The sequence below is a fragment of the Streptomyces marokkonensis genome (assembly GCF_008312835.1).
GTDB classification, from domain to species: Bacteria; Actinomycetota; Actinomycetes; order Streptomycetales; family Streptomycetaceae; genus Streptomyces; species Streptomyces marokkonensis_A.
Genome location: NZ_VSKS01000003.1, coordinates 340,168 through 452,625 on the forward strand (window position 1 = coordinate 340,168; position 112,458 = coordinate 452,625).

At 71.6% G+C, this 112,458-nt stretch carries 108 protein-coding genes, 1 tRNA gene and 9 pseudogenes (2 of these 118 cut by a window edge); 77 read left to right on the top strand and 41 right to left on the bottom strand.

Features of this window, described 5'->3' with window-relative positions; genetic code table 11:
- Both F1615_RS07215 and F1615_RS07220 read right to left on the bottom strand, forming a co-directional pair.
- A protein-coding gene (locus F1615_RS07215; RefSeq protein WP_149548030.1) for a Fic family protein crosses the window boundary here: on the bottom strand, positions 1-572 show its 5' portion. It extends 52 nt beyond the left edge of the window; 572 of the gene's 624 nt are visible here — the first part of the coding sequence; it begins with the start codon at positions 570-572; its stop codon lies beyond the left edge, outside the window.
- A gap of 153 nt (positions 573-725) precedes the next feature.
- Entirely contained in the window at positions 726-1,922 is a 1,197-nt protein-coding gene (locus F1615_RS07220) for a cytochrome P450 family protein (RefSeq protein WP_244328656.1), read from the bottom strand.
- Positions 1,923-2,046: 124 nt separating this feature from the next.
- Between F1615_RS07220 and F1615_RS07225 the strand changes: the two genes are divergently transcribed.
- The 5 genes from F1615_RS07225 (at position 2,047) to bla (ending at position 6,613) form a co-directional block, all read left to right on the top strand.
- On the top strand, positions 2,047-2,826 hold the full coding sequence (locus F1615_RS07225; RefSeq protein ID WP_149548032.1) for a TetR/AcrR family transcriptional regulator: 780 nt from the start codon (positions 2,047-2,049) through the stop codon (positions 2,824-2,826).
- A 60-nt stretch (positions 2,827-2,886) separates the two neighbouring features.
- Entirely contained in the window at positions 2,887-3,240 is a 354-nt protein-coding gene (locus tag F1615_RS36140; RefSeq protein ID WP_149548235.1) for a MerR family transcriptional regulator, read from the top strand.
- Positions 3,241-3,481: 241 nt separating this feature from the next.
- On the top strand, positions 3,482-3,685 hold the full coding sequence (locus F1615_RS07235; RefSeq protein ID WP_004985680.1) for a cold-shock protein: 204 nt from the start codon (positions 3,482-3,484) through the stop codon (positions 3,683-3,685).
- A 312-nt stretch (positions 3,686-3,997) separates the two neighbouring features.
- Positions 3,998-5,626: a penicillin-binding transpeptidase domain-containing protein gene (locus tag F1615_RS07240; protein ID WP_149548033.1), complete on the top strand. Its 1,629-nt coding sequence runs from the start codon at positions 3,998-4,000 to the stop codon at positions 5,624-5,626.
- Between the two features lie 27 nt (positions 5,627-5,653).
- Entirely contained in the window at positions 5,654-6,613 is a 960-nt protein-coding gene (bla, locus tag F1615_RS07245) for a class A beta-lactamase (RefSeq protein ID WP_149548034.1), read from the top strand.
- A gap of 24 nt (positions 6,614-6,637) precedes the next feature.
- Here the strand turns inward: bla and F1615_RS07250 are convergent, their stop codons facing one another.
- Together F1615_RS07250 and F1615_RS35560 are read right to left on the bottom strand one after the other, a co-directional pair.
- Positions 6,638-6,955, bottom strand: coding sequence for an antibiotic biosynthesis monooxygenase family protein (locus tag F1615_RS07250; RefSeq protein WP_149548035.1), 318 nt, complete (start codon positions 6,953-6,955; stop codon positions 6,638-6,640).
- Positions 6,956-6,998: 43 nt separating this feature from the next.
- A complete protein-coding gene (locus F1615_RS35560) occupies positions 6,999-7,883 on the bottom strand; it encodes an SCO2400 family protein (RefSeq protein WP_167533685.1) in 885 nt (294 codons plus the stop codon).
- 299 nt (positions 7,884-8,182) lie between these two features.
- On the opposite strand from F1615_RS35560, the gene F1615_RS07265 reads away from it, so the two are divergent.
- The 4 genes from F1615_RS07265 (at position 8,183) to F1615_RS07280 (ending at position 11,978) form a co-directional block, all read left to right on the top strand.
- On the top strand, positions 8,183-9,322 hold the full coding sequence (locus F1615_RS07265; RefSeq protein ID WP_149548038.1) for a sugar ABC transporter substrate-binding protein: 1,140 nt from the start codon (positions 8,183-8,185) through the stop codon (positions 9,320-9,322).
- A gap of 105 nt (positions 9,323-9,427) precedes the next feature.
- Positions 9,428-9,646, top strand: a complete 219-nt coding sequence (locus F1615_RS07270; protein WP_149548039.1) for a DUF4287 domain-containing protein — start codon at positions 9,428-9,430, stop codon at positions 9,644-9,646.
- A 79-nt stretch (positions 9,647-9,725) separates the two neighbouring features.
- The gene (locus F1615_RS07275) at positions 9,726-10,673 is read left to right on the top strand and encodes an RNA polymerase sigma-70 factor (protein ID WP_149548040.1); all 948 of its coding nucleotides are present in this window, start codon (positions 9,726-9,728) and stop codon (positions 10,671-10,673) included.
- Positions 10,674-10,766: 93 nt separating this feature from the next.
- Positions 10,767-11,978 (top strand): NAD(P)/FAD-dependent oxidoreductase, encoded by a 1,212-nt coding sequence (locus F1615_RS07280; protein ID WP_149548041.1) that lies wholly within the window; start codon positions 10,767-10,769, stop codon positions 11,976-11,978.
- A 30-nt stretch (positions 11,979-12,008) separates the two neighbouring features.
- Here F1615_RS07280 and F1615_RS07285 read toward each other — a convergent pair whose 3' ends face one another.
- Positions 12,009-12,458, bottom strand: coding sequence for a DUF5707 domain-containing protein (locus F1615_RS07285; RefSeq protein WP_149548042.1), 450 nt, complete (start codon positions 12,456-12,458; stop codon positions 12,009-12,011).
- A 295-nt stretch (positions 12,459-12,753) separates the two neighbouring features.
- Here F1615_RS07285 and F1615_RS07290 point away from each other — a divergent pair, with 295 nt between their 5' ends.
- The 3 genes from F1615_RS07290 to F1615_RS07300 are packed head-to-tail and all read left to right on the top strand — an operon-like array spanning position 12,754 to position 16,094.
- Positions 12,754-15,057 carry a sensor histidine kinase gene (locus tag F1615_RS07290; protein WP_149548043.1) on the top strand — a complete coding sequence of 768 codons (2,304 nt, stop codon included), beginning with the start codon at positions 12,754-12,756 and terminating at the stop codon, positions 15,055-15,057.
- On the top strand, positions 15,054-15,737 hold the full coding sequence (locus tag F1615_RS07295) for a response regulator (RefSeq protein WP_149548044.1): 684 nt from the start codon (positions 15,054-15,056) through the stop codon (positions 15,735-15,737). Before F1615_RS07290 ends, F1615_RS07295 begins: the two co-directional genes overlap by 4 nt.
- 42 nt (positions 15,738-15,779) lie before the next feature.
- A complete protein-coding gene (locus F1615_RS07300) occupies positions 15,780-16,094 on the top strand; it encodes an SCO4225 family membrane protein (protein ID WP_149548045.1) in 315 nt (104 codons plus the stop codon).
- A 5-nt stretch (positions 16,095-16,099) separates the two neighbouring features.
- Here F1615_RS07300 and F1615_RS07305 read toward each other — a convergent pair whose 3' ends face one another.
- The 3 genes from F1615_RS07305 to F1615_RS07315 form a co-directional block, all read right to left on the bottom strand.
- Positions 16,100-18,244: a SpoIIE family protein phosphatase gene (locus F1615_RS07305; RefSeq protein ID WP_244328657.1), complete on the bottom strand. Its 2,145-nt coding sequence runs from the start codon at positions 18,242-18,244 to the stop codon at positions 16,100-16,102.
- A 181-nt stretch (positions 18,245-18,425) separates the two neighbouring features.
- Positions 18,426-19,457 carry an MBL fold metallo-hydrolase gene (locus tag F1615_RS07310; protein ID WP_149548046.1) on the bottom strand — a complete coding sequence of 344 codons (1,032 nt, stop codon included), beginning with the start codon at positions 19,455-19,457 and terminating at the stop codon, positions 18,426-18,428.
- A gap of 83 nt (positions 19,458-19,540) precedes the next feature.
- Positions 19,541-20,443 carry a serine hydrolase gene (locus F1615_RS07315; protein WP_149548237.1) on the bottom strand — a complete coding sequence of 301 codons (903 nt, stop codon included), beginning with the start codon at positions 20,441-20,443 and terminating at the stop codon, positions 19,541-19,543.
- Between the two features lie 92 nt (positions 20,444-20,535).
- On the opposite strand from F1615_RS07315, the gene F1615_RS07320 reads away from it, so the two are divergent.
- Entirely contained in the window at positions 20,536-21,504 is a 969-nt protein-coding gene (locus tag F1615_RS07320) for a LysR family transcriptional regulator (RefSeq protein WP_244328658.1), read from the top strand.
- A 65-nt stretch (positions 21,505-21,569) separates the two neighbouring features.
- On the opposite strand, the gene F1615_RS07325 is transcribed toward F1615_RS07320, so the two are convergent.
- The 4 genes from F1615_RS07325 to F1615_RS07340 all read right to left on the bottom strand — a co-directional run bounded on the left by F1615_RS07325 (position 21,570) and on the right by F1615_RS07340 (position 25,399).
- On the bottom strand, positions 21,570-22,229 hold the full coding sequence (locus F1615_RS07325; RefSeq protein ID WP_149548047.1) for a fasciclin domain-containing protein: 660 nt from the start codon (positions 22,227-22,229) through the stop codon (positions 21,570-21,572).
- A 102-nt stretch (positions 22,230-22,331) separates the two neighbouring features.
- Positions 22,332-23,939: a sulfite oxidase gene (locus tag F1615_RS07330; protein ID WP_149548048.1), complete on the bottom strand. Its 1,608-nt coding sequence runs from the start codon at positions 23,937-23,939 to the stop codon at positions 22,332-22,334.
- Between the two features lie 129 nt (positions 23,940-24,068).
- Positions 24,069-24,818, bottom strand: coding sequence for an anti-sigma factor (locus tag F1615_RS07335; protein WP_149548049.1), 750 nt, complete (start codon positions 24,816-24,818; stop codon positions 24,069-24,071).
- Positions 24,815-25,399 carry a sigma-70 family RNA polymerase sigma factor gene (locus F1615_RS07340; RefSeq protein WP_149548050.1) on the bottom strand — a complete coding sequence of 195 codons (585 nt, stop codon included), beginning with the start codon at positions 25,397-25,399 and terminating at the stop codon, positions 24,815-24,817. Before F1615_RS07340 ends, F1615_RS07335 begins: the two co-directional genes overlap by 4 nt.
- Before the next feature lie 225 nt (positions 25,400-25,624).
- Here F1615_RS07340 and F1615_RS07345 point away from each other — a divergent pair, with 225 nt between their 5' ends.
- A complete protein-coding gene (locus F1615_RS07345; RefSeq protein ID WP_149548051.1) occupies positions 25,625-26,194 on the top strand; it encodes a DM13 domain-containing protein in 570 nt (189 codons plus the stop codon).
- Positions 26,195-26,513: 319 nt separating this feature from the next.
- Positions 26,514-27,833 (top strand): phosphatase PAP2 family protein, encoded by a 1,320-nt coding sequence (locus F1615_RS07350; protein ID WP_149548239.1) that lies wholly within the window; start codon positions 26,514-26,516, stop codon positions 27,831-27,833.
- A 40-nt stretch (positions 27,834-27,873) separates the two neighbouring features.
- On the opposite strand, the gene F1615_RS07355 is transcribed toward F1615_RS07350, so the two are convergent.
- Positions 27,874-28,647: a polysaccharide deacetylase family protein gene (locus tag F1615_RS07355; protein WP_149548052.1), complete on the bottom strand. Its 774-nt coding sequence runs from the start codon at positions 28,645-28,647 to the stop codon at positions 27,874-27,876.
- Positions 28,648-28,886: 239 nt separating this feature from the next.
- Positions 28,887-29,057, bottom strand: a complete 171-nt coding sequence (locus F1615_RS07360; protein ID WP_149548053.1) for a hydrophobic protein — start codon at positions 29,055-29,057, stop codon at positions 28,887-28,889.
- A gap of 138 nt (positions 29,058-29,195) precedes the next feature.
- Here F1615_RS07360 and F1615_RS07365 point away from each other — a divergent pair, with 138 nt between their 5' ends.
- From F1615_RS07365 to F1615_RS07375, 3 genes are all read left to right on the top strand, one after another.
- Positions 29,196-29,369, top strand: coding sequence for a CsbD family protein (locus F1615_RS07365; protein WP_149548054.1), 174 nt, complete (start codon positions 29,196-29,198; stop codon positions 29,367-29,369).
- Positions 29,370-29,577: 208 nt separating this feature from the next.
- Positions 29,578-31,722, top strand: coding sequence for a SpoIIE family protein phosphatase (locus F1615_RS07370; protein ID WP_244328659.1), 2,145 nt, complete (start codon positions 29,578-29,580; stop codon positions 31,720-31,722).
- Positions 31,723-31,798: 76 nt separating this feature from the next.
- On the top strand, positions 31,799-32,470 hold the full coding sequence (locus F1615_RS07375; RefSeq protein WP_149548055.1) for an enoyl-CoA hydratase-related protein: 672 nt from the start codon (positions 31,799-31,801) through the stop codon (positions 32,468-32,470).
- Positions 32,471-32,569: 99 nt separating this feature from the next.
- On the opposite strand, the pseudogene F1615_RS07380 reads toward F1615_RS07375, so the two are convergent.
- Positions 32,570-32,716: pseudogene (locus F1615_RS07380) on the bottom strand (TerB family tellurite resistance protein); the annotation flags it as partial.
- An 83-nt stretch (positions 32,717-32,799) separates the two neighbouring features.
- Between F1615_RS07380 and F1615_RS07385 the strand changes: the two are divergent.
- From F1615_RS07385 to F1615_RS07405, 5 genes are all read left to right on the top strand, one after another.
- Positions 32,800-33,174, top strand: a complete 375-nt coding sequence (locus tag F1615_RS07385) for a hypothetical protein (protein WP_244328660.1) — start codon at positions 32,800-32,802, stop codon at positions 33,172-33,174.
- Positions 33,171-33,395, top strand: a complete 225-nt coding sequence (locus F1615_RS07390) for a hypothetical protein (protein WP_244328661.1) — start codon at positions 33,171-33,173, stop codon at positions 33,393-33,395. Before F1615_RS07385 ends, F1615_RS07390 begins: the two co-directional genes overlap by 4 nt.
- A 193-nt stretch (positions 33,396-33,588) precedes the next feature.
- Entirely contained in the window at positions 33,589-34,293 is a 705-nt protein-coding gene (locus F1615_RS07395; RefSeq protein ID WP_149548056.1) for an RNA polymerase sigma factor, read from the top strand.
- Entirely contained in the window at positions 34,290-35,384 is a 1,095-nt protein-coding gene (locus tag F1615_RS07400) for a CU044_5270 family protein (RefSeq protein WP_149548057.1), read from the top strand. Before F1615_RS07395 ends, F1615_RS07400 begins: the two co-directional genes overlap by 4 nt.
- 93 nt (positions 35,385-35,477) lie before the next feature.
- Positions 35,478-37,505 (top strand): hypothetical protein, encoded by a 2,028-nt coding sequence (locus F1615_RS07405; protein ID WP_149548058.1) that lies wholly within the window; start codon positions 35,478-35,480, stop codon positions 37,503-37,505.
- A 55-nt stretch (positions 37,506-37,560) separates the two neighbouring features.
- On the opposite strand, the gene F1615_RS07410 is transcribed toward F1615_RS07405, so the two are convergent.
- From F1615_RS07410 to F1615_RS07420, 3 genes are all read right to left on the bottom strand, one after another.
- Entirely contained in the window at positions 37,561-38,403 is an 843-nt protein-coding gene (locus tag F1615_RS07410) for a cytochrome c biogenesis CcdA family protein (RefSeq protein WP_149548059.1), read from the bottom strand.
- 7 nt (positions 38,404-38,410) lie between these two features.
- Complete coding sequence (locus F1615_RS07415; protein WP_149548060.1) at positions 38,411-38,989, bottom strand: redoxin domain-containing protein; 579 nt, start codon at positions 38,987-38,989, stop codon at positions 38,411-38,413.
- Between the two features lie 72 nt (positions 38,990-39,061).
- Entirely contained in the window at positions 39,062-39,346 is a 285-nt protein-coding gene (locus F1615_RS07420; RefSeq protein WP_149548061.1) for a hypothetical protein, read from the bottom strand.
- Between the two features lie 246 nt (positions 39,347-39,592).
- On the opposite strand from F1615_RS07420, the gene F1615_RS07430 reads away from it, so the two are divergent.
- Complete coding sequence (locus F1615_RS07430) at positions 39,593-40,309, top strand: Crp/Fnr family transcriptional regulator (RefSeq protein ID WP_244328662.1); 717 nt, start codon at positions 39,593-39,595, stop codon at positions 40,307-40,309.
- Positions 40,310-40,336: 27 nt separating this feature from the next.
- Here F1615_RS07430 and F1615_RS07435 read toward each other — a convergent pair whose 3' ends face one another.
- Positions 40,337-40,861: a Pycsar system effector family protein gene (locus tag F1615_RS07435; protein ID WP_149548063.1), complete on the bottom strand. Its 525-nt coding sequence runs from the start codon at positions 40,859-40,861 to the stop codon at positions 40,337-40,339.
- Positions 40,862-41,201: 340 nt separating this feature from the next.
- On the opposite strand from F1615_RS07435, the gene F1615_RS07440 reads away from it, so the two are divergent.
- Genes F1615_RS07440 through F1615_RS07450 form a run of 3 tightly spaced genes read left to right on the top strand, consistent with a single transcriptional unit; the run spans position 41,202 to position 47,529 of the window.
- On the top strand, positions 41,202-42,020 hold the full coding sequence (locus F1615_RS07440; RefSeq protein WP_149548064.1) for a hypothetical protein: 819 nt from the start codon (positions 41,202-41,204) through the stop codon (positions 42,018-42,020).
- On the top strand, positions 42,017-46,540 hold the full coding sequence (locus F1615_RS07445; protein ID WP_149548065.1) for a hypothetical protein: 4,524 nt from the start codon (positions 42,017-42,019) through the stop codon (positions 46,538-46,540). The genes F1615_RS07440 and F1615_RS07445 overlap by 4 nt, the downstream gene beginning before the upstream one ends.
- Positions 46,537-47,529 carry a tetratricopeptide repeat protein gene (locus F1615_RS07450; RefSeq protein ID WP_149548066.1) on the top strand — a complete coding sequence of 331 codons (993 nt, stop codon included), beginning with the start codon at positions 46,537-46,539 and terminating at the stop codon, positions 47,527-47,529. Before F1615_RS07445 ends, F1615_RS07450 begins: the two co-directional genes overlap by 4 nt.
- A gap of 258 nt (positions 47,530-47,787) precedes the next feature.
- Here F1615_RS07450 and F1615_RS07455 read toward each other — a convergent pair.
- The 5 genes and pseudogenes from F1615_RS07455 to F1615_RS07475 form a co-directional block, all read right to left on the bottom strand.
- Positions 47,788-47,937, bottom strand: a pseudogene (locus F1615_RS07455) (VOC family protein); the annotation flags it as partial.
- 34 nt (positions 47,938-47,971) lie between these two features.
- On the bottom strand, positions 47,972-48,298 hold the full coding sequence (locus F1615_RS07460) for a GYD domain-containing protein (protein ID WP_142163020.1): 327 nt from the start codon (positions 48,296-48,298) through the stop codon (positions 47,972-47,974).
- 113 nt (positions 48,299-48,411) lie between these two features.
- Entirely contained in the window at positions 48,412-48,834 is a 423-nt protein-coding gene (locus F1615_RS07465; RefSeq protein ID WP_149548067.1) for a hypothetical protein, read from the bottom strand.
- Between the two features lie 787 nt (positions 48,835-49,621).
- The gene (locus F1615_RS07470) at positions 49,622-50,062 is read right to left on the bottom strand and encodes a DUF6650 family protein (RefSeq protein ID WP_149548068.1); all 441 of its coding nucleotides are present in this window, start codon (positions 50,060-50,062) and stop codon (positions 49,622-49,624) included.
- A gap of 486 nt (positions 50,063-50,548) precedes the next feature.
- Positions 50,549-51,238, bottom strand: coding sequence for an alpha/beta hydrolase (locus F1615_RS07475; protein WP_149548069.1), 690 nt, complete (start codon positions 51,236-51,238; stop codon positions 50,549-50,551).
- A gap of 693 nt (positions 51,239-51,931) precedes the next feature.
- Here F1615_RS07475 and F1615_RS07490 point away from each other — a divergent pair.
- The 4 genes and pseudogenes from F1615_RS07490 to F1615_RS07505 all read left to right on the top strand — a co-directional run bounded on the left by F1615_RS07490 (position 51,932) and on the right by F1615_RS07505 (position 54,927).
- Positions 51,932-52,525: an RNA polymerase sigma factor gene (locus F1615_RS07490; RefSeq protein ID WP_149548072.1), complete on the top strand. Its 594-nt coding sequence runs from the start codon at positions 51,932-51,934 to the stop codon at positions 52,523-52,525.
- A 1-nt stretch (position 52,526) separates the two neighbouring features.
- Positions 52,527-53,474: a CU044_5270 family protein gene (locus F1615_RS07495; protein WP_244328664.1), complete on the top strand. Its 948-nt coding sequence runs from the start codon at positions 52,527-52,529 to the stop codon at positions 53,472-53,474.
- A 27-nt stretch (positions 53,475-53,501) separates the two neighbouring features.
- Positions 53,502-53,828 (top strand): annotated as a pseudogene (locus F1615_RS07500) (tyrosine-type recombinase/integrase); the annotation flags it as partial.
- A 313-nt stretch (positions 53,829-54,141) separates the two neighbouring features.
- Entirely contained in the window at positions 54,142-54,927 is a 786-nt protein-coding gene (locus tag F1615_RS07505; RefSeq protein WP_149548074.1) for a formylglycine-generating enzyme family protein, read from the top strand.
- Between the two features lie 43 nt (positions 54,928-54,970).
- On the opposite strand, the gene F1615_RS07510 is transcribed toward F1615_RS07505, so the two are convergent.
- Positions 54,971-55,534 carry a GIY-YIG nuclease family protein gene (locus F1615_RS07510; protein ID WP_244328665.1) on the bottom strand — a complete coding sequence of 188 codons (564 nt, stop codon included), beginning with the start codon at positions 55,532-55,534 and terminating at the stop codon, positions 54,971-54,973.
- 360 nt (positions 55,535-55,894) lie between these two features.
- On the bottom strand, positions 55,895-56,650 hold the full coding sequence (locus F1615_RS07515) for a GntR family transcriptional regulator (RefSeq protein ID WP_149548075.1): 756 nt from the start codon (positions 56,648-56,650) through the stop codon (positions 55,895-55,897).
- 80 nt (positions 56,651-56,730) lie between these two features.
- Here F1615_RS07515 and F1615_RS07520 point away from each other — a divergent pair.
- From F1615_RS07520 to F1615_RS07545, 5 genes and pseudogenes are all read left to right on the top strand, one after another.
- Positions 56,731-57,005, top strand: a pseudogene (locus F1615_RS07520) (hypothetical protein); the annotation flags it as partial.
- Positions 57,006-57,020: 15 nt separating this feature from the next.
- Complete coding sequence (locus F1615_RS07525) at positions 57,021-57,317, top strand: hypothetical protein (protein ID WP_149548077.1); 297 nt, start codon at positions 57,021-57,023, stop codon at positions 57,315-57,317.
- Positions 57,318-57,489: 172 nt separating this feature from the next.
- Positions 57,490-57,738, top strand: a complete 249-nt coding sequence (locus F1615_RS07535) for a hypothetical protein (protein WP_341873417.1) — start codon at positions 57,490-57,492, stop codon at positions 57,736-57,738.
- A gap of 4 nt (positions 57,739-57,742) precedes the next feature.
- A complete protein-coding gene (locus F1615_RS07540; protein ID WP_167533686.1) occupies positions 57,743-58,486 on the top strand; it encodes a GntR family transcriptional regulator in 744 nt (247 codons plus the stop codon).
- Positions 58,483-58,776 carry a hypothetical protein gene (locus F1615_RS07545; RefSeq protein WP_149548080.1) on the top strand — a complete coding sequence of 98 codons (294 nt, stop codon included), beginning with the start codon at positions 58,483-58,485 and terminating at the stop codon, positions 58,774-58,776. Before F1615_RS07540 ends, F1615_RS07545 begins: the two co-directional genes overlap by 4 nt.
- 375 nt (positions 58,777-59,151) lie before the next feature.
- Here F1615_RS07545 and F1615_RS07550 read toward each other — a convergent pair whose 3' ends face one another.
- Positions 59,152-59,538 (bottom strand): hypothetical protein, encoded by a 387-nt coding sequence (locus F1615_RS07550; RefSeq protein ID WP_149548081.1) that lies wholly within the window; start codon positions 59,536-59,538, stop codon positions 59,152-59,154.
- 525 nt (positions 59,539-60,063) lie between these two features.
- Here F1615_RS07550 and F1615_RS07555 point away from each other — a divergent pair.
- The 4 genes and pseudogenes from F1615_RS07555 to F1615_RS07570 all read left to right on the top strand — a co-directional run bounded on the left by F1615_RS07555 (position 60,064) and on the right by F1615_RS07570 (position 62,411).
- Entirely contained in the window at positions 60,064-60,264 is a 201-nt protein-coding gene (locus tag F1615_RS07555; protein WP_149548082.1) for a hypothetical protein, read from the top strand.
- 53 nt (positions 60,265-60,317) lie between these two features.
- Positions 60,318-60,710 (top strand): annotated as a pseudogene (locus F1615_RS07560) (tyrosine-type recombinase/integrase); the annotation flags it as partial.
- Between the two features lie 697 nt (positions 60,711-61,407).
- The gene (locus F1615_RS07565; RefSeq protein ID WP_149548083.1) at positions 61,408-61,770 is read left to right on the top strand and encodes a hypothetical protein; all 363 of its coding nucleotides are present in this window, start codon (positions 61,408-61,410) and stop codon (positions 61,768-61,770) included.
- 137 nt (positions 61,771-61,907) lie between these two features.
- Entirely contained in the window at positions 61,908-62,411 is a 504-nt protein-coding gene (locus tag F1615_RS07570; RefSeq protein ID WP_149548084.1) for a hypothetical protein, read from the top strand.
- Between the two features lie 169 nt (positions 62,412-62,580).
- Here the strand turns inward: F1615_RS07570 and F1615_RS07575 are convergent, their stop codons facing one another.
- From F1615_RS07575 to F1615_RS07595, 5 genes and pseudogenes are all read right to left on the bottom strand, one after another.
- On the bottom strand, positions 62,581-62,820 hold the full coding sequence (locus tag F1615_RS07575; RefSeq protein ID WP_149548085.1) for a hypothetical protein: 240 nt from the start codon (positions 62,818-62,820) through the stop codon (positions 62,581-62,583).
- A gap of 103 nt (positions 62,821-62,923) precedes the next feature.
- Positions 62,924-64,127, bottom strand: a pseudogene (locus tag F1615_RS07580) (IS110 family transposase).
- 473 nt (positions 64,128-64,600) lie between these two features.
- Positions 64,601-65,821 (bottom strand): annotated as a pseudogene (locus tag F1615_RS07585) (IS110 family transposase).
- A 560-nt stretch (positions 65,822-66,381) separates the two neighbouring features.
- Complete coding sequence (locus tag F1615_RS07590) at positions 66,382-67,161, bottom strand: hypothetical protein (protein WP_149548086.1); 780 nt, start codon at positions 67,159-67,161, stop codon at positions 66,382-66,384.
- Positions 67,158-68,243 (bottom strand): DUF1152 domain-containing protein, encoded by a 1,086-nt coding sequence (locus F1615_RS07595; protein WP_149548087.1) that lies wholly within the window; start codon positions 68,241-68,243, stop codon positions 67,158-67,160. The genes F1615_RS07590 and F1615_RS07595 overlap by 4 nt, the downstream gene beginning before the upstream one ends.
- A gap of 81 nt (positions 68,244-68,324) precedes the next feature.
- Between F1615_RS07595 and F1615_RS07600 the strand changes: the two genes are divergently transcribed.
- From F1615_RS07600 to F1615_RS07610, 3 genes are all read left to right on the top strand, one after another.
- On the top strand, positions 68,325-69,065 hold the full coding sequence (locus F1615_RS07600; RefSeq protein WP_149548088.1) for a GntR family transcriptional regulator: 741 nt from the start codon (positions 68,325-68,327) through the stop codon (positions 69,063-69,065).
- 276 nt (positions 69,066-69,341) lie between these two features.
- Entirely contained in the window at positions 69,342-69,779 is a 438-nt protein-coding gene (locus tag F1615_RS07605; protein ID WP_149548089.1) for an ATP-binding protein, read from the top strand.
- A gap of 95 nt (positions 69,780-69,874) precedes the next feature.
- Positions 69,875-70,603, top strand: coding sequence for a GntR family transcriptional regulator (locus F1615_RS07610; protein WP_149548090.1), 729 nt, complete (start codon positions 69,875-69,877; stop codon positions 70,601-70,603).
- Positions 70,604-70,629: 26 nt separating this feature from the next.
- On the opposite strand, the gene F1615_RS07615 is transcribed toward F1615_RS07610, so the two are convergent.
- Positions 70,630-71,040 (bottom strand): hypothetical protein, encoded by a 411-nt coding sequence (locus F1615_RS07615; RefSeq protein WP_149548091.1) that lies wholly within the window; start codon positions 71,038-71,040, stop codon positions 70,630-70,632.
- A 165-nt stretch (positions 71,041-71,205) separates the two neighbouring features.
- Between F1615_RS07615 and F1615_RS07620 the strand changes: the two genes are divergently transcribed.
- The 3 genes and pseudogenes from F1615_RS07620 to F1615_RS07630 all read left to right on the top strand — a co-directional run.
- A complete protein-coding gene (locus F1615_RS07620; protein ID WP_149548092.1) occupies positions 71,206-71,556 on the top strand; it encodes a hypothetical protein in 351 nt (116 codons plus the stop codon).
- Between the two features lie 5 nt (positions 71,557-71,561).
- Positions 71,562-71,699, top strand: a pseudogene (locus F1615_RS36145) (FtsK/SpoIIIE domain-containing protein); the annotation flags it as partial.
- A pseudogene (locus F1615_RS07630) lies at positions 71,698-72,081 on the top strand (tyrosine-type recombinase/integrase); the annotation flags it as partial. The pseudogenes F1615_RS36145 and F1615_RS07630, both read left to right, overlap by 2 nt.
- Before the next feature lie 79 nt (positions 72,082-72,160).
- Here F1615_RS07630 and F1615_RS07635 read toward each other — a convergent pair.
- Positions 72,161-72,234, bottom strand: a tRNA-Gly gene (locus F1615_RS07635).
- 269 nt (positions 72,235-72,503) lie between these two features.
- Here F1615_RS07635 and F1615_RS35565 point away from each other — a divergent pair.
- From F1615_RS35565 to F1615_RS07645, 3 genes are all read left to right on the top strand, one after another.
- Positions 72,504-72,662 carry a hypothetical protein gene (locus tag F1615_RS35565; RefSeq protein ID WP_167533671.1) on the top strand — a complete coding sequence of 53 codons (159 nt, stop codon included), beginning with the start codon at positions 72,504-72,506 and terminating at the stop codon, positions 72,660-72,662.
- An 89-nt stretch (positions 72,663-72,751) separates the two neighbouring features.
- Positions 72,752-73,327, top strand: coding sequence for a dCTP deaminase (dcd, locus tag F1615_RS07640; RefSeq protein WP_018547797.1), 576 nt, complete (start codon positions 72,752-72,754; stop codon positions 73,325-73,327).
- A complete protein-coding gene (locus tag F1615_RS07645; RefSeq protein WP_149548093.1) occupies positions 73,324-73,821 on the top strand; it encodes a phosphoribosyltransferase in 498 nt (165 codons plus the stop codon). The genes dcd and F1615_RS07645 overlap by 4 nt, the downstream gene beginning before the upstream one ends.
- 87 nt (positions 73,822-73,908) lie before the next feature.
- Here F1615_RS07645 and F1615_RS07650 read toward each other — a convergent pair whose 3' ends face one another.
- From F1615_RS07650 to F1615_RS07660, 3 genes are all read right to left on the bottom strand, one after another.
- Complete coding sequence (locus F1615_RS07650) at positions 73,909-74,934, bottom strand: Yip1 family protein (protein WP_149548094.1); 1,026 nt, start codon at positions 74,932-74,934, stop codon at positions 73,909-73,911.
- 130 nt (positions 74,935-75,064) lie between these two features.
- Entirely contained in the window at positions 75,065-76,540 is a 1,476-nt protein-coding gene (locus F1615_RS07655) for a VCBS repeat-containing protein (protein ID WP_149548095.1), read from the bottom strand.
- A 235-nt stretch (positions 76,541-76,775) separates the two neighbouring features.
- The gene (locus tag F1615_RS07660) at positions 76,776-79,082 is read right to left on the bottom strand and encodes a (Fe-S)-binding protein (RefSeq protein ID WP_149548096.1); all 2,307 of its coding nucleotides are present in this window, start codon (positions 79,080-79,082) and stop codon (positions 76,776-76,778) included.
- Positions 79,083-79,354: 272 nt separating this feature from the next.
- Between F1615_RS07660 and F1615_RS07665 the strand changes: the two genes are divergently transcribed.
- The 7 genes from F1615_RS07665 to F1615_RS07695 all read left to right on the top strand — a co-directional run bounded on the left by F1615_RS07665 (position 79,355) and on the right by F1615_RS07695 (position 87,228).
- A complete protein-coding gene (locus tag F1615_RS07665; RefSeq protein ID WP_149548097.1) occupies positions 79,355-80,392 on the top strand; it encodes an undecaprenyl/decaprenyl-phosphate alpha-N-acetylglucosaminyl 1-phosphate transferase in 1,038 nt (345 codons plus the stop codon).
- Between the two features lie 93 nt (positions 80,393-80,485).
- Positions 80,486-82,336 carry a molecular chaperone DnaK gene (gene dnaK, locus F1615_RS07670; protein WP_149548098.1) on the top strand — a complete coding sequence of 617 codons (1,851 nt, stop codon included), beginning with the start codon at positions 80,486-80,488 and terminating at the stop codon, positions 82,334-82,336.
- A complete protein-coding gene (gene grpE / locus F1615_RS07675) occupies positions 82,333-83,013 on the top strand; it encodes a nucleotide exchange factor GrpE (protein ID WP_149548099.1) in 681 nt (226 codons plus the stop codon). Before dnaK ends, grpE begins: the two co-directional genes overlap by 4 nt.
- Positions 83,014-83,049: 36 nt before the next feature.
- Positions 83,050-84,228: a molecular chaperone DnaJ gene (gene dnaJ, locus F1615_RS07680; protein WP_149548100.1), complete on the top strand. Its 1,179-nt coding sequence runs from the start codon at positions 83,050-83,052 to the stop codon at positions 84,226-84,228.
- Positions 84,229-84,234: 6 nt separating this feature from the next.
- Complete coding sequence (locus tag F1615_RS07685; RefSeq protein ID WP_149548101.1) at positions 84,235-84,684, top strand: heat shock protein transcriptional repressor HspR; 450 nt, start codon at positions 84,235-84,237, stop codon at positions 84,682-84,684.
- Between the two features lie 276 nt (positions 84,685-84,960).
- Positions 84,961-86,067 carry a sugar ABC transporter substrate-binding protein gene (locus tag F1615_RS07690; protein ID WP_244328666.1) on the top strand — a complete coding sequence of 369 codons (1,107 nt, stop codon included), beginning with the start codon at positions 84,961-84,963 and terminating at the stop codon, positions 86,065-86,067.
- 129 nt (positions 86,068-86,196) lie between these two features.
- Positions 86,197-87,228, top strand: a complete 1,032-nt coding sequence (locus F1615_RS07695) for a helix-turn-helix transcriptional regulator (RefSeq protein WP_149548242.1) — start codon at positions 86,197-86,199, stop codon at positions 87,226-87,228.
- On the opposite strand, the gene F1615_RS07700 is transcribed toward F1615_RS07695, so the two are convergent.
- Both F1615_RS07700 and F1615_RS07705 read right to left on the bottom strand, forming a co-directional pair.
- Positions 87,191-88,165, bottom strand: a complete 975-nt coding sequence (locus tag F1615_RS07700) for a helix-turn-helix transcriptional regulator (RefSeq protein WP_149548103.1) — start codon at positions 88,163-88,165, stop codon at positions 87,191-87,193. The two genes, F1615_RS07695 and F1615_RS07700, sit on opposite strands and share 38 nt — an antisense overlap.
- 19 nt (positions 88,166-88,184) lie before the next feature.
- On the bottom strand, positions 88,185-89,171 hold the full coding sequence (locus tag F1615_RS07705) for a helix-turn-helix transcriptional regulator (RefSeq protein WP_149548104.1): 987 nt from the start codon (positions 89,169-89,171) through the stop codon (positions 88,185-88,187).
- A gap of 156 nt (positions 89,172-89,327) precedes the next feature.
- Here F1615_RS07705 and F1615_RS07710 point away from each other — a divergent pair, with 156 nt between their 5' ends.
- Together F1615_RS07710 and F1615_RS07715 are read left to right on the top strand one after the other, a co-directional pair.
- Positions 89,328-89,483, top strand: a complete 156-nt coding sequence (locus tag F1615_RS07710) for a hypothetical protein (RefSeq protein WP_167533672.1) — start codon at positions 89,328-89,330, stop codon at positions 89,481-89,483.
- 5 nt (positions 89,484-89,488) lie between these two features.
- A complete protein-coding gene (locus F1615_RS07715; RefSeq protein ID WP_037933560.1) occupies positions 89,489-89,824 on the top strand; it encodes a hypothetical protein in 336 nt (111 codons plus the stop codon).
- A gap of 168 nt (positions 89,825-89,992) precedes the next feature.
- Here F1615_RS07715 and F1615_RS07720 read toward each other — a convergent pair whose 3' ends face one another.
- Positions 89,993-90,409: a pyridoxamine 5'-phosphate oxidase family protein gene (locus F1615_RS07720; RefSeq protein WP_149548106.1), complete on the bottom strand. Its 417-nt coding sequence runs from the start codon at positions 90,407-90,409 to the stop codon at positions 89,993-89,995.
- A gap of 136 nt (positions 90,410-90,545) precedes the next feature.
- On the opposite strand from F1615_RS07720, the gene clpB reads away from it, so the two are divergent.
- Both clpB and F1615_RS07730 read left to right on the top strand, forming a co-directional pair.
- On the top strand, positions 90,546-93,143 hold the full coding sequence (gene clpB, locus F1615_RS07725; RefSeq protein ID WP_149548107.1) for an ATP-dependent chaperone ClpB: 2,598 nt from the start codon (positions 90,546-90,548) through the stop codon (positions 93,141-93,143).
- Positions 93,144-93,320: 177 nt separating this feature from the next.
- Positions 93,321-93,848, top strand: a complete 528-nt coding sequence (locus F1615_RS07730) for a YbjN domain-containing protein (RefSeq protein ID WP_149548108.1) — start codon at positions 93,321-93,323, stop codon at positions 93,846-93,848.
- Between the two features lie 120 nt (positions 93,849-93,968).
- On the opposite strand, the gene F1615_RS07735 is transcribed toward F1615_RS07730, so the two are convergent.
- A complete protein-coding gene (locus F1615_RS07735; protein ID WP_149548109.1) occupies positions 93,969-95,162 on the bottom strand; it encodes a pyridoxal phosphate-dependent aminotransferase in 1,194 nt (397 codons plus the stop codon).
- Positions 95,163-95,296: 134 nt separating this feature from the next.
- On the opposite strand from F1615_RS07735, the gene F1615_RS07740 reads away from it, so the two are divergent.
- The 17 genes from F1615_RS07740 to F1615_RS07820 all read left to right on the top strand — a co-directional run.
- Positions 95,297-95,590 (top strand): hypothetical protein, encoded by a 294-nt coding sequence (locus F1615_RS07740; protein WP_149548110.1) that lies wholly within the window; start codon positions 95,297-95,299, stop codon positions 95,588-95,590.
- Between the two features lie 406 nt (positions 95,591-95,996).
- Positions 95,997-96,530: a DUF2617 family protein gene (locus F1615_RS07745; RefSeq protein ID WP_167533687.1), complete on the top strand. Its 534-nt coding sequence runs from the start codon at positions 95,997-95,999 to the stop codon at positions 96,528-96,530.
- A 59-nt stretch (positions 96,531-96,589) separates the two neighbouring features.
- Complete coding sequence (locus tag F1615_RS07750; protein WP_149548112.1) at positions 96,590-98,251, top strand: polyamine aminopropyltransferase; 1,662 nt, start codon at positions 96,590-96,592, stop codon at positions 98,249-98,251.
- Between the two features lie 86 nt (positions 98,252-98,337).
- The gene (locus F1615_RS07755; RefSeq protein ID WP_149548113.1) at positions 98,338-99,615 is read left to right on the top strand and encodes an SRPBCC domain-containing protein; all 1,278 of its coding nucleotides are present in this window, start codon (positions 98,338-98,340) and stop codon (positions 99,613-99,615) included.
- A gap of 85 nt (positions 99,616-99,700) precedes the next feature.
- Positions 99,701-100,489, top strand: coding sequence for an aldose 1-epimerase (locus tag F1615_RS07760; protein ID WP_149548114.1), 789 nt, complete (start codon positions 99,701-99,703; stop codon positions 100,487-100,489).
- Between the two features lie 10 nt (positions 100,490-100,499).
- Positions 100,500-101,048 carry an orotate phosphoribosyltransferase gene (gene pyrE / locus F1615_RS07765; RefSeq protein WP_149548115.1) on the top strand — a complete coding sequence of 183 codons (549 nt, stop codon included), beginning with the start codon at positions 100,500-100,502 and terminating at the stop codon, positions 101,046-101,048.
- A gap of 183 nt (positions 101,049-101,231) precedes the next feature.
- Positions 101,232-102,263, top strand: a complete 1,032-nt coding sequence (gene fbaA, locus F1615_RS07770) for a class II fructose-bisphosphate aldolase (protein WP_149548116.1) — start codon at positions 101,232-101,234, stop codon at positions 102,261-102,263.
- Positions 102,264-102,321: 58 nt separating this feature from the next.
- Entirely contained in the window at positions 102,322-103,791 is a 1,470-nt protein-coding gene (locus tag F1615_RS07775) for an MFS transporter (protein ID WP_149548117.1), read from the top strand.
- Between the two features lie 17 nt (positions 103,792-103,808).
- Positions 103,809-104,222, top strand: a complete 414-nt coding sequence (locus tag F1615_RS07780; protein ID WP_149548118.1) for a DUF3151 domain-containing protein — start codon at positions 103,809-103,811, stop codon at positions 104,220-104,222.
- Between the two features lie 149 nt (positions 104,223-104,371).
- Positions 104,372-105,202 carry a tryptophan 2,3-dioxygenase family protein gene (locus F1615_RS07785; RefSeq protein WP_149548119.1) on the top strand — a complete coding sequence of 277 codons (831 nt, stop codon included), beginning with the start codon at positions 104,372-104,374 and terminating at the stop codon, positions 105,200-105,202.
- Positions 105,195-106,388, top strand: a complete 1,194-nt coding sequence (kynU, locus tag F1615_RS07790) for a kynureninase (RefSeq protein ID WP_149548120.1) — start codon at positions 105,195-105,197, stop codon at positions 106,386-106,388. Before F1615_RS07785 ends, kynU begins: the two co-directional genes overlap by 8 nt.
- Positions 106,389-106,548: 160 nt before the next feature.
- Positions 106,549-107,412 carry an alpha/beta hydrolase gene (locus tag F1615_RS07795; RefSeq protein ID WP_149548121.1) on the top strand — a complete coding sequence of 288 codons (864 nt, stop codon included), beginning with the start codon at positions 106,549-106,551 and terminating at the stop codon, positions 107,410-107,412.
- A gap of 153 nt (positions 107,413-107,565) precedes the next feature.
- Positions 107,566-108,570 (top strand): alpha/beta hydrolase, encoded by a 1,005-nt coding sequence (locus F1615_RS07800; protein WP_149548122.1) that lies wholly within the window; start codon positions 107,566-107,568, stop codon positions 108,568-108,570.
- Complete coding sequence (locus F1615_RS07805; RefSeq protein ID WP_149548123.1) at positions 108,567-109,754, top strand: acyltransferase family protein; 1,188 nt, start codon at positions 108,567-108,569, stop codon at positions 109,752-109,754. Before F1615_RS07800 ends, F1615_RS07805 begins: the two co-directional genes overlap by 4 nt.
- Positions 109,747-111,069 (top strand): sensor histidine kinase, encoded by a 1,323-nt coding sequence (locus F1615_RS07810; protein WP_149548124.1) that lies wholly within the window; start codon positions 109,747-109,749, stop codon positions 111,067-111,069. Before F1615_RS07805 ends, F1615_RS07810 begins: the two co-directional genes overlap by 8 nt.
- Positions 111,066-111,731 carry a response regulator gene (locus tag F1615_RS07815; protein ID WP_149548125.1) on the top strand — a complete coding sequence of 222 codons (666 nt, stop codon included), beginning with the start codon at positions 111,066-111,068 and terminating at the stop codon, positions 111,729-111,731. Before F1615_RS07810 ends, F1615_RS07815 begins: the two co-directional genes overlap by 4 nt.
- 101 nt (positions 111,732-111,832) lie before the next feature.
- Positions 111,833-112,458: the 5' end (the start) of a sensor histidine kinase gene (locus F1615_RS07820; RefSeq protein ID WP_244328667.1), read on the top strand. Its footprint extends 712 nt past the window's final position; 626 of the gene's 1,338 nt are visible here — the first part of the coding sequence; the start codon lies at positions 111,833-111,835; the stop codon falls past the right edge of the window.

Sequence of the window (112,458 nt, forward strand, 5' to 3'; positions counted from 1 at the left end):
TCGTCCGCGTAGCGGGTGCTCCGCAGCGGTCTCACCTTGTGCAGGACGACCGACTCGCGGGCCAGGACGAAGGCGAGGGTGAGCAGGGCGGCGCGCGCGTTGCCGTCCTCGAAGGGGTGGAAGAAGGCCACGTCCAGGTAGGCGCGGGCGGCGCGGGCGGGCAGCGGGACGCCGGGGTCGTCGGCCTCCGCCAGACAGCGGGCGAAGACCGCCGGGGTGTGCGGGGCCGGTGCGCGGCGTTCGCGCCCGGCCTTGGTGCGGGCGTCGCCCGTGCGGAAGGGCGGAGGCCCGGGTGAGCCGAGGACCTGCTGCTGCCAGCCGGACAGCAGGGAGAAGGTGAGCGGCGGGCGCGGGCGCCGCACCGCGTCGGAGCGGACCGCCGCGTACGCCGCCAGCAGGCGCCGCGCGCGGACCGGGTCCCGGCGGTGGACGGGACCCGTGCACCAGGCGGTGAAGCCGTCCCGCGCGGGCGGGACCGGCTCCGCGAGGTGCGCGGCACCGGCGCGGGTCCAGTCGACCCGCGCCCTGGCCCGGCACCAGTCCGCCGAGGCGTCGCGCTCAGCGGTGGTCATGGCGCTCCTGGCGCATGCGGGTGCGGGGACGGTTCGGGTGACGTGGCGGGCTCCGTGGATGCTGTGGCGGGCGTGTCCGTACGTACGGCGCAGTCTCGCGCCTCACCGTCGTACACGCATCCGAATTACGGCGTCCACCGGGCCCGTTGCCGGTCAGCCCAGGCGCACCGGCAGCGCGGTGAGGCCCCGCAGCAGCGTGCTCGTGCGCCAGGTGAGGGCCGCCGGGCCGGTGGCGAGGGCGAGGCCGGGGTGCCGCTCGAGGAGGAGGCGGAGGGCGACGGCGGCCTCCGCGCGGGCGAGCGGGGCGCCGAGGCAGTGGTGCGCGCCGTGCCCGAAGGCCAGGTGGCCCCGGGGGCGGCGGGTGACGTCGAAGCGGTCGGGATCCGGGAAGGCGAGCGGGTCGCGCGAGGCCGCGGCCAGGGAGACGAGCACCGCGTCACCGGCGGTCACCCGGGTACCGGCCAGCTCCAGCGGCTCCGCCGCGAAACGGAACGCGCCCGCGTGGACCGGGGAGTTGAAGCGCAGCGACTCCTCGACCGCGGCGCCGGTCAGGTCCGGGTCGGCGCGCAGCAGGGCGAGCTGGTCCGGGTGGGTCAGCAGGCTGTGCACCGTCGCGGAGATCAGGTCGACCGTCGTCTCGTGGCCGGCCACGAGGAGCAGGAAGGCCATGCCGAGCAGTTCCTCCGGGGTGAGGCGGGCCCCGGCGTCCGGCGGGCCGGCGTTCGTGGTCAGGTCCCCGAGCAGGGAGTCGTCCGGGGAGCGGGTCTTCTCGGCGACCAGTTCGGTGAGGTAGCCGGTCAGCGCCGCGGCCGAGGCGGCGGCGGCCTCCTCGCCGGTCGGCACGACCAGCTCGTTCGACCAGGTGTGGAACGCCGCGCGGTCGGCCACGGGCACCCCGAGGAGGTCGCAGATCACCGTGACCGGCAGCGGCAGCGCGTAACCGCCCACCAGGTCGGCGGTGCCCGTCCGCGGCAGCCGGTCCAGCAGCTCGCGCGCCACGGCCTCGATGCCCGGCCGCAGGGCGGCGATCCGGCCCTCCGTGAAGCGGCCCGCCACCAGCCGCCGCAGCCGGGTGTGGTCCGGCGGGTCGCTCTGCAGCATGTTGCGGCCGACGGCGTGACCGCCGTCGGTCTCCCACCCGGCGGAGTGCCGGATGTCGTTGCGCAGCCGGGGGTCGGTCAGCGCGGCCCGCACCGCCTCCCACGTCACCACCAGCCAGGCGTCCCCGCTCCCCGGCACGTGCACGCGGTGCACCGGGCCCTCGGCCCGCAGGGCCGCGAGGACCGGAAACGGATCGGCTGCCAGGTCGTGGCCCCGTGGGGCCAGCTCCTCCAGGGTGGGCGCTCGCACGTCGCCGTCCTCTCCGTGCCGTGACACCTCTGTACCGGACATGAAATGGGGAGTGCTCCCCATTTCGTGGGCCGACGATAGCATCCGGTCGGGGAGTGCTCCCCGCTTCGTACGGAGGAAGACGATGACCGTCGGTGAAGAGCCCACCGCGTCCGGCCCCAACGCGCCCGGCCCCATCGCGCCCGGCCCCACCGCGCCCGGCCCCACATCCCCGGCGCCCCGGCAGCGGCGTGACGCGCGGCGCAACCGGGACCGGCTGGTGGAGGCCGCGCACGCGGTCTTCTCGGAGCAGGGGCTCGACGCCCCGCTGGACGTGATCGCGCGCCGGGCCGGGGTCGGCAACGCGACGCTCTACCGGCACTTCCCCACCCGCGCCGCCCTCGTCGACGCCGTCTTCCGCGACCAGCTGACCGGCACCATGGCGGCCGGCGAACGCGCCCGGACCGCCCCGGACGCCTGGACCGCTCTGACCGGCTACCTCGGCGCCGTCTTCGCCACTCTCGCGGCCGACCGCGGCACCAACGACCTCATGACCACCCGTCTGCCGGACATCGAGGCCCTCCAGGCCGTGCACGCGCACAACCGCAGGACCGTGGAACTGCTGCTGGAGCGGGCGCGGGCGCAGGGCACCGTGCGCCCCGACGTCACCACCGAGGACCTGCTGTTCGCCCTCGCCGCCCTCGGCCGCGCCGTGCCGCCGCTGACCACGGCCACCGCCCCCGACGCCTGGCACCGCCCCCTCGCCCTGTTCCTCGACGGACTGCGCGCCACCCCTTCGGCCCCACCCCGCCCTCTTCCCGGCAGCGCTCTCACCGAGGCCGAACTCGGCGAGGTGCTCGGCGAGATGGGTCCGCACCGCACCACCCGGCCGGCCGAGGACGCGAGGGCGAAGGACAGGGCGTAGCCGACGAACGGGAGAGGGCCCCGGACGCCCTCGCGTCCCGTCCCGGAGGGTGAGCAGGACATCTGCCTCCGCCACGGCAGCTTTTCCGCAGGGCCGACTGGAGTTCCCGGCGACGGCCACTTCCCGGCCCGCACCGTGGGCGGGGCCGCCGGACCGGTCGGAGTCGCACCCGCGTTTCTCCGCGCCCCGGGTGAGGCGCGGCTGATCGCCCCGACGCGCTCGGGAGGCGGCCACCGCCGCTCTTCGCGCCACCGGCTCGGGCCGGCCGTCCGGGCCCGTGAACCGGTCGACCGGGGCACCCCGGTCGACGTCGCGTACCGCATCGTCAGGCTCGAGGAGCAGCTGGAACGGGCCGAACGGGCGGACGAGGAACTCCGCCGACGGGAGGCGGACGCGGTCCGGGGACACCGGTGAAAATCTGTTACCGCCGGATCAGAATTTCCGCTCCCGTTACGGAAAATCTCTTTCCCTAAACACGCCGTCGGTGTTTTATTCCAGTGATTTTCCTCGCTTGCCGCGGCTATTTTCCATGCTAGGCTGACGCCAGTTGCAGTTGTGGTTGCCAGTTTGCTACCGGGTCTCCGGGCAGGTGATCATCGCGACGATGTAGGGATTCGTAAAGTGCGAGTTCCGACACTGTCTCAGGAGATTTGATATGGCCACCGGTACGGTGAAGTGGTTCAACTCGGAAAAGGGCTTCGGCTTCATCGAGCAGGACGGCGGCGGCGCTGACGTGTTCGCCCACTACTCGAACATCGCCACCTCGGGCTTCCGCGAGCTCCAGGAAGGCCAGAAGGTGACCTTCGACGTCACCCAGGGCCAGAAGGGCCCGCAGGCGGAGAACATCGTCCCCGCCTGACCTGTACGCAGGGTTTGAGAGCAGGGGTCCGCACTTCGGTGCGGGCCCCTGCTCTTTGTTTTCCGCCTGCCCATTCCACTTGTTTTCCGCCGCTGATCAACAGGTTCCGGCCGCCGGACGCGCCCCGACAGCGGCGGCCGCTCCGTCGCCCGCCGGGCTGCGGAGCCGGTGAAGTGTGACCGTTCGGCAACAGCCACGAGGCACGCGAGGTGCCGCACCAGGCCCCCGACCAGTAGTCATATCGAGTGTTGATCAGTTCGAGATCGACAACGGACTTGGACGGACGGCGCCCGGCGCTGCTGTGGTCGGAGCATGAACTTCTCCCTGGACCTTCCCCCGGGCGGACCCCGCCGTCGCCGTCCCCGCAGGACCGCCAGGTCCCTCACCGCCGTGGCGGTGGTGGCCGCGGTCGCCGCGGGCGGGGCGTACGCGGCCGGCCTCGGACCCTTCGAGCGGGACACCGGACCGGACCCCGAGGCGGTGGCCGAGGCCCGCGCGTTCCTCGCCGACTGGGCAGCCGGGCGACTGCCGGAGGCCGCCGCCCGTACGACCGGACCCGACCGCGCGGAGCGGGTGCTGGGCAGCTTCACCACCGGACTCGACATCGACGAGCCGGAGTTCACGGCCGGAAAGCCCGAGGAGACCGGCGACGGCACCCTCACCGTGCCCTTCACCGCTCGGATGCCCGTCACGGGCCTCGGCACCTGGACGTACACATCGGAGCTGCCGCTGCGGGAACGGCCCGACGGCGCCTGGACGGTGGACTGGAGGCTGTCGCTCGTCCACCCGAGGCTCAGCGACACGCGGAAGTTCCGCCTGGAACGCGAGGAGAGCGAGCCGGTCGAGGCCACCGACCGCGACGGCGAGACCCTGACGGGTGCCACGCACCCGTCCCTCGGGCCGGTCCTCGGCCGCCTCGCCGGGGGCGCGGACGGCGGCGGGCCGCGCGGCGCGGTGCACCTCGTCGACCGGGCCACGGGGAAGGTGGAGCGCACGGAGGTCTCCTTCGGCGGCACGGACACCCGCGAGGACGAAGGCCCCGTCCGCACCACCCTCGACGCCCGCTGGCAGTCGGCCGCCGAGCGCGCCCTCGCGAAGGCCGACGGCAGGAACGCCGCGCTCGTCGCCCTGCGCATCGACGACGGGGAGATCCTGGCCGTGGCGAACTCGCCCGCCTCCGGCTTCAACCGGGCCGTCTCCGGCACCTACGCGCCAGGCTCCACCTGGAAGATCGTCACCAGCGGCGCCCTGCTGCTGAAGGGCGCGGTCGCACCCGGCGACGTCGTGGACTGCCCCAAGTACCTGACGGTGGGCAAACGGTTCCAGAACGTGGAGACCTCGGAACACCCCGGTGCCACCTTCCGCAAGGACTTCACCGAGTCCTGCAACACCGCGTTCATCGGCCTGCGCGGCAGACTCGGCGAGGGCGAGCTCGGGGACGTGGCGAAGAAGTACTTCGGGGTCGGCCAGACCTGGCACGTGGGCATCCCGTCGTACGACGGTTCGGTACCGGTGCCGCGCGACGCCACGGAGAAGGCCGCGTCGATGATCGGGCAGGGCCGGGTCCAGGCCAACCCGCTGATCATGGCGTCGGTCACCGCCACGGCCGTGTCGGGCACCTTCCACCAGCCCTCGCTCGTCGACGGCACCGAGGACACGACCAGCACGGAGCCGCTGCCCCGAAAGGTCGTGACCCAGCTGCGCGAGCTGATGCGGGCCACGGTCACCGAGGGCACGGCGCGCGTCCTGGCCGGCCTGCCCGGGGACATCGGCGCCAAGACCGGCACCGCCGAGGTCTCCGACGAGCAGGACAACAACGGCTGGATGGTCGCCCACCGGGGCAATGTGGCCGTGGCCTGCGTGGTCGAGGAGGGTGTCACAGGCGGCGGTTCGGCGGGACCGGTGATCCGGGACCTGCTGTCCGCCGTACCCGAGTCCTGACCGAACCGTCCGAAAGGGAGCGTCCCCGTGACCCCACACCCCTCACGCCGCGCGTTACTGCTGGCCGCGGCGCTCGCCCCGGCGGCCGGATGCGCCACCGGCACCCCGGAACGCGAACGCGGCCGGGGACCCACCGCGACACCGGAGTCCCCGTCACCGTCGTCGTCGCCCTCGTCGAGCCGAGGGGCCCCCGCCCCGGTGGACCCCCCGAGCCTCGCCGAGCTCGAACGTGAGTACGGTGCCCGCCTCGGCGTGTACGCCGTCGCGACCGGCACCGGGGCCACCGTGATCCACCGTGCCGACGAGCGCTTCGCGTTCTGCTCCGTCTTCAAGACGCTCGCCGCGGCCGCCGTCCTGGACCGCGGCCCGCGCGCCCGCCTGGACGAGCGCGTCACCTACACGCGGGCCGACCTCGCCGCCCACTCACCGGTCACGGAGCGGCACGCGGACACCGGCATGACCCTCCGCCGGCTCTGCGACGCCGCGGTCCGCCACAGCGACAACACGGCCGCCAACCTGCTGCTGCGCGAGGTCGGCGGCCCGCGGGCCGTCACCGCCTACCTGCGCGGACTCGGTGACTCCGTGAGCCGCCTCGACCACTACGAACCCGAACTGAACAGGAACCCGCCCGGAGACCCGCGGGACACCACGACCCCGCGGGCCGTCGCCGCCGACTACCGCGCCCTCGTCCTCGGCGACGCCCTGCCGGCCGCGGAACGGACGACGCTGACCGACTGGCTGGTCCGCAGCACCACCGGCGGCCGGCGCATCCGGGCCGGGGTCCCCCGCGGCTGGACGGTGGGCGACAAGACCGGCACCGGCTCCTGGGGGCGGGCCAACGACGTCGCGGTCCTGTGGCCCGGCCGCGGCGCCCCGCTGGTGATGGCCGTCATGACGGACCGCCCCGGCCGCGACGCCGCCCCCTCCGACGCGCTGATCGCCGAGGCGGCCCGCCGCGTGCTCGGCGTGCTCGCCGCCCCGCGCTGAGCCGGGGGAGTGGCCCTCGTGCGGTCAGCCCTGTTTGGGCGCGGCCTGCTGGACCACCTCGAAGGACCACAGGGTGGCGTCCGTGGCCGCCGGGCGCGGCTTCTCACCCTGCTCCCCGTGGGCGGCCCGGCCCCGGCCGGCCATCCAGCGCTGGAAGTCCTCCTCGGTCCGCCAGCGGGTGTACACGAGGTAGGTGTCGGTGCCCTCCACCGGACGGAGCAGCTCGAACCACTCGAACCCGTCGGAGTTCTCCACCGCCCCCGCTCGCGCGGCGAACCGCTGCTCCAGCGTCTCGCGCTGCTCTTCCGGGACCGTGAGTACGTTGATCTTGACGATGCTCATACCCCGATTGTTCCGCAGGGGCGGCACGGGAGGCGCGGAAGGGTCAGCCGAGGCAGATCACCAGGAGGCAGAGCCGGGAGGAGTCCGGTTCGGTGGACGGCGGGGTGGAGGGGGCGGGCCCGGAGCCGTCGCCCTGGTCCGTGCCGCCGGTCGCGTCGCCGCCGCCGGGGGCCGGGGGAGGCGGCGTGGGGCGGGTGGCCGCACCGGAGCCGGAGGCGGAGCCCGGCCCCGTGTCCGCGCCCGTATCCGTGTCCGCGCTCCCGCCCGCGTCCGAGCGTGCGCCGGAGCGGGAGACGGAGTCCGGGGTGGTCGTCCGCGGCCGGGACGTCACCTCCGTGTCCGGGCCGGAGGGGCTGTCCGTGTGGGGGCGGGACGGGGCGGTGGACGCCGGGGCGGCACCGGTCGGCGCCCGGTCCCCGTCGTCCGCCGGGGGTGACTGCCGCGTGCGGTCGGGGGAGGCGTCCGGGGAGCCCGGAACGGTGGAGGAGCCGGCGGGCCCCGTGGCGCCGCCCATGCCGTCGTGGCCGGGCGCCGCGGCGGCCTGGGCGCGGTCCCCGGTGCCCCGGTCCATCGAGGCGAGGGTCAGCCCACCGCCCACGAGGGCCACGGCCGTGGCGACCAGGGCGCGCCGCTGGGTCTTCTTCCAGCGGGCCAGCTGCCGACGCCGCGCCGCCCGGCCCGTACCGGAGGGAGCGGGCGTCTCCGAGGCAGCGGGCGTCTCCGAGGCAGCGGGCGTCTCGCGCGGCAGGTCACGGGGGCGTGAGGCGGGGGGAGTGACGGGCGGGGTGGGCCCGGCCGCCGCGGTCGCCGTACCGGGAACGGTGTGGCCGCCGACGGCACCGGGCGCGATGTCGGGGGCGTAGGCGCCGCAGCCCGGGCAGACCAGGGCGCCGTTCAGATGCCGGCGACACGTGGAGCAGTAGTCCATCCGCTGTCTTCCTGAGTTGACGTACCGTCCGCCCGGCGGTGACCGGTCCGGAGCGGGGGACAGCAACGCTAGCCAGGGCCCCGGCGCACTGTGTGCAGCCCGTGTGCCTCTCCTGCGCACATTCTCCGCGCGCCGCGCGAGGAGGTCGTGAGAGCCGGTGCCGCACCACCACACAACGGACACTGCTCGTCAACACTCTGGACACAGCCGGAAGTTGGCCTTGACGCCGCACCGTGGTGCCGCGTTGGCTGTCGAACCACTTGGTACCACGCTCCACGCCCGCCCGGAAGGCACCTCACGTGAACTCCCGTACCACCCCCTCCCCCACCGCCGTACGCCGTTCCGTCCTGCTCCTGACCGCCACGCTGTCGGCCCTCTCGCTGACCGGGTGCGGCCTCTTCGGCGCGGCCGGCGGCGACGAAGCGGAACGGGGCCCCAGGAGCTACGACATCACCGTGGGCCTGCTGCTGCCCGACCGGGACACGGCGCGTTTCGAGAAGTTCGACTACCCGCTGATCAAGGAGCGGATCGCCTCCCTCACCAACAAGCAGGGCAAGGTCGTCTACGCGAACGCCGAGGGCAGCATGACCAGGCAGAGCGAGCAGTTCGCCAAGCTGATCGCCGACGGCGTCGACGTGGTCCTGGTGGACGCGGTGGACGCCAAGGCCGTCGCGGCGGACGTGGAGAAGGCGAAGGAGGCGGGCATACCCGTCATCGCCTACGACCGTCTCGCCGAGGGCCCGATCGACGCGTACGTCTCGCACGACAACGAACTCGTCGGCCAGGTGCAGGGCCGCGCCCTCGTGAACGCGCTCGGGGAGAACGCCGAGAACAGCAAGGTCGTCATGATGAACGGCGAGCCCGCCGACCCGAACACGGCCCTGTTCAAGCAGGGCGCGCTCGGCGAACTGCAAGGCAAGGTGGACATCGCCAAGTCGTACGACACCGAGAAGTGGCTGCCCGAGGTCGCCGCGGAGAACATGCGCAAGGCGCTCAAGGAGATCGGTGCCGGCGACGTCGCCGCCGTCTACTCGGCGAACGACGGCATGGCCGGCGCCGTCATCGAGGCACTGGGGGACGCGGGCGTCACCGACCTGCCGCCGGTCACCGGGCAGGACGCGGATCTCGCGGCCGTGCAGCGGATCGTCGCGGGCACGCAGTACATGACGGTGTACAAGTCCTTCCTGCTGGAGGCGACGGGGGCCGCGGACATGGCGGTGGCCAAGGTGCAGGACCGCTCGATCCAGTTCGACGCCCTCGCCCGGGACCGCATCGACAGCCCCACGCGCAAGGACGTCCCGGCGATGCTGGTCCCGGTGGTCGCCCTCACGAAGGAGAACATCGAGGACACGGTGATCGAGGACGGCGTCTACACCGTCAAGGACATCTGCACCCCGGCCTACGCGACGGCCTGCGCGGAGATCGGCCTCACCTCGTGACACGGGCGACGTGACGCGGCTCACCGTCGCGCGCCGATCAGTTCCGTCCGGCGCGCCGGTCATCCCTGACGGGACGAGACCACGAGCGAGAGAAGGATGGCCGGCATGACCGCACAGGCGAAGGGCCCCGCGAGCTATTTCCCGTCGATCGAGAAGAAGTACGGGCGTCCGGTCGGGGAGTGGAAGGACCTCATCCGCGCCTCGCCGCTGACCCGGCACATGGAGTTGGTCGCCTGGCTCAAGAGCGAACACGGCCTGGGGCACGGCCACGCGAACGCGCTCGTCGCGCACACCCTCGCCGAGGACAGCGGCCCGAAGGCGTAGGGCGGCGCGCGAACCGCCGGCGCCGTGCCGCCGGGGTCGCGCGACGGCCCTCCCGCGCCGTCGGAGTTAGGATCCGGGCATGGCCCTGAGCGTGAGCGACGTGGAGCGGTTCATGGCCGCCCGGCCCCGGCTGGAGGCCATCGCCTACCGGCTGCTCGGCTCGGCGAGCGAGGCCGAGGACGCCGTGCAGGAGACGTTCCTGCGGTGGCAGGGCGCCGACGTCGACCGCATCAGGGTGCCCGAGGCCTGGCTGACGAAGGTGCTCACCAACCTGTGCCTCAACCAGCTCACCTCGGCCCGCGCGCGGCGCGAGACCTACGTGGGGCAGTGGCTCCCCGAGCCGCTGATCGCCGGGGACCCGATGCTGGGCCCCGCCGACACCGCCGAACAGCGGGAGTCGGTGTCGTACGCGGTCCTCGTCCTGCTGGAGCGGCTCACCCCGGGCGAGCGGGCGGTGTACGTCCTGCGGGAGGCGTTCGACTACACGCACCGGGAGATCGCCGAGATCCTCGACCTCACCGAGGCCGCCAGCCAGCAGATCCTCCACCGCGCCAAGAAGCACGTCGCGGAGGGCAGGGCCCGTACGGAGATCGACGAGGCCGCCGCCCGGCGGATCGTCGACGAGTTCCTCGCGGCCGCCACCAGCGGCCGTACCGAGCCGCTGGTGCGGCTGCTCACCCAGGACGCCGTCGCGATCGGTGACGGCGGCGGGAAGGTCCCGTCGCGCGCCAAGGCGTTCGAGGGCGCGCTCGCGGTCGCGACGTTCGTGCGGGGCCTGTTCACGCCCGGCAAGGCCAAGCGGGCCCTGGTCGGCGGCTCCCCCGAGGTCTACGCCACGACCGCCAACGGGGACCCGGCCGTCGTGGCGGTCGTCGACGGCCGGGTCGTCGGCGTCATGTGCCTGGAGGTCACCCCCGAGGGCATCGCCGCCGTCCGGAGCCAGGTCAACCCCGACAAGCTCGAACGGGTGACCGAGCGGTGGGTGGCGGCCGACCACGGGGAACCCCTGGTCCGCGTCGCCTTCTGACCGTGGTGTGACCGGCATCACATTCCCCTCCTGTCAGGAAACGGCGGTCAGCCCGGTTCAAGGGGCGAATCCGCCGACGACAGGAGCAAGGCCATGCAGCACCGCATCATCGTCCTCGGGGCCGGCTACACCGGAGCCTTCGCCGCCGGCCGCCTCGCCAGGCGGCTGCGCCGTGAAGACGTCGCCATCACCCTGGTCAACGCCGAGCCCGACTTCGTCGAACGCGTCCGCAACCACGAGCTCGCGGCCGGCCGCGAGCTCAGGCACCGGCCCCTCGCCGGGATGCTCGCGGGCACCGGCGTGGAGCTGAGGCTCGCGCGGGTCACCGGCGTCGACGTCGACCGCGGGGCCGTCGCCGTCCGTGACGCGGACGGCGACGGCGAACTGGAGTACGACACCCTCGTCTACGCCCTCGGCAGCCGGTGGAACGACCAGGGGGTCCCCGGCACCGCCGAGCACGCCCACGAGATCGCCGGGCGCCCCGGGGCGCTCCGGGTGCGCGAGCGCCTCGCCCGCCTGGACGCCGGACAGCACGTCGTCGTGGTCGGCGGCGGTCTCACCGGGATCGAGGCCGCGACCGAGATCGCCGAGGCCCGCCCGGACCTCGACGTCGCCCTCGCCGCCCGCGGCGGCCTCGGCGACTGGCTCTCGCCCAAGGGCCGCACCCACCTGCGGAAGGTCTTCGACCGGCTCGGCATCACCGCGCACGAGCACGCCGACGTCACCGCCGTGGCCGCCGACCGCGTCATCACCGCCGACGGCGGCTCCCTCCCGGCCGCCCTCACCGTGTGGACCACCGGCTTCGCCGTCCACCCCATCGCGCGGGCCACCGGCCTGGAGGTCACCGGCACCGGCCGGATCGTGGTCGACGGGACCATGCGCTCGGTCTCGCACCCCGATGTGTACGCCATCGGCGACGCGGCCATGGTCACGGGCCCCGGCGGCAAGCCGCTGCGGATGTCGTGCGCCTCGGGCACCCCCACCGCGTGGCAGGCCGCCGACGCCATCGCGGCACGGCTGACCGGCGGGAAGCTCCCGAACGTGCCGATCCGGTACTTCAACCAGTGCATCTCCCTGGGCCGCCGCGAAGGCCTCATCCAGTACGTCACCGCCGACGACCGGGCGGTCGGCGCGGCCCTGACCGGACGGCTCGCCGCCGTGTACAAGGAGCTGGTCTGCAAGGGCGCCGCCTGGGCCGTGGCCAACCCGACGTTCGGACTGCCGGCCCGCCGCCGCGCCGTACGGACCCCGGCCGCCGCGGCCACCACCGCCCCGGCCGACCCGGCGGCCGAGGCGGCGGCCTGACCGCGCGCACCGCCCCGGCCGGCCGGCGGGTCAGCGCGTGAGGTCGAAGGCGGCGGCGCGCGGCACGAACGCCGTGCCGCCGTCCTCGGCCCTCGCCAGCGCCGAGACGTACCAGGTCCCCCTGTCCAGTCGGGCCGCCTCCTCCTTCGTGACCTTCAGCGTGTACGTGCAGCGGGAGGTCACGTCCGTGGTGGGGCGGCACGTGGCGTCGTCCACGTACCGCATCTCCGCCCCGGTCGGGTCGAGTTCCGAACGCGCGGGCCACGCGACGACCTTGAGGCCCCGGACGCCCGAGTCGTCGCGCACCTCCGCGGTGAAGGTGACCGAGCCCGGGCCGCCGGCCGACGGGGCGGCGTAACGGACCGTGGCGTTCCGCACGGCCGGCCCCGTGCCGGAGGAGGCGACGGCGAGGCCGCCGGCGGCCACCGCGCCCACGACGACGGCGGCGACGAGCGACGAACCGAGAAGGTGCTTGGGCATGGGAGATCCCCCTGGCAGGAATGGGTGGAGAGCGGGTGCGGTGTGCGCACCGCCCGAGGAGAACGGGAGAGCGGTCCCGGTGACGTGGTGTCCCGCCGCCTTCCCGATGTGATCGAGCCTAGGGGCCGGGGCGGCGCCCGGCCTCGGGCCGCCGGACGATTGCCGCGTCCAACCGGAGAGGCAGAACGGCCCTTTCTCCGTCCACCCCCCGGCCGTCTGCAACCCAGGTAAGAGGCCCGGATCCCCCTTCAGCCGGAGCCGGGACGCCCGCCCGCGGCCATAGCCTTGGCCCGTCATGAACCGAATCGACGGCCGGCTGCTCCCGGTCCTGCCGCTGTGCGCCCAGGCCCTGGTGTGGCCGGGGGCGGCCCTGGTGCGCGGGCACGTCCCGCCCCCGTCCGCGTTGCTCGTGTGGGCCCTGGTCGCCGGGACCGTCACGGGCGCGCTCACCCTGCGCCGTACCCGCCCGGTCACCGCCCTCGTCCTGACCGCCGCCGCGTGCGCGCTGGGCGCGGGCCCGCTGCCCACGGGGGCGACGGCGGTGCTCGGCACCGCGGGTGTCGCGCTCGCCCTGTTCACCGTGGCGACCGGACGAGACACCTTCACCGCCGTGCTGTGCGTGGTGGCGCTCGCGCTCTGGCAGTTGCTGTACGGGCTCTCCCTGCACGGGATCAGCGACCGCGACGGACTCGACCTCGTCCTCACCGCCCTGCTGTACGCCGGCGCGTGCGGTGCCGGCCTGCTCGTCCGGCGCTCCCGGCGCGCGCGGCGGACCTCCGAACGGCTGCTGAGCCGCGCCGAGTCCGAGCGCCATCGGCTCCCGGCGGTCGAACGACGCCGTATGGAGAGGGAGTTGCACGACGTCAGCGCCCACCATCTGACGGCGGTCGTGGTGACGGCGGGCGCCGCGCTGGGACTGCGCGACCGGCGCCCCGAACTCGCCGAGGAGGCGCTGCGGTTCGCGGTCGACACCGGTCACGAGGTCACCCGGGCGCTCGGTGCCGTACGGGCCCCCGCGCCCTCGGGCGAGGACCTGCCGTCACCTCGGGAGCGGCTGCTCGACCTGGTCGCCGGTTTCCGGCGCCTCGACCAGCGGGTGGACTGCGAGATCGACCCCCTGCCGGACGGCGCCGTCGCGGACGCGGCCTACGGCATCGTGCGCGAGGCGCTGACCAACGTGGCGCGGTACGCCCCCGGCGCGGCCACCCGGGTGCTGTGCCGGTACGGCGACGACCGCACGGACGTCGTGGTCACCAGCGGGGCGCCGCCGTCCGGCGCGGTCGCGCACGGCGCGGGTCTCGGCGGGGGACGCGGGCAGGGCTTCCTGCGGTCCCGGGCCCGGGAGGCGGGCGGCACCCTGACCACCGGCCCGACGGCGGACGGCGGCTGGGAGGTGCGCGCGGCCCTGCCCGGCCGGAGCGCCGCCCCCGTGGACCGGTCCGGACCGCGCGGCTACCGCGCGGCGCAGGTGACGGCGGCCGCCTGCCTCGTGCTGCAGCCCCTGCTGCCGACGCTGGTCATCCGGGCGGAGACCACGCCGGCCGGGTCCCACGTGTCGGCGGGCGTGCTGTTCGCGCTGCTGGCCGCGGCCCAGGCGGTCACGCTCCTGTGGCTGCGCGGGGCACCGCGCACCGCCCACGCCGTCCTGTGCGCCCTGGCCCTCCTCTGGCCGGTGGCGATGGCCGCGGGCCACTACACGGGCCCGGTCGTCCTCCCGCCCGCCCTGAGCATGCTCGCCACGTGCGCGGCGCTCGCCGTGGACGCGGCCGGAAGGACGGCCGGGGACCGTCCGCGGGGGCGGGCGCCGCTCCTGCCGGCCGCGGCCGTGGCGGTGCACGCGGCGGCCGTGACCGCCGCGGTGCTGGGCCGGGGCACGACGGTCCCCGTCTGGGCCGTCGTCGCGGGCGCGACGGCCGGGGCGTCACTGGCGGCCGGGGCGGCCCTGTGGTGCGGAGCCCTGCGCGGCCGCCGCGAACGGGCCGCCCGGGGCGTGCGGGACGAACGCCTCGCCGCGTGGACCGAGGAGGCGGTCCGGGACGCCTGGGCCGAACGCCGCCGGATCGCCGGAGGGCTGGAGACCACCGTGCTGGCGCGCACCGCCGACATGGTCGCGGAGGCGGAGGCGGGCCGGCTCGGGGCGACCGCCGAACGCGCCCGTGAGGCCCTGGCCGCGATGCGCGCCCTGCTCGACACCGTCCGGGAGGGCGGGGCGGAGAGCGCCCTGCGGCCGCAGCCCACCCTCCAGGCGCTGGACCTGCTCGCCCGTCAGTGCCGGGCCACCGGCCGCGACGTGGAGATACGGCTGACCGGCCGGGTGCCGCAGCGCCTTCCCGCCGCCGTCGACCTGGCCGCCTACCACGCCGCCGAGACGCTCCTGGCCACCGGCGACGACCGGCCCGCGGTGCTCGAACTCGACACCGCGGACGGTACGTTGACGATCACGGCCGGCGGGGTCCCGTCCGCCGCCCACCCGGCCGTACGGGAGCGGCTGGCGGCCCGGGTCGCGGCGCTCGACGGCACCCTGACCACCGGACCCGCGGACACGGTCCGCCTCCGGCTGCCGCTGGACGCGGGCGGCGAGGAGGAGAGGCAACGATGAGTCTCAGGGTGCTGGTCGCCGACGACCAGGGCATCGTCCGGGCGGGATTCGCCGCAGTGATCGACGCCGAGGAGGACATGACGGTCGTCGGCGAGGCCGCCGACGGCGCCGAGGCGGTGCGGCTCGCCGGGGAGCTGGCGCCCGACGTGGTCGTCATGGACGTACGGATGCCCGAACTGGACGGCATCGCCGCCACCCGGATCATCACCGGCCGCCAGGACGCGCCCCGCGTCCTGGTGCTGACCACCTTCGACCTCGACGCGTACGTCTTCGACGCGCTGCGGGCCGGCGCCTCCGGCTTCCTGCTCAAGGACGTGTACGCCTCCGAACTGCTCCAGGGCATCCGGGTGGTGGCCGCCGGCGAGAGCGTCCTCGCCCCCTCCGCGACCCGCCGGCTGATCGGCCACTACGCGTCCGGAGCGGCCGGCGGGACCCCGGGGGAGAGGGCACCCGGCGAGCTGGACAGCCTGACCGGCCGTGAACGGGGCGTCCTCACCCTTCTCGCCACGGGACTCACCAACGCGGAGATCGCCGAGCAGCTCGGCATCACCGTCGGCACCGTGAAATCGCACGTCAACGCGGTGCTGCGGAAACTCGGGCTGCGCGACCGGGTGCAGGCCACGATCCTCGCCTACGACCTCGGTCTCGCCCGCCCGAACCCGCCCGGCACCCACCTCTGACACCCCGCGACCACGACCAGCACACCCCAGGAGCCCACCGCCGTGACCGGACCCGGCCGATCGTTCCCCCGTCGCCTGCGCCACCTCCTCGGCGACGTCGCCGCCCTCGTCTACCTCGGGCTCTGCGCCGCCCTGCTCATCTGGGCGTTCGCGGTGAGCGCCGGCGACAACGAGGACGCGTCCTTCGCGGGCGTCATCCCGCTGCTCGCCACCGCCCCGGCCAGCTTCGTCCTGATCGCCCTGCCGGACAGTCCCGTGATGTTCGTCCTCGCCGTCGCCGTCGGCGCCCTCGTCAACGCCACGGTCATCGGCTGGTGCTCCCGGGCGCTGCGGAGGGGCGGCGGCGCGTCCGCGTAGGCCCCTCACCGTGCGCGGACGACGAGGAGGGCCACGTCGTCGCTGCGGTGCGCGCGCCGGCGCACGTCGTCGACGAGGACCTCGGCGAGGGCCTCCGCGTCCAGGTCGCCCGCGCCCGCCAGCCGGTCGGCGAGGGCGTCGGTCGCCACGTCGAGGTCGACGCCGGGGACCTCGACGAGACCGTCGGTGTACAGGACGAGCACGGTGCCCGGTGCCAGGGCGATCCCGGTGGCCGAGTAGGTGGCGGCGGGGTCGATGCCGAGCAGCAGGCCGGGTGGCAGGCGGAGCACCTCGGTACGTCCGCCGGGGTGCCGCAGGAGGGGAGGCGGGTGGCCGGCGGAGGCCAGGTGCGCGCGGTGGCGCGCGAGGTCGAGATGGGCGTAGAGGCAGCTGGTGAACAGGCCGGGGTCGAGGTCGGTGAGCAGGCGGTTGGTGCGGGCGAGCACCTCTGAGGGGGGTGCGCCCGCCGTGGCGTGGACGGCGGTCCGGACCTGGCCCATCAGCGTGGCCGCCTGCACGCTGTGGCCCTGGACGTCGCCGATGGCGGCGGCGGCCCTCGTGTCGTCGAGGCGGATGAGGTCGTAGAAGTCGCCGCCGATCCCCATGCCGTGGCCGGCGGGCAGGTAGCGGGCGGCGACGTCGAGCCCGGACATGCGGGGCAGGGCGTGGGGCAGCAGGCCGGCCTGCAGGCTGTGGGCGAGGCGGTGGTTGGCGTCGTAGAGGCGGGCGCGGTCCAGGGCCTGGGCGATCAGGCCGGCGAGGGAGGTGAGGACGGTGCGTTCCGAGAGGTCGAACGGGTGGGGCAGGTCGTAGCCGAGGACGAGCGAGCCGACGGGGCGCCCGGAGACGATCAGCGGCAGGAAGCACCAGGCGGCCATGTCGTCCTGGAGACGCGCGGAGGGATGGGCGTCCCGCAGTTCGGCGGGGGTGGCGAAGAAGGAGGGCGTGCCGGTGGTCAGGCAGTGCGCCGCGGGAGCGTCCGAGGTCAGCGGCGAGCCGTCGAGACGGTCCTTCAGCTCGCCGTCACCGCCGCGGTGGCCGATGGTCCGCAGCCGGCCCTCCTCCGCGGTCATCAGGGCCAGGGTCTGGGCCCCGGTGGCGGGCAGCACCTGGTCGGCGACCCGGTCGGCCACGTCCCGCACGCCGACCGCTTCCGTGAGGGTCGCCGCGAGGTGCGTCAGGTGGTACAGCGCGGCGGTCCGGGTCGTGGCGGAGGCCGGCGTGGGGGGCGGTTCCCGCGCGGGGTCCGGGGCGTCCGCCGCCGGGACGGAGGCGATGCGCACGCTGATGCCCGTGGCGTCCGGGTACAGGCGGAAGGACAGCCAGCGGTCGGGCGGGCGCAGGGCGGTGAACGACGTGGGCCGGCGGCTGATCACCGAGGCCCGGTAGTTGTCCTGGGCGACCGGGGCGTTCAGCCACGGCAGTGCCTCCCAGGGCCGGGCCCCCAGCAGTTCGGACACACCGGCGCCGAGGAGGCGGGCGGCGGTGGTGGTGACGAAGGTCATCCGGCCGTCCGGGTCGAGTGCGCAGGACCCGCCGGGAAGGCGCTCGGCGAAGCGGGCCACCGCCGTTTCCCCGGACGCGGCGCGGCCCACGGCGGGGGGCTCGGCGTCGCGGGCCTCGGGCGGGGACACCATGCGCGGGGTGGCGCCGGGCACCATGGGGTGACCGCTGTCGGCGGCCATCCCCAGCAGGAGACCGACACGGTGGCAGATGGCGCCGATCGCGTCGCGCAGCCCCGGGCTCAGTTCCGCGTGGTGCGCACCCGGCCAGTGGAGCACCAGCCCGCCCCACTCCGTGCGGTCCGTCGTGATCGCCGCGGCGGCCAGCGCGAAGGGGTACGGCAGCACCAGGGCCAGCTGCGGATAGCGGCGCGCCGTCTCCTCCTGGCCACCGAGCCACACCAGACGGCGGTCACGCAGGGCGTCGGCGACCGGAGTCGGCGCGTTCAGCCCGACCCGGGCCCAGGGCAGCGCGATCTCCCACGGGACTCCGCTCAGCACCGCCAGCCGCAGTGCCCGTTCGTCCGGGGACCGCAGGTAGACGGCGCCGACATGGGCGCCGGTTTCCCGCATGCCCTGCACCAGGGTGTGTTCCAGCAACTCCGGAGCGGGTTCCGTGCCGGCCGCGGAGCGGGTGGCGTCCCGCACACCCTCACCCCCTGACGGCGAGGTCCGGGGAGGTCCGCACCCGTGGAGCCGCCCGCGACGGGGCGGCGCCCCGGACACGCCTGGCACCCGTCGACGGACGGCCCGCCCGTATCAACGGACGATACGCTGGCATACCCGGACGATACCCCCGGAAGAGGGCCCGGTCACGCGCGCCGGCCCGCTATCGCGCCACGGGGCGCATGTCACCGTCGTACACCGTGTCGTAGTCAGGGACGACGACACGTGTCGTGGGGGACGCCGCCTCGACCTGGGCGACGAACGCGTCCAGGTCCATGGCCGGATCCCGCTCGGGGGACCCGCTCAGCGGCACCTCGAAGTTGTCCCAGTGGACGGGGACGGCCACGCGGGGGTGGTCCAGCGCCCGCAGCAGCCGGGGCACGTAGCGGTGGGTGGCCGTGGAGGAGGGTACGGCGATCATCGCGAGGTCGGGACGCAGCCCCCGCACGGCCCGCTCGGAGAAGTCGCTGGCCCCCATGAGGAACGCGGACGGCCCGCCCGCCCGGGCGGTCACCCGGAAGGCGAGGGTGTCGCCCTCGGGCAGGTCGGCGATGGTGGCCGGGACCGCCGCGGGCGGGGCGTTCAGCGTGCCCGGGGCGAAGTAGGAGCACTTCTTGTTGCGGCTGTGCAGGCTCGGCACCACCTCGACGACGATCCCGCCGAAGTCCAGCACCTCGCCCCCCTTGACCACGGAGATCTGCCCCGCGTCCACGCCCAGCGCGACCAGCAGGTGGCAGGTGGTCTCGGTGCCGACCACGCGGGCGCCGGTGGTCCTGGCGATGTGGGGCACGTCGGCGAGGTGGTCCCAGTGGGAGTGGCTGACCAGGACGAGTTCGGGCCGCCCGGTGTGCGCGTCCACGACCTCCGGCCGGCTCCGCAGCGGGGTCCGCGGGTCGAAGCCGTCGCCGAACAGTCCCGTGGGGAAGCGGGTGAGATACGGGTCGAAGAGCACGGTCCGGCCGTCCACGTCGATGCGCCAGCCCGCGGTGCCGAGCCAGCGGAACGCCACCGCGGCGGCGTCCGTCCCGCGTCCCCGGCCGCTGTCCCCGGCCGGGGCGGTGGCGGCCGTGGCGGCCGGGGCCGGGATCAGCGGGGAGGCCGCGCCGAGTGCGGCACCGCGCAGCACCGCGCGACGGCCGAACCCGCGGCGCGAGGATGCGCCGGATACGTCTGTGACACGTGGTTCCTGGGTCATGCGGTCAGCAGATCAGCAGCCGAACTCCCCTGTCCAAGACCGGAATTCACCCGGGGTGATAGGTGAACGCGTATACGGCCCGGTCATCGTCCGTCGTGGTCGCCACGGAGGGAGGCGACCGCGATCCCGGCCGCCCTGCCGATCGCGGCGTCCACCGTGACCCGGGAGGCGGTCAGGTCCCGGGTGCGGGCGAAGACGGCGATCGCGTAGGACGCGCCGTCGGGGTAGCGGGCGACGCCCGCCTCCATGTGCAGCCCCGGGAGGGTCCCGGTCTTGGCGGCGACCGTCACGTCGTCCGGGAAGCCCGACACCAGCCGGTGCCGGAAGACCTGCCGGCCCATCAGGTCCCGCACGAGCGCGCAGGCTTCGGCGGGGCCCGCCGCGTCGTTCCAGACGAGCCGGAGCAGCCGGGTGATCTCACGGGGCGTGCTCGCCGTCGTGTGGCGGGGGTCCAGCACGGCCAGCCGCCGCTTGCGCTCGTCCGGCAGAGCGGGGTAGCGGACGGCGAACTCGCGCTCGTCACGCGCCCCGGCCTCCGCGAGCATCGACTCCAGCAGGTCGCGCGGCCCGCCCACGATCCGGGTCCGCTCCAGCCCGAGTTCCGCCGCGAGCAGCCGTACGGTGTCCAGGCCCACGCGGGCCAGCAGCAGATCGGCCGCGGTGTTGTCGCTCACCGACATCGCGAAGTGGGCCAGGTCGCGCAGCGACAGCTCGACGTCGTCCAGACAGCCGGCGGTCCCCCAGCCGCCGAGCCGGTCGGCCGAGGTCACCCGCACCCGCTCCCGAGGGTCGAGCTGGCCGGCGACGACCTGCCGGGCGAACTCCAGCACCAGCAGCACCTTGAAGATCGAGGCGATCACGACGGGATCGTCGGCCCCCACGGCGACCTCACCCGCGTCCCCCTCCCGCGCGCGCACGGGCACGGCGTGCACCTGCCCCGCGGCGCCCGCACCGGCGAAGACCCGCCGGATCCGTTCCTCGACCACAGTCCGCCCTTCGCCGCCCCCGCGCTCCGTCCACCGGATCATGTCAGCCGGGTCCGCGGTCCCGCGTCACTGCCTCCCGTACGATCCCGGCTGTGAACCTCTTGCGCCACCTGCGTCTTTTCGTCACCGTGGCCGACGAGTTGCACTTCAGCCGGGCCGCGGAGCGGCTGGGCATGGCGCAGCCGCCGCTCAGTCAGGCGATCCGCCGGCTGGAGAAGGAACTCGGGGCGGAGCTGTTCGACCGCTCGCACCGCGGCGTCCGGCTGAGCGCCGCGGGGGCGGCCCTGCTCGAGGAGGCCCACGAACTCCTCGCCCGGGAGGAGAGACTGCGCGCCCTGGCCCGCCGGGCCGCCGACGGGGGACTCGGCACGCTCCGCGCGGGCGTACCGCCGGACACCACGGCCGCCGTCCTGTCCGCGCTCCTGGCCGCCTGCGCCGAGGACGCTCCGGGACTCGTCGTCGACCTGCACGAGGTCACCACGGAGGAACAGCTCAGGCTGCTCTCCTCCGGAGGGCTGGACGTCGGACTCGTGCACCATCCCGTGGACGCCACCGAGCTGCGACTCGGCCCCGAGGTCTCCCGGGACCTGGGCGTCGTCCTGCCCCGCACCTCGCCCCTGGCCCGGCTGCCGGAACCGGGGCTGGCCGACCTCTCGGGCCACGACCTGGTGCTCTTCCCCCGGGCGCACGCGCCCGGCTGGTACGACCGGATCCTCGACGTGTGCCGCGCCGGGGGCTTCGTGCCCGGCCACCTGAGGCACGCGTCCAACCCCGAGTTCCTGCTCGCCCTCGTGGCGGCCGGCCACTCGGTCGCCTTCGACCAGGGTCCGGTGGCCCGCAAGGAGCCCCGCGTCGCCTGGCGCCCGCTGGCCGGACGCCCCCTCGCCGTGCGCGTCAGCGGCGCCTGGCCCGCCGCCCGTCCGCCCCATCCGGCCGCCCGCCGCTTCGCGGACCTCGCGGCCGACGTCCTCTCCCGCGACCACACGTCGGTATCCCGGGGCGCCGGCGCCCCGCACCCCCCGGACGACTCGCCGCGTCCGTGGTCGGTGGTCTACGGCTAGGGCCCGTCGACGCGGGAGCCACTCAGGGGCCGGGGCCGCTCCCGCCCCCGGCCCCTCCGTCCGTGTCAGGCGCCCGGCATCAGCACCGTGTCGATGATGTACACGTGGGCGTTGGCGGTCTTCACGTTGCCGCAGACCACCTTCGCCGAGTCGTTGACGGTGTAGGACTCGCCGGAGCCGGACGTGGTCAGCTTCGACTTCTCCAGCGTGTCGAAGGAGCCGTTCTCCAGGTCCTTCGGGGTGAGCCTCTGACCCACGACGTGGTAGGTGAGGATCTTCGTCAGCTGCTCCTTGTCGTCGAGGACCTTGTCCAGCGTGGCCTTGGGGATCTTGGCGAAGGCGTCGTCGGTCGGCGCGAAGACGGTGATGTCCTGCGCGTTGTTGAGGGTGTCGACCAGACCGGCCTTCTTCACGGCGGAGACCAGGGTGGACAGGGCCGGGTTGTTGGAGGCGGCGGTGGCCACCGGGTCCTGGGCCATGCCGTCGAAGGAGCCCGCGCCGTCCTCCGGCACCGCCGAGCAGGCCGGCCCGAAGGGCTCGTCCGCGGCGGCGGTGCTGCCGGAGCCGGCCATGCCCTCGTCGGAGGCCGGTGCCGACGCGGACGCCTTCGGCGAGTTGCCGGACCCGGCGGAGTCACTGCCGCTGTCGGAGCAGGCGCTCAGGGCGAGGGGCAGGACGGCCGCGGCGGCCAGCGTGACGGCGGTGCGGCGGATACGGGTGTTCACGATCGTTCTCCTGTGGTGAGGGCAGCGGATGCCGCGTTCATGGGTGGAGCAGGGAAAGGGGTGGCAAGGGAGGAAGGGACGAGGGTTCGGCGGTCCGGGGGGTCAGCCGACGGTCACGACCACGGAGTGCCGGCCGGAGGCGCCGTCGGGGACGGTCCGGGTGCGTCGCGCCGTCTGCACCCGGCCGGTGCGGTCGGTCGCGCGCACGGTCAGGGTGTGACCGCCCCGGGTGGCCTTCCAGGGGAAGGACCACTGGCGCCAGGTGTCGCGGCTGTGCTCGGCCGCGAGGTCGGCCTGCTGCCACGGGCCGTCGTCGACGCGGACTTCGACCTTGTCGATGCCGCGGTGCTGGGCCCAGGCGACCCCGGCGACCATGACCGTGCCGGCCCTGGGACGGGCGAACGGCTTGGGGGTGTCGATGCGCGACTGTGTCCTGACCGGCGCCCGCCGCGCCCAGCCGCGCTTGACCCAGTACGGGTCGTAGGAGTCGAACGTGGTCAGCTCGATGTCCTCGATCCACTTGCAGGCGGACACGAACCCGTAGAGGCCGGGCACGACCATGCGGACGGGGAAGCCGTGCGCGAAGGGCAGCGGTTCGCCGTTCATGCCGACGGCGAGCAGCGCGTCCCGCCCGTCCATGACGTCCTCGACCGGACTGCCGAGGGTCATGCCGTCGACCGAACGGGCCACCAGCTGGTCCGCCGGGCCGCCCTCCGACGGCGGCGCGACCCCGCACTCGGCCAGCAGGTCCGCGAGCCGTACGCCGGTCCAGCGGGCGTTGCCCACATAGGGCCCGCCGACCTCGTTCGACACGCAGGTCAGCGTGATGTCCCGCTCGACCAGCCCGCGCCGCAGCAGGTCGTCGAAGGAGAGCGTGCGCGGGCGCCCGACTCCCCTGCCGTGGACGCGCAACCGCCAGGACGCGACATCGACCTTCGGCACCACCAGCGCGGTGTCGACCCGGTAGAAGGACCGGTTCGGGGTGAGGAGGGGACCGATTCCCGCGACCCGTACCCGGGCCCCCTCGGGCACGGCGGGCGCGGGCGAGGCCGGTGCCGGCAGGACGATCCGGTCACGGGAGGCGACCGCGTCCCGGCTCCTCGTGCCGTTCAGGGCCCGCCCCAGTGCACCGGCCCCGGCGGACGCGGCGACGGCGGCGGACGCCGTGACCACGAAGCGACGGCGGTCCCGGCCCGGCCCGCCCGGCGCGAGGGCACCCTCCGCGCCGGACCGCGCGGCGCGCGGCACGAGCCGGCCCGCGAGGACGTACAGCAGCACGGCGCCGACGACCGCGCCCACCACGGAGGGCAGGGCGTCGGCCGGACCGCCCGAGTCGGGCCTGCCGAGTGCCGCCGCCGCGCCGGCCGCTCCGAACAGCAGAACGCCGGCGGCGCCCGTGCGCCGGAACCTGAGAGCGGTGATTCCCAGCGCCAACGCGAAAAGCGCCAGCACGGTGAGAATTCCGCATTGCAGGACCAGCTTGTCGTCGGTGCCGAAATTCCGGATCGCCCAATCCTTCACCGAAGCGGGCGTGCGGTCGATCGCCGCGCCTCCCACCGCGATGACGGGACCCGCCTCCGGGCGGACGGCCGCCGATGCCAGCTCCGCCGTGGCCAGAGCGGCGAAACCGGCCACGGCGCCGCTGAGCGCACCGGCCGGCCGCCGTGTCCGGCGGCGGATATCGCGCGGTTCCTGCTTTTCGTCGGTCACGTGGGGAATCCGATTCCGCGGCCGCGGAGGATTGGTCGGATTCTGGATCCGATGAAATTTTTTCCCGGACCAATCCGCGGCCTGTTCGGCAACGGATCACACCAATGTGCCGAAGCAATTCCGGGCCGGTCAGGCCGGGAATGCCAGCAGGGCGAGCGGCGCGGAGGTGGGCTGCGCGGAGCCACCGGGCGGTTCGAGCGTGACCCCCATCTTCGCGGCCCCGTCGACGGCACCGCGCAACAGGACGGTCTGGTCGGTCCGGCCGGGATCCATCAGCCCGGCCGAGCGCATGGTGCCGCCGTCCTCGAACCACAGCTGGTAGACCTTGCCGCCCGGCGGACGCGGCATCCCGGAGACGACGAACACGGCCCTGTCCCTGCTCCGGGACACGACGACCGTGCCGGTGGAGCCGTCGCCCAGTGCGGCGGTCCGCGTCCTGGTGTCGGGCGCGGCCAGCACGGCGGCGATCTCGTCGGCCGCCTGCTCCGCCCGGCGAGCCTCACGCAGCGCGTCCTCGGCGCGCTCGTACTGCCAGACCGCCCCGCCGAGCGCGGCGGCCGCGGCGAGGCAGGCGGCGAGCGCCCACCGGGAGAGCGAGCGGGCGCGCGGACGGGCCCGGGCCGGGCCGAGGGGGGCCGGACCGCCCGGTGACTGCTGCCGGACGGTGGTGACGCGGCGCAGCACCCGCTCACGCATGGCGGGGGGCGGCGACACGACGGTGGCGAGGCCCAGCCGGGCCGCGGTGGCGGACAGTTCGGCGGTCTCCTGAGCGCACGGCTCGCAGGCCGAGAGGTGACGCTCGAACGCGTCGCGCTCCTCCTCGGGCAGTGCGTGCAGTGCGTAGGCACCCGTCAGATGGTGCAGATCGGTGGTGGTCACGCGGTCACTCCCAGGCAGTCGCGCAGACGGATGAGGCCGTCCCGGAGCCGGGTCTTCACGGTGCCCAGCGGCAGGGTCAGCGACTCCGCCACCTGGCGGTAGGTGAGCCCGCGGTAGTAGGCGAGGGTGACGGCCTGGCGCTGGATCCCGGTCAGCGTGCGCAGACAGCGGCGCACCTGCTCCCGCTCCAGCCGCGCCTCGACCTGCTCCGTCACCTCGTCGAACTCCGGCGTCCGGTCCAGCAGGGCGGCCTTGTGGTCGCGGGCCGCGGCCGCCTCCACCGACCGCACCCGGTCGACCGCGCGGCGGTGCGCCAGCGTGAGGATCCAGTTGATGGCCGTCCCGCGGTCCGGCCGGAAGCGGGGAGCGGTGCGCCACACCTCCACCAGGACCTCCTGGGCGACCTCCTCCGACTGCGCCTGATCACGCAGGACGGCACGGGCGACACCCAGAACGGGCCCCGCCACCACGTCGTATACGGCGGCGAACGCCTCTTCGTCGCCCAGCGCCACCCGTCCGACCAGCTCCTGCAGATCCGGTTCGGACGAGGGGTTTCTGCCGATGTGTACGGCTTCTCTCACAGGGTGGCCTCCGTGGTCAGGACATCTCCGGACGTAATCCGATCCAGATCGGGGTGCGGATTGGTCCCCGCGGAGACCCTGCGGACGCCAGGGCGCGCATCATCGCATCCGCCCGGCGCGTCCCGGCGGCGGACGTAAGGGTTTCGTCATCCCGCGCGCGGCCCGGGGCGGCCGCTCCGTCAGTTGAATGGGACCGAGACGAGATCCCTCCAGGAGGTGGGCGGTATGGAGCGTGGACGACGCGCGTGGTTCAGGCCGTGGGTGGGCGGCGTGCTGCTGCTTGCGGTCACCGGGGCCGGGTTCGGGCTGTACTGGTTCCAGCCGTGGAAGCTGTGGCAGGACGAGACGGTCCAGGAGGCGCTGCCGGTGGCCGCGGACGACGCGCGGGCGCCTTCCGCGGCGCCCTCGGCCGACGGCTCCTCCGCGCCGTCCCCGGCCGGTCCGGTGACGCTGTCGAGCGGTGAGCTGATCAGCCACGAACACGCGACGTCCGGCACGGTGAGGCTCGTGCGGCTGGCCGACGGCTCCCATGTCGTCCGGTTGGAGAACCTCGACACCAGCAACGGCCCCGACCTGCGCGTCTGGCTGACCGACGCGCCGGTCAAGGAGGGCCGGGCCGGCTGGCACGTGTTCGACGACGGCACGTACGTGAGTCTCGGCAAGCTCAAGGGCAACAAGGGCAGCCAGAACTACGCCCTGCCCGCCGACGTCGACCCGGCCCGGTACAGCAGCGTCAGCATCTGGTGCGACCGCTTCGACGTCTCCTTCGGCGCGGCGGAACTCGCCCGCGCCTGACGTGGCCGCGGAGGAGGGGCGGGCCCGGGAGGAGCGGACGGCCATCCGTGCGCCCACACGGCTATTGACCTGCCTGGATGTGCTGTGCTTCCCTCGCGCGAGGGCTGGGGGCATCGCGGTCGGTGGTGCGGGGGCGGGATCGGAGGAGGCGGGACCGGAACGCGGACCGTGCTCCGTCCGTCTTGCCACTCGCCCGGCCGCGACCACCGTCTAACGAAGCTGACAGAAGTTGACACACATACCACCGCAGAACCTTTCGCGAATACGCAAGAGCCCCGCGGGCCCCGTATGGCGCCGGCCACGGACCGTCCTGTGGACCCTGGCCGCCCTCGTGACCCTCGGATTCCTCGTCGCGCTGGAGTTCGCCGCGCGTCACCACGGCACGCCGGGGCCGATCACCCTCCAGGTGCGGGAGGTCGTCCACGCCCCCAAGTCGGGCGGTCTGCTGTACGCCGCCATGGCGCTGATGACGGTGGTGCTCACCTGGCGGGAACGGTTCATCGCGGTGGGTGCCGCGATCGGGGTCGACCTCGCCTTCCTGCTGGTCCGCTGGGCGGTCGACGCCGACACCGCCGGCGGCCACCCCTTCGGCAACGGCGCCCTGTGGGTGACCCTGGGCGCCGCGGTCGTCGCCGTCACCCGCCGCACCGGCCCCGAACGCGTCCTGCTGCTGAAGGGCGTGGGCCTGGCGCTGCTCCTGATGGCCGGCCGCAAGACGGGCGACACGTGGCTGCTCATCACCTCGAAGACCCGCCCGACGGTGCTCGACCAGTACGTCGCCACCGCCGATCACGCGCTGGGCAACCCCTCGTGGCTGGCGGGCCGGATCGTGGAGGCCACCGGCCCGGTCGGCTTCAACTTCCTCGACTTCGTCTACGGCAACCTCGCGGTCGCCGCGGTCGTCGCCGCGCTGTACCAGCTGCGCCACGTGGTGGCCGAGCGCCGCTTCCCGCGCCACCACCTGGTGCGCACGTTCCTGGTGATCGGCCTCGTCGGACCCGCCTTCTACATGATCTTCCCGGTGGTCGGCCCGCTCTTCGCCTACGGCACGGGCACCGAGCACTGGGCGGCGGTCAGCCTGTGGGCACCCGACATGCCGCCCAGTGAGGCGTGGGCCGTGGCGAACCTGTGGCCCGGGACGCTGCCGCCGGCCGGCACCCCGCAGCCCATGCCGTTCGACGGGATCACCCCGCGCAACTGCATGCCCAGCCTGCACACGGCGTGGGCGACCGCGATCTTCATCCACACCCGCGGGGGCCCACGGCTGCTGCGCTTCGCCGGAACGTTCTGGCTGGTCGCCACGCTCTGCGCGACGCTCGGCTTCGGCTACCACTACGGCGCGGACCTCATCGCCGGCGTGGTGTTCACGCTCACGATCGAGGCGGCGCTGCGCTCCTACGACCGCGGCTGGGACCGGGCGGGCATCCGGCTGGTCGCCCACGGCACCGCGGTCTTCACCGCGTTCCTGCTGTCGTACCGCTGGCTGCCCCTGGAGATGGCCCGGTACCCGTGGGTGGCCGGACCGCTGCTCCTGCTCGCGACGGCCTCGGTGGTCCACGGCTACGTGCGGACCACCGCTCAGTGGTCGCGGAGCACCGCACCGGTACGGCAGCCCGAACCCCAGCCCGAGCCCGCCTGAGCCCCGGTGCCGGCGGACGCGGGTGGCGGTGCCGCGGCGCTCAGCGCACCGGGAAGCCGAAGGAGTACCCCTGCTCCTTGAGCCGGGGCAGTACACGGCGCAGGGCTTCGACGGTCTGGGAGCGGTCGCCGCCCGCGTCGTGGAAGAGCAGCGTCGGCCCGTTCGGCAGCTCCCGCTCCACGGTCGCCACGATGGCGTCGGCGCCGGGCCGCTCGAAGTCCTTGGTGTCCACGTTCCAGCCCAGCGGGCGCATGCCACGGGAGGCGGCCAGCTTGCGGCTGTAGGGGGTGAAGGCCCCGCCGGGCGCCCGGTAGTACAGCGGCCGTACGCCCCCGGACGCCTCGGTGATCATGCGTTCGGCGTCGAGGATCTGCCGCGACTGGTAGGCCTCGGACTTCCTGTCCATGGCGGTGTCGTGCGACACCGAGTGGTCGCACAGCCGGTGCCCGGCCGCGACCACCTCCTTGACGAGGTCCGGGTGCGCCTTGGCCTGTGTTCCCGTCACGCAGAACGTGGCCTTCACCCCGTGCTCGCGCAGCACGTCGAGCACCTGGGGCGTCCATGCGGGGTCGGGACCGTCGTCGATGGTGATGTTGACGCCGCGCGGCCCCCGGTCGGAGGCGTGCGCGATGTCCGCCGGGACCGGCTCGACGTCACCGCCCGGCGTCGCGGACGCGGACGCCTGCGGCGACGGGCCGCCGACGACGTCGGCCTGCGCGGTCCACACCGAGGCACCCACGGCCAGCACCGTCACCCCGAGCGCCGCCCCGGCCAGCTTGCCGTACCAGCCCCGTCCACCACCGTGCCGTGCCATGTCCGCCCCGTTTCCGCACCGCTGCTCGTCCGCCCTGGGTCACTGCGACCACCTGGCAGGACGAGGGACGGGCGGCCCCGGATGCGTCCGTTACCGATCACGGACGATTCCGGGGGAGTTCGCGGACAAGCGGGCCCGTACGGCGGAACGGGCGCCCCGGGGCAACGAGCACAGGGCCCGGCCACCGTGTGGTGGCCGGGCCCTGGAACCCGTGGCGCGCCTCGCGCCTCAAGGTCGTATCACCATCGATACCAGCGGCTGCGGCCGCCGCCGGCCGGCGTGGAGCGCATGACGAAGCCGAGCAGCCAGAGCACCAGAACGGCGACGGCGACCCACCAGAGCACCTTCACGGCGAAACCCGCGCCGAAGAGGATGAGCGCGAGGAGCAGTACCAGCAACAGGGGAACCATAGTTATCGACCTCCTGCGCCACCGTTTGCCCTGCGTCGGCGCCGTCATTCGTCGAGGACGCCTTGTTTGTGAAGGAAAAGTGTGGGCACGCGGGCTTCACCATGACAGAGGTGAAGACGCTACGAGGAGGCGTGATCCATGAGTGCCGGTGAGAAGGCCAAGGCGAAGACCGAGCAGGCCCAGGGCAAGACCGAGGAGACCGTGGGGCGCGCGGTCGGGAACGACCGCATGGCCGCCGAGGGGCAGGCCAAGAAGAGCAAGGGCGACGCCCGTGAGGCCAAGGAAAAGGCCAAGGACGCCTTCAAGCACTGATGCCGCCACGGCCCGGGAGAAGGGGGCCGTCCCGGGGTGAGTCCGGGACGGCCTCTCTCGCGTGCCCGCGGAAGCGCCGGAACCGCCCGGTGGCTCTTGGTGCTCGGCGAGTGGGAGGTAGCGGGCGTTGACCCGTGGTGCGGAACAGCAGCCCTCGGCCGGTGTCCTGAGCGCCGGTGAGCCCGTCGGGGACGGGAGGGAGCAGGACGTGAGGGACCTGTTCGGTCAGTCGACGGCCCTCTTCGCCTCCCTGGCCGGGCCGGCGCACAGGGTGGAGGCGGCCAACCACGCCTTCGTCACCGCGATGGGCGGCGCAGAGCGGGTCCGTGTCGGGCTGCCGCTGGGGCAGTTGATGCCGGAACTCGCCGGCCAGGGCTTCCTCGCCCTGCTCGACCGGGTGTACCGGACCGGCGAACGGCACGTCGGCCGCAACGCCCGCGTCGTGCTGGGCGCCGGCGCCGACGCGCGGGAGGCGTTCTTCGACTTCACCTACGAACCCCGGCTGGACGCGGGCGGCAACGTCGTCGGCGTACGCGTCATCGGCGTGGAGACCACCCAGCTCATACAGGCGCAGCGGCTGACGGTCGAGCACCGCGCCCTGGTGGAGCAGATCGCCCGGCAGGCCCCGCTGGACCAGGTGCTGGAGGGCATGGCCCGCGCCATCGAGGACCTCACGCCCGAGGAGGTGCTCGTCTCCGTCCTGCTCGCCGACGCCGACGGCCGGCACCTGCGCCACGGCGCCGCGCCCAGCCTCCCCGACTTCTACAACCGCGCCATCGACGGCATCGCCATCGGCGAGGGAGTCGGCTCCTGCGGCACCGCGGCCCACCGCCGTGCGCCGGTCGTCGTCACCGACATCGCCACCCATCCCTTCTGGGACGACTTCCGGGGCCTGGCCGAACGGGCACGGCTGGCGGCCTGCTGGTCCACCCCGATCCTCGCCCGCGACGGATCGCTGCTCGGCACGTTCGCGATGTACCACCGCACCCCCCGGGTGCCGCAGGACGCGGACCTGGCCCTGGCGAGGGTGTTCGCGGACACCGCGGCCCTGGCCGTCGAACGCCACCGGGCCGAGGAGGCGCGCAGGGCGGCCGAGGCCAGGGAGAAGGCCGCCCGGGCCGACCTCGCCTTCTTGCTGGAGGCCAGCACCCTGCTCACCGCGGGCCTGGACCACACCCAGACCCTCCAGCGACTGGCCGGCCTGTGCGCCCCCAAGCTGGCACCCCTGTGCGCGGTCGACGTCGTCGAGGCCGGCCGCGTGCGCCGCATCGCCACCGCCGCGCCGACCGCCGGCGAGGACGCGCTGCTCGCCGCCCACGTCCCGGTCTACGACGCCGACGACGACGCGGTCGCCCGCGTCCTGGCCTCCGGCCTGAGCGAGGTCGCCCGCCGCACCCCCACCGGCGCCGGACCCTGGCAGGACCTCGAGGTCACCGGCTACCTGTGCGTCCCCCTGCTCGACCGCGGCCGGACCTTCGGCACGCTCACCCTGCTCACCACCGGCGAGCACACCTTCGACGGGCACACCGTCGCCCTCGCCGAGGAACTCGCCCGCCGCGCCGCCTCGGCCGCCGTCGACGCCCGCCAGTACACCCAGCGCGTCACGCTCGCCCGCGACCTGCAGGCCGGTCTGCTGCTCCCCGAGGTCCCGGCCCTCCAGGGCGTCCAGGTCGCCACGTACTACCACCCCGCCGGTGAGGGCCTGGAGATCGGCGGTGACTTCTACGACGTCTTCCCCCTGGCCGGCGACGCGTGGGCGTTCATGCTCGGTGACGTGTGCGGACGCGGCGCGACCGCCGCCACCACGACCGCCCTCGTCCGGCACACCGCCCGGGCCGTCGCGCCCCTGCTCCCGGGCCCCGAGTCCGTCGTCCAGGCGATCGACAAAGCGCTCCTCGACCGCCCCCACAGCCACGGAACCGGCTTCGTCACCCTGGTCTACGGCCACCTCGAACCCGCCGCGGACGGCGGCGTCGACCTCACCTTCGTCCGCGCCGGCCACACCCTGCCCTTCCACATCGACACCCGGCACGGGGCGCGCCCCGTGGCCGGCGAGGGCTCCCTGCTCGGCATCGGCACGGACCTGCACCTGGAGGTGTGTCACCTCCACCTGCTCCCCGCCGAGAGCCTGCTGCTCTACACCGACGGCATCACCGAGGCCCGCGACCGCACCGGGGAGCAGTTCGGCGAGGACCGCCTCGCCCGCACCCTCACCGCCACGAGACCCGCCACCACGGCGCAGGAGGTCATCGACACCGTCACCGGGGCGGTGCGCGCCTTCTCCGGGCCCCACGAGATAGACGACGACCAGGCCGCCCTGGTCCTCATGGCCGCACCGCCGACGCGGCACTGATCACCCGCGTGTCTTGCGCGGTCCCGCCGCGCCTCGTAGGTTACTGGCGAGTAGGCCGCTCGCCGAAGGAGTCGTCATGCCCTCGCTCGACCGTCAGGAAAACGTCTTCGTCCTCGATCTGGGCGACGGCGAGAACCGCTTCCACCCCGACTGGATCGGCGCGGTCGGCGCCGCGCTCGCCGAGGTGGAGAAGGCGGAGGGCCCCCGCGCGCTGGTCACCGCCGCCACGGGCAAGTTCTACTCCAACGGGCTCGACCTGGAGTGGCTGTTCGCCAACGCCGACGCGTACCACGACTACGTCGTCTCCGTTCACGAGCTGTTCGCACGGCTGCTGTCGCTGCCGGTCGTCACGGTGGCCGCGCTGCAGGGTCACACGTTCGCCGCCGGTGCGATGTTCTCCCTGGCCCACGACTTCCGCGTCATGCGCGCCGACCGCGGCTACTGGTGCCTGCCCGAGGCGGACATCGACATCCCCTTCACGCCCGGCATGGCCGCCCTCATCCAGTCCCGGCTGGCGCCGCGGACGGCGCACGAGGCCATGGTCACCGCCCGCCGCTACGGGGGCGCCGACGCCGAGGCCGCCGGCATCGTCGACCGGGCGGCCCCCGAGGAGGCCGTACGCTCCACCGCCCTCGAGCTCGCCCGGGCGCAGGTCGGCAAGGCCGGCGACACCCTCGGCACCATCAAGGCCCGCATGTACGCCCCGGCCCTGACCACCCTGCGGGACACCACGAACCCACTCGGCTGAGAAGCGTCCCGAAGCCGGGACACCCGGGGGCGCGCCCGTCCGCGGGGTGCCGGCCGACAGCGGTTCGGGCGCCGGCCCGCCGTGCGGTCCGGGTGGTCGGAGGCCGAACTCGTGGGGCGGCAGGTCGAGGGCGTAGCACGCCTCGCGGACCACGGCCTGCTCGTCCTTGTCGAAGTCGCCGTCGGCGCCGCCGATGACGATGCCGATCTGGATGACGGCCCGCGCCCCGGCGGGCGGATTCCGCGCCGGCCAGGTGCCGCTGCCTCCGGGCGCGGCGTGTACTCCCGCTGTCGTACGCGTTCGTCGCGAGAGGCTCCTGCCGTGAGGCTGTGAGCCGTTCCGCCTCCCGGCGCCTTCCCCGCATCCCCCGGCCGCTGCCGCCGCCGCTCGCGGATCTGCTGATCGCGGTGGTGGTCGGCGTGTTCACCGGCTCGGACGCGGCCGTCAACGACCCCGGCCACCGGCAGGCCGACTGGGTGACCTGGCTGTTGTTCGCGGTCTCGACCGGCGCGCTGCTGGTGCGGAGCCGGTGGCCGGTGGCGGTCGCGGTGGTCACCGGGGCGGCGTGCGCCGGATGGGCGCTGTACGGGCACATCGGGGAGCCGCTGAACCTGCCGGTCTCTCCGCGGTGGGGATGCCGGGCCCGGCGATCGGGACGTTCGTGCGTCATGCGGCCGGTGCGGTCGTCACCGTGGTCGCGGTGATGCTGCTGCCGTCCCTGTTCGGGCCGCTCCTCGGCGACCTGCGGCGGTGGGTCGCGGGCGCCACCCCGACGGCGGCGCCGGAGAAACTCACGCAGACGTCCGACGCGAGCCCGGAGGCGGTCGGCAGCCTGGGCGCCTGGCCGTCGTTGGCGCTGGTCGCCGGATACACCGTCCTCGCCCTGGCCGGAGCGGCGCGCGTCCTGCACAGCCGTGATGTCTGACCACCGGCCGGCCCCGACGCCGACGCCGGCCCCGCGGCCGGCATCCGTGCCGGGCACACCGGCCGCCCCGTCCTGTGCCTCACCCGACCGTCCACCGGTGTCCGGCCCGGGGCACCGCTGTGCGCTCGAGTGTGGCGCAGGTCACGGGAAGTCGGCGCGGGGTGCCGGACAGTTCATCGAAGTGAGCACTCATATGCGAACCCGGGTACGGGCCGGGGACTCCAGCGCGTTCGCCGAACTGTTCGACGACTACGCCCGCGCGGTCTACAACCACGCCTTCCGGCTGACCGCGGACTGGTCGACGGCCGAGGACGTCATGGCCGCCACCTTCATGGAGGCGTGGCGACTGCGGGACAAGGTCGACCCGGAGGGCGGCTCCCTGCGGCCGTGGCTGCTGGGCATCGCCACCAACACCGCGCGCAACCAGTACCGCAGCAACCGGCGGTACCGGGCCGCCGCCCGGGCGGCCGCGGCGGCCGAACTCTCGGTGCCCGACCACGCCGAGGACGTGGCGGACCGGCTCGACGGCCGGCAGCGCCTCGCGACGGCGCTCACCGCCCTGGCGACACTGCGCCGTCCGGAGCGCGAGGTCATCGTGCTCTGCCTGGGGGAGGGCATGGACTACGAGACCGCGGCGGAGACGCTCGGCATTCCGGTCGGCACGGTCGCCTCCCGGCTCTCCCGGGCCCGCAAGAAGCTCCGCGGCAAGGCCGAGCCCGCGCTCGCCCCACCTCAACCACCGCCCCGCACAAGGCGGTCGGGAGGCACGACGGCCGCGCCGGCGCCCGGAGGACATCCCGAGGAAAGTCCCGGGAAACGGGAAGCCGCCGGCCCCCGCCGACAGACAAGAGGCGATCACGCATACGCGATCCGGCCCGCACAGGAAGGAAACCGATGAACGCGAACACGTCCCGGCAGAACGCTGCCGAGTGGGCGGAGGGTGCACAGCTCTTCGACCGGACGACGCGCGACCTGCCGCCGGGCCGTCACCAGTTCCACAAGGAGCGCATGATGGCCCAGATCCAGCAGACCCGGACGGAAGAGCGCGCGGCGGCGCGGCCGAAGGACCCGGCGACGACCCGGCGCTTCCGGCTGCCGCGCCCCGCCATCACCCTGCCCGCCCTGGCCGCGGTCCTCGCCGGGGTGGTCGCCACCGGGGTGATCACGTCCGGTGGGGGCACCGGGCTGGAGGACGGCGGCCTCGCCACCGGACCGGCCATGACCACCACCGTCGGGGTCGCGACGACCAGGGGCGTACCGCAGCTGCTCGACCGGATCGCGCTCGCGGCGGCCGAGAGGGGCCACCCGGCCGTCAAGCCCGGCCAGTACATCTACATCGAGTCCAGGACGGCCGACACCTTCCTGAGGACCGACGGCGACAGGACCAGCGTGGCCAGCCACGCGCTGCACACCCGCCAGGTGTGGGAGTCCCCGGACGGCACCAAGGGCTGGCTGATCGACCCCGCGGTCAACGACAGCCCCGAGGGCGAGACCCTGAGCCTTCCCGACGAGCAGGGCAACACCCCGGAGGCGAACCTGAACGCCCCGTCGTACGACTACCTGGCCGAGCTGACCACGGACCCCGAGACCCTGCTGGCCAAGATCTACGAGGAGACCGAGGGGCAGGGCAACTCGCCCGACCAGCAGGCGTTCGCCACCATCGGTGACCTGCTCGGCGAGAGCTACCCCCCGGCGGAACTGTCCGCGGCCCTGTTCAAGACCGCCGCGAAGATCCCCGGTGTCGTCGTGGTCGACGACGCGGTGGACGCGGTGGGCCGGCGTGGTGTGGCGGTGGCCCGCCTGGACGAGACCAGCGGACAGCGCGAGGAATGGATCTTCGACAGGAAGACCCACGTCTTCCTGGGCGAGCGCACGGTTCAGGTGAACAGGGCCGACGGGGAGGACGGCCTGATCAAGCCCGGCACGGTCGTCTTCACCAGCGCCATCATGAACCGCGCGGTCGTCGACGGCATCAGGCAGACCCCGTAACGACCGTGATGATCCGTCAGGCCGGGCACGCGCTGTCGGACCCGTACGTCAAGATCTCCTCGTGGAGCGTACGGGCGTGGACGGGGAGACGGGATGACGACGGGCGAGCTGCTGACGGCGCGGACCGGGACGGCGGCCCTTGACGATCACGGCGTGATGGTCGCGCTGGACGGGCTCGTGGACGGCGCGGGCCACTGGAGCGGCAAGGGGTCGCTGGCCGGTATCGAGCGGACGGGCCGCTATCTGGCCGGGACGTGGGAGCCGGCCGCGCCGAACGAGGGGCCGGGAAGGGCCGGGGAAGGGTCCTGGACGCGGTTCATCGGGCGCATCGGTGCCGTGGCGCTGCGTGCCGCCGTGGAGCCCACCCGCGACGAGCGGCGCCGGCGGTTGCTCGCGCTGCTGGAGATCTGGGCCGACAGCCCCTTCGCCGACCCCCGGGCGGCCCTGCGCACCGGGCTCGTGCGGCTCGCCGACGGCGGCCCCGAGGCCGTCCGGGACGAGCGGGGGGCGGCCGTCGCGGTCGGCTGGGCCGCCGACGGGCTGCGGACGTTCGTCGACCTGCGGACGGGGGAGGCGGACCCGCCGGGCCTCGGGGTGATCGAGGAGGCGACCGACGTCCCGCGCGGGGGATGGGGCAGCGCCGAGCAGGTGCGCCGCCTGCTGGACCTGGTCCGGGAGCGCGGGCCGGTGCCGTGGGACCCCGACGCGGTGGCCCTGCTGCGGGACGGCACGGGGACGGGCCGGGCGGCGGCGTCCTTCGCCCTGGCGGGGATGCTCGCCGTGGGATACCTGCCGCACCTCGACGACAGGGAGCGGAAGATCCACGGGCTCAAGGTGGCCGAGGTCGAGGACGGCTTCCACGAGTGCGCCCGGGCGCGCCCGCTCGACCGTCTCGAACTGGCGGCGGACGTACTGCCCGAGGACCCCGCCGAGCTGTGGGAGCCGCACGGCCTGCGCGCGGTGGCCGAACGGATCGCGCACGCGTGGCGGGAGCGGTACGGCCGGCGGACCGCGGTCCCGGAGCGTACGTTCAGCACGGTCATCGAGCTGCGTCCGTTCCGGCTGCCGGCTGCCCGCTTCTGCGCGGCGTTCACCGACCACGCCTCGATACGCGGTCTCGGCTCGGACCTCGACACCTGGATCCGGAACGGCGAGCACGGCCCCTTCCTGACCGCCGGGGGCCGGGACCTCGTCGATTTCGAGGACACGCTGCGCGCCGTCGTGCCGCACCTCTTCCGCGTCTGCACGGAGCTCCCCGCCGGTGACCCGGTCCGCGCCGGAGCGCCCGGCCTCGTACGGGCACTGCGGGACCGGTTGAACCACCCGGGCCTGCTGCTGAACGCCGGCACCCTCAGCCACACGGTGGGACACGGGGTCGCCGATGTGCGCGACAGGTTCGGCTCGCATCCCTACACGGGAGGCCCGGAACCGCTGGACGTCGCGAGCGCCGACGACGGACTGACCGTGGTCGTGGACGGCGTCGTCGACCGCAGGGGCGAGCGGTCCCGGCCCCGGCTGTTCTTCCGCCCGGCCTTCCACGGCGACGACGAGCGCTCCCGCACGCTGCGGGCGGCATCGGCGGGCTTCCGTCACGGCTCCGGGATCGAGGCGGTGGAGTGGCTGCGCGGTCCGGCCTGCGCACGCCTCGTCGAGCGGCTCGAGGACACCTCGCTGCCGCCGGGGGCGTACGAGACGAACCCGGCCCTCTCCGTGCCCGGCGTCCTGGCACGGGCCGCCGGCGAGCTCGGCGTCGACGAGGACGCGGCGGCGCTCTACCTGCAACTGCTGACCCTCTACGCGCCGAGCGACCGCAACATCCGTACGTGGAACGGCTGGAAGCCCACCCGCCACCAGAAGGCCGCCGCCGTGCTGGCCGAACGCGGCCTGGCCGTCGAGGACAAGCGCGCCCGGGCGGGCCGCCGGCTCTTCCTGCCGGGCGAGTGGATCCACGCCCAGAAGCCCTACCAGCCCATGGAGGCGTGGAAGGCGGACCTGCTCGGGGTGGGCCGCTCGTACAACGGCCGCCTGGAGAACCCCCTCCCCCTCCCCACCCGCACGCTGCCCGAGTTGTTCGCCCACGCGTGGAACCTGGTCGAGGAGGGACGGGGCCCTTCGGCGTGAGCCCTGAGCCTGCCGTACCCGGCATTCACACGCTCAATGCCGTCCCTGCCCGGGATCACCGTGATCGCCTGTGACGCCGGATCAGCAGTGTGGCGAGGAGCAGGAGCGCGAAGAGCACCGCGACCATGGCGGGTCCGGCCGCGTCCAGGGAGTCGGCGACGGCTCGCTGGACGCTCGCCGCCGCGTCGATGACCGGGTCGGTGGTGGCGGGGTCGCGCAGGGCGCGGATCTCGTACCAGCCGTAGTAGGCGACGTAGGCGCCGACCAGGAGGAGCAGGCCGCCGCCGAGACGCGGGGCCATCGCGCCCATGCGGCGCAGCCGGGTGACGGCGGTGGTGCGGGTGAGGGCGACGGTCAGGGAGGCCGCGCCGACGATCAGGCCCATCCCGGCTGCGTAGGCCGTGAACAGGGCGATGCCCTCCGTGGTGGAGCCGCTGCGGAAGGCGGAGACCACGATGGCGAGGAACGGGGCGATGGTGCAGCCGAGGGAGGCGGTGGCATACGCCATGCCGAACAGCGCCATCGAGGGAACGGAGCGCGTGACGGTGGGGGCGCGGCGCAGTTTCGGGGCCATGGTGGGCAGTTGGCGGCCGGCGAGGAGCCATGCTCCGGCGGCGGTGATGAGCAGGCCGAAGGCGATGGTGAACCAGGGCAGGTGCTGCTGGACCTGGCCGGCGACGGGCTGGACGACGAGTCCGAAGACGCCGAAGAAGGCGGCGAAGCCGATGGTCATCGCGGCGGTGGCGGCGAGCGCCCGGCCGACGGCGACGCCGCGGCGGGGCGTGTCGTCGCCGAGGACGAGAAGGGACAGGTAGGCGGGGAGCAGGGCGAAGCCGCACGGGTTGACGGCGGCGAGTATCCCGGCGCCGAGCGCGAGGGCGAGGGGCAGGTCGGCCATGGCGGGGTCAGCCGGTGACGGCGGCGACCTTGTCCGCCAGGCCCTCGCCGCCGGGGAGGACGCCCTCGTAGACGGTCTCCCCGTTCTTGTCGAGGATCACGTAGTGGCTCTGCTGGGTCACCTCGAACCGCTTCCACACCTCGCCCTTCTCGTCGGACAGGTGCGGGAAGGAGGCGGTGCCGGTGTCGGCGACGAAGTCGCGCATGGCGGAGTTCTTGTCCAGGCCCGCGACGCCGACGACGTTCGCCTTGCCCTCGTAGTCGGCGGCGACCTCGGCGGTCTCGGCGGCCTGCCCCTTGCACGTCGGGCACCAAGGAGCCCAGAACCACAGCACGGTGGGCTTGCCCGCGAGGTCCTTCGCGTCGAACGGCTTGCCGTCCACGGTGGTGGCGGTGAAGTGCAGCGCCTCGGGGACCTCCGCGCCCGGGGACCCGCTGCCGCTGTCGCGGAGGTCTGCGGGGGAAGACGCCTTCGGGGTGGAAGCCCTCGTACCGTCGGCGGACGCGGCGACCTCGTCCGAGCCGCATCCGGTCAGGGTGAGGAGGGCGGCGGCAAGGGCGGCCGGAAGGAGGTTACGGGCACGCAAGGAGGGCTCCTGGAGGTCGGGACTGGTGGTGACAGTAGTGCCGGCGGCCCGGGCGGGCAGCAGACCGGAGCCTTACGGATCGGTGACGTCGGCCGACGGCGTACCTGAGCCGCACGAGGCCGAGGACGGTGATGCGGCCGCGGGCCGGACGGAGCTGACCGGGTCGGCGCAGTCGCGCGGCACTCGGTGCGACCCCTGGTTCCGGCGTCCCTGGTTTCCGGGATGGCTGCGGGCGGTGCGCTCGTTGCCGAACTTGTACGAGCCGGTCCAGCGTGCCATCAGCGAGATCCGGATCTTCTCCGCCTTCGATCCGGTGCTGAGGGCCCTCCGGGCCGTGCTGCTGGTGGCCGGCGACAAGGGCGGAAACCGGTGGCGGAAACGGCGGGCCGGACCGGGCCGAGGTGGCGACACTCCGAGCCCATGGGGAAGCGCCGGTCGGTCCGCTGCGTGTGGCCGCGGACTTCGGCGACGCGGAGTACACCGTCGCTCGAGGCGGCTGTTCTCTTCGAATGTGCCCGCGGTCCTGTTCCACAGGGTCGTTCCGACCGGCACGATGATGTCCTCGCGACCATGCCCGAACGCACATGGAGGCAGGGGATGCCCGTGGCTGTGCCCATCCGGCCCGGCGAGTGGCCCGCACGCAGTCTGCTGGGGGTGCTGTCGCCCCCGGCACGGCGAGACCTGCTCGAGCTGGGTACCGAGGTCCGGTGCGACGCGGGTGCCGTGCTGCTGAGGGAGGGAGACGACGAACAGCACGTGTATCTCCTGGTGTCCGGTTTCGCCAAGGTCACGGCGACCGTGGAGAACGGCGAGACCTCACTCCTCGCGGTCAGGGCCGGCGGGGACACGGTCGGCGAGATGGCGTCCATGAGCGGGGCCCCGCGCTCGGCCACGGTCACCGCCTGCGGTCCGCTGACCGCCCGCGTGTCACAGGGCGCCGATCTGCGGGAACTGCTGAAGCACCGCCCGGAGATCGCCATGGCCCTGACCGGCATGGTCGCCGACCGGTTGCGCTGGGCGAACCGGCGGCGGCTGGACTTCCGCGGCTATCCGGCAAAGGTGCGACTGGCCCGCCTGCTGGTGGAACTCGCCGGTTCCTACGGTTCGTCACGGGCGGACGGCGTGGTGATCGGCTGTCAGCTGACGCAGCCGGAGCTGGCCACGATGGTCGGCGCGGCCGAGACGACGATCCACAAGGTACTGCGTGACCTGCGCGACGAGGGACTGCTGGAGACCGGCTACCGCTCCACCACCATCCGGAACCTGCCCGAGCTGGAACGACTCGCGGACCTGGCCCACAGCAGGCGACGGCCGACCTGACGGACCGGCGGCATCCGGCCGATGATGTCAGACCAGGAGCGGCAGCAGGGTCACGCCCAGACCCGCGCTCGCGCCCATGACGGCCGTGCACACCACCGCCCCCGCCACCCAGCGGTACTTGCGCACCGCGACGCGGGCGAGAAACCGTACGGTGCGCGACAGCTCCCGGCGTTGTGCGGCCTCCTCGTCCGGCTGCGCGCCGTCGACGGGCGGCAGGATGTCGGGGCCCGACGCAAGGTGGGCGAAGCTGTACCGATTGACGTCCGGATCCCGCAGCACCCGGGGCATCAACGACGCCGCCAGGCTCACCACACCACCGATCAGGCCGCACAGGAACAGGGCCATCAGCACCCCGGCCAACGCTCCGGCCGCACCGCCCCGGTCCCAGAGGAGCACCGCCCGGTGACTCCACGTTCCCGCCGTACCGACCAGCGCCATCTGCGTGGCCGCCAGGATCCCGGACTTCGCGTCCGCGTGCTGGTGGGTCGTGTGCAGCGCGGTGAACATGTACTGCGCGGGGCGGCTTTCATCGGCCTGCCCGGTCGGTTCCATGGACCTCTCCTCCGGTCTGCGACGGTGTGTTCCGCCCAGTCCAGTAGGGCGCGGTCGTCACCACCGGACCAGTCACTTCGACGGGTTCTCGTGACTCGTCGGATCACCTCGGCCTCACGAGCGGTCCCAGCACCCGGCATTCCGTGAAAGTGCGCGGAACCTCGTCGAAGTACGGGATGTCCGGCGGGGCTCGGAGGTAGGACTTCATTGCCGGCGCCCGCAAGGGGGGGCGGGCGCCGGGCAGCACCGCGGCAACCTTCGTGCTTTTACGGGGGTTGGGTGAAGCGGCGGAATTTTCCCCGGAGTGCGTGTACCAAGAGGTGTCATGGCGAGGAGCGGCATGAACGGGACGTACGGTGCGGGAGCCTTCGGGCGCAGACTGCTGCTGGCCGTCGACGCGAAGGGATACGGCGGCGCCGACACGTCGACGCAGACCGAGTTCCAGGCGGCGATCAGGAGGTCGCTGGACGCGGCGGCCCACGCCGCCGGGCTGAGGCGTGAGAAGTGGACGACGCAGGAGGCCGGTGACTCGCTGTTCGCCGTCCTGCCCGAGGAGGACTCCGAGCCGGCCCTGGTCGACGGTTTCATGCGCAGCCTGGAAGCGGGCCTTCGGACCTTCAACCGAGGCCGGGAACAGGGCACAAGGCTGAGGCTCCGGGCCGCCGTCCACTTCGGTGAGACCTCGCCGGGCGCCAACGGCTTCGTCGGCAGCGCTCCGGTCGCGGTCGGCCGCATCCGCGACTGCGCGGCCCTGCGCGCCGCCCTCGATCAGGTGCCGGACGCCTGCTTGGCCGTCGGGCTGTCGGCGACGGTCTTCCACGACGTCGTGCAGGGGAAGGCGTACACCACCCTCGGCGAGAACGAGTTCCAGGAGGTGCCCGTCGAGGAGAAGGAGTACCGGGGGGCGGCCTGGGTCTGGCTGCCCGGCGTCGACGTGCGGTGGCTGGACCTGAGGTCCGCCGTCCCCGAGCCGGAGCGGCAGGAGGCGAACGTGGTGCGGGGCACCGTGAACGTGGACGCGGTGGAGGCCGCGCACGTGGCCGGCGTGAGGACGGGCCGGCTCGGCGGCACCGTCGAGGGCACCGTCACGGCCGGCCGGGTGGGGCCCGGCTCCACAGTGGTCGGGGTGGAACAGACGGCCGCCGGAGACATCAGGTGAACACCGGCCGACCCCGGCCGAGACCTGCCTTCGAGGACGTGGTCCGGGCCCGCACGGGGGCGGACTTCGTCGAGCGTACGTGGCTCCACGACGAGATCGAGCAGGCCCTGAAGACCGAGGAGGGCCAGTACGTCCTGGTCACGGGCGAGCCGGGAACGGGCAAGACCAGCCTGCTCGCCGGCATCGCGCGGGCCCACCCCGACCGGCTCCGCTACTTCTTCAGACGGGACAGCCGGACCGCCGTCACCGGCGGAGACACCGAGTCGTTCCTGCTGAGCATCGGGCACCAGCTCGCACGCGTGCGCCCGGAACTCTTCGAACTGGAACGCCTCTCGGTCGTCGTCCAGCAGCACATCGACTCCGTACGGGCCGGGGGCCGGGTCGTCGGCATCAGGATCGAGGACCTCAGGGTGTCGCCGTTCCACGCCACGGCCACCCTGGCCGTCGAACAGCGCGTCCGTGACGTGGAGGGCACGGTCGACGGCGTGGAGATCGGCACGGCGCACCTGGAACCCCGCCTCCTCGACCCCGACAACCTGGCCCACCTGGCGCTGATCGGGCCCGCGCGGGTGCTGGCCGAGCAGGACCCCGGGGCCAGGATCGTCATCCTGCTCGACGCGCTGGACGAGATCGCCGACGACCACACGGCCGAGCCGAGGAAAGGGCTCCTGCACTGGCTGACCCGTTCTCCCGAACTGCCCCCCAACGTCAAGGTGATCGTGACCTCCCGGCCGCACACAGGGCTGAGGCTGTTCCGGTCGGCCCGGGAGGAACGGCTCACCGACGTGGTCATCGACACCGGCTCACCCCACGTCGCGGGTGACCTCCACACCTACGCGGACCTCGTCCTGGAGCGGCCGGCCGTCCTCGCCGCCGAGCGGGCCAGGGGCAACCTGCCGGGCAGCACGAAGCGGCACGCCGTGCGCCGGGCCGCAGGCAACTTCCTCTACCTGGCCACCTACGCGCGGGCACTGATCGACGCCCTCGAGGAACAGGACGACGGCCTCGTCGACAGGCTGCTCGTGTTCAGCGGCGTACCGGGGCGGCTGCCGGGTCTGTACGGCTTCTTCGTGGAGCTCGTCCGCGAGGAACTCACGTCGGGGCCGGGGGGCGGCGCCAAAGGGCCGGTGGACGGCTGGGAGGGGGTGGGGCTGCCGGTCATCGGCGTGCTGACCGTGGCGAGGGAGGCGCTCACGGAGGAACAGCTCGCGGCCCTGTCCGGCATCCCGGTCCGAGGCGCACCCGGGCGGAAGGTCCTCGCGAGTCTGCGCTGGCTCCTGGACCACCGAAGCGACCGGATCGCCTTCTTCCACAGCTCCGTCAACGAATTCCTGATCGGAGCGGAAGCCCGGGAGAAGCACCCGGAGTGCTGGGTCGACGAGACCCGATGGCACGAACGGATCACCTGCCACTACCGGGGCACCGCGCCCACCTGGGCGGACGTGGACTGGTCCCGGACGGACCGCTACGGTCTCACCCACCTCGTCACCCACCTCCTGAAGTCCGGTCCCCACGTCACCGCCGAAGCCGCCGACATCGTCTGCGCCGGCCTGCGGCGGGCCGTCAGAGCCGAGTTCGGAGCCGGCCGCCGGTTCCTCGACATCGTCGACGGCGTCGCCCACCACCTGGCCGACACCGTCCCCGTGGCCGCCGGTCTCCCCGCGATGACGTACCTCGGCGTCGTACGCCACCAGGCGGCGCAGGCCAGCGGCGCGCTGCCGCCGCGTGTGATCGGGCTGCTCGCCCGGACGGGGCGCGTCAAGGACGCCCTGGAACACGCGAACGGCATCAGGCCGTCGCTGCGGCAGACCATGGCCTTCGTGGACATCCTGCGGTACGCGCCCCCCGGACCCGGCACCCCCTCGGCCGACGAACTGCTGGACAGACTCGTCGAGTCCGCGTTGTCGGTGCCGAGCACAGGCGTGGGCCACATGGGAGACAGCGGCGCGTGGAGGGCGATCGAGGTGGCCGCCCGCCTGCTGGCGCCCCACGACCTCGAACGCGCCCTGCGGCTCTGGCGCCACGGCCGGCGGACGGCGCCGCGATCGGGGGGTGCCGGGAAGGAGCCGGACGCCGTCTACCGCGCCGCCGCGATCGCCGCCGCCGAGCAGGACGTGGACAGGGCCCGGACACTCGTCGACTGCATCAGCGGTGAGCGCTGGGCGGATTACCTGGAGCTGGCCGGGCGCGCCGCTCCCGCACAGGCCGTCGAGCTGCTGTGGGAGGCCGAGACGGCCCTGGAGAGCACGGCCCCGGGAGTCCGCCTGCGGGGCCTGGCGAGGCTGGCGTCCGCCTGGGCGGCGTACGACCAGGACACCAGCCGGGCCGTCCTCGCCGAGGTGCGTGCCCAGGTGTTCGTGGCCGGGGCGGAGGGAGACCTCGCCTCCCACCTGGCCGACGCGGCCGGTGTGCTGGCGGACGTGGACCGGACCACGGCGCGCCTTCTGCTCGCCCGTATGGAGACGGTCCCGGGCCACGGCCTGCTCCCCGGCGTCGGACTGTGGACGCGTCTGGGGGCGCCCGAACGCGCACGGGCCCTTCTCGACCGCTACCCGTCAGCGGCCTCCGGCCCCTTGGAGAGGCTCGACGTCATGAAAGCCCTCGGAGAACCGAACCGGGCGGAGGAACTGCGGCTCGTCGAACGAGCCCACTCCGCCGTCCCAGGGCCGTCCGCCGACCCTCGGGCGAACGGGTTCCGCAGCATGCGGCGCGACGACGAACTGATCGCCGTCGTGCGGCGTATGGCCGCGTACAGCCTCACCAGGGCGGCGCAGATGGCCAGGGGGATCCAGCGGACCGACTGGAGCGACGACTGGAGTGACGACTGGAGCAGCACGTGGAGCGACCACCGGCCGCGGTCCCGTGACGCCGAGGACCCGACCGGGCGGGCGGCCCCGGCGGTCCACGGCCCCGACCGGTACTCGGTGCTCGCCTGCATCGCCCACCTCCATCTCGCACGGGGCCAGGGATCCCCGGCCGCCGCGATCCTGGACGAGGTTCTGCGGAGCGTGGAGGAGCCCGCCCCGCTGAGGGGCGGCGACGGGGTCGGCAAGAGCTTCGTGAGTGCCGTCAGCGAGTCGGGCGAGCCTCCCGCCAGGAACCAGGCCGAGGAGGCGAACCTCTTCGGATTCACAGCCTGGATGAATGCCGACCAGCATTGGGCCGCTCGTGTGCGCAACCACTTCTTCCGTACGCCGGCCGACGTGGTCCGCGCCGTCGAACGGAGCCCGTGCGGCACCCTGGCCGGAGTCGTACGCCGGTTCGTGGGAAGGCCGGCGCACCGGGACATCTCCCGGGCGGAAGCCGCCATTCGCTCGATCGCCGATCCCGCCGAACGCGCCATCGGTTTCGCCGAACTGCACCGGGCCGCCCACGGTCCCGACCACAGCGACTCGCATCACGGTCCCGACGCGGACGCCTTCTCCAAGGAGATCGACAGGGCGCTCGGGGAAATGCCCTCCTACCGGTGGACCATCGGCGTCGTCGACCGTCGGGCGGGGATCGACGAGACCTACGCGGCGGCGTACGTCCGTCCCGACCACCGCGTCCGCTTCGAACTGGCCGTACGCGCCCTGGGCTGCCGGGAACAGGACATGCGAGAACTGGAAGGGCTGGCCTACCTCGAACACGCCCATCTGCAATCGCTCCTCGCATGGGTCTCCGAGGTGCACGCCAACGACATGATCGCGGGCAAACCCCCTCACCCGGACTTCATGGGAATGCACCTGCGGAACCTCAGCGCCGCACAGGACCCGGCGGGGACCCAGGCACCGGCCAGGAGCGCGCTGGCCGCAGCCGCGTACCAGGAACACCGGATCGCCCGCGAGGTGCCCGGCCACCGCGCCGAACCGTCGCGCGTACGCTTCGAGGACCCCGTCTACGCCGCGGCCGTGGACCTCGTGACCCCGCAGCCCGGAGCACCTCTCAGCTCCGCGTTCACACGGCGGGTGCGGACGATGCTCGTCGACGGCCCGCTTCCCGCAGCCGCCGACCTGCTCGTCTTCGCGGCGGAGGTCAGACCGGAACACGAGCGCGAACTCCGCGAACTGGGTGAGGAGGTCGTCGCGACGGCCGGTGACGGTTCCGCGCTCGGTGTGGACGCACTGGCCACCTTGGCGGCCTCGCCGCTCCTCGGCGACCTGGTGGACCCGGTCGACCTCCTGCACGAGGCCGGCCGCTGCACCCTCGGCTGGCCGGGCGAAGGGTGGATCCCCGCCGACGCGGTGGTCCGCCTGTTCCCCGTCCTCCTGGAGCGCGCGCCGGGGGTCGCGCTGCGCAGGTTCTACGACGTCGCCTCGACGGACTGGTCCTTCGCCATGGCGCTGCTGGAACGCGCCCCGGACGCCGTGACCGGCGCACTGGGCACCGGGGCGGCGGCCACGCTCGGCTCGGCCGTCGCCCGTGGACTCGCCTGCACCTCCCCCACGGGTGCGGCGCCCGACGTCGTCGACGGCGTCCGGCTGGCGCGGCTCGCCACCACCGCCGGTGCGGGCCGTCCGGAGGGAGGGCGGCCATCGTGACGCGTCCGGTCGATCCCGAGGTGGAGAAGGCGCACACGGACGTCCTGAACCTGTTCCGCAGAAGCACCGCCGGGGAGCCGGCCGCGCACGCCTCGGTGTGCCGGGCGGCGAGGGACCGGCTCGCGGCGTTGCCGGTCCTCGACCCGGACGATCCGAGCACCTGGGCCGCGTACGCACTGGTCACGGCGGACGTGCAGACGCTGCTCGCCTATCTGCGCGAGACCGGCGTGCCGAGCAGCGAGCCGGAACGGTTCCGTTCCCTGGTGATCCGCGTCCTCCGCTACCTCTACAGGGCCGACCGGGCCGAGCCCGGCGCTCTCCTGGCGGAACTCGTCCGGAAGGACTGGGAGACGTCGATCGGGGAGTCGCACGACCACACACTCGTCGCCGCCGAACGCCTCGCCGCCTGCCTGCACGCACGCGGCGACTCCGAACAGGCCCGGCCGGTGTTCGAGAGAGTTCTCCGGCTGCGGTCGGAGAGACACGGCGAGGACCATCCCGGCACTCTTCTCGCGGCCTGCAACATGGGGGCGTGCCTCAACGAACTGCGGGACCACCGTGGCGCGTTCAGGCTGAACACCGACACCGTGCGGCGATGCGAGCGACGGCTCGGCAAGGACGACCCGACGACGATCCTGGCCACGGAGAACCTCGCGGGCAGCCTCTTCGGGCTCGGGGAACTGGGAATGGCGCTGACGCTGTACCGGGACGTCCAGCGGCGGCACGCAAGGGTGTCGGGGGAGAACTCCCTGGCCGCGCTCGAAGCGCAGGCGGGCATCGCCATCACCCTGCACGAGCTCGGCGACCACGAGGCGGCACGCGCCGTCAACGCCGCCCTGTTGCCGAGGATCGAGCGAGCGGCCGGAAAGGAGTACTCGGGCACCCGGAACACGCGGACGCGCCTGGAGAGGAACCTGCGCGCGCTCGGGCGTGACAAGGAAGCCGACGAAGTGCACGGAGGGATTCCGAACTTCCTGCCGCCCCCCTGAAGCGCCCGGAGGAGCACGCGGCCGGCCCGCCGGAGACCAGGCCTCCGGCAGACGGGCCCCCGCGGGCCGACCCCAGCGGGCCGTGACCGTGCCGGACACCCCGTGCGATCAGCCTCCCGCGCACCGGTCCGCCCACCCCGCATCCGGCCCCTTCGGGTGTCACTGTGGTCTGCTGCGAGTCACTGCGGTTGCTGTACTTCTGTGCCGCACGCCGGGCCCGAGGTGTGACCGTTCGTGGATGCGAAGTGCCGGAACGCTTCAGGCCTTCGGCTGGGTGAAGCGGATGCGGTTGCCGAAGGGGTCACGCAGACCGCAGTCGATCCCGTACGGACGCTCGGTGGGCTCCTCGGTGAACTCCACCCCCTTCTCGAGCAGCGTCTCGTAGGTCTTGCGGCAGTCGTGCCTGGTGCCTGAACCAGGCAACTGCCCGCCATCCGGACCGCTACGCACCGGGAGCCCGGTACTGGACTTGCCCGGCTTTGTGCAAGGCGTCCATGGTCTCGTCGATGGTCAGCAGAACGGTCGTCTCAAACGAGCTGAGTGCGCCGCCACCGCTGATCGCCAGGGCGACCGCGGCCATGGAGACGTTATTGGGGGCCTCCCACAGGTTGTAGCCGTCGCGTGTGCCGAACGCGTACCAGAAGCCGTGGAGCTTGCCGCCGACGGACTCGATGTACGACTGAGCGGCCTTTGCGCGGTCCTCGGGGTGGCCGATGAGTCTCTGCCAGGTCTCCGGCGTGTAGCTGAATCTTGATAGATAGAGCGGCATCATGTCTCCCTTTCGTCCCAGCAGGGATTCCCCGCGGGGTGGGGCATGCCGCCGAGGCCGCGCGCGTATCCCCCGAACAGCCGGAATGATGACCGGCATGGCCACTAGGTGAGTCAGTCGCGCCGCGCCCCTGGCACGCCGATATCGGATCCGAGATCGGTGGAGGCGGTCAACGAGTGGGCGGCGGCCCTGAGACCGTTTTCCCATCCCGGGAGTTCGTCCGCGCCCATCCATTCGCTGTGTTCCGCTGCGATGGAGAGGAACTGTGTCTCCTCCTGGGTGCGGGCTGCGATCGTCATCGACAGCCGGTCGACCACGTCCTTGGGGCTGAGCTCGGCATTCGCGAGACCGACCGCGAGGCTCACAAGGAGCCAGCGGCCGGCTGTCTCGTCGTCGGGAAGAGGTACGCCGAGTTCGTGCAGGGCCTGGACGTACAGTTCTCGGATCTCGGTCTCGTCGCTCCTGCGTGGCAGGCCGGCCAGTTCGCGCAGGGCGGGGGAATCACGCCCGTCGACGAGTGCATGCGCAGCAAGCATCGGGAGCTCCTCGAGTGGGAGTACCTCCGCCACATACCGCCAAGCGCTGCGCTGCAACCGATCCATGCACTCATCGTGAGAGCAACGAGACTTCCTGGCCACCCTGTTTGCTGACTTAGCATCGGCTCCTGTAGGGAGCGACTGCTTCGTCCCGAAGCAACTTGGGTGAGGGCTCCGCCTTGAGCTGGTGTGTCCCTTGCCTGCGCTGATGGTCCGCAGATGTCCGCGCTCGTCCGCCGTTGTACGTCGGCGTTGTCACGCAGTCGGACACTCACCGCCGTCGCGGGGGCGCGGGTCTGTACGTCTCAATGGGGCATGGTGTCAGCCTGACGTCCTGCAGATGATCGCTGTGGCGACGAAATCGGGCTCCGTGCTGGTGTAGGCGGTGAGGCTGCGCTTCGGGACGGCCGGCGGCTTCGGCGTCGGGCATCCCGAGGCGGAACTTGAGGACGAAGGCTCCGGCCGGGGGCCCGGCGTTGGTGCAATCCCATCGTTGATCGACTCTGTGAATGACCAACTGGCGACAACTAGCACGAGCCAACCGCCTACCAGCCACCCTTTCGTGCGCCTGTTCATCACGCCCCCGTCCGAAGCCCTACGGCAAGCAGCAAGTCTGCCAGCCGAACGACATCGCGCCTCACAGACCACCGCGTCAGGAGAGAGGCAAGGACGCCTTGCCGATGATCTGTGGCTTCTTTGGTCGAGCTAGCAGACTTGAAGGCAGCCTGAGGCACCGTGGTTGACCGGCGCTGACCCCTGCATCTTGCACGGCTGTGGCACGCGGCGACTATCTCTCGTGCTCCGGAAGGTTGAGACCGCTGAGCTTGTAACGTACCGAGACCTCATCGGCCTGTTGCTGGACCCGGTCCCGCAGTTGAGCCAAAGCCTCATTGAACCTGGTGTCGGATCCGGGGCCGAAACGTCTGCCGTTAGGGCCGCCCGCTTCGATGAAGTCCGTGAAGGCCTGACGCATGGCACGTAGCCAGATGCGCAGGTCGCTCCCTGGCTTTTTCAGCTGGGTCAGGTACTCGGACAATCGAATGCGGCACTCGGCGGCTGATGCGAGGCAGGCTGTGGCCTCGGCCTGCGGGCGTGCGTGCCCGATCGTCAACACGCGTTTATCAGCTAGGAAGTCCATGACCTCCTGTGCGATGGCCCTGTCCGACTTCGTGAACTCCCAGTTGACGCCAAAACCGAAGGCGCTGAACGCCGTTGGCCGGATGCCCATCCGTCCCCCTCCCGTTGATGGCGTATGTCTACCAACCTTGCGGTGCGGCACAACCATGATCATCACCCAAGACAACCAACATGAGCCGCTGCGGTGACCTGCTTGAGAACGGGGACCGGGGCGCTCGTGCTTCCAGCTTGGGAAGCTAAGGTGATCCACGCCCGGTTGCTGGGCTGACCTGCGGTGACGCGGTCTCGGCGCCTGCTTGGACACTGGACTGGTCCCCGGTGTTCCCGGCACGATCTGGCACGCATATGACACGCTCCTCCGCCCTGGTACTCCAGCCGTGGATCGTGATGTTGCTTCGGGTCCGGCGTGGAGACGGCTGCAGGCACCGGTGATCAGCGTGGTCTGTGACGAGTGCTGGAGATCTCACGGGTGTCGGTGGGCCGGGCCGAACCGATCCGGGGTCGTGGGCACCGGGCGGTGTGTGGAGAAGGCGTCGCAAACCGGCCGGTTGGTCGAGCCGAAGTAGGAGCGGGCTGCTCAGCGGCCGGCGCGATACGCCTCAAGACGGTCGGCCAGTTCCTTCGGGTGTCCGAGCATCGGGCAGTGATCGCCAGACATCTCGTCCGGTTCAAAACCGAGACGCCCGACGACGACCCGGCGCATGAACTCGGCCGGGAAGAAGCGGTCGTCGGCGGCCAGCAGGAACTTGGTCGGCACCTCCGGCCAGGAGGCCAGCGGCCAGGGCTTGCCGAACGGGGCAGGCGCCTGGTGCCGCTGGTGTCCTGCCACGAACTCGGCGGCCAGGGCAGCCGGGGTGTCGTGAAGTACGAGGGAGAACGCGTCCTCCTCCGTACCGTCCGCGATGCCTCGGCGCCGGTCGGCCTCCTGCCGTGCCGCCCCGTAACCGGTGTTGCCCCACCACTCGCCCGGCGACTCGCCCGGGGCCGGGATCTGGGCCTGGAGCATCACGAGCAGATCGGCCGGCAGCCGGTCGCACACCAGTGGGCCGGTGAACCCACCGAACGAGTGGGCGACGACGACCAGACCGGTGCGCCCGCCGATCGCCTCGACCACCGTGTCCGTGTACTCCGCAAGCCCGGCCGCCTCGTCATCGCACGGCAGATCCGGTGCCACCACGTCGTGGCCCCTGTCTCGCAATTCGGCGGAGAGCGGTCCCCAATACCAGGAGTCGACCGCCGCAGCGTGGATCAATACATAGGTCGCCATCAGACAGGATCCTCCTGCGTTGTCGATCTGTTCTTCCAGCCGGTGGCGGGAGAGCCGGGCTGTCGGACAACGGGTGCGGCCACCGCTGATCATCGGTGTGTGAAGACAGAAGACCCTGCGGTGGCCGCAGGTCACAGCGTAGTGCCTGCGCGCCGGCAGGCTATGTTCGAGGATCTGATGGGACGGATCGCGAGGGATTGGCCTGGTCGCCGTGTGCGTTCGCGGTGGAGCGTGCGAACACTCCGGGGACGACGCTCGTGGTCATGACCGACCAGCCGCATCCGAGCAACTGGATCGGTCGCGAGGCTGAGCCTGTACTGCCGTCCGGTGCCACCGCGGCTGTTCGGCATGCCCTGCGTGAGGGTTGGACTCCGACGGCTCCGGGCTCCACCGCTTCAGGAGGTCGATCTATGCCCGCCCCTGGGCTCGTCGTCGGCTGGTCGGACGGTCGCGCGGGGGCGCTGCTGTATGCCGCTGGCCTGGTGCTGGCGCCGGGTGAGTACTTCTGAGCATGGCCCATGTCCCATGCCCCCAGAGTGGAGCGCTGCTGCCACGGATTTTGGCGGCGAGAGCTCGTGGGCTGTCCGGGCACACGAACTGGCGCATCCCCTGCACGTGAACCTTCCTGGCCGCTTCGGACAACAGAGGGTGGAAATGCACTCCACTCCAACTGCACGAAGAAGTGAGGGCCTCGTGGGGGATCCACCCACCGACGACGCACTGGTCATCCAGGAATCCCTGGAGCGGCCGGAGATATTCGCCAGGCTTTACGACAGACACGCCGCCGAGATCCACCGGTATGTGATGCGCCGGCTGGGCGACAGCCACGCCGACGACATCACGGCGCAGACCTTCCTCATCGCCTTCCGCAACCGCGCCCGTTACGACGTCGCGCGCGCCAGTGCCCGGCCGTGGCTCTACGGCATCGCCAGCAACCTCATCGGCAGCCACCGCCGCTCCGAAGTGCGGGCGCTGCGGGCGCTGGCCCGTACCGGCGTCGACCCGGTGGCCGAGTCCTGGTCGGAACGGGCCGACGAGCGGGTGACGGCCGAGGCCTCGCAGCAGGCGCTGGCCGGGGCGATCGCGGCCTTGCCCGGGAAGGACCGGCATGTGCTGCTGCTGGTCGCCTGGGCGGACTTCACCTACCAGGAGTGTGCCGACGCCCTCGGGGTGCCGGTCGGTACGGTCCGCTCCCGGCTCAGCCGGGCGCGGCGCAAGATGCGTACGGCGCTCGGCGCCGACCCCACCCTAGTAAGCGACCACAACGGGGCGGTAACTCATGGATGACATGACCAGGATGCGCGAGTTGCGCGCCGATGCGCCGACGCCGGACCGGGTGCGGCTGGTTCCCGGCCGCCAGAAGCTGCTGGGAGCAGCGCAGCAGGGCGCTGCCCGCAGGATGCGGCTGGACTGGCGCGTGACGGCTGCGGGGGGCGCCGCGACGGTGATCACCATCGCGGTGCTGGTGACCATGCTCGTCGGTGACGATGGACCCGAGCGCGGCGTGCAGCCTGCCGGCCCCGACCTGACGTCCGCGACGGCGCTCCTGGAGCAGGCGGCGGAAGTGGTGTCGGAGCAGCCGGATCTGCATCCGCGTGACGGCCAGTGGGTCTACCTGAAGACCGCGCAGTGCCTGAACGGAGCGTCGGACGCGGCGCCCGATGCCAAGCCCGAGGTGAGCGAGGAGTGGGTCCAGTACGACAGCCCCGCGAGGGAGGACGACAAGGACGGCGACAACGAGCCCTCGCAGCGGCGGCTGTATCGCCTGCTCGCCTCGCTGCCGGATGACCCCGCCGAAATCCGGAAGCAGACGGTGGACATGTTCCCCATGGGCAAGGACTCCGGCTTGACGGGTGAGCAGATCGAGACCTTCGCGCTCCTGGCGACCCTCAACGAGGCCTATCCCGTGCATCCGCAGGGAATGGCCAAGCTGTACCGGGCCCTGGCCGCGGACCCCGGGATCGAGGTGGTCCCGCACCTGGTGAAGGACCCCCTGGGGCATGACGCCATCGCCATATACCCGGACCTGGGCAGCAAGGCCGTTCAGCGCCGGGAGTACCTCCTCGACCCCCACACCTTCCAGTACCGGGGGAGCCAGTCGGTTGTGGTGGACGACTACGACGAGAAGTACCCGGACGGCTGGTCGGCTGGGCGCTCGTACAAGAAGGGCGAGGTCACATTCTGCGAGATGAAGGTGACCCAGTCCCTCGTCGACCGGGACGGCGAGAAGCCCTGAACCGGCCGGGCGGAAGTGGCCCAGTGCGAGGGGGCTCCCTTCCGGCGCAGCACCTTCGGACGGAAGTGGCGGAAGGCCCGGGAGGCCGTCGGCATGCCGGAGGGCTTCCGGTTCTACGACCTGCGGCACACTGGGCACACCCTCTCCACCCGTTCCGGTGCCACCCTGAAGGACACGATGGTGCGCGCCGGGCAGTCGTCCAAGAAGGCCGCGCTGATCTATCAGCACTCCGACGAGGAGCGACAGGAGGAGGTCGCCGCCGGCCTCGACGTCACGGTCCGGACGGCCCGGGAAGAGGCTGCCCGGAAGGCCGCCGAGAAGCCTTCTGGCACGGATCTGGCACGCGATGAGTGATCACAGCGGACAGCAAAAGGGCCCAGGTCTCTGACCTGGGCCTTCTTCATGGAGCGGGTGACGAGAATCGAACTCGCGCTCTCAGCTTGGGAAGCTGCGATCGTTCGCGAACGGTTCGAGCGCTGAACTGGGCGAACGTACGGCCCTCGCTCCTTCTCGGCTCGACCGCCTTCACCGTGGTCCCCCGCTGTTCCCCGATCGATCTGGTGCGGTAGTGGTGCAGCGCTGCGGCGTCCAGGAAGTGACCGGTCGACCACGCTCACTTCCTGATCCCCTCCTTGGCCGGGATGCCCGGCTGCTAGCGTCCGGCACCATGTGGGCTCAAGAGATCGTGGCCGGCCGACCGGCTTGGCGGCACACCCCCTCCGGAGTGGTCTTCCGGGCCGTGCCCGGCGGGACGTTCCGGATGGGCTTGTCCGACGCGGAACTGGACGCGGTTCGCGCCATCGAGCAGGCCGACGGCGCCGATGACGACCTCGAAGCGTTCTTCGCCGGTGCAGACCAGACCCGCCCGGTGCGGGAAGTGCGGGTCGAGCCGTTCCTGATCGCCCGGCATCCGCTCACGGTGGCGCAAGTACGGCACTGGCTGCCCGAGTACGAGGACAGCTTCGCCGACTCGGATGCGAGCACGGCCCGACTCAAGGACGACTTGGACGACCTACTCAACGCGTTGCCGTTCCGGCTGCCCAGCGAGGCGGAGTGGGAGTACGCGGCCCGGGCCGGTACGACCACCCTGACCTTCCGCGGGGACGACAGGCCGGACGAGGACCAGGTGCTCGACGACTTCGCCGACGAGGAACGCACGGCAGCGGCCGAGAACGCCTTCGGGCTGGCGGCCATGGGCTCCTCGAACGAGATCTGCGCCGACGTGTGGATTCCGCACTTCACGGATGCCCCGATGGACGCACGCCCCCGCACCGGGGATGGGCCGCGGGTGGTGCGCGGGGGCGGTGGTGACCTCTCTCCGTGGCAGGGTTGCGACGAATGGCTGCTGCTGCTCTCCGCCGCCCGCTCCGAGTTCGACATGTTCACCGCGGTCCGCCCGGTCGCACCCGTGCCAACCAGTCAGGGGCATGCTGAGCAGGGAGTCAGCACGTAGACAAGACGTGTGCCCTGGGAACTCCGGCACAGCGGCAGGTCCCCTACCGACGGAAGAACCGCGGACAGGGGCCTGTGGGCGCCAGCTTATTTCTTCTTGCCCTGGGTATTGTCAGAGATCTTGCTGAGCTGGGTTTTTGCTGGCCAGAGGCGGTGGGCTCGGGCATCTGGTGGTCGCCTTTGGCTGCTGTCGAGTGGCCTCGGACGGTCCAGACAACGACCCATCGCCTCTTTCGTCGGCCTACGAGCTGATGGGCAACTCCCGTGCTCCCTGGCGTGCTTCGGCCCGTATCTCCTTCAGGCGGCTGGGCGTTGTGGCGGTTCTGGTCGAGATTCAGCGGGAGGTCGAGTTGGGAGATGAGCTGTGACTCCAGGTCCCACGGTTCGCTCTGCTCGATCCAGCACACTCGCGCGTTGTCCGCCATCCACTGGCTCAGGGTGGTTTCGCCGGCCTTGCCGGAGGTCATCCGCTTGCCGCTGCCCACGCGGCGCAGCTCAAGGCCGAGCAGACAGCCGAGGGTGAGCCGCAAGGTCGAGCCGGCCGCGTTGCCCCGGTAGTGGTAGCGCACCCGCTTGCGCAGGTTCTGGGTGCTGGCCCGGTTCGCCATGTACCACGGGGCTATACCGACGTATAGCAGGCGCCCGGCCTTCAGGTCGGGGTGGGGCGGCTGCTCGAAGTGCCACCCGTAGACCCCTGCCACTGCCGGGACAGGACTAGAACGAACCAAGCCCTCTTGCGCCGACCACAACCGATCGGGACTGACGAGAGCATTAGCTTCCACGGCCCCTCCAGGCGCGCGACGGCTGATTGTCGCAGGCTACTGGTCGCCGCTGACAAAACGTCCTTCGCCTGCGTAGCTGGGTGAGCGGTCCGGGTGCCGCCTTGTTGACCTCGGCGGCCTTCACCATGGTTCCCCGCTCGATCTGGTGCGCTTGTGGTGCGGGGCACGGATAGCCCGCGCTGACGACTATCGGGAGATCGGAATCTCGTAGACGATCTCGCAGAGTGCGGCGGGCACCACGATGTCCGCGGTCTCCACGGACTGCCCCTGGTCGCTGTAGTACGTCCGCCGGATGTGCGTGACGAGCGCGCCCTTCTGGACGCCCAGGAGTGAGGCCTCCTCGGCGGTCGCCTGCCGTGGCTCGGGCCGCTCCACGGCGTGGCTGACCGTGATGCCGATCTCCGCCATGCGGTTCACGACCCCTGCCCCTGCGTGCGGCCCTCCCTCGGGGAGGACGACGAGCGTGCCGGCGGTGAGGTCGTACGGCTCCCAGCTCGTCGACAGCTGAACCGGCCTGCCGTCGGCGAGGAACTCGTACGCGGTCCGGACGCACAGCTCGCCTTCGGCGATACCGAGACGCGCCGCGATCTCCGCCGGTGCCGGGACCTTGGCCTCGGTCCGGCTCTCCCAGTCGCCCTGCCTGCCCACGGCTTTCATGTCCGCGCGGAACGGGGAGCCGCTGGGCTGCTCGCGCGCCGACGACCGGACCATCCGTACACGCTTCCGTGGCTCGGCGACGTAGGTGCCGGAACCGGCGCGGCCTTCCAGCAGACCTTGGGAGATCAGCAACTCCTGTGCCCGGCGGACCACGTTGTCGCCGACGCCGTACTCCTGGCCGATCTGGGCGCGGGAGGGAAGTCGGTCCCCCGGCTCCCACTCGTGCTCCGCGATCCGCCGCCGTAGTTCGTCGGCGATGCGGAGATAGGGCGGCTGCTCAGGCATATGGAAAATCTAGTCCACTAGCTCTAATCTAGTTAACTAGCTTTACTCAAGGTGATCGCCGCTGACCGGAGGACTGCCCTGTGCCTGCTTCCACAGTGCGCGCGGAGGCCATCGCAGCCCGGTTATCGGCCGTCGGGCTCGCCACGCGCGTGGAGGAGCGCGACGACTGCACGGCCATCGAGGCGGAGGTGCCGGAACCACTCTCCGCCGGGTCATGGCGGGAGGTCCTGGAAGCGGTGGCCGATGCCGACCGCTTCGGACTCCTCGCCACCAGTTCGAACGACCGCACCCTCTGGGCGGTCGTACGCAAAAGGTCCCCGCGACGGGCGATGTCGGGGGACCGGGCCATCAGCGACAGGAGCTGAACAGCGTGCTCAATCGTATCCGTCGTACCGTCTCGAACCTCAGGGAGCGGTACCTCTACAAGGGCCGGCATCGCCGCCCTGCCACGCCTGTGCGGCCGGTGGCCGTTTCCCCGGAAGTCGCTTACGGGGCGGTGCTGCTCCTGCGCCGGCACCGCGAGCACACGGGCGTTCTCGTGGGCGAGGAGACGGCGCTCGTCCGCCCGTACGTACTGGCCAGCGAGGCGCGCGCACGGCACCGCTCGGCGGTCGTGAGCTGCGCTCCGCTCGCCGGTCCTCGGTACGCCTCGGCGGGTGACCGCTGATGCCTTCCCGCCAACAGCCCCACACCGCCCGGACAGGGCCCGATTCCTTCCGGTCGACCTCCTGCCGGATCGGTACGCACCACGCCTGTGCGGAGTCGTCCCCGGCCACCGCCCCGGTCGACGTGCCGGTGATCTACGAAGCCTGCGCCTGCTCGTGCCACACCACCGCCAATTGCCCGGCACCGCCGGAGGCGGCACGGTGAGGGGAGCGGCACTCAGCGGCGCGGTGCTCTCCCCTGTCGAGATCACCTCGGCCAGCGTGCAGCGCGGCGACATCATCCAGGTCGGGGGCCAGCACTGCCGGGTGACTGACCTCTTCCAGCTGCCCGGCGGAGCCAAACGACTCGTCTTCGACTCGGGTGAGTTGCTGACCATCCACACGGGGACCCGGCTCGTCGCCCTGCGGCTCGTGCGAGTGTGAGGCGGTGATCCCGCCCGTGCCCTCGCGACGCGACGCCATCGCCGATGACCTCCGGGACCGGATCGTCACTGGTCGGCTCAAGCCTGGCGACCGCCTGCCTTCTGAGGCACATCTGGCCGCGCAGTACATGGTGAGCACGCCGACGCTGCGGAATGCCCTCGCAGTACTCCAGGCGGAAGGCCTCGTCGAGAAGGTCCACGGCAAAGGGAACTTCGTTCGCCGCCCGTTCCGCAAAATCACGTACGTGGGAGGAGGCCGAACCTCCGGTACACACATCGCGGACCTCGCACCTCTGAGCGTCACCGTCCGCACCTCCGGGGTTCGGGCCCACGGGCACCTGACGACCCTGCTGAAGATGCCGACCGGCAGCCCTCTGACCGAAATCCTCTGTCTCGGCCATGAGGACGAGCGGCCCCACAGCCTGGCTCGCATCTACGCCCCTTGCGACCTGGCGCCGGCCGCCGTGCTCCGCGAGTCGCTCCCGTACGAGGCGGTGGTGACGCGACTGATGGAACTCCGCCCGCCGCTGGCTGAAGTCCGGGAGGAGATCAGCGTCCGCCTCCCCACACCGGAGGAGGCATCCACCCTTCGGATCAGCTCGGCCCTGACCGTTCTCGCCGTCACCCGCCAGACGGCCGATACCGCTGGACGTGTGGTCGAGGCGGCTCTCCTGGTGCTGCCGGGAGACCGCGCCGACGCGGTGTTCACCACTCACCACGTGATCGATGAGAGGGCGGCGGAAGGATGACGATGTCGAACGAACTACGGCTCCTCCCCTGGACGGGGCCCGAGGGCAAGCCGTGCTTCCTCAGGACTGATGACAATGGCGGCCACATGTCCCGCCTGGCCGACAACCTCGAGTCAGTACAACTCGGCATGGCGACCGAACTCCTGGACCAGGCGTTGGACATGCTCGCCGAGGCCGATACGGACCCGGACGACCTGCGACTCCTGACGAAGGACCTGACTGGAGCTCTGCGGGACACGCTCCGCGTTGCGACCAGCCGCGGTCACCGCCTGGATAGCCGGTCTGGCTGACCACCGGAACTGAAGAAGCCCACGGCTCTGACCAGATCAGATGCCGTGGGCTTCTGTCGTTGCTGGTCGACGTCGGCTGGCTTTGGACGGCCCGGGACGGCCCGGCTTTGCGCGCCCTACCAGCCTAGGAGAGACGACCTCTTCGTCCCGAAGCAACTTGGGTAGGCGTCTGCAGCGCCATGATCACCCAGGAGTTCCAGTGGTCCCGCACTACGAGCTCGTGACTTGATCTTGTTGCAGTGCCCTGGTCCGGCGTGACCGACCTCAGGTCGGTGTGCCTCTCGCCTGCTCCGATGGTCCGCAGGTGTCCGCACTTGTCCGCCGCTGTCCGTTGGCGTTGTCACGCAGTTAGACACGCACCCGGTGGGGACTGCGTCACGCCTCTCCAGGCGGGATAAGGCGATCGGCGCTCTCGGCGTCGTCTACGTGCCCGTGCGCGTCGACGGTAATCGGGGTGGCGCATCCCTTGGCGGTGATCAGCCATGCGAGCACCTGCTCGGTCAGTGGCCCGTTATCCGGTCCCTCGTCCTTCCAGAACGCGCGCCAGCCCCCTCCGGGTATGGCGGCCACTACCTGGTCGGCTCGCTCCAAGTGGGAGAAGTCTGGGTAGTCCGTTACCGGGCGGCGGGTACCGCGCTGGGGATCGACCACAAGGGCAACGCCTGACGCCTCGTCCCAGGCGTCCACGTGCACGGTCCGACCGATCATCGTCTCCGTGCCGGTGAAGATCGCGAGCCAACCTGTCCCGTTGAAGTAACGCATGCGGTCATCGTCTATGACGCGGCCAGCCTGACCGACCCCGACTTCGTTGCCCCGGTGAGACCTCAGCTTGGGAAGCTTGGAGATGTGCGGCCCTGCGGTCAAGCCGCCACCAGTTCTCAACGCTGGTCACCAACGAGCGCCCTCTCGCGGCCCCGACACGGTCCGGGGGGACGCTTGTGTATGGGCGGAGATCGTTGGGCTGCCTTTACCATAAACCCAACATGACTGTCAGCTCTATTCGTTGATCCACCCTGTGAATGACTCTTGCTGATATCGTACGAGTAGCAGGCCATTCCAGTGCGAGCCGACATGTCGCATTGGAACTGGATGATCCGTGAACCACGACCCGGACTCCTGCCTCCGCCGTCCGTCTGTGGCGCCCATTGGGCATGTCACCTGAAAACTCCTTCTCGCACGACCCTGAGTTTTACTGTCGGCGTGGATCTCAGTTCTGACCGTTTCAAGTTGCGGTCGAGCTGAGTGGATTCACCCGAGTTCGACTGCTGATCAGAAAGTGTCGACCGGGTGGATTCTCAGATCATTCTCTCTTTGCTGGCTGCTTCCGGCGTGGTGACCATCCTGTTGTTTGTTGTACGGGGAATGCTCGACCAGCTTCCAGAAGTGTTCGCGGCGTGGCAGCGTGTGAAGAAGGCTTATAGGGCGGATGCGTCGCCAGCAGTTGAGGATCGAGACGTGGAGGATCGCGAGGCGGGCATGCGGGAGTGATGAGCACGCGATCAGCCGAGCAGCTTGGAGGCGAGTTTTCTCGAAGGCTGCCCCAGCGTCGGGCCGGCCCGTTGCCCGCGCTCTACATCGCGCCGCTGCGCTGGCACCGGATGCGACAGGTGGCGGCTCGGACAAAAGCGCAGGATTCTGCCTACGTCTTCACCACCCGCACCGGTTGCCCGGTCGAACCGCGGAACGTCTACCGCTCCTTCACGCACGTCGCCCGGTCCGCCGGCCTCCGCGTGATCCGCCTGCACGATGCTCGCCACGGCACCGCGACTCTTCTTACGGCGGCCGGGGTCGCGCCCCGTGTCGTGATGGAGATCCTGGGCCACTCGCAGATCAGCATCACCATGGAGATGTACACGCACGTCGTGCAGGACACCCAGCGCGAGGCCATGAGCCACATGGATCGGCTGCTGCGGAGGCGTCCCGGTCGTCAGTGACCGCCCTCGTTGATTTCAGAAGTGGATGTCAAAGGCCCCGGACCATGATCGGTCGGGGGCCTTTTGGCTGGTGCCCCCGGCAGGATTCGAACCTGCGACACCCGCTTTAGGAGAGAGGCTGGGGCGTCGGGCCGGTGACCTGCCCCTTCGCCGACCGAGCTGGTGGGCACGGATACGCCGACCAGCCACCCTGGTTGACCGCTGCTGACCCCTGCAACTGGCACAGATGTGGCACGAGCCTAAGCCGATGGCAGTCTGCGGCGCTTCGGGTGCGCTGGGCCCGCAAGCGGAGGTACGCCTCGCTCCGTGCAACCGGTTGATCTGTAGACGGATCCAGGCGGACTTCCACCCGACAGATCTCGCACGGGCGAGCAAGGTCACTCCTGGGCTGTGAACCTGTAGCCTCTCACTTGTTGTCGGTTGAGTAATGTAGCAAGGATGCGTGGGGGATAGGGGGAATTCTGTGCCATCAGCCGCATATTTGGAGTGGGCAGGCACGAGAAGAAGGAAAATAGACGAGCTATTCTCAGTACATGCAAGCGTTGGGGGTACTGGACCCGGCAGGAGGTGGCGGACCAGTCAACTCAACTGGTCCATAACACTGCGCCTGGCTGGAGAGTTCCAGGGGTTCGCAAGAGATTTGCATGACGAGGCGTCCGATGTGTTATGTGATTCCGTAACTAAAATCGATCCTAGCTTGTCTGTGGTGCTGCGGAGTGGCCTGTCGCGAGCGCGTAAACTGGATAAGGGAAATGCCCAACCCGCTGCACTTGGTAACGATTTCTCGTACCTAGGTCTGTCGCTTTGGCCAGCGCTCAAGAGGGCTAACATTAAAGCCGCTAAGTGGAATGATGAGCTTGAGTCGCTCAATATAGCCCGTAATGCAATTGCTCATGACGATCAAGACGAGTTCCTGAAGCTTCAGCAGCGCAATAGGTATCCGATCACATTGGATGTCATTAAGCGATGGTCTCGCGCTTTGGATGGTCTGGCGATGACGATGGACGCTGTGGTGGGAGACTATCTGGCGGGGTTTCTCGGTGGTCAGCGACCGTGGTGAGGAGAATGATGGACATCCCGGAGCCTGGCGCGGAAGTGCAGGTGCCATGGGGGCTTGACATGCTGCTTGGAACTGTCCAGCGGACCTATGACACGGGGCGAGGGCCGCAAGCAGTCGTTCGAGTCCACGTTCCTGGCGTGAGCGGTTCCAGTGTTGATGACGTAACTGTGACGCTACCCGTTAGTGCGCTGGAGCCGGTTCCGGAGTCTGGTGGCCCAGAGGAGGCTGCTGGATCATGGGTTAGCGGACTCGCTTACGAGCGCCAAGTGATTCCGCAGCTAGAGACTATCCTGATGAAAATTGATCCCACAGGGAAAACGCGTGTCGCCATTGAAGCGCTGGATCCAGGACATGATTTCTATGTGTATCGGGCGCTACCTCGATCGTCGGCGATCAATATTCTTTGCTTCGGGGTAATTAAGTACACTCAAAGAAGCACCTTCCCGATAAGTCGCATACAGGAAGACTTGCGCAAATTTCGCGGAATGGACAAGCCGTTGCTGCTTATCGCGAATGCGGATGTGACGCAGCAAGGTAAGAAGGTTCTTGCGTCTAGTGACCTCAGGGTAGTTTGGCAAAAATGGCGTACTGAAAGTGACAACTCGGAACTTGAGGCGGCGCTGGCGAGTTTGCTTCGGTAATGTCCTGGTCAGCGGATTTCCAAGGGCGGTCCGCAGCTGTCCGGCACAGTCACATACCTAGCTTTCACGGCGACCCCGTCGCCGCGTAGTGACCACCGGTCATGAGAACGAGTGAGGTCGGTGGAGTCTTAATGGCCGAGTCAAGGCCTCTCCTGGGGCGCTGTCACTGTCAGGCGTCGTGGTCGGCGGCCTCTTCGAGCAGGTCCATGGCGTGGTTGTGGAAGCGGCGTTCGGCGTCGCGGCACGGGGCGTTGAAGAAGGCTCGTTGAGCTTCGGCAAGATCGCAGTGCAGCAGGCCCATGGTCACGAAGACGGCTTCCACTCCGTGACACCCGTTGTCCTTGAGGAACTGCTGGAGTGCGTCCGTGTCGCCGGTTGCCTCCCAGACGGGCCGGGCGGTTTCCTGCATGGCAGCGATGCGCGCTGGTCGTTCTGCGTCGAAGCCCACTGGGGTCCGCCTCTCTGGTTTGGCCCGCAGGCTATCGCCAGGTAAGCAGGGTGCGCTGGCCTGTTTAGGCGGCTTGGGCGACGGGTGGATGGAGGGTGAAAGGCCTGTTGTCACGCAAGAGCGCCCACAGGACGTCGGCACGTCGGCGAGCGAGGGCGATGACGGCCTGGACGTGCTTGCAGCCCTCGGCTCGCTTCTTCACGTAGTAATCGCGGTTGGGGCCTTCGCGGATGATGCTGGTCTGGGCGGACAGATAGAAGACGCGGCGGAGGCGTCGGCTGTATCGCTTGGGGCGGTGGAAGTTACCGGTGCGGCGTCCGGAGTCGCGGGGGACGGGGACAAGGCCGGCGGCGGAGGCGAGGTGGCCCGCGTTGGCGTACGTGCCCAGGTCACCGGCTGCGACGATGAACTCGGATCCCCAGGATGGGGCCCATGCCCGGCAGGGACTCGATGATGTGGGCCTGGGGGTGAGTGCGGAAGGTCTGCCGGATCTGCTGGTCGATGTGCTTGAGCCGGTCGTCCAGGGCGAGGATCTGTGTGGCGATCTCCGCGACGATGCCGGCGGCGACATCTTGGCCCGGCAGCGTGGTGTGCTGAGTCCTGGCGGCTTGCAGTGCGGTGGTGGCGATTGCGTCGGGGTTGCGGACGTTGCGTCCCTTGAGCCAGGCGGTGAGGCGGGCTTGGCCGTGGCGGCGTATGGCTGCCGGGGTCTGGTGGCGGGTGAGCAGGATGAGCGCGCCCTTGTGGTCGGCGTAGTCGAAGGCCCGTTCCAGGGCGGGGAAGATCCCGGTGAGCATGTCGCGGAGCCGGTTGAGCATGCGGACGCGGTCGGCGATCAGGTCGGTGCGGTGGGCGGTCAGCAAAGCCAGATCGGCTGCCAGCTGGGCGGGGACATCGATGGAGGTGAAGTCCCGCCGCAGGCGTGCGGTTTCTGCGATCACGTAGGCGTCCCGGGCGTCGGTCTTGGCTTCACCGCGGTAGGAGCCGGACATCCGGTTGACCGTCCGGCCGGGGACATAGAGAGCCTGTTGGCCGTGGGCGGCGAGCAAGGCCAGTAACAGTGCGGACGCGGTGCCGGCGATGTCAACGGCCCAGTGGACCTGGTCGGCAAGGGCGAGGATCTCGCCGAGGGCGGTCAGAATCGCGCTCTCGTCGTTGGGGACCTTCTTGCTCCAGATCGTTGTCCCGGTTTCGTCGACTGCGGTGAGCCAGTGATGGGCTTTACCGGCGTCGATTCCGACCCAGAGGCGGGTGAGCTGCTTGGCCATGTGCGTCTCCTCGGTTCTGGCAGCATGCCGTTCGGCCCGAGGAACACCCGCCGTCAGCTCCGTAAAAAGCGATCGATGCGCAGATCTCAATCAGCGGCCAGGCGTCCCGAAGAGCGGGGCGGCCACTCCACCGGAGCCACTTGGGCAAGCGACTTTAGAGCCACACCCCACTCTTCCGGACCGCCAAACAACTTACGGAGCGGCTTTGGGGTGGCGCTGCTTTGGCGCGAGTGATCATGGCCCCGTAAGCTTCCGGCGCGTCGGGCAGTCTGTGGACCTGCCCGGTAAAGCACGACGTTGGGGCCATGATCTGCGAGGCTCGCGCCAAAGTGGCTCCGTAAAGCCGCGTAGCCGACCGCCCCAGCCACGACGTACCTCTTCTCTGGCATCAGACGGCTGATTGCTGTGTGCGCGGCGCGGGCGTCGGCCGGGCTGGTGCGGGGCGGAGACAGACATCCGATGCGGTTGATCAGTCAAGCGGTGTTGGGGAAGGCGGTCTCCTCGTCGTAGGGGATGTGGTGGGTGAGGCAGTGGTGCAGGCATCCGAGTAGGCGGTTGAAGAGGTTGCGTTGGGCTGCGACGTGTCGGTCTTCGGCTGTGCGGCGGCGGTCGTAGTGGGCTCGTGCTCCGGGGGATGCGGTGAGGGCGGCGAAGGCCCAGATGTAGCCGGCCGAGGCGAGACGCTGGTTCTTGATGTGCCTGGCCAGGACGGTGGTCTTGCGTCCGGAGGATCTGGTGATGGGGGCGGATCCGGCGTAGGCCTTCAGGGCGCGTGGGCTGGTGAAGCGGGTGTGGTCGTCGCCGAGTTCGGCCAGGACGCGGGCTCCGGTCAGAGCGCCAAGGCCCGGGAAGCTGGTGATGATCTCAGCGTCCTCATGGGTGGCGAACGCCGTGGTGGTGGCTGCTTCCAGGTCGTCGGCGCTGGCGCAGGCCGCGTCGAATTGCTTCAGCAGAGCCAGCGTCTTGGTGCCCATGGCCTGCTCGATCAGGGGTGGTTGATGCATTTGTGGTTCGCGGAGCAGGGCATGGAGACGTTCGACTTCTCCGGTGATCTCGCGTTGGCGTCCGGCCTTCTTCAGGATCGCTCGCAACTGCGGGCGGGTGAGCTGGGCGGCCTGGGTGGGGGTGGGGGCTGCGGCGAGCAGGGTGCGGGTGACGGGTGAGGCGAGGCCTTCGCGGAAGTGGCGGAAGACGGGTAGGAAGCCGGGGAAGTACTCGCGCAGGTGGGAGCGCAGCCGGTTACCGGTTTGGACGCGGTCCCAGACGGCGTCCTGGTGGGCTCGGGCCAGGACGGTGATGGCCTGGGCGAGGTGGCTGTTCGCGGGCAGGGGGCGGTGTTCGGCGGGGTCGGTGCGCAAGATGTGGGCCAGGACCTTGGCGTCGAGGTGGTCGGACTTCTTGCGGCTGAGGGCGTAGCGGTCGCGGTAGCGGGCCGCGGTGAGCGGGTTGATCACGTAGATGGGTCTGCCGGTGGCGCGTAAGCAGGCGACGAGGAGTCCGTGGGAGGTTTCGATGGCGACCGGGATCGGGTGATCTGGGCTGTCGCCGTGCTGGGCCAGCAGCTGCAGGAGCTGGTTCAGGCCCTACGGGGTGTCGTCGATGCGGAGCTTGTCCAGGAGGGTGCCGGCCTCGTCGAGCAGTGCGATGTCGTGGTGGTCGGTGGCCCAGTCGATGCCGCAGAACACGCTGGTCATAGGGGTGTCCTCGGGTGGGTGGCGGTGGTGTGAGGGTCGTCGCCGTGGCGGGGTTGCGCGTCTCCCTAATGGCAGGGCTCGGGGCCCGTCATCCGATTAGCCGTTCGCAATCCCAGCGGTCGCCAGGGGTCTCGGTCAGCTGCGGAACTGGGGCGTTCGCCGAGCGGTGAGAGGTGTTCCCTGGCGGCGGCTTGGACCACGAGAGTCCACGATGCCGCTGATTGTGTGCGAGCGGGGGTGGTGGGGCCGGTCCGCGCGGGACGAAGGCATGAGCGCGGGCCGGCCCCACCACCCCCGGCGCTGCTTCACTGGGCGGGCAGGCATGTGAGGGCCGGCTCTGTCTTGAGAGGTCAGGCCTCAGGAGCGGCTACGGATCACCACATGCCGACCCGCCCAAAGACCCCGGACGGAAAACCGCCCAGCGTCTTACCGCGCCATTAGGAGCGCAGGCCCGGCCGGGGGCCGGGTCGCGTGCGGGGAGCGGAGCGAGCCGCCTTGAACCCGTAAAAAAGGTTGTTACTCAGCGGGTAGTTGCGCTTGGCGATCTTGGGAGCATCAGGTCAGAACGGCGGTTCTTCGGTGAAGCCTTCGCTCGGGCCTGCACGCCACGGGGAGCTGTCCGGCGACATGTCGGTGTCGCAGAAGAGGAAGGCGTTCAGCTGGCCTTCGATGCCTGAGGAGTCCTCGCCCCAAGCGTCGAGGGCATCGATGGCCCGCTCACGGTGCTGCCACAACTCATTGGTGCCGAGTACCTGACGGACCAAAGGGGCCAGTGTTGCTCGGTGGTGAAGCAGCAGGGGATCGTCCAGAAGTGGGATGCATGCTGCGATCGCTGCTTCGCGTACGTGGCGGTCGTCGTCATCGGCGTACGTGAAGGCGGCCGTGAACAGCAGCGGTCGGATCCTTCGTATGGCGATGGCTGGCGGATAGCTGTCGAGAGAGAGCCCGTTTCGTCGACGGACGGCATCGGATGCGTCCGTGACCTCGTTGGCAACCGAAGCGATCCAAGCCAGTAGTTCGGCGCGCATGTTGCCGGGGAAGTCCTGACGACTCTTCTCGACCGTGTGCGTCGTTCTCAGGTCGGGCAGGATCGCGGCCACGTACAGGGCTGTGGGGGCTGTCGCCTCGTAGAGCGTGTTCTGGTGGTGCAGGACGCCGTGGAGATCGTCCAGCGCCTTGGTTCTCACGGCCTGGTCCGGATCCAGGAGCGCGACCAGTATTCCGGGTGCGTCCGCGGCAGACCCGTAGGCATGCTCCAACCTCGCCCAGTCGGTTCGGGTGAGTGTTTCCTGCGGATCAGGAAGACTCGCGAGAAGCGGTGGCTCGTCGGCGCCCCTCATGCGATTCGCCATACGGGTGCCGCGTACTGCTCCGGTCGGCTCTCGATGAGAAGCCGGCGCAGGTCATCGCGCTGTGAGCCGTTGAGGTTCAGGACCTCTGCGAGGTGGCGGAACGTCGTGTGAGTGACTCCGCGGCTTCGGGCCTCCGCCTCGAACTGGGCGAGTTGGGGGAGCACCGACTCGGCGTCGAGCTTCGCCGGGCGCTGTTCCTTCAGCCAGAGGGCCTTGTTGCGCTCGTAGTCGATTTCGGAGAAGCCGCAGATCTCACGGCTCAGTGCCTCCGCCTCGTCCAGGGTGGTGGTCGACATGAGGGCGCGGGACAGCTCGTTGCGGCTGACTGCCTCGTCCAGGTCGACCTCGTGGAGCGTCGGGCTCTCGTCGGTGAGGGGGACGGGCAGGCCGGCGTCTCGGACTTCGCAGGTGCCGCGTATGCCTCGGGCTGCCGCTGCGAGCATGCCGGTGGCCTCTGAGGGGTGCCACTCCAGGACCTGGCTGATCGGTTCCGTGTCCGTGGCGGTGAAGGTGTGGACGAGGGGACCGAGTATGCCTCGCAGGTCCTCGTGCGACAGCTCGCCATCCAGGCCTGGACCTGCGACCAATAGGCGAACGGGGGCGTCGACCTGGCAGCACGCCGCCAGCGTCAGGGAGTCGGCGAGCGGGCTCTTCAGCGTCGGTTCGTCGCCTCGGGCCAGTACGTCGCCGCCGATGTCGAGGAGATCGATCGACGTCGGCCTGAGGTGGGTGACCAGGTCTTCGAGTTGGCGCGTGATGCCCTCGGCGCCGTGCCGCGGGTCGATCAGTGCGATGGTGTGCGGGAGTTCCGCCGCGAGTCGGGGGAGGGTGGAACCTGCCGGTGCGATGGGGCGGGCCTGCGCCGGCACTTTCCGGACGGCCGGGGTGAGCGGTTCGAGGCCGGTGAAGTCGTCGGTTCCTCGGGGGCCCGGTACCGGGTCGATCAGCAAGCGGTCCCACGCGTACGTGAGGATCACCGCCTGGTCGCCGTCCCCGTACAGGGCGGCGTGAAGCATTGCGGCGGCGACAGCGTCGCCCCCTCCTCCTGCTGCGACGATCAACCGCGTCATGGGCCCAAGACTACGGGCTGGGCCCTTGACCGGTCGCCCTATAGTGGCCAGAGGCTATAGCCACTTGGACGAGGAGGGGGCATGCCCCAGATCGAGGAAGCTCAGCCGAAGTATCTCCAGATCGCGCACTTCATCCGCGACCAGATCCTTCGGGGCGACCTGCGGCCCGGGGACGAGGTTCCCTCGGAACGGCAGCTGGCGGCTGACTGGAACGTGTCCCGGCCGACTGCGGCACGGTCGCTGGAGGCCCTGAGCCATCAAGGGCTCGTCGAGAAGCGGCAGGGGTCCGGCACGTACGTGCGGAGCCTCGAAGTGAACCGGCGGGCGCGAGAGTTGTACGGGCGGGCCCGGCAGACCGGCAAGATCTACACGCCCGGCGAGTACGCGGTGATCAGGTCGGCCGGATGGCTGGATGCGCCGGACCACGTCGCTATGGCGTTGGGCCTGGTGAAGGACCGCCGTGCCGTGCACCGCCGGCGGGTCACCAACAACCAGGACGGGCCCATCACGCTGTCCACTTCATGGTTCGCGCCGGACGTCGGGCGGAAGGCGCCCAAGCTGTTGGAGCCGGAGCGGATCCAGCAGGGCACCCTGATGTACGTCGAGAACATGACGGGACGGCAGGGGAGTTACGCCGAAGACCGCATGTGCGCCCGGCAGGCGACCGAGGAGGAGGCGGCAGACCTCCAGCTTGATCAGGGGTCGGCCGTGCTGATCGTGCATCACGTCGTCTTCGACCTCCAGGACCGGCCGTTGGAGTTCGCCGAAGCCACCTACCCGCCGCAGCGCTGGGCGTTCGAACAGGGATACCCGCTCACCTGACAGAGCGTCACTTCGGGGAACCGCTTGCGCGCCCCAAGTGGCTAATGCCACCATCCAGTAAGTGGCTAAGGCCACTTGATGGGAAGGGGGCACGGAGTGACGAGTCAGCAGCGGCGTCAGGGAGCGCACTTACCTTGCCGGGGTTGCCGGGGACGGGGCTGGAAGCGTGTCAGCTCGCGTACGTCCCTGGCGCTCGCCGCCACTGCCGACCGCGCCCGCGCCACATCTAAGCGGCGCTGCCTCGACTGCGACGGCAGCGGCAAGGAGTGAGGGCGGATGGCGTACACGATCGACCGCTACCCCTGCGAGGAGTCACCGCGTCTCGGTGCGATGACCCTGCAGCCGACCCCGGAGTCCGTACCCCGGGCCCGGCGATGGTTTCGCAAGTTCATCGCCCCATACAACCCGGCATGCTCGGTCGACGACTGCGTGTTGATGATCTCGGAACTGGTCACCAATGCCATCCGGTATGGACGGGCGGATGAACCGTGGCTCGTGCGGGTGGAGTGGTTCCGTGAGGAGACCTCGCTTCGGGTCGACGTCCACAACCCCGGCTTTCCCGCGGGCGTGAGGCTTCGGCGTCCGGACGCCAACGACGCGCACGGGCGCGGGCTGCTTCTCGTCGACTCGATCGCCGCGTCGTGGCACTCCGGGCCCAGTCGCTTCGGTGGGACGGTGGTCTCCTTCGTGGTCGCCGATGCCTGGCCGTCGTGAGGAGGGGAACATCTTCCGTCGGTACTGCGCCGGCGGATTCGTCGCTAGTCTGGTTGACCAGTTGACTTAGCCAATCTCGACAGGCGGCGGCGTTCATGGCGTATGAAGTGGAGGCACCGAAGTATGTCCGCCTCGCTCAGACCATTCAGCAGCGCATCGAGGACGGCACGTATCCGCCCGGCACCCGCGTGCCCAGTGAGAACCAACTGGTGCAGTCCTTCGGGATGTCCCGCCCGACCGTCGTCCGGGCGCTGGAGCTGCTGAAGCGTGACGGCTGGCTCGAATCCCGGCAGGGGTACGGCACGATCGTGCGCGGGCGTCCGGCGGGGGTCGATCAGAAAGACCGCCGGGGGAGTGAAGCGCTCGCGCGTGACGAGTCCCGGACCGCGGGGCGGCTCGTCGAAGTCGGCCGGGTCTCCATTCCGGCGCGCGTCGCCTCCGCGCTCGGGCTGCCGAAGCGGGCGAAGGTCCTCATGCGCCGGTTCCTGGTCGAGGAGGACGGCGAACCCGTCGAGCTGGTCTCCTCCTACTTCCCCGCCGGCCTGGTCGACGGCACCGAGCTGGAGAGCGCCGACCCCTTGAGCGGCGGTACCCGTGCTCACCTCGAGTCGCGGAAGAAGGTCCGCTTCGACCACGTGACGGAACGGGTCTCGGCTCGACTGCCTGAACGCGAGGAAGCGGAGCTTCTGGAGCTTCCGGAGGGTGTGCCCGTGCTCAGCGTCCTGGTCGTCGCGTGCGACGCCTCCGGGCAGGTGCTGCAAGTCTCTGACGTGCTGCTGCCAGCCGATCGGCAGGAACTCGAAGACACGTACCGACTCAGCTGAACCCGATGGCGCTGCCGTGGCCGGCCTCAAGCGCGATGGCTGGCGAGCCGGTAGATCAGGTACGTGAAGCCGAGGATGACGTCGACCGCTGCCCACAAGCCGATGACGAGTCCCACGCCGATGGTGGTTCCGACGTCGTTCGCGTCCTCGCACAGCTTCAGGCCGTCGCCTGTCAGGCTCCGGCACTCATCGGGTGTACCGCTGCCACTCGCGGCACCCGCTATCACCCAGATTAAGAACAAGATTTGGACGGCCAGAAAGAACCACAGGAAGACTCGACGGCGCTTCTTCGGCTTGGGAGTTGTCCCGTCCTGTTGGTGGCCGTTTGGCGGAGGCCCCTGCGGCGGCGCCGACCAGGCGTCCGGCGGTGGGGTTCGTCCTTGCGAGTTGCGTGGACCCCATGACTGCGGTTCTTGAGCGCGGTCTCGTTTGCCCATGTCGCGCCCTCCTTGCTGCTGGCTTCATGGTGCGCTTGCCGCGCCGGTCGCGCTCGGCGGCGACCATCGAAAGCGGCTTGACAAGTCAACTTGGCATCCCTAACTCCGGGCTTGCCCAGTCAACTTGTCAGGTGCGAGTTGATCGACTCAGAAGGAGCAACCTCTGTGCGTGTGATCCGCGTTGACGCCTCGACCGCCACGATCCTGCTCACCGAAGCGCCGGCGCCGAAGGTGCGCGACCGGCAGACCGGCGAGATCGCCAAGGACGCCGTGAGCGGTGAGGCGCTGATGACCATCGGCGTCGTCTACATCGACGAGGGTGAGTCGTCGCTGATCCAGGTCACCATCCCCGAGAGCGGTGTGACGGACGGCCTGACCGTCGGCGCCCCGGTCTCCCTCCCCGGCCTCGTCGCCCGGCCCTGGCAGAGCGTGTTCAACGGGCGGGAGCGGCACGGCATCGCCTACCGCGCCACGGCCGTCATGCCCGGCGCGTTACAGATGGCTCAGGCGGGCTGATCGACGTGACCGACCTGGTGACGTTGGCCGAGCTGGGCGGACCGCTCGCTGCGATAGGCGGCGCGGCCTACGCCCGGCACGCCCACCCGGCGGCGTACTGGTCCACGGTCGGGCTGCCGCTCTCGGTGGCCCGGCTGCTGGCTGAGGCGACACCTCGACTGGTTCGCCGAGAAGGGCCCGGACGGGTTGGTCTTCGTGGGGGAGAAGGGCGCGGCCTTCCGGCGTACGACCTTCGGGCGGAAGTGGCGGCGGGCCCGTGAGGTCGCCGGTCTCCCGGACGGCTTCCGCTTCTACGACCTCCGTCACACCGGACACACCCTGTCCACCCGCTCGGGCGCCACCCTCCGGGACACGATGGTGCGCGCCGGCCAGTCCTCCGAGAAGGCGGCGCTGATCTACCAACACTCCGACGAGGAACGGCAGCGGGAGGTCGCCGCCGGACTGGACGACCTCGTACGCGCCGAGCGTGCGAAGCACCACACCGACGACCGTGCGCACCACAGGGAGGAGCCGTCGGCGGGCTAATGGTGCGGTTGTGGTGCGGCACCCGCTCACCGGTCCGGACAACAAAGAACCCCCGGGTCAATGACCTGGGGGTTTCGCATGGAGCGGGTGACGAGAATCGAACTCGCGCTCTCAGCTTGGGAAGCTGATGTTCTACCATTAAACTACACCCGCGTAAGATCCAGACCCCGTTGCGTGAACGGTGTCCGGACGCCCGCTCACTCTACCCCATGCCAGGCCCCCGGTGTTCAGGACCCGGAGGCCTGACTGTGTTTCAGGGTGTGGATGTGACTGCGGAGGGCAGACGTTGGGGCGTACCGTGGCGCGGGTCGGGCGAGTGCGGGGTGCCGCCTGGAGGGTCGTTCCTTTGATCCCGTAACGTGGCTTTTGTCGTCAGGGCAGCAAGCCAGACGCGGCTCTTGGGGAAGGGACTCTTGGACTTGATGGAGCGCACCGTCGTCCGCTGTGCCGATGGGCACGTGTTCACCGCCGCCTCGTTCCCGATGCAGCAGGCCGAGCGACTCGGCCCCGGCCGGCTTCTGCGGTGTCCGCGCTGTGCGCGGCTCCGCAGCGTCGTGCCGGTGACCCTGCTGAAGCGGTAGCGGGGAGAGACGGGAAAGAAAGACACAGGGCGTGGGCGCGCGGGGCGGCCGGTTGTGGGCGTTCCGCGCGCCTTGCGTATTCTCGGGGCGTGCTTCTCTCAGACAAGGACATCCGGGCCGAGATCGACGCCGGGCGGGTGCGGATCGATCCCTACGACGAATCCATGGTGCAGCCGTCCAGCATCGACGTACGCCTCGACCGCTACTTCCGGGTGTTCGAGAATCACCGGTACCCCCACATCGACCCGTCCGTCGAGCAGACGGATCTGACCCGGCTCGTGGAGCCGGAGGGGGACGAACCGTTCATCCTGCACCCCGGTGAGTTCGTGCTGGCCAGCACGTACGAGGTCATCACACTCCCCGACGACCTGGCCTCGCGGCTGGAGGGCAAGAGCTCGCTCGGGCGGCTGGGGCTGGTCACCCACTCCACCGCCGGGTTCATCGACCCCGGCTTCTCCGGGCACGTGACCCTGGAGCTCAGCAACCTCGCGACGCTCCCGATCAAGCTGTGGCCCGGGATGAAGATCGGGCAGCTGTGCATGTTCCGGCTCAGCTCGCCGGCCGAGCACCCGTACGGCAGTGAGCGGTACGGCTCCCGGTACCAGGGGCAGCGGGGGCCGACGGCCTCCCGGTCGTACCTGAACTTCCACCGGACCCAGGTGTGAGCGGCGTGCGCGAGAACCTCACGTACGAGCGGTTCGGCGTCGCGGTCCGCGAGCTCGCCCAGACCATCGCCGACGACGGGTACCGGCCCGACGTGGTGCTGAGCATCGCGCGCGGCGGTGTCTTCGTCGCCGGCGGGCTCGCCTACGCCCTCGACTGCAAGAACATCCACCTGGTCAACGTCGAGTTCTACACCGGCGTCGGGACGACCCTCGAGATGCCGGTCATGCTCGCGCCCGTGCCCAGCGCCATCGACTTCACCGACAAGAAGGTGCTGATCGCGGACGACGTCGCCGACACCGGCAAGACGCTCAAGCTGGTGCGCGACTTCTGCCTCGACGCCGTCGCCGAGGTGCGCAGCGCCGTCGTCTACGAGAAGACGCAGTCACTGGTGAAGTGCGAGTACGTCTGGAAGCGGACCGACGAGTGGATCAACTTCCCCTGGTCCGTTCAGCCGCCGGTGGTCCGGCGGGACGGTCAGGTCCTGGACGCCTAGGGCGACAGGGCGACAGAGCGACAGGGCGACAGAGCGGAAAGAGGAAGAGGGGCTCCCGTCGGGAGCCCCTCTCCTCGTGGCCGTGGGTCAGAACGTGCCCAGCTTCACGATCGACAGCAGCGCGATCAGCTGGATCGCCGACGCGCCCAGGGCCTTCGGCCAGGGCAGGTCGTGGGAGCGGCTGACCATGACCGTGAGCAGGGCGCCGGCCGCCACCCAGGTGGCCCAGCCGAGGAGCTGGACGAAGGTGGCGTCGCCGCCGGCGAACATGGCGAAGACCAGGCGGGGCGCGTCCGTGAGGGACGTGATCAGCATGGAGAGGCCGACCGTGGGCTGCCACGCGCCGTCGCCGCCGAGCTGGCGGGCCAGGGTGTGGGTGACCACGCCCAGGACGAACGAGCTGAGCACCATCGCGACGGCCGTCGTCAGGACGATGGGGACCGCGTTCGACAGCGTGGCGCTGATGGCGTCCTCGCGGGCGCCGTCGAAGCCGAAGACGGCGAGCAGGCCGTAGAGGAAGGTGACGACGAGGGCGGGGCCCCACATCGTGTAGTCGCGCATCTGGAGGAACGTCCGCGCGGGCGCCAGGACGATGCCCTTCAGCAGGTCCTTCCAGTGCAGCCGGGGGCCGACCGGTCCGGGCGGCGGGGCCGAGCCGGCGCGGTAGGTGTCGCCCTGGGTGTAGGGGTCGTCGTTGATCGAGAAGGCCTGGGTGTGGCCCGGGTTGTTCGCCGCGTACGGGTCGTGCGGGCCGCCATGGGAGCCGTGGGGGTGCGTGCCGTCGCCGAAGTACTCGGGTTCGCCGTGACGCCCCGGCCCTCCGTGTCCGCCGTGGCCCGGGTGTCCGCCGTTCGCGTGCGGCCATGGCCCGCCGCCGCTGCCGTGCGACGGCTGCTGCGGGTACGGCTGCGGCGCCTGCGGGTAGCCGTACGACGGCCCCTGCGGCGTCTGCTGTCCGTACGGGGGTTGTTGCGGTCGCGCGTGAGGAGCGCCGTTGTTGTTCCGGCCGCGTCCGATCCTGAATCCAGCCACGTCTTCGAACGTACCTGGTCCCCGGCGGCCGCGTGCCGGACCCCGGCTTCCGGGCAGGGCATTGCGGCCGAGCTGTGACATCCCCTAAGGGGCCGTCAGCCCCGGGGTCCGTCCTGCGGAGGGCCGCGGGGCGGCCCGGTCCTACGGGAGACGGAGACACGCGGCCGGGCCCGCGGTGGTGTGCGGGCCCGGCGCGGGGGACGTGCCCCGGTCAGTCGGCGAAGTTGGAGCCGAAGTACGGGGTGCCCGCGGTGGAGACGCCCGACGTGCTCGCGGAGATGAAGCGGGAGCCGCTCGTGGTGATCTTCTGGCCGTTGGACAACAGCTGGACGATCGCGCCGTCGCCCTTGTCCTCGGCGGAGCCGACGATCAGGTCGGCCTTGCCGTCGCCGGTGACGTCGTCGAGCTTGACGTCCAGGCCGAAGGCGTCGTTGTCCTCGTTGCCGCCCGGGACGCCCGTGGTGTTCTGGTGGAACGACTGGGCGCCGGAGGCGGTGTTCAGGCCGTCAGCGGTGCCGTAGAGGACGATGACCATGCCGGTGTCGGCCTCGGAGCCGAGGTTCTCGCCGGCGACGCCGATGGCGAGGTCGAGGAAACCGTCGCCGTTGACGTCGCCGAGGTCGAGCTCGTAGCCGAAGTAGTCGTTGCTCTCGGACCCGCCGGGCACGTTGCCGGTGTCCTGGGTGATGCCGGTGGCGGAGCCGGTGAGCGGGCCGGTGGCCGAGCCCTGGGTGACCCAGACCTTGCCGCCCTTGGCGGAGTCGGGGATCGGCGTGCCGTCGTCGAGCGTGGCGTCCCACTGGGCGCCGCTGACGATGTCGCCGAAACCGTCGTTGTCGATGTCGCCGATCGCGGTGATGACGCCGGGCTTGAGGGACTTGGCCGCGGAGGCCTGCAGACCGCTCGGGGAACCGGGGATGAAGTAGTTGCGGTTCCAGCCGTACTGGGAGGTGGTCTCGTAGCCGTCGACCACCAGGTCGGTCGCGCCGCCGTTGACGTCCCCGGCGGTCAGGTTCACCGGGCCGTCCGCCTCGCCGCCCAGGATCGGCGGCTTGATGGTGTAGCGGCCGCCGGGCGTGCCGGCGGTGGTGAAGCCGCCCTTGTAGATGTGCAGGGTGGCCTGGTCGCTGCCGACGGCCAGGTCGGCCCTGCCGTCGCCGTCGAAGTCGCCGGCGGCGAGGTTCTTGCCCCACAGGTCGTGGGAGGAGGGGGCCGGGTCGGGGACGGTGACGCCCTTGCCGGTGAGGCCGGAGGCCGATCCCCACAGGATGGTGAGGAGGCCGCCGTCCTTGTCGCTGCCGAGGTCCTCGTACGGGGCGGAGACGGCGACGTCGTCGTAGCCGTCGCCGTTGAAGTCGGCGTACGCGTGGTCGTAGCCGAAGTTGTCCCCGGCCTCGGCGCCGCCGGGGACGCCGGGGGAGTCCTGGCTGAGGGTGTGGCGCTTGGCGGACGACACACCGGTGGAGGTGCCGTAGAGGACGACGAACTGTCCGGCCTGGGCCTTGCCGGCGACGTAGGCGCCCGTGACGGAGGTGGCCACGTCGCCGCGGCCGTCGCCGTTGAAGTCGGCCATGGCGACGTGCGTGGAGTCGGCGGCCGTCGCGGGTGACGCGACGAAGGTGAGCAGACCGCCCGTGAGCGCGACGGCGGTGGCCGAGGCGAGGGCGAGTCTCGTGTGTCGGTGCATGCGGGTTCTCCTGCGGCATGCGAGGGATGCCTGGCGGGCATCCGGAGTCGATGAGGTGCCGGGACCGTGCGGGTTCGCCGGGAGTTGTCCCGTGGTTCACCGGACGGTCGGCGATCATGAGACCCCCGACGGCCCGGGAGGGTTGTACGTCTGTTCGGTGTTTTCGGGATGCCGGGGCCGAACACGGCGAAGGGGCCGTCCTGTTGGACGGCCCCTTCGTCTGCTCGCGGTCCGGTTACTTCACCGGCTCCGGCTCCGGAGCGGTCTCGCTCTCCTCGTCGCCGGCCGGGTCGATCGGGGTCTTGACGGACTCCAGCAGCAGCTGGGCGACGTCGACGACCTGGATGGACTCCTTGGGCTTGACGCCCGCGGCGGAGCCGCTTTCGGCCGCAGCCTTCTTGCCGTTGACCGAGTCGGTCAGCATGACGAGGCAGAACGGGCAGGCCGTCGAGACGATGTCGGGGTTCAGCGCCAGCGCCTCGTCGACGCGCTCGTTGTTGATGCGCTTGCCGATGCGCTCCTCCATCCACATGCGGGCGCCGCCGGCGCCGCAGCAGAAGCCGCGCTCCTTGTGGCGGTGCATCTCCTCGTTGCGCAGGCCCGGGACCTTGCCGATGATCTCGCGCGGCGGCGTGTAAATCTTGTTGTGGCGGCCCAGGTAGCACGGGTCGTGGTAGGTGATGAGCCCCTCGACCGGGGTGACCGGGATCAGCTTGCCCTCGTCCACCAGGTGCTGGAGCAGCTGGGTGTGGTGGATGACCTCGTAGTCGCCGCCGAGCTGCGGGTACTCGTTGCCGAGGGTGTTGAGGCAGTGCGGGCAGGTGGCGACGATCTTCTTCGCCGACCTGGGCTTGCGGGACTCCTCGGTGACCTTGCCGTCGTCGTCCGTCTCCTCGCCGAACGCGGCGTTGAGGGACATGACGTTCTCCATGCCCAGCTCCTGGAACAACGGCTCGTTGCCCAGACGCCGTGCCGAGTCACCGGTGCACTTCTCGTCGCCGCCCATGATCGCGAACTTGACGCCCGCGATGTGGAGGAGTTCCGCGAAGGCCTTCGTGGTCTTCTTGGCGCGGTCCTCCAGGGCGCCGGCGCAGCCGACCCAGTACAGGTACTCGACCTCGGAGAGGTCCTCGATGTCCTTGCCGACGACCGGGACCTCGAAGTCGACCTCCTTGGTCCACTCCAGGCGCTGCTTCTTCGCCAGGCCCCAGGGGTTGCCCTTCTTCTCCAGGTTCTTGAGCATCGTGCCCGCCTCGGAGGGGAACGCGCTCTCGATCATCACCTGGTAGCGGCGCATGTCGACGATGTGGTCGACGTGCTCGATGTCGACGGGGCACTGCTCGACGCAGGCGCCGCAGGTGGTGCAGGACCACAGGACGTCCGGGTCGATGACGCCGTTCTCCTCGGCGGTGCCGATCAGCGGGCGCCCGGCCTCGGCGAGTGCCGCCGCGGGGACGCCGGCCAGCTGCTCCTCGGACGCCTTCTCCTCGCCCTCCGTCGTCTTGCCGCCGCCGGCCAGCAGGTAGGGGGCCTTGGCGTGCGCGTGGTCGCGCAGGGACATGATCAGGAGCTTGGGGGAGAGGGGCTTGCCCGTGTTCCAGGCGGGGCACTGCGACTGGCAGCGGCCGCACTCGGTGCAGGTGGAGAAGTCCAGCAGGCCCTTCCAGGAGAACTGCTCGACCTGGGAGACGCCGAAGACGTCGTCGTCACCGGGGTCGGTGAAGTCGATCGGCTTGCCGCCGGAGGTCATCGGCTGGAGCGCGCCCAGCGCCGTCCCGCCGTCGGCCTCGCGCTTGAACCAGATGTTCGGGAAGGCGAGGAAGCGGTGCCAGGCGACGCCCATGTTGGTGTTGAGCGACACCGTGATCATCCAGATCATGGTCGTGCTCAGCTTGATCATCGCGAACAGGTAGACCAGGTTCTGCAGGGTGCCGACCGAGAGGCCGTCGAAGGCCAGGACGAGCGGGTACGAGGCGAAGTACGCGGCCTCGTAGTGGTCCACGTGGTGGATGGCGCCCTCGAGGCCACGCAGGACGTAGATGGCGAGGCCGATGGTGAGGATGACGTACTCGACGAAGTACGCCTGGCCCATCTTGGAGCCGGTGAACCGCGACTTGCGGCCCGGCCGCGAGGGGAGGCTCAGCAGGCGGATCACGATCAGCACGGCGATGCCGAGCGTCGTCATGGCGCCGATGAACTCGATGTACATCTCGTACGGCAGGAAGCCGCCGAGCACCGGCAGCGTCCAGTCGGCCTCGAAGAGCTGGCCGTAGGCGGTGACGATGGTCGGCGGCAGCGTCAGGAAGCCGACGGCGACGAACCAGTGGGCGATGCCGACGATGCCCCACCGGTTCATGCGGGTGTGGCCGAGGAACTCCCGCACCAGGGTCACACTGCGCTGGTAGGGATTGTCGGTCCGGGCGCCGGCCGGGACCGGCTGGCCCAGCTTGAAGTACCGGACGAACTGGCCGATCGCGCGTGCGAGCAGCGCAACGCCGACCACGGTCAGGACCAGCGACACGATGATCGCGGCGAGTTGCATGGGGGCTCCTCGGGCCTGCGAGGGGGTTTCGAGAGGGACTTTCCGGGTGTCCCCGGGGGCTCCACGACGGCTTCCCCGAGATTACTAAGCGGTAACTTATGCAGTCCGTTTGAGACTACCCCGATCTCCGGCCGCACTGTAGCCGGGCACGGGGTGATCTGAATCGCTGAGGGTTGCCTATGGAGGCGACCCCGGCGGCTGTCCCGGATGGCGTCCGGGATCCGATCGTGTTATTCACGCCAAATCGGTCCATACGCACCTAACTTATATCTGTGCTCTACGGGATCGCCGCCGCCGCCACCGCCCTGCTGTTCTCCGCCCTCCTCACGGGAGTGCTGCGGGCCCCCGCCCTGCGCCTGGGATTCCTGGACCGCAGACGGCGGCGCCCGGTGCCGCTGTCCGGGGGAGTGGCCGTCGGGCTGGTCACCGGGCTGGTCGCCGTCGCCGGGAACGCGGCCGGCGTCGCGCCGCTCGGCACCGGGGTCGGGCGGCTGCTGGCCGCCGGGGCGTGCGTGGGCGTGCTGGGGCTGGCCGTCGACGTCTGGCGGCTGCGGTGGTGGGTCCCCGTCGCCGGTACGGCCGTGGCGGCCGCGCTCGTCGTGCCGTACGAGGAGACGGGGGTGCCGGGCGGAGTGCTGGCCGCGGGATGGATCGTGGCCGTCTCCGCCGCCTTCCGGGGCCTCGACCACGCCGAGGGGCTGGCCGGCACCGTGGGGACGGTGACCGCGTTCGGGGTGGCGGCCTGTGCCGCGGCCGAACTGATGGACGGGGTCGCGGTCCTGCTGAGCGTACTGGCCGCCGCGCTCGCCGGGTTCCTGCTGCACAACTGGCATCCCGCCCGGGCGGCGCTCGGCGCGGGCGGTGCGCTGTTCACGGGGTTCGTGCTGGCCTCGGCGGCGGTGTTCGTGCGGGCCGGGCAGGGAATCGGCGCCGGCGCCGGGGTGTTGTTCGCGGTGACCGCGGTGGCGTGCGCGGACGCCGTCCTGGTGGTGCTCGCGCGGCGGCTGGCGCGGTGGCCCCTGACGCGCGGACGTCCTGACCACCTCGGGCACCGGCTGCGACGGCTGGGCATCGCCCCGCGCGCGGTGACCGTCCTGCTCGGTGTGGCCTCGCTGGGCGGGGTACTGGTGGGGGTGGGCGCGCACACCGGACGGGTGTCCGGGGGTGCGGTGCTGTGGGTGGCGGCGGTCGCCGTGGTGGTCGTCCTCGCGTTCGTCCGTCTTCCCGTCACCCCTGTTTTTCGTCCCCGGCAACGATCTTCCAGTGCGTCGTCGCAGGTCACGGGGCAGTTGCGTGTAAGGAACGGATAAGAGTTGAGTCCGCTCGACTCAGCTCTGTTGACCCTGCGGCGGACGTCATGCATGCTTGAGTCCGTTCCACTCAAGTCAGCTGGAGGAATCGAAATGGCACGTGCGGTCGGCATCGACCTGGGCACGACTAACTCCGTCGTCAGCGTTCTGGAGGGCGGCGAGCCCACCGTCATCACCAACGCCGAGGGCGCCAGGACCACGCCGTCCGTCGTCGCCTTCGCCAAGAACGGCGAGGTGCTGGTCGGCGAGGTGGCCAAGCGTCAGGCCGTGACCAACGTCGACAGGACCATCCGGTCGGTCAAGCGCCACATGGGCACCGACTGGAAGATCGAGCTCGACGGGAAGCCCTTCAACCCGCAGCAGATCAGCGCCTTCGTGCTGCAGAAGCTGAAGCGCGACGCCGAGTCGTACCTGGGCGAGAAGGTCACGGACGCGGTCATCACCGTCCCGGCGTACTTCAACGACGCCGAGCGCCAGGCGACCAAGGAGGCCGGCGAGATCGCCGGTCTGAACGTGCTGCGCATCGTCAACGAGCCGACGGCCGCCGCCCTGGCGTACGGCCTCGACAAGGACGAGCAGGTCATCCTCGTCTTCGACCTCGGTGGCGGTACGTTCGACGTCTCGCTGCTGGAGATCGGCGACGGTGTCGTCGAGGTGAAGGCCACCAACGGTGACAACAACCTCGGTGGTGACGACTGGGACCAGCGCGTCGTCGACTACCTGGTCAAGCAGTTCCAGTCCGGGCACGGCGTGGACCTGGCCAAGGACAAGATGGCGCTGCAGCGTCTGCGCGAGGCCGCCGAGAAGGCGAAGATCGAGCTCTCCTCGTCCACCGAGACCACGATCAACCTCCCCTACATCACCGCCTCCGCCGAGGGCCCCCTGCACCTCGACGAGAAGCTGACCCGCGCCCAGTTCCAGCAGCTGACCGCGGACCTCCTCGAGCGCTGCAAGACGCCGTTCCACAACGTCATCAAGGACGCCGGCATCTCCGTCAACGAGATCGACCACGTCGTCCTCGTCGGTGGCTCCACCCGCATGCCCGCCGTCGCCGAGCTCGTCAAGGAGCTGACCGGCGGCAAGGAGGCCAACAAGGGCGTCAACCCGGACGAGGTCGTCTCCATCGGCGCCGCGCTCCAGGCCGGTGTGCTCAAGGGCGAGGTCAAGGACGTCCTGCTGCTCGACGTCACCCCGCTGTCCCTCGGCATCGAGACCAAGGGCGGCATCATGACCAAGCTGATCGAGCGCAACACCACGATCCCGACGAAGCGCTCCGAGATCTTCACCACGGCCGAGGACAACCAGCCGTCGGTGCAGATCCAGGTCTACCAGGGCGAGCGCGAGATCGCCGCGTACAACAAGAAGCTCGGCATGTTCGAGCTGACCGGTCTGCCCCCGGCGCCGCGCGGCGTCCCGCAGATCGAGGTCTCCTTCGACATCGACGCCAACGGCATCATGCACGTCACGGCGAAGGACCTCGGCACCGGCAAGGAGCAGAAGATGACCGTCACCGGCGGTTCGTCGCTCCCGAAGGACGAGGTCGACCGCATGCGCCAGGAGGCCGAGAAGTACGCGGAGGAGGACCACGCCCGCCGCGAGGCCGCCGAGTCCCGCAACCAGGGCGAGCAGCTCGTCTACCAGACCGAGAAGTTCCTCAGCGACAACGAGGACAAGGTCCCCGCCGACGTCAAGACGGAGGTCGAGGGCGCCGTCGCCGAGCTGAAGGAGAAGCTCAAGGGCGACGACACCGCCGAGATCCGCACCGCCACGGAGAAGGTCGCGGCCGTCTCCCAGAAGCTGGGCCAGGCGATGTACGCCGACGCCCAGGCCGGCCAGGCGGCCGGCGGCGCGTCCGCCGGCGCGGACGCCGGTCGGGGCAAGGCCGACGACGACGTCGTCGACGCCGAGATCGTCGACGAGGACCGGAAGGACGGTGCGGCGTGACCGAGGAGACCCCGGGCTTCGACGAGCAGTCGCAGCAGCCCGACGTCCCCTCCGGCGCACCCACCGACGACGCCGAGCCGAAGGCCGCCGCCACACCCTCCGCGGAGGAGGGGGCGGCCCCGGCCGGGGACACGGACCAGAACGCCGCCCTGGTGGCCCAGCTGGACCAGGCACGCACGGCGCTCGGTGAACGTACGGCCGACCTCCAGCGTCTCCAGGCGGAGTTCCAGAACTACCGCCGCCGGGTCGAGCGGGACCGCGTCGCGGTCAAGGAGGTCGCCGTGGCGAACCTCCTGACCGAGCTGCTTCCCGTGCTCGACGACATCGGCCGCGCCCGTGAACACGGCGAGCTGGTCGGCGGCTTCAAGTCCGTCGCGGAGTCGCTGGAGACCACCGTGGCCAAGCTGGGCCTCCAGCAGTTCGGCAAGGAGGGCGAGTCCTTCGACCCGACGATCCACGAGGCGCTGATGCACAGCTACGCGCCGGACGTCACCGAGACGACGTGCGTGGCGATTCTGCAGCCGGGGTACCGCATCGGCGAGCGCACCATCCGCCCCGCGCGGGTGGCCGTCGCCGAGCCCCAGCCGGGCGCGCAGACGGCTCTGCCGGCCGAGGAGAGCACCGAGGCGCAGGACGGCTCGGAGAACAAGGAGAGCGGTGGCCCGGAGGAGGGCTGACGCAGGAGCTGACGCAGGGAAGGAGGGACGTCGGGGATGAGCACCAAGGACTTCATCGAGAAGGACTACTACAAGGTCCTCGGCGTCCCCAAGGACGCCACCGAGGCCGAGATCAAGAAGGCGTACCGGAAGCTCGCCCGCGAGTTCCACCCGGACGCCAACAAGGGCAACACCAAGGCGGAGGAGCGGTTCAAGGAGATCTCCGAGGCGAACGACGTCCTCGGCGACCCCAAGAAGCGCAAGGAGTACGACGAGGCACGCGCGCTCTTCGGCAACGGCGGATTCCGCCCCGGGCCGGGCGCGGGCGGCGGCTCCTTCAACTTCGACCTGGGTGACCTCTTCGGGGGTCAGGGTGCCGGCGGCCAGGCGGGCGGCGGCTTCGGCGGCGGCCTGGGTGACGTCTTCGGGGGCCTGTTCAACCGCGGCGGCACGGGTACCACGCGCACCCAGCCGCGGCGCGGCCAGGACATCGAGTCCGAGGTGACGCTCAGCTTCACCGAGGCGATCGAGGGCGCGACCGTCCCGTTGCGGATGTCGTCGCAGGCGGCCTGCAAGGCCTGTTCGGGCACCGGCGACAAGAACGGCACACCGCGCGTGTGCCCGACCTGCGTCGGCACCGGACAGGTGGCGCGGGGCTCCGGCGGCGGCTTCTCGCTCACCGACCCGTGCCCGGACTGCAAGGGCCGCGGTCTGATCGCGGAGGAGCCCTGCGAGGTCTGCAAGGGCAGCGGCCGGGCGAAGTCCTCGCGGACGATGCAGGTGCGCATCCCCGCGGGCGTCAGCGACGGGCAGCGGATCCGGCTGCGCGGCAAGGGCGCTCCGGGCGAGCGCGGCGGGCCCGCCGGCGACCTGTACGTCGTCGTGCACGTCGGCGCCCACCCGGTGTTCGGCCGCAAGGACGACAACCTGACCGTCACGGTGCCGGTGACGTATCCCGAGGCGGCCCTCGGCGGCGAGGTGCGGGTGCCGACGCTCGGCGGTCCGCCGGTCACGCTGAAGCTGCCGCCGGGCACGCCCAACGGGCGCACCATGCGGGCGCGGGGCAAGGGCGCGGTCCGCAAGGACGGCACCCGCGGGGATCTGCTGGTCACCGTCGAGGTGAGTGTTCCCAAGGACCTGTCGGGGAAGGCTCGTGACGCGCTCGAGGCGTATCGCGAGGCGACCGCGGACGAGGATCCGCGGGCGGAGCTGTTCCAGGCCGCGAAGGGAGCTTGATTTCAGATGGACGGCCGTCGACGCAATCCGTATGAACTGACCCAGGACACCCCGGTCTACGTCATCTCGGTGGCGGCCCAGCTCTCCGGCCTGCACCCGCAGACCCTGCGCCAGTACGACCGTCTGGGACTGGTGTCCCCGGACCGTACGGCGGGCCGGGGCCGGCGCTACTCGGCGCGTGACATCGAACTGCTCCGCCAGGTGCAGCAGTTGTCGCAGACCGAGGGCATCAACCTGGCTGGAATCAAGCGCATCATCGAACTGGAGAACCAGGTCGCGGCCCTCCAGGCCCGGGTCGCCGAGCTGGAGGACGCGCTGGACGGAGCGGCCGCGACGATGCGTCAGCGCGAGGCCGCGGTGCACGCCTCGTACCGCCGCGACCTGGTGCCGTACCAGGAGGTCCAGCAGACCAGCGCGCTGGTGGTGTGGCGGCCCAAGCGGCAGCAGTCCGACTGACCGCGCAGGTGACGCAGGTGAAGGGGCCCGGAGGTTCGTCGAACCTCCGGGCCCCTCGCCTGATGTCCGGTCACGTCTGTGACCATGGTATGGCCGCGTGTCCAGATGATCCTCGCCGGGTTTTCGCAGGTCGTTCACGAGTTCAGCGCGCCGTGCCGTGTCCATCTCGTTAAGTGGCTGCCCTTGACTCCGGTGGGGGCTGAAGCGTTGGCTTTTCAGTCACATGGGCCACAAAGCTGTGCCCACGTCCAAAACGCACCTGAAGTGAGCCCTCGCATGCGTCGTATCGCCATATCCGTGGCCGCCACCTCGATGTCCGTCATGCTCGCCGGCTGCGGCGTGCTCGACGCGACGGGCAGCAGCGACGACGCGAGCCCGACCAAGGGCGACGACATCACCGTGGGGCTGCTGCTGCCGGAGAAGGCCAACACGCGCTACGAGCAGTTCGACTACCCCATCTTCAAGACGAAGGTGGAGTCCCTCACCAACAAGAAGGGCAAGGTCGAGTACGCCAACGCGGAGGCGGACGCCGGCAAGCAGGCCACCCAGCTGCAGCGCATGGTCGACCAGAAGGTCGACGTCATCGTGCTGGACGCGGTCGACTCCCACGCCATCGCGGACGGGGTGAAGAAAGCCAAGGACGCGGGCATCCCGGTCATCGCCTACGACCGGCTGGCCGAGGGCCCGATCGACGCGTACATCTCCTTCGACAACGAGCTGGTCGGCGAGGTGCAGGGCCGTTCCCTGCTGGAGTCGCTCGGGGACGACCTCAGCATCACCGACAAGATCGTGATGATGAACGGCTCGTCCACCGACCCCAACGCCAAGCAGTTCAAGGCGGGCGCGCTCTCCGAGCTCAAGGGCAAGGTGACCATCGCCAAGTCCTTCGACACCAAGGACTGGAAGCCGGAGAACGCCGAGGCCAACATGACCGAGGCGATCAACGCGATCGGCGCGGAGAACATCGAGGCGGTCTACTCCGCCAACGACGGCATGGCGGGCGGCATCGTCAAGGCCCTGCGGGCGGCCGGCGTGACCGAGCTGCCCCCGATCACCGGTCAGGACGCCGAACTCGCGGCGGTGCAGCGGATCCTCGCGGGCCAGCAGTACATGAGCGTGTACAAGTCCTACCCGGAGGAGGCCGAGAGCGCCGCCGAGATGGCCGTGGCGAAGGTCCAGGGCCGGGACATCCAGTTCGACGCGCTGACCCGCGACCGGGTGGACAGCCCGACCGACAAGGACATCCCGGCCCAGCTCGTCCCCGTGGTCGCCCTGACGAGGGACAACATCGGGGACACCGTCGTCGCGGACAACATCTACGAGGTGTCCGACATCTGCACGCCGGAGCTCAAGTCCGCCTGCGCGGAACTCAAGCTGAAGTAGCCGCCCCGTCGCGTTTCGGCCACCCGCCGGCCCCGCGACCGGCGGCGTGCCCTGCCCGTGTTGCACAGCCGGACCCGGCCGCGCATAGTTGCGCTGCGGAAAGTGGCTGAACCGGGGGTGGGATGGGCGATGGCCGGGCGCGGGGCGGATGAGCATCCCCACGGTGCCGACCGGCTGTGCGAGGCCGGGGATCGCGTGTATTCCCGGGCCGTACGGCGCGGACGGCTGCCGCGCCGGGACGCGGAGCCGGTGCCCTGCCTGCTCGAACTGGCCCTGCTGCACCCCGACCCCGACGACATGGACTGGCTCGTGCCGACCTCTCCGCAGGAGGTCATGACGCGGCTGCTGCGCGGGATGTACGACGAGGTGCGCGCGAGCCAGCGCCGGGTCGGTTCGGCCGTGGAGGCCTTCGAGTGGTACGCCGGCCTGGGCCGCCAGGTGCCCGCGTCGCCGTCCGTGGCGGAGGGCCCGGCGATCCGGGTGCTGGACGGGCTCGCCCGCATCCAGGCGGCCATGGACGAGGCGACCCACGCCTGCAGGGCCGAGGTGCTCACCGTCCAGCCGGGCGGCATCCGGCGCGAGGCGGAGCTGTCGGAGGGCCTGCACCGGGCGATGGCGCTGCGCGGCCGGGGCGTACGCATGCGGGACCTCTACACGCACGTCGCCCGGCACGGGCACGGGCTGCTCTCCTATCTGGAGCTGATGGGCGACGCGGTGGAGGCGCGCACGCTGGACGAGGTGGTCGAGCGGCTGATCCTCTTCGACCGCACGGTCGCGTTCATCCCCGCCAACCCCGAGCGCACCATGGCGCTGGAGCTGCGCCACCCCGCGCTGGTGGAGTACCTGGGCACCGTCTTCGAACGGCTGTGGCGGCTCGCCATACCGCTCACCGCGCCGCTGCCCGAGACCGGCATCGAGGGCATCTCGCACCGCGAGCAGTCCATCGCGGCGCTCCTGGCGGAGGGCCACCAGGACGCGGTGATCGCGGAGCGGCTGGGCATCAGCGTGCGGACGTGCCGGGCGCACATCGCCCGCCTGTCGGAGACGCTGGGCGCGGCGAGCCGTACGCAGTTGGGGGTGCGCATCGCCCAGGCCGGCCTCGACGGTTTCCGGGGTCCCGCGGTCACCCGTCCCGGTCGAGGATCCCGGACTTCCCGATGAGGTAGCCCAGCTGGGCCCGGCTGCCGCTGCCCAGGGTCGCGGCCAGCTTGGCGATGTGCTCGCGGGCGGTGCGCACGTTCATGCCCAGGCGGTCGGCGATGACGGTGTCGGTGTGGCCCTCGACGAGCAGTGCGGCGATGGCGCGCTGGCGGGGGGTGACGCCGTTCAGGGTGGGCCGCCGGACGGCTCGCGGGTACATCGGGGTGGCCAGGCGCCACAGGCGGTCGAAGATGGTCGCGAGGAACTCCACGAGCGCCGGGTGGCGGACCTCGAGGGCCGAACTGCGGTCCGGGCTGGCCGGAACGAACGCCACCTCGCGGTCGACGACGACGAGACGCTCGGTGATCTCGTCCAGGGTCCGCGCCTCGACGTCGCCCGTCAGCCGTTCGTAGCGGGCGGTGAGCGCGGGCGCGTGGCGCAGGGTGTGCTGGTAGAGCGCGCGGATCCGGCCACCGCGGTCGAGCAGGGCCTGGTCGCGCCGGATCGCGGGTTCGTGGTGGGCCGGGTCGAAGTTGATGTAGCTGTCGTACGGCTGGACGGAGAGGAGCTCGGTGGCCTCGCTCATCGCCTCGTCGATGACCCGCCCGATGTGCTCCTTGCCGCTGTGCGGGGTGATGAGGGGTGCCGTCGACCCCTCGGGTGCTCCGGCTCGCAGGAGCGGCTCCAGGGCTTCGACCAGCCTCTCCTGGCGCCGTCGTTCCTCGGCGACACGGTCCGCCGAGGCTCGTAGCAGCCGGTGCAGGGCGATCTGCGGTGCGACGGGCTCCAGCCGGCCGGGGTCGTTGGAGGCGGGATGCAGCAGACCGAGGTGGAGGAGGTGTGGGGCCTCGGCGGCCGCAGGGGCGGGTACGTGGCCCTGGTGCAGGGCAAGGGCGTACAGGTCGAGGGCTTCCTCGCCCAGGGCCTCGAGCCCGCCGTCGTGCGCCTTCCCGGTCATGCCTGGTTCGCCCCCCGGATCATTGGTCCTGCTGCAGGATCCCCGACTGTGCGATGAGATAGCCGAGCTGGGCCCGGCTGCCGCTGCCGAGGGCGGACGCCAGCTTGGCTATGTGGGCGCGGCAGGTGCGTACGTTCATGCCGAGGCGACGCGCGATCGCCTCGTCGACGTGGCCCTCGACGAGGAGCTTGGCTATGGAGTGCTGGATCTCGGTGATGCCGTCGGGCGCGGTTTCGTAGGGGGCGCCGGCACTCAGCGGGACGGCTCGGTTCCACATGAACTCGAAGACCTTGACCAGATAGCGGACCAGCCCGGGGTGGCGGAGTTCGAGGGCCACCTGCCGGTCCTCCCGGATGGGGATGAAGGCGACGGTCTCGTCGCAGATGATGAGCCGCTCGACGAGTTCGTCGATGGTGCGGTACTCCACCTTGCCGTCGGTGAAGTGGTCGACGTAGGCCAGCCGGTCCGGGCTGAAGCGCGCGGTGTGCTGGTAGAGGGTCCGTATGCGCACCCCCCGTTCGATCAGCGGCCTGTCCCGTTCCAGGGCCTCCAGGAGCCGGTTCTCGGGGCGGCGGTGGGCGCTCGGCTGCACCGTGAGCATCTCGGAGTGGCACTGCGCGGTCGCCAGGTCGAGGGCGGAGTTGATGCGGTCGAGGCCTTCCAGCACGGTGATGGAGTGGGTGGGACTCGTCTCCTGGGTGCTGATGTCCATGAACGGTTCGAAGGCCTCGGCGAGCGTGATGGACAGCCGCCGCTGCTCGGTGATCTCGCGTTCGATGGGGTTGAGCCGCTGTGCCAGGGCCACCGACGGCGGTACCGGCCGCAGCCAGCTCGCGTCGTCCGGATCGGGGTGGAGGAGGGCGAATTCCATGAGGCAGGGGGCGATCTCGGCGTCCGTGCGCGGTATGCGGCCGGCACGGAGGGCGTCCGCGTAGAGGCGGCTTCCCTCCGGGCACAACTGGGTCACCGAATGGGGATGTGTCGCCTTAGTCCCATTTGTTGCCAAATCTCCACCCCCCAGGGTCCTGAACGTGCAGGAACATGATGCACCGATTGTGTGGCCATGACGTGCCCGAATGAGCCATCGTCTTATCCGACGGGGGATAGAGGGGACCTTCAAGTGAGGACGAAGCCGACTATGCGTAACAGAATGCTTCGCTCGGTGCTTGTCGCCGCCTTCTCCGCCGTTGTGGCCTTCGGCACCCTGGCCGGCCTCTCCGGTGCGGAGAGCGACGCACACCACGTGGGCAGCGCTCAGTCTTCCGTGGCCGTCACGAACGAGCCGCTGGCCTTCCCGGCCGACAGCACCTGGGACTGATGGCGATGACCACACCACCCGACGACCGTTCCTTCCGCCGCGAGATGGCGACCGCCTACCGGTCCGGATGGCACTTCATCGACCTGGTCACCGCCATCCCCCACAGTGGTGACTCGTTGATGGTGACCGTGTTCGGTGAGCCGGTCGTCGTCACGCGGGACGAGGACGGGGACGTACGGGCGTACCGGTGCCTGCGGCGGCCCAGGGGCGCGCCGAAGCCCGTGCGGTGTGCCATCCGGTACGGAATGATCTTTGTGAACCTCGACCAACGGGACCATCGGCAGGTGGAGTCCGACTCCCCGGCCGTCCGGACCATCTCGGCCACCCCCCGCAGTGCCTGACGCGATTCCCCCGTCGTAACAGATCGCGCAGGTGCTTCCCCCCGCAGCGGCGTCACCGTGACCTGAACACGGTGACGCCGCTGCAGTTTTGCGGACATTTCCCGGTATCGGCCCGGTCGTGCGACGGCCGGAACCCGTCGCTCGCCGGTGCGAACGGCGCCGCCCGCCTCACCCGCGCCCCATCGCGCGCGTGAGCGCGATCTCGATGACCACCCGGGACGGATTGGGCGACGGTGTCCGTCCGTAGCGTTCCGCGTAGCGCCGCTCCGCCTCCGCGACGTGCGCCCGCTCCGTACGGACCACCGCGCGCCCCTCCAGTGTCGCCCACCGCCGGCCGTCCACCTGGCAGACCGCGACGGGCGCGCCCTCCGCCCCCGCCGCCAGCACATGGCGCACCTTGGCGCTCGTCCGGTTGGTGATGACCCGGGCGAGCAGCGCCCCGGGGTCGTATGTCACCCCGACGGGTACCAGATGCGGGGTGCCGTCCGGACGGAGGGTGGTCAGTGTGCACAGGTGCTTCTCGCGCCAGAAGCCGAGATATGAATCATCCGGATTGCCCGGATCTACCGCGTACGTGGTGGCCATGGACCGGAACTTAGCCCCTGTGGCGCTCCCGCTCACCACCTTGAGTGGAATAGACTCAAGTTTGTGTACGTTGACCGAGTCAGCCACGAAGACCGCTGAGGGTCACTGAAGGGTCACCGAGAAGGAGAACGGACACGTGGACGCCGAGCTGACCAACCGGAGCCGGGACGCGATCAACGCCGCCGGAAACCGGGCCGTGACCGAGGGGCACCCCGATCTCACCCCCGCCCACCTGCTGCTTGCCCTGCTCGCGGGGCAGGAGAACGAGAACATCACGGACCTGCTCGCCTCGGTCGACGCCGACCAGGCCGCCGTGCGCTCCGGGGCCGAACGCGTCCTCGCCGGCCTGCCGAGCGTGACCGGGTCCACCGTCGCGCCGCCCCAGCCCAACCGCGACCTGCTCGCCGTGATCGCGGACGCCCAGGCCCGCGCCCGCGACCTCGGCGACGAGTACCTTTCCACCGAACACCTCCTCATCGGCATCGCCGCCAAGGGCGGAGCCGCCGGCGAGGTGCTGTCGCGGCAGGGCGCCACCGCGAAGAAGCTGCAGGAGGCCTTCCAGAAGACGAGGGGAGCGCGCCGGGTGACCACCGCAGACCCCGAGGGCCAGTACAAGGCGCTGGAGAAGTTCGGCACCGACCTCACCGCCGCCGCCCGCGAGGGCAGGCTCGACCCGGTCATCGGGCGGGACCAGGAGATCCGGCGGGTGGTTCAGGTGCTCTCCCGCCGCACCAAGAACAACCCCGTCCTGATCGGCGAGCCCGGCGTCGGCAAGACCGCCGTCGTCGAGGGGCTCGCCCAGCGCATCGTCAAGGGCGACGTCCCCGAGTCGCTGAAGAACAAGCGGCTCGTCGCGCTCGACCTCGGCGCCATGGTCGCGGGCGCCAAGTACCGGGGCGAGTTCGAGGAACGGCTGAAGACCGTCCTGGCCGAGATCAAGGACTCGGACGGGCAGATCATCACCTTCATCGACGAACTGCACACGGTCGTCGGCGCGGGCGCCGGCGGCGACTCCGCCATGGACGCCGGCAACATGCTGAAGCCGATGCTCGCCCGCGGTGAGCTCCGCATGGTCGGCGCCACCACCCTCGACGAATACCGCGAGCGGATCGAGAAGGACCCGGCGCTGGAGCGCCGCTTCCAGCAGGTCCTCGTCGCCGAGCCGTCCGTCGAGGACTCCATCGCGATCCTGCGCGGGCTCAAGGGCCGCTACGAGGCCCACCACAAGGTCCAGATCGCCGACAGCGCCCTCGTGGCCGCCGCCACCCTCTCCGACCGCTACATCACCTCCCGCTTCCTGCCCGACAAGGCCATCGACCTCGTCGACGAGGCCGCCTCCCGGCTCCGCATGGAGATCGACTCCTCGCCCGTCGAGATCGACGAACTCCAGCGCGCCGTGGACCGGTTGCGGATGGAGGAGCTGGCGATCGGCAAGGAGACCGACGCCGCATCCCGCGAACGCCTCGACAAGCTCCGCCGCGACCTCGCCGACAAGGAGGAGGAACTGCGCGGCCTCACCGCCCGCTGGGAGAAGGAGAAGCAGTCCCTCAACCGGGTGGGCGAGCTGAAGGAGAAGCTCGACGACCTGCGCGGGCAGGCCGAACGCGCCCAGCGCGACGGCGACTTCGACACCGCCTCCAAGCTGCTCTACGGCGAGATCCCCACCCTGGAACGCGACCTGGAGGCCGCCTCCGAGGCCGAGGAGGAAGTGGCCGTGGACACCATGGTCAAGGAGGAGGTCGGCGCCGACGACATCGCCGACGTCGTCGCCTCCTGGACCGGCATCCCGGCCGGCCGCCTGCTGGAGGGCGAGACCCAGAAGCTGCTGCGGATGGAGGACGAGCTCGGCAGGCGCCTCATCGGCCAGACCGTGGCCGTACGCGCCGTCTCGGACGCCGTACGGCGCTCACGGGCCGGCATCGCCGACCCCGACCGGCCCACCGGGTCCTTCCTGTTCCTCGGCCCCACCGGTGTCGGCAAGACCGAACTCGCCAAGGCGCTCGCCGACTTCCTCTTCGACGACGAACGCGCCATGGTCCGCATCGACATGTCGGAGTACAGCGAGAAGCACTCCGTCGCCCGCCTCGTCGGCGCGCCCCCCGGCTACGTCGGCTACGAGGAGGGCGGCCAGCTCACCGAGGCCGTGCGGCGCCGCCCCTACAGCGTGGTGCTCCTCGACGAGGTGGAGAAGGCCCACCCGGAGGTCTTCGACATCCTGCTCCAGGTGCTGGACGACGGCCGGCTCACCGACGGCCAGGGCCGCACCGTCGACTTCCGCAACACCATCCTGGTGCTGACGTCCAACCTGGGCAGCCAGTACCTGGTGGACCCGATCAGCACCGAGGCGGAGAAGAAGGAGCAGGTCCTGGAGGTGGTCCGGGCCTCCTTCAAGCCCGAGTTCCTCAACCGCCTCGACGACCTGGTCGTCTTCTCCGCGCTGACCAAGCCCGAACTGGAACGCATCGCGCAGCTCCAGCTCGACGGCCTGGCCCGGCGCCTCGCCGAGCGCCGCCTGGCCCTGGACATCACCCCCGAGGCCCTGGCCTGGCTGGCCGAGGAGGGCATGGACCCGGCCTACGGCGCCCGCCCGCTGCGCCGACTCGTCCAGACCGCCATCGGCGACCGCCTCGCCAAGGAGATCCTCGCGGGCGAGATCAAGGACGGCGACACGGTCCGCGTCGACCGCTTCGAGGACGGCCTCCTGGTGGGCCCGGCCACCGGCAAGTCACTCTGAGTCACGGTTTTCGCTTTCGGGCCCGATGTCCCCCCGCGGACGTTGGGCCCGACCCGTACCGGGTACCTCGGCATTGACCGGATCGAGTCAGCCCACGGCTGACAGGCCCGTCGGGGCTTGCCACCCCCCTCCCCGCATGGGAGAGGATGGCGGAATCCGTACGAAGGGAAATTCACGGTGACCATCGACCCGTCCTCGATTCCGAATTTCGGGGGCCAGCCCGAGCCGCAGCCGCAAGGACCGGCGGGCCCCGTCGTCCCGGATCAGGACCTCGTGAAGCAGCTCCTCGACCAGATGGAGCTCAAGTACGTCGTCGACGAAGAGGGTGACCTCGCGGCGCCGTGGGAGCAGTTCCGCACCTACTTCATGTTCCGCGGTGAGGCCGACCAGCAGATCTTCTCCGTCCGGACGTTCTACGACCGGCCGCACAAGATCGACGAGAAGCCGCAGCTGCTCGAGTCCGTCGACGACTGGAACCGGCGCACCCTGTGGCCGAAGGTCTACACCCACACCCATGACGACGGCACGGTCCGTCTCATCGGTGAGGCGCAGATGCTGATCGGCATGGGCGTGAGCCTGGAGCACTTCGTCTCGTCGACGGTCAGCTGGGTGCGGGCCGCGATCGAGTTCGACAAGTGGCTCGTCGAGCAGCTCGGCCTGGAGCAGGAGATCAACGAAGCGGACAAGCCCGAGGACGACGAGTAGTCCGTCCGCGAGGCACGGCGTTCCGGCGGGTACGGCGACGTACGCGCCGTACGCGGGAGGAGCCCGGCCCGGACAGCGACCCCCGCGGTCGGCTGCCGGGGCCGGGCTCTTCCGTGCCGGTCAGCGGCTCCCGGCGCCCTTCAGGCGCCGGGCGGCCTCCTCGAGCACGGTGATCCTCTTGCAGAACGCGAACCGGACGAAGGGGGCTCCCATCTCGCGGTGGTCGTAGAAGACGGCCGTGGGGATGGCGACGACGCCCGCGCGTTCCGGCAGGGCCCGGCAGAAGGCGACGCCGTCTCTCTCGCCCAGGGGGCGGATGTCGGCGGTGATGAAGTAGGTGCCGGACGGGCGGTACACGGTCAGGCCCGCTTCCTCCAGGCCCGCCGCCAGCACGTCGCGCTTGGCGAGCATGTCCGCGCGGAAGTCGGTGAAGTACGAGTCGGGCAGGGCCAGGGCCTCGGCGACGGCGTACTGGAAGGGGCCGGCGGAGACGAAGGTCAGGTACTGCTTGGCCGAGCGGACGGCCGTGACCAGTTCCGGGGAGGCCGTCACCCAGCCGACCTTCCAGCCGGTGAAGGAGAAGGTCTTCCCCGCGCTGGAGATGGTCACCGTGCGGTCCCGCATGCCGGGGAGGGTGGCCAGGGGGACGTGTTCGGCGTCGTCGAAGACCAGGTGCTCGTAGACCTCGTCGGTCACGACGAGCAGGTCGCGCTCGACGGCCAGCTCGGCGACGGCCGTCAGCTCCTCGCGGGTGAGGACCGTGCCGGTCGGGTTGTGCGGGGTGTTGATCAGCAGCAGGCGGGTGCGGTCGGTGACGGCGTCGCGCAGCTCGTCGAGGTCGAGGCGGAAGCGGCCCTCGCGCGGGCGGAGCGTGACCGGGACGCGGGTGCCGCCCGCCATGGCGATGCAGGCGGCGTAGGAGTCGTAGTACGGCTCGAGGGCGACCACCTCGTCGCCGGGCTCCACCAGGGCGAGCAGCGCGGCCGCGATGGCCTCGGTGGCGCCCGCGGTGACCAGGACCTCGGTGTCGGGGTCGACGGACAGGCCGTAGCGGCGCAGCTGGTGCGCGGCGACGGCGGTGCGCAGCTCGGGGATGCCGGGGCCCGGCGGGTACTGGTTGCCGCGGCCGTCGCGCAGGGCCCGTACGGCGGCCTCCCTGACCTCCTCGGGGCCGTCGGTGTCGGGGAAGCCCTGACCCAGGTTGATGGCTCCGGTCCGCAGGGCCAGGGCCGACATCTCGGCGAAGATCGTCGTCCCGAACTCTGCGAGCCGGCGGTTCAGCAGGGGGCGCGCGCTGGAGGTCATGGCGGCCATCCTGCGCCGAAGCTCTGGACTTCCTCAACTCTGCTTTGGGCCGCGCGGGCGGAGGGCATCTCCCGGTCACACACGTGAGCGAGGCGCCCACGGGGGGCCGCTTCGGGGGATCACGGGGGAAGGAGGGTGGCGCCATGACCTTCGGCATCATCCTGGCTGGGCTCGTCCTGTTGTTCGTGGGGTTCGGCGTGGCCGGGAGGCGCAGGGCGGCCCGCGGGGCGGTGTTCCGCCCGGTGCGCCGTCCCGCCGCCTCGTCCGGCAGCCGTCGCGGCGGGCGCCGGAACAGCTGGTGGGCGGACGGCGGGAGCGGCGGCGGGTCCTACGGCTCGTCGTCGAACTCCGGCGGTGGATCGTCCTGCGGTGGTGGCTCGTCCTGCGGAGGCGGGTCGTCCTGCGGGGGCGGCGGATGCGGCGGTGGAGGCGGCTGACACGGGGCAGCTCGCCTCCGCTTCGGGAGATGACGCATCCGCGACAGCGGGGTCCGCACCTGGGCGGGCCCCGCTGTGTCGTCGAGCGGTGGTGACCCGTCCGGTTCCGGTTGGGGGCGGGGGTGTGATTCGTCGGGCGTACGCCGTTGCTCGGGGGCGTACTTGGGGGTTGAACAGTTGAGCTGAGGAGCCCCCGAGGGGATGGAAACCCCACGAAGTTGGGTAAAAATCCTGTGGTGGCGCCACAGTTCATGATTCCCTATAAATCACCAGCGCAGCCCTCGGACTCCCCGCGGACCCTTCTTCCGGCCGGGTGACCGGGCTGCCGGGCCGGGTTCTCCGGTGCGACCGGAGCGCGCGGACCCTCATCTCCCTCCCTCTCCTTGTGTGCTTGCGGAGCCGATCCATGCTCACGACCCTGAACACCGCCTACTCCGACACCCGCGCGGCCGACCTCGCCTGGGCCCTGGGGCGTGAGCCGCTTCCCGCGCTGGCCACGCTCGACCTCGAACTGACCGGGGTGAAGCTCCAGTTGCGATTGCTGGGCGCGTCCCACCAGGTGCTGGTGGAGGAGGAGAGGGGCCTGTGCTCGGAGACGGTGGCGTGCATCCCGGGCAGCAGTACGCCGCTTCCGCTGGGCGTGGCCAAGCGCGTGGACGACTGGGAGTACGAGTTCGCCGCCCGGGTCGAGGTGCTGCCCCCGGGTTCCTTCGCGGGCCGGGCGCAGGAGCTGCTCGCGCTGGTCTCCGACCACCCGCAGGGTCTCGCCGGCGTCTTCCCCGGCAGTCCGCACGCGTTCACCGCGATGCTGGCCCAGTGGCACGAGGGCCAGGTCCACTGGCGGACCTGGCACGCCTATCCGCAGGACGGGCAGCTGGTGGCCACGCGGACGAAGGTGGGCGTGCGGTCGATCGCGCGTACCGGTGCGGGGCGGGCGTAAACAAACATCACGCGTGTGGGTGACGTTGCGCTGTGGAGCAGTAACGTAACGTCGCTGGCGTGATCGAACCGCACGCCCCCGCGCCGCCCGGCTCCGCGCAGTCCTCGGACGGTCCCGGTGGCGACGCGGGATGCGCGTTGCCGCTGCCCGTGCGGCAGGGCACCGGGCGGTTCCTGGTCCTCGCGGGCGTGTTCGTCTGCGCGGCCTGCGGACTCGTGTACGAGCTGGAACTCGTCGCGCTCGCGACGTACTTGATGGGCGACTCGGTCACCCAGGCGTCCGTCGTGCTGTCCGTGATGGTCTTCGCGATGGGCATCGGCTCCCTGGCCGCGAAGCGGCTGCGGCGGCACGCGGCGGCCGGGTTCGGCGCCGTCGAGGCGGCCCTGGCACTGGTCGGCGGGTGCAGTGCGATGGCCCTGTACGCCGTGTTCGCCTGGACGGGGGACTGGGGCGGGATGTGGGCGAGCGGTCCGCGTGCGCTGCTGGTCGCCTTCTCCCTCGCCACCGGGCTGCTGATCGGGGCGGAGGTGCCGCTGCTGATGGAGCTGATCCAGCGGATCCGCCGGCAGGACGCCGGGGGCGCGGTGGCCGACCTGTCCGCGGCGGACTACGTCGGCGCGCTGGTCGGAGGGCTCGCCTTTCCCTTCCTCCTCCTGCCGCTGCTCGGCCAGTTGACCGGTGCGCTGATCACGGGGGCCGTCAACGCGGTCGTCGGTGGCGCGCTGGTGCTCGGGCTGTTCCGGCAGGACCTCACGCGCCGTGCGCGCCGGACGCTGGTCGCCGCCAACGTGTGCGTGCTGGCGGTCCTCGGCTCGGCCGCCGTCCTCGCCGACGACTTCGAACGGGCGGCCCGGCACGCCCTGTACGGCTCGGACATACGGGTGGCCCTGCGGACGGACGTGCAGGAGGTGCTGCTCACCGGCGGGCGGGACGGGCGGCCGCTCAACCTGTTCCTCGACGGGCGGCTGCGGGTCGGCGGGCGGGACGAACTCCGGTACCACGAGGCGCTGGTGCTCCCCGCGATGAACGGCCCCCACGCGCGCGTGCTCGTCCTCGGCGGCGGTGACGGGCTGGCCGCGCGCGAGGTGCTGCGCCACCCCGGGGCGCACCGGGTCGACGTCGTCGAACTGGACGCGGGAGTGGTGCGGCTGGCCCGCCACGACCCGGCGCTGTCCGCGCTGAACGCGCACTCCCTCGACGACCCGCGCGTGCGCGTCACCACCGCGGACGCCTTCGACTGGCTGCGGGGGGCGCCCCCGGCGGCGTACGACGTGGTGGTCTCGGATCTGCCGCATCCCGGGATCACCGCGAGCACGAAGCTGTACTCGCGGGAGTTCTACGGGCTGGCCCGGCGGGTGCTGGCGCCCGGCGGGCGGCTCGTGGTGCACGGGGGCGCGGTGGCCTCCCGCCCGCGCGACTTCTGGACCGTGGACGCGACGCTCCGCGCGGCGGGGCTGCGCACCGCGGCGTACCGCGTGCGCGGCCGGCAGGCAGGTTTCGCCGCCGGGCCCGACCGCGTCCCTGTGACCGCCCGGGCCCACCGCGACTGGGGGTTCGTGCTGGCCGCACGGCACGCCCCCGGGCCGCGACTCGACCCGTCCGGGCCCCGGCCGCGCACGCTCACCGACGCGTCCCTCGCGGCGGACGTCCGGGCCGCCGGGCGCACCCGTGTGCGCGGTCTGCCGCCGTCCACGCTGGTCCATCCGCGGTACTCCGGCTGAGCCCCCTACCGCGTTCCGCACCGACGCGCCGCGACTTCCCGCCGACGGGGGTGCAGCCCGGCGTGGTCTGGGTAGGCTCCGGACTCATGGAGCACGAGGTGTTCGTTCCGGTCGCGGTGGAGCGGCTCAGGGAGGTGCTGGACGACCCCGCGCGGGTCGCCCGGGCGGTGCCCGGGCTCCAGCACGACGCCGGTGCGGATCCCGTCGCCGGCCGCCTGAAGGTCCGCGTCGGCAGCCACTCCGTCACGTACCGGGGCGCGGTGCGGGTGGCCGCGCGGGACGACGGCTCCTACGCCGTCGACGGGGACGCGGCGGAGACCCGGGGCAGCGGCGCGGTGAAGCTGGCGCTCCGGCTGCGTCTGCGGCCCGCGGAGGCCGGGACCGACCTCGTGGTCACCGGCACGGCGACGGCCGGCGGCCGCGTCACGGAACTCCCCGCGGAAGCGGTGGCGGCGGCGGTGACCCGCCTGCTGAACCGCTTCGCGGAGAACCTGGGGGCCGTGGCGGAGGAGGCGCCCGGACCGGATTCCGGTTCCGGGGCTGCGGACGGGGCCCCGGACGGCCCGGAGCCGGACGGGGGACAGCGGCCGCCCGAACCCCCGGCGGGCCCGGAGTCCCCGGAACTGCTGTCCACGGGTGACTTCGAGCCCCGGGCCACCACCGACTTCGAGACCACCCCGGACGCGGACGACGCCCCGCCGTCCACGCCCACGCCCACTCCGGACGAGTCCGCCCGGAGTGCGGGCGACACCGCGCCGCCCGCGCCCGCGCCCGCGCCGGACGAGACCACCCCGGACGCGGGCGACGCCGCGCGATCCACGGCTGCGCCGGACGAGTCTGCCCGGAGTGCGGGTGACGCCGCGCGGTCCACGCCCACTCCGGACGAGTCTGCCCGGAGTGCGGGCGAGGCCCCGCCGTCCACGCCCGCGCCGGACGAGTCTGCCCGGAGTGCGGGCGACGCCGCGCGGTCCACGCCCGCGCCGGACGGGACCACCCCGGACGCGGGCGACGCCGCGCCGGACGCGTCCGCGCCCGCCTCGGGCGACATCGCTCCGGCCTCCGACGCGGATGCGTCTGCTCCCGCGCCGGGCGCGGCGGGCGACGCGTCCGGCTTCGGTGCGGAGAGGCCGCCCGCCCCCGAGGACGAGGAGGACTCCGTCGCGGAGGCGGCCCACGCCCGGCGGACGATGATCGGCCGCAGCGCCGAAGAGGTGGACCACGCCCCGCCCCGGGGCCGCTACGCCCCCGTCCCCGCCCCGCAGACCGTCTCCTCCGGTACCCCCCTGCGCTGGGCGGCCCCGGCGGCGGCCCTGGCCGTCGCCTCGGCGGTCGTGGCGATCCGCGCCCTGCGCAGGCGTCACTGAGCCCGGACGGACGGGCCCGTCGACGGCGTCGGGTCGGCGGGCCGTCGCGATGACGCCCCCTTGATCGTCCCAGTAGGGTCGTGGCGTGAGTAACGAACACATCACGCTGACCGCGGGAGACGCGGAGGTGGACGTGCTGCCGGGGAACGGCGGGCGGGTCGGTGGGCTGCGGGTCGGCGGCGTGGAGTTGCTGCGGCAGGGGGAGCGGTTCGGGTGCTTCCCGATGGTGCCCTGGTGCGGACGGATCCGTGAGGGCCGGTTCCGGGACGGCGCCGCCGTGCACCAGATGCCGCTCAACGCACCGCCGCACGCCATCCACGGCACCGCACGCGACACCGCCTGGCACACCGCCCGCAAGAGCACCGACGAGGCCGTGCTGACGTACGACCTCGCCGAGCCGTGGCCGTACCCGGGGCGGGTCACCCAGCAGATCGCGCTCACCGAGGGGTCCCTGACGCTGACGATGAGCGTGGAGACGTACGAGTCGTCCTTCCCCGCGCAGATCGGCTGGCACCCGTGGTTCAACCGCACCCTGGGCGACCAGGACGTGCGCATCGGCTTCGCGCCCGCCTGGCAGGAGGAGCGCGGGGAGGACCACCTGCCGACCGGGCGGCGCGTCGAGCCGCGGCCGGGGCCCTGGGACGACTGCTTCGGGGTGCCCGACGGCGTGGACGTCACCCTCACCTGGCCGGGGCGGCTCGAGCTCCGGGTGACCAGCCGCGAGCAGTGGGTCGTGGTGTACGACGAGCAGCGCGAGGCCGTCTGCGTGGAGCCGCAGACCGGGCCGCCGGACGGGCTGAACACGCACCCGCGCCTGGTCACCCCGCTGGAGCCGCTGGAGGCCTCGACGACCTGGGCCTGGACCCGCCTTTAAGCTGGCTGGCATGACCGACACACGCGGCGCGCTGCTGCAGCAGATCAAGGACAAGGCCGTGGTGCACGGCAAGGTGACCCTCTCCTCCGGTCTGGAGGCCGACTACTACGTCGACCTGCGCCGCGTCACCCTCGACGGCGAGGCCGCCCCGCTGGTCGGGCAGGTGCTGCTGGACCTGACCGCGGAGCTGGACTTCGACGCGGTGGGCGGGCTGACCATGGGCGCCGACCCGGTCGCGGCCGCCATGCTGCACGCCGCCGCCGCGCGCGGCCGCCGTCTCGACGCCTTCGTCGTGCGCAAGGCCGCCAAGGCCCACGGGCTCCAGCGGCGCGTCGAGGGCCCGGAGATCAAGGGCCGCCGGGTCCTCGTCGTCGAGGACACCTCCACCACCGGCGGCTCCCCGCTGACCGCCGTCGAGGCCGTGCGCGAGGCCGGCGCGGAGGTCGTGGCCGTCGCGACCATCGTCGACCGGGCGACCGGAGCCGCCGAGAAGATCCAGGAGGGCGCCGGGGTGCCGTACCTGTTCGCCTACTCCAAGGACGAGCTCGGCCTCGACTGATCCGCCCGGCCGCCCGGCCGTCCGGCCGCCGGTCCGACATCACCGCGATAACGACTCGGCCTGCACCGTCGACCAGTCGGCCACGTCTGGGAAGATGGGGCCGACAATGACGTCGCAGCCAAGGTTCCAGGTCAGGGCCGACAGTACGCAGTACGCCACACCGCACGCATAAGGAGCGGACAGATGCCCATCGCAACTCCCGAGGTCTACAACGAGATGCTGGACCGGGCGAAGGCAGGAAAGTTCGCCTACCCGGCCATCAACGTCACCTCGTCCCAGACCCTGCACGCGGCACTGCGCGGCTTCGCCGAGGCGGAGAGCGACGGCATCGTCCAGATCTCGACGGGCGGCGCCGAGTTCCTGGGCGGCCAGCACAGCAAGGACATGGTGACCGGCGCGGTCGCCCTGGCCGAGTTCGCGCACATCGTCGCCGAGAAGTACGACGTCAACATCGCCCTGCACACCGACCACTGCCCGAAGGACAAGCTCGACGGGTACGTGCGTCCGCTGCTCGCGGTGTCCGAGGAGCGCGTCAGGGCCGGCCGCAACCCGCTGTTCCAGTCCCACATGTGGGACGGCTCCGCGGAGACCCTCGCGGACAACCTGAGCATCGCCCAGGAGCTCCTCGAGCGCGCCCGCGCCGCGAAGATCATCCTCGAGGTCGAGATCACCCCGACCGGCGGCGAGGAGGACGGCGTCTCGCACGAGATCAACGACTCCCTCTACACCACGGTCGACGACGCCGTCCGCACCGCCGAGGCCCTCGGCCTCGGCGACAGGGGCCGCTACCTGCTCGCCGCGTCCTTCGGCAACGTGCACGGCGTGTACAAGCCGGGCAACGTCGTACTCCGTCCCGAGCTGCTGAAGGAGCTCAACGAGGGCGTCGCCGCCAAGTACGGCAAGCCGGCCGGCTCCCAGCCGTTCGACTTCGTCTTCCACGGCGGCTCGGGCTCCTCCCCGGAGGAGATCCTCACCGCGCTGGAGAACGGCGTCGTGAAGATGAACATCGACACGGACACCCAGTACGCGTTCACGCGTCCGGTCGCCGACCACATGTTCCGCAACTACGACGGCGTCCTGAAGGTCGACGGCGAGGTCGGCAACAAGAAGACCTACGACCCGCGCACCTGGGGCAAGCTGGCCGAGGCGTCCATGGCGGCCCGCGTCCTCGAGGCCTGCCAGAACCTGCGCTCCACCGGCACCCGCCTCAAGTAGCACGACGCGTCGAGCCCGGCACCCGCCGCGGTGCCGGGCTCTTCCGTATGCTCGCCGCATGCCCGACGTCCGGCTGGCCTCCCCGCAGGGCAGGTGGATCCTGCTCACCACGGTCCTCGGCTCCAGCATGGCCCTGCTCGACTCGACCGTGGTCAACGTCGCCCTCCCGCGCATCGGCCGCGCTCTCGACGCCGACCTCGCCGCCCTGCAGTGGACCGTCAACGCCTACATGGTCACGCTGGCCGGGCTGATCCTGCTCGGCGGGGCGCTCGGCGACCGGTTCGGGCGGCGCAAGGTGTTCGTCATCGGGGTGCTGTGGTTCGCCGCGGCCTCCCTGTTGTGCGGCCTCGCCCCGAACGCCGGCGTCCTCATCGCCGCCCGGGCCCTCCAGGGCGTCGGCGGCGCGCTGCTCACGCCCGGCTCGCTCGCCCTCATCCAGGCGTCCATCCACCCCGACGACCGGGGCCGCGCGGTGGGCCTGTGGTCCGGCTTCGGCGGGATCGGAGCGGCGGTCGGCCCGTTCGTCGGCGGCTGGCTGGTGGACGGGCCCGGCTGGCGCTGGGTGTTCCTGCTCAACGTGCCGCTCGCCCTGCTCTGCGCCCCCGTCGCCCTGCGCCACGTGCCGGAGTCGGCGGGCGGGAAGGCCGAGGGCCGGTTCGACGTCCTCGGCGCGGCGCTCGGCGCGGTCGCCCTCGCGCTGGTGACGTACGCGCTGATCGAGGCCGGCGAGGGCTCCCTCGTGGTCACCGCCTCGGCCGTCGCCGGTCTGGCCGCCGCGGTCGCCTTCGTCCTCGTCGAGAAGCGCCGCCCGGATCCCATGATGCCGCTCGACATCTTCGCCTCCCGCCAGTTCTCGGCGGTCAACGTGGTCACCCTGTGCGTCTACGCGGCCTTCGGCGGCTTCTTCTTCCTCGCCGCGCTCCAGCTCCAGGTCGTCGTCGGCTGGTCCGCGCTCGCCGCCGGCACGGCCCTGCTGCCCACGACCGCGTTGATGCTGCTGCTCTCAGCCCGGTCGGGGGAGCTCGGCGACCGGATCGGCCCGCGCATCCCGCTCACCGCCGGGCCGCTGCTGTGCGCGGCCGGGATGCTGCTGATGCTGCGCGTCGGACCGGGCGCCTCGTACGCCGCCGACGTGCTGCCCGCGCTGCTGGTGCTCGGCCTCGGCATGGTCACCCTGGTGGCGCCGCTCACCGCGACCGTCCTCGCCTCCGTGGACACCGCCCGCGCGGGCCTGGCCAGCGGCATCAACAACGCCGCCGCCCGCGCCGCCGGCCTGGTCGCGGTGGCCGCGCTGCCGCTGCTCACCGGGATGGGCCCGGAGGCGTACCGCGTTCCGGACGCCTTCGACGACGCGTTCCGCCGGGCGATGGCGCTGTGCGCCGGCGTCCTGGTGATCGGCTCCGCCGTCGCCTTCGCGACGGTACGCCGCCCCGCACCGGACTGCTGCCGGCCGGAGTGCCGCACCCACGGCAGCGTGGCGGTGCCTCCGCTGGAGGCGGGGAGGCGGCGCGGGAGCCGGGCGCGCTGATGTACGAGACTGGGACCATGTCCATTCACGAGAACCTCCTCGGGGGCCCGCCCCCCACCCACCTCCCCGACGACCCCGGCCCGCGCGAGCTGCTCGCCTCGGGCACCACGCCCGCCGACGTCGCCGCCAAGTATCCCACCTCCTCCCTGGCCTGGGCCCGGCTGGCCGACGAGGCGTTCGAGCGGGGCAGCGTCGTGGAGTCCTACGCGTACGCCCGCACGGGCTACCACCGCGGACTGGACGCGCTGCGCCGCAACGGCTGGAAGGGCCACGGCCCGGTGCCGTGGGATCACGAGCCCAACCGGGGCTTCCTGCGCGCCCTGCACGCCCTCGCCCGCGCCGCGCAGGCGATCGGCGAGCAGGAGGAGTACGAGCGCTGCGCGCAGTTCCTGAAGGACTCCTCCCCGACGGCGGCCCAGGTCCTGGGCTGAGCCGTGACCTGTCCGGGGCCCGCCTGTGAGCAGGCGGGCCTTGCGGTTCCGGGGGACGATTACGCAGGATGCACCGTGGGGACCGGGGCCCCCGTGCCGGTAACGGCAGGGGCGGACCGCTACCCGGAGTACACATGCAGGAGACAGCGATGTCCCACGAGGCTCACGAGCCCGAGACCCCGCATCTCGACTTCCAGGGAACGACTCCCTACGAGGACTACGTCAAGGCCGACGTCCTCACCCACCTCCAGCACACCCTCTCCGACGATCCCGGAGAGATGGTCTTCCTGGTCACCACCCAGGTGATGGAGCTGTGGTTCACCGTCATCGTCCACGAGTGGGAGACCGCGGCGAAGGCGCTGCGCGAGGACGACGTCCCGACGGCGGTCGACGCGCTGAAGCGGTCCGTGCGGGAGCTGGAGGCGCTGAACGCCTCCTGGAAGCCGCTGAGCGGGCTCACCCCCGCGCAGTTCAACTCCTACCGCGGCGCGCTCGGCGAGGGCTCGGGCTTCCAGTCGGCGATGTACCGGCGCATGGAGTTCCTGCTCGGTGACAAGTCCGCGTCCATGCTGGTCCCGCACCGGGGCGCGCCGCGCGTGCACGCCGAGCTGGAGAAGGCGCTGCACGAGCCGAGCCTGTACGACGAGGTGCTGCGGTTCCTCGCGCGGCGCGGGCACGCGGTCCCGGAGGAGGTGCTGCGGCGCGACGTGTCGCGACGGTACGAGCCGTCGCCCGAGGTGGAGTCGGTGTGGACCGCCGTCTACTCGGGTGACGAGCGGGACGAGGTGGCACGGCTCGGCGAGGCGCTGACCGATGTCGCCGAGCTGGTGTGGCGCTGGCGCAACGACCACCTGGTCGCCACCCGCCGCGCGATGGGCGCCAAGACCGGCACGGGCGGCTCCGCCGGGGTGGCCTGGCTGGAGAAGCGGGCGCAGAAGAGCGTGTTCCCCGAGCTGTGGACGGCGCGGTCCTATGTCTGAGCTCGCGGCGAAGGCCCAGAAGCTCGACGGGGCCGACGAACTGGCCGCCAAGCGGGCCGAGTTCGTGCTCGACGACGTGGTCTACCTGGACGGCAACTCGCTGGGCGCGCTGCCCGCCGCCGTCCCCGGCCGGGTCGAGGACGTGGTGCGCCGGCAGTGGGGCGAGCTGCGGATCCGGTCCTGGACGGAAGGCGGCTGGTGGACGGCGCCGGAGCGGATCGGCGACCGGATCGCGCCGCTGGTCGGCGCGGCGGCCGGGCAGATCGTGGTCGGTGACTCGACGAGTGTCGGCCTGTTCAAGGCCCTGGTGGGCGCGGTGCGTCTGGCGCGGCCGGCGGATTCCGGGCGGGACGAGATCGTGGTCGACGCGACCACGTTCCCCACGGACGGCTACATCGCCGGGTCGGCGGCCCGGATGACCGGCTGCACGCTGCGCCCGGTGACCCCGTCCGAGGTCCCCGGCGTGCTCGGTGACCGCACGGCCGCCGTGTTGCTCAACCACGTCGACTACCGCACCGGCCGGCTGCACGACCTGCCGTCGCTCACCGCGGCCGTGCACGCGGCGGGCGCGCCGGTCGTCTGGGACCTGTGCCACAGCGCGGGCGCGCTGCCGGTCGGCCTCGACGAGCACGGCGTGGACCTGGCGGTCGGCTGCACCTACAAGTATCTGAACGGCGGCCCCGGTTCACCGGCGTTCCTGTACGTGCGCGCGGATCTGCAGGACCGCTTCGACTCCCCGCTGCCCGGCTGGAACTCCCATGCGGAGCCCTTCGGCATGCGCCCGGAGTACGAGCCGGCGGCGGGCGCGGTGCGCGGGCGGGTCGGCACCCCGGACATCCTCTCCATGCTCGCCCTGGAGGCGGCGCTGGAGGTCTGGGACGGCGTGACGGTCGACGCGGTCAGGGCCAAGTCGCTGGCGCTGACGGACTTCTTCCTGGAGTGCGTCGAGGAGTACGTGCCCGCGGGCCGGGTCGAGTGCGTGACGCCGCGCGCGCACGCGGAGCGGGGCAGTCAGGTCGCCCTGCGCTGCCCGGACGCGGGTGACGTGATGGGGCGGCTGATCGAGCGGGGCGTGGTCGGCGACTTCCGCCACCCCGACGTGCTCCGCTTCGGCTTCACCCCGCTGTACGTCGGCTTCGCGGACGTGGAGCGGGCGGCGCGGGTGCTGGCGGAGGTGCTGGCGTAGTCCGGGGCCGGGGGCGTCGTCGTACGGCGTCGCCCCCGGCCCGCTGACCGAGCGTGACATCCCCATGTCGGGGCACGTGGCCGCCCTGATACCGTCCCGGCCAAACGGCCGCGTTCCCGCCCGGTCCGTCACCTACGTTGTACCGCTGAGAGGTTGGAGCATGACGGACGACGCCGCAGCCGCCCGGGCCGCCGCCGAGGAGGAGTCGGCCCTCTCCCACCCGCCCGTGGACCCCGACGCCACGGTGACGTACGGCGACGACCCGGACCAGCTGATCGACCTCTACGTGCCGCGCGGGGCGGGCGGTCCCGCGCCCGTCGTCGTGGTCCTGCACGGCGGTGCCTGGCGTGCGCCCTACGACCGGCGCCACATCAGCCCGTTCGCGGCCTTCCTGGCCGGCCGTGGCTTCGCGGTGGCCAGTGTCGAGTACCGGCGCGGGGAGCCGGGCGGCGGTGCCGCGGTCGCCGGGCGGTGGCCCGGCACCTTCGACGACGTCGCCGCCGCGCTGGACGCCCTGCCCGCCCTGGTCCGGGAGCACCTGCCGGGGGCCGACCCGCGCCGCGTCGTGCTCACCGGCCACTCGGCCGGCGGCCACCTGGCGCTGTGGGCCGCCGCCCGGCATCTCCTGCCCGCCGACGCCGCCTGGCGCACGGACGGTCCCCCGTCCCTGCGCGGTGTCGTCGCCCTCGCCCCGATCGCCGACCTCGCGGTCGCCGACAAGCTCGGCGTGTGCGGTGGCGCGGTGCGCCAGCTCCTGGGCGGCGAAGACCACTTCACCGCGCGTCTGGCGTACGCCGACCCCGCGCTGCTGCTTCCCACCGGGATCGCCACCACCCTCGTGCAGGGCCGCACCGACATCGACGTGCCGCAGGCGGTCGCCGAGTCGTACGCGGAGGCCGCGGCGAAGGCGGGGGAGGTGGTGGGGGTGACGCTGCTGGAGGACGTCGGGCACTTCCCGCTGATCGATCCGGCGGCGGACGCGTGTGCGGTGGTGGCGGAGGAGATCGCCCAGCTCGCCTGGTGAGCCCCTCTTCCGGGCCGCGGCCGGTCATACCCGTAGTACCTCGGAGCTACCCCGCGAGTGAGTCCCCCGGTGGGACGCGGGTTACTCGAGTGGATCCGTAACTTCCCTTCCTGGTGGGCCCGATGGCCGGGCTGAGGGGGAGGTACGACCACGATGGGGCGGTGGCGCAGGGGCGGGGGCGGTCGTGGGAGCGTCGGCGGCCGTGGTCGCCGGGGTGGGCGGTGGTGGCGTGGTGCTCTCGCGGTGCTTGTCGCCGGGGCGGTGGCTGTGCCCCTCGCCGGGGCGGCTCGGCCGCAAGTGCCCGCGCCGGGGCCTGCCGTGCTCGCGGCGCCTTCCGCGGCGACCCTCGGCTCGGCCTACGCCGCCAACCGGGCCAACGCCCTGGAAGCGGCCCGTATGGCCGCCGAGTACGGGGACCGGCGGCGGGCCGGCGTCGAACGTGTCTTGTCCGGAAGGCAGTTGCTGCACTTCGACGGGCGCGGGACCGGACGGGTCACCGAGGTGCTCGGTGACCTCGCGCGCGCCGGCCGGGTCGCCGTCCTCGTCCCCGGATCCGACACCGGTCTCGACACCTACGGCCGGTTCCGCGCCGCCGCCCTCGCCCTGCACGCGCGCCTCGCCGACGAAACCCCGGACGGCACCCGCACGGCGGTCGTGGCCTGGCTCGGCTACGAGACCCCCGGCACCCTCGGCACCGCCGTCGCCACCACCGACCGCGCGGAGGAGGCCGCACCCGGACTCCGCGCGCTGGTCCGCGACGTGCGCGCCGTCGCGGGACCGCGCGCCCGTGTCTCCCTCCTCTGCCACTCCTACGGCTCCGTCGTCTGCGCCGAAGCCGCCGACGGCCTCGACGTCGACGACATCGCCCTCCTCGGCAGCCCCGGCACCGGCGCCGACACCGCCGCCGGCCTGCGCACGCGGGCCAGGGTCTGGGCCGCCCGGGGCGCCGACGACTGGGTGGAGAACGTCCCCCACCTCAGCGTCGGCCTCCTCGGCACCACCGTCGGCTTCGGCACCGACCCCGTCTCCCCGGCCTTCGGCGCCCGCGTCTTCGCGGCCGGCGCCGGCGGCCACAGCGACTACTTCGCCCCCGGTTCCGTCTCCCTGGCCAACCTCACCCGGATCGTCCTGGGCGACACCCGGGCGGTGACCTCATGAGTCGCCTCACCACCGCGATACGGCGCTCCGCCGCGCGCGTCGACGCGGCCACCCCGCCCCACCGCGACCGCGCCGTGGACGCCCTGCGCGCCCTCGCCATCCTCGGTGTCGTGCTCGGCCACTGGCTCGTCACCGCGCTCGTCTCCGACGGCCGCACCCTGCACACGGCCAGCCCGCTCCAGCACATGCCGTGGCTGGCCCCGGTCTCCTGGGCGTTCCAGACGCTCGGCGTGTTCTTCCTGGTCGGCGGCCATGTCGCGACCCGCGGGTACGCCTCGGCCCGTGCCCGTGGCGTCCCGTATTACCGCTGGCTGCGGGACCGGCTGACCCGGCTGTTCAAGCCGGTCGCCGCCGTCCTCACCCTGTGGACGATCGTCACGGCCGTGCTGCTGCTCTCCGGCGCCGAGTACGCGACCGTCCGCGCTCTGGCGAAGCTCGCCCTGTCCCCGCTCTGGTTCCTGCTGGTCTTCGCCGCCCTCACCGCCGCGACCCCGCTCCTGACCCGCCTGCACCCGCTGTGGCCGCTCGCCGTCGTCCTCCACGTCGACCTGCTGCGCTTCGGCCTCGGCGCCCCCGACGGGCTCGGCTGGCTGAACCTGGCCGCGGGCTGGCTGGTGCCGTACACCCTGGGCGCCGCCTGGACCCGGGGCGAGCTGGAACGGCGCAGGTCCGGCCGGCTCCTCCTGGTCGCCGGTACGGCGGCCACGGCCGCGCTCGTCGCCTTCGCCGGCTACCCGGCGTCGATGGTCGGCGTCCCGGGCGCCGAGGTGTCCAACCTCAACCCGCCGACGCTCGCCGCCGTGACGTTCGGCCTCGCCCAGTGCGGGCTGGCGCTGCTGCTGCGGGAGCGGCTGCGCGGCGCGATGCGCCGGCCCGTCGCGTGGGCGGCGGTCGCGCTGGTGAACCTCTGCGCGATGACGGTCTTCCTGTGGCACCAGACGGCCCTCATGGCGACCACCGCCACCGCCCTGCCCGCCGGGCGCCTGCCCGGTCTGCACACCGTCCCGGACGGCCTCGGCTGGGTCGCCGCCCGGCTGGTCTGGCTGCCGGTGTTCGTCCTCGCCCTCGCCGTCTGCGTGTCCGCGTTCCGGTCCTGGGAGCGGGGCGGTGGAGGGCGGCGGCGCGGACGGTCCCGGGTGGTCCGCGCCCACCGGCCGGCGACGGAGGACGTACGGCATGTCTAGGCTGAACGGCGTGACGAACACGGGGGCGGGGCTCGTCCGGCAGTGGCTGGGCGTACTGCGGGACGACCTGGTGACGATGCGAGCGGACCCGCTGCCGCCGTCCCTCTGGGTGCGCTGGCTGCCGCACGGAGTGGTGTGCCTGGCGGCGTTCGGCATCCTCGTCGGAGACCTGGACCACCTCCTGGGGGAGGGAAGGCTCCCTCAGGAGGGCTCCGTGCTGGTCGCGGCCGGGCAGAGCGGTGCGGTCGTCCTCGCACTGCGGCGCCCGGTTCCGGCACTGTGGTTGTCGCTCGTCGCCTCGCTGGCGGGTGCCGTCCTGCTGCGCCGCATGCTGATGGCCGGCCAGATCGACGGTTTCCAGTGGCCCTGGACCCCCTGGGGGATCGCGGCCCACCTGCTCATCCTGTTGCTGCTCGCCCTGCGGGTCCGCACCCGCGTGTCCGTCGCGGCACTGGCTCTGACGGCACTGCTCACCTATGTTCTCCAGGGCCTCTGGGGCGCGTGGAACTACTCACCCACCGGCCAGACCGCCGTCATGCTGTTCGCCGTTGCCGTCGTCCTCGGCACCGCCCTGCGCGGCCGCCGCGAGGCCCGCGCGGAGCTGGTGCAGCAGACCACGCTCACCGCCGAGGAACGCGCCCGCCGCACCCTCCTGGAGGAACGCAGCCGTATCGCACGGGAGTTGCACGACGTGGTGGCCCACCACATGTCGGTGATCTCCATCCAGGCCCAGGTCGCCCCGCACCTCGTGCCGGAGCCGACGGACGAACTCAAGGAGAACCTCGCCGGCATCCGCCAGAACGCCGTCGAGGCGCTGACCGAACTGCGCCGCGTGCTGGACGTGCTGCGCTCCGAGCACGCCGCCCCCGGCGAGCGCTCGGACGCTCCGCAGCCCACCCTCGACCGGCTGGAGGCGCTGGTGGAGAACACCCGCGCCGCCGGACTGACCGTCACCACCGAGATCACCGGCGAACGGCGCCCGCTGCCGCCCGGCGTGGAACTGTCGGCGTACCGGATCGTGCAGGAGGCGCTGAGCAACGTCCTGCGGCACGCGCCCGGCGCGACCGCGCACGTCACCCTGGCCTACGATCCGCGGGGGCTTCGGGTGGAGGTCGTCAACACCGGCCCGGCCCGTGAGGCTCCGCCGTCCTCCGGCGCCGGGCACGGGCTGCTCGGCATGCGGGAGCGGGCCGTGATGCTGGGGGGCAGGCTGACGGCCGGCCGCTGGTCGGGCAGGGGCTACAGGGTCGACGCCTACCTCCCGGTCTCCGCCACGCCCGCTTCCGAACCCCTTCCTCAGGACGGCACCGCATGATCCGCGTACTCGTCGCCGACGACCAGCAGATGGTCCGGCAGGGCTTCACCGTGCTGCTGAACACGCAGCCCGACATCGAGGTCGTCGGCCAGGCGGTGAACGGAGTGGACGCGGTCGCGCAGGTCGCCGAACTCACCCCGGACGTCGTCCTGATGGACATCCGCATGCCCGAACTCGGCGGTATCGAGGCCACCGACCGCATCACCACCGCCACCCCGCACATCAAGGTGCTCGTCCTGACCACCTTCGACCTCGACGAGTACGTGTACGAGGCGCTGCGCGCCGGGGCGTCCGGCTTTCTGCTGAAGGACGCCTCCGCCGACCAACTCGCAGAAGCGGTAAGGGTGGTGGCGGCGGGTGACGCCCTGCTCGCACCGGGCGTCACCCGGCGCCTGATCGCCGAGTTCTCCCGGCTGGACCCCCGGCCCCGCAGCACCCCGCCCCGACAGCGCGTCGGCGAGCTGACCGAACGTGAGACGGAGGTGCTCGCGCTGATCGCGCAGGGCCTGTCGAACGCGGAGATCGCCGTACGGCTGGTGGTGGCCGAGCAGACCGTGAAGACGCACGTCGGCCGCATCCTGGTGAAACTGGGCCTGCGGGACCGCACCCAGGCCGCGGTGTTCGCGTACGAGTCGGGGCTGGTGCGCCCCTCCGGGTACTGAGGGGCACCCCGGGTGCGGCCTGCGTAGTACCTGAGACGGACGCCCCGGAACCCGTCTCAGCGGGGACGACCGCGACCACCCGGTCGGCCTACGGTGTGAGCGTGACCGAGACGACGCACCAGCAGCACGGAGCCGGGACCCGCAGCCCGGAGTACCGGCTGGCCCAGAATGCTTTGCGGGGACTGCGCCGGGATCTGTTCCAGGACCCCTTCGCATACCGCCCGCTGCCGCCCCGGAACACGGACGGCCCGTTCGTCCGCAGGCTGCCCGGCAGGCTGCGGACGGCCGCGCAGCACCTCCCGCACGCGGTGGTGGGTGCGGTCGCGCTGCTCGCTCTGGCCGTCGGTGCGCTGTCGAGCGGGCTGCCCGGCGGTGACGTACCGGCCCTGCTGAGCGGGGTGCTGTGTGCGCTGCCTGTACTCGCCACACTCGTCCGGCCGGTCGGCGCCTTCTGGCTGTCGCTCGCCGTGACCCCGGTGGTGGCGATTCTCTACGGCAACGGCCTGGAGTGGCCGTGGATGCCCGGCGCGTTCATCTCCCACCTGGCGGTGCTGGTCGTCGTGGCGCTGCGCACCCGGCCCCGCACCGCCGTCTGGATGTGGGTGCTGACCTCCGCGTACGCCTTCCTCTCGGACGTCGTCTTCGGCGGGTCGTACTACTACACGAACAGCGGCCCCATGATGGTGACGTCCGCCTTCGCCCTGCTCGTGGTCTCCCTCTGGCACGT

What these genes read in the sequence shown, in the direction of transcription:
- F1615_RS07505 (WP_149548074.1), top strand. Translation starts at nt 54,142, where the DNA reads ATGTGGGCTCAAGAGATCGTGGCCGGCCGACCGGCTTGGCGGCACACC.
- F1615_RS07650 (WP_149548094.1), bottom strand. Translation starts at nt 74,934, where the DNA reads ATGTCACAGCTCGGCCGCAATGCCCTGCCCGGAAGCCGGGGTCCGGCA.
- F1615_RS07345 (WP_149548051.1), top strand. Translation starts at nt 25,625, where the DNA reads ATGGAGCGTGGACGACGCGCGTGGTTCAGGCCGTGGGTGGGCGGCGTG.
- kynU (WP_149548120.1), top strand. Translation starts at nt 105,195, where the DNA reads ATGTCTGAGCTCGCGGCGAAGGCCCAGAAGCTCGACGGGGCCGACGAA.
- F1615_RS07295 (WP_149548044.1), top strand. Translation starts at nt 15,054, where the DNA reads ATGAGTCTCAGGGTGCTGGTCGCCGACGACCAGGGCATCGTCCGGGCG.
- F1615_RS07775 (WP_149548117.1), top strand. Translation starts at nt 102,322, where the DNA reads ATGCCCGACGTCCGGCTGGCCTCCCCGCAGGGCAGGTGGATCCTGCTC.
- dnaJ (WP_149548100.1), top strand. Translation starts at nt 83,050, where the DNA reads ATGAGCACCAAGGACTTCATCGAGAAGGACTACTACAAGGTCCTCGGC.
- F1615_RS07285 (WP_149548042.1), bottom strand. Translation starts at nt 12,458, where the DNA reads ATGCCCAAGCACCTTCTCGGTTCGTCGCTCGTCGCCGCCGTCGTCGTG.
- F1615_RS07355 (WP_149548052.1), bottom strand. Translation starts at nt 28,647, where the DNA reads ATGGCACGGCACGGTGGTGGACGGGGCTGGTACGGCAAGCTGGCCGGG.
- F1615_RS07735 (WP_149548109.1), bottom strand. Translation starts at nt 95,162, where the DNA reads ATGGCCGCCATGACCTCCAGCGCGCGCCCCCTGCTGAACCGCCGGCTC.
- F1615_RS07755 (WP_149548113.1), top strand. Translation starts at nt 98,338, where the DNA reads ATGGAGCACGAGGTGTTCGTTCCGGTCGCGGTGGAGCGGCTCAGGGAG.
- F1615_RS07595 (WP_149548087.1), bottom strand. Translation starts at nt 68,243, where the DNA reads ATGACGCGGTTGATCGTCGCAGCAGGAGGAGGGGGCGACGCTGTCGCC.
- F1615_RS07720 (WP_149548106.1), bottom strand. Translation starts at nt 90,409, where the DNA reads ATGGCCACCACGTACGCGGTAGATCCGGGCAATCCGGATGATTCATAT.
- F1615_RS07805 (WP_149548123.1), top strand. Translation starts at nt 108,567, where the DNA reads ATGAGTCGCCTCACCACCGCGATACGGCGCTCCGCCGCGCGCGTCGAC.
- F1615_RS07800 (WP_149548122.1), top strand. Translation starts at nt 107,566, where the DNA reads ATGGGGCGGTGGCGCAGGGGCGGGGGCGGTCGTGGGAGCGTCGGCGGC.
- F1615_RS07550 (WP_149548081.1), bottom strand. Translation starts at nt 59,538, where the DNA reads ATGCGTTACTTCAACGGGACAGGTTGGCTCGCGATCTTCACCGGCACG.
- F1615_RS07395 (WP_149548056.1), top strand. Translation starts at nt 33,589, where the DNA reads ATGCGAACCCGGGTACGGGCCGGGGACTCCAGCGCGTTCGCCGAACTG.
- F1615_RS07440 (WP_149548064.1), top strand. Translation starts at nt 41,202, where the DNA reads ATGAACGGGACGTACGGTGCGGGAGCCTTCGGGCGCAGACTGCTGCTG.
- F1615_RS07270 (WP_149548039.1), top strand. Translation starts at nt 9,428, where the DNA reads ATGACCGCACAGGCGAAGGGCCCCGCGAGCTATTTCCCGTCGATCGAG.
- F1615_RS35560 (WP_167533685.1), bottom strand. Translation starts at nt 7,883, where the DNA reads ATGGACTACTGCTCCACGTGTCGCCGGCATCTGAACGGCGCCCTGGTC.
- F1615_RS07475 (WP_149548069.1), bottom strand. Translation starts at nt 51,238, where the DNA reads ATGGCGACCTATGTATTGATCCACGCTGCGGCGGTCGACTCCTGGTAT.
- F1615_RS07375 (WP_149548055.1), top strand. Translation starts at nt 31,799, where the DNA reads ATGCCCTCGCTCGACCGTCAGGAAAACGTCTTCGTCCTCGATCTGGGC.
- pyrE (WP_149548115.1), top strand. Translation starts at nt 100,500, where the DNA reads ATGACCGACACACGCGGCGCGCTGCTGCAGCAGATCAAGGACAAGGCC.
- F1615_RS07310 (WP_149548046.1), bottom strand. Translation starts at nt 19,457, where the DNA reads ATGACCCAGGAACCACGTGTCACAGACGTATCCGGCGCATCCTCGCGC.
- F1615_RS07575 (WP_149548085.1), bottom strand. Translation starts at nt 62,820, where the DNA reads ATGCAGGAAACCGCCCGGCCCGTCTGGGAGGCAACCGGCGACACGGAC.
- F1615_RS07410 (WP_149548059.1), bottom strand. Translation starts at nt 38,403, where the DNA reads ATGGCCGACCTGCCCCTCGCCCTCGCGCTCGGCGCCGGGATACTCGCC.
- F1615_RS07460 (WP_142163020.1), bottom strand. Translation starts at nt 48,298, where the DNA reads ATGCCGCTCTATCTATCAAGATTCAGCTACACGCCGGAGACCTGGCAG.
- dnaK (WP_149548098.1), top strand. Translation starts at nt 80,486, where the DNA reads ATGGCACGTGCGGTCGGCATCGACCTGGGCACGACTAACTCCGTCGTC.
- F1615_RS07465 (WP_149548067.1), bottom strand. Translation starts at nt 48,834, where the DNA reads ATGCTTGCTGCGCATGCACTCGTCGACGGGCGTGATTCCCCCGCCCTG.
- F1615_RS07470 (WP_149548068.1), bottom strand. Translation starts at nt 50,062, where the DNA reads ATGGGCATCCGGCCAACGGCGTTCAGCGCCTTCGGTTTTGGCGTCAAC.
- F1615_RS07655 (WP_149548095.1), bottom strand. Translation starts at nt 76,540, where the DNA reads ATGCACCGACACACGAGACTCGCCCTCGCCTCGGCCACCGCCGTCGCG.
- F1615_RS07780 (WP_149548118.1), top strand. Translation starts at nt 103,809, where the DNA reads ATGTCCATTCACGAGAACCTCCTCGGGGGCCCGCCCCCCACCCACCTC.
- F1615_RS07810 (WP_149548124.1), top strand. Translation starts at nt 109,747, where the DNA reads ATGTCTAGGCTGAACGGCGTGACGAACACGGGGGCGGGGCTCGTCCGG.
- fbaA (WP_149548116.1), top strand. Translation starts at nt 101,232, where the DNA reads ATGCCCATCGCAACTCCCGAGGTCTACAACGAGATGCTGGACCGGGCG.
- F1615_RS07250 (WP_149548035.1), bottom strand. Translation starts at nt 6,955, where the DNA reads ATGAGCATCGTCAAGATCAACGTACTCACGGTCCCGGAAGAGCAGCGC.
- F1615_RS07545 (WP_149548080.1), top strand. Translation starts at nt 58,483, where the DNA reads ATGACGATGTCGAACGAACTACGGCTCCTCCCCTGGACGGGGCCCGAG.
- F1615_RS07290 (WP_149548043.1), top strand. Translation starts at nt 12,754, where the DNA reads ATGAACCGAATCGACGGCCGGCTGCTCCCGGTCCTGCCGCTGTGCGCC.
- F1615_RS07795 (WP_149548121.1), top strand. Translation starts at nt 106,549, where the DNA reads ATGACGGACGACGCCGCAGCCGCCCGGGCCGCCGCCGAGGAGGAGTCG.
- F1615_RS35565 (WP_167533671.1), top strand. Translation starts at nt 72,504, where the DNA reads ATGGAGCGCACCGTCGTCCGCTGTGCCGATGGGCACGTGTTCACCGCC.
- F1615_RS07685 (WP_149548101.1), top strand. Translation starts at nt 84,235, where the DNA reads ATGGACGGCCGTCGACGCAATCCGTATGAACTGACCCAGGACACCCCG.
- F1615_RS07360 (WP_149548053.1), bottom strand. Translation starts at nt 29,057, where the DNA reads ATGGTTCCCCTGTTGCTGGTACTGCTCCTCGCGCTCATCCTCTTCGGC.
- F1615_RS07405 (WP_149548058.1), top strand. Translation starts at nt 35,478, where the DNA reads ATGACGACGGGCGAGCTGCTGACGGCGCGGACCGGGACGGCGGCCCTT.
- F1615_RS07700 (WP_149548103.1), bottom strand. Translation starts at nt 88,165, where the DNA reads ATGACCGGGAAGGCGCACGACGGCGGGCTCGAGGCCCTGGGCGAGGAA.
- F1615_RS07275 (WP_149548040.1), top strand. Translation starts at nt 9,726, where the DNA reads ATGGCCCTGAGCGTGAGCGACGTGGAGCGGTTCATGGCCGCCCGGCCC.
- F1615_RS07590 (WP_149548086.1), bottom strand. Translation starts at nt 67,161, where the DNA reads ATGAGGGGCGCCGACGAGCCACCGCTTCTCGCGAGTCTTCCTGATCCG.
- F1615_RS07435 (WP_149548063.1), bottom strand. Translation starts at nt 40,861, where the DNA reads ATGGAACCGACCGGGCAGGCCGATGAAAGCCGCCCCGCGCAGTACATG.
- F1615_RS07600 (WP_149548088.1), top strand. Translation starts at nt 68,325, where the DNA reads ATGCCCCAGATCGAGGAAGCTCAGCCGAAGTATCTCCAGATCGCGCAC.
- F1615_RS07740 (WP_149548110.1), top strand. Translation starts at nt 95,297, where the DNA reads ATGACCTTCGGCATCATCCTGGCTGGGCTCGTCCTGTTGTTCGTGGGG.
- F1615_RS07510 (WP_244328665.1), bottom strand. Translation starts at nt 55,534, where the DNA reads ATGGCGAACCGGGCCAGCACCCAGAACCTGCGCAAGCGGGTGCGCTAC.
- F1615_RS07280 (WP_149548041.1), top strand. Translation starts at nt 10,767, where the DNA reads ATGCAGCACCGCATCATCGTCCTCGGGGCCGGCTACACCGGAGCCTTC.
- F1615_RS07495 (WP_244328664.1), top strand. Translation starts at nt 52,527, where the DNA reads ATGACCAGGATGCGCGAGTTGCGCGCCGATGCGCCGACGCCGGACCGG.
- F1615_RS07235 (WP_004985680.1), top strand. Translation starts at nt 3,482, where the DNA reads ATGGCCACCGGTACGGTGAAGTGGTTCAACTCGGAAAAGGGCTTCGGC.
- F1615_RS07225 (WP_149548032.1), top strand. Translation starts at nt 2,047, where the DNA reads ATGACCGTCGGTGAAGAGCCCACCGCGTCCGGCCCCAACGCGCCCGGC.
- F1615_RS07400 (WP_149548057.1), top strand. Translation starts at nt 34,290, where the DNA reads ATGAACGCGAACACGTCCCGGCAGAACGCTGCCGAGTGGGCGGAGGGT.
- F1615_RS07515 (WP_149548075.1), bottom strand. Translation starts at nt 56,650, where the DNA reads ATGCCTGAGCAGCCGCCCTATCTCCGCATCGCCGACGAACTACGGCGG.
- F1615_RS07365 (WP_149548054.1), top strand. Translation starts at nt 29,196, where the DNA reads ATGAGTGCCGGTGAGAAGGCCAAGGCGAAGACCGAGCAGGCCCAGGGC.
- F1615_RS07745 (WP_167533687.1), top strand. Translation starts at nt 95,997, where the DNA reads ATGCTCACGACCCTGAACACCGCCTACTCCGACACCCGCGCGGCCGAC.
- F1615_RS07615 (WP_149548091.1), bottom strand. Translation starts at nt 71,040, where the DNA reads ATGGGCAAACGAGACCGCGCTCAAGAACCGCAGTCATGGGGTCCACGC.
- F1615_RS07690 (WP_244328666.1), top strand. Translation starts at nt 84,961, where the DNA reads ATGCGTCGTATCGCCATATCCGTGGCCGCCACCTCGATGTCCGTCATG.
- F1615_RS07605 (WP_149548089.1), top strand. Translation starts at nt 69,342, where the DNA reads ATGGCGTACACGATCGACCGCTACCCCTGCGAGGAGTCACCGCGTCTC.
- F1615_RS07240 (WP_149548033.1), top strand. Translation starts at nt 3,998, where the DNA reads ATGAACTTCTCCCTGGACCTTCCCCCGGGCGGACCCCGCCGTCGCCGT.
- F1615_RS07610 (WP_149548090.1), top strand. Translation starts at nt 69,875, where the DNA reads ATGGCGTATGAAGTGGAGGCACCGAAGTATGTCCGCCTCGCTCAGACC.
- F1615_RS07815 (WP_149548125.1), top strand. Translation starts at nt 111,066, where the DNA reads ATGATCCGCGTACTCGTCGCCGACGACCAGCAGATGGTCCGGCAGGGC.
- F1615_RS07785 (WP_149548119.1), top strand. Translation starts at nt 104,372, where the DNA reads ATGTCCCACGAGGCTCACGAGCCCGAGACCCCGCATCTCGACTTCCAG.
- F1615_RS07695 (WP_149548242.1), top strand. Translation starts at nt 86,197, where the DNA reads ATGGCCGGGCGCGGGGCGGATGAGCATCCCCACGGTGCCGACCGGCTG.
- F1615_RS07660 (WP_149548096.1), bottom strand. Translation starts at nt 79,082, where the DNA reads ATGCAACTCGCCGCGATCATCGTGTCGCTGGTCCTGACCGTGGTCGGC.
- F1615_RS07715 (WP_037933560.1), top strand. Translation starts at nt 89,489, where the DNA reads ATGACCACACCACCCGACGACCGTTCCTTCCGCCGCGAGATGGCGACC.